At 69.2% G+C, this 114,686-nt stretch carries 96 protein-coding genes and 3 rRNA genes (1 of these 99 running past the window's edge); 40 read left to right on the forward strand and 59 right to left on the reverse strand.

Annotation, left to right across the window (positions count from 1 at the left end):
- The first annotated feature begins 474 nt into the window (after positions 1-474).
- From ACN6M5_RS00030 to rrf, 3 genes are all read left to right on the forward strand, one after another.
- Positions 475-1,998: ribosomal RNA gene (locus ACN6M5_RS00030) — 16S ribosomal RNA — on the forward strand.
- A 452-nt stretch (positions 1,999-2,450) separates the two neighbouring features.
- A 23S ribosomal RNA gene (locus ACN6M5_RS00035) occupies positions 2,451-5,567 on the forward strand.
- Between the two features lie 137 nt (positions 5,568-5,704).
- Positions 5,705-5,821: ribosomal RNA gene (gene rrf, locus ACN6M5_RS00040) — 5S ribosomal RNA — on the forward strand.
- The 16S, 23S and 5S rRNA genes sit together here, the layout of an rRNA operon.
- Positions 5,822-5,973: 152 nt before the next feature.
- Here rrf and ACN6M5_RS00045 read toward each other — a convergent pair.
- A complete protein-coding gene (locus ACN6M5_RS00045; RefSeq protein WP_168688968.1) occupies positions 5,974-7,794 on the reverse strand; it encodes a DEAD/DEAH box helicase in 1,821 nt (606 codons plus the stop codon).
- Positions 7,795-7,910: 116 nt separating this feature from the next.
- Between ACN6M5_RS00045 and ACN6M5_RS00050 the strand changes: the two genes are divergently transcribed.
- Positions 7,911-9,170, forward strand: a complete 1,260-nt coding sequence (locus ACN6M5_RS00050; RefSeq protein ID WP_434948068.1) for an MFS transporter — start codon at positions 7,911-7,913, stop codon at positions 9,168-9,170.
- A gap of 4 nt (positions 9,171-9,174) precedes the next feature.
- Here the strand turns inward: ACN6M5_RS00050 and ACN6M5_RS00055 are convergent, their stop codons facing one another.
- Complete coding sequence (locus ACN6M5_RS00055; RefSeq protein WP_434948069.1) at positions 9,175-11,763, reverse strand: ATP-binding protein; 2,589 nt, start codon at positions 11,761-11,763, stop codon at positions 9,175-9,177.
- Positions 11,764-11,852: 89 nt separating this feature from the next.
- On the opposite strand from ACN6M5_RS00055, the gene ACN6M5_RS00060 reads away from it, so the two are divergent.
- The 3 genes from ACN6M5_RS00060 to ACN6M5_RS00070 all read left to right on the forward strand — a co-directional run bounded on the left by ACN6M5_RS00060 (position 11,853) and on the right by ACN6M5_RS00070 (position 14,226).
- The gene (locus ACN6M5_RS00060; RefSeq protein WP_434948070.1) at positions 11,853-12,650 is read left to right on the forward strand and encodes a class I SAM-dependent methyltransferase; all 798 of its coding nucleotides are present in this window, start codon (positions 11,853-11,855) and stop codon (positions 12,648-12,650) included.
- Between the two features lie 63 nt (positions 12,651-12,713).
- A complete protein-coding gene (locus tag ACN6M5_RS00065) occupies positions 12,714-13,592 on the forward strand; it encodes a class II glutamine amidotransferase (RefSeq protein WP_434948071.1) in 879 nt (292 codons plus the stop codon).
- A gap of 10 nt (positions 13,593-13,602) precedes the next feature.
- Complete coding sequence (locus ACN6M5_RS00070; protein WP_434948072.1) at positions 13,603-14,226, forward strand: ribonuclease FAU-1 family protein; 624 nt, start codon at positions 13,603-13,605, stop codon at positions 14,224-14,226.
- Here the strand turns inward: ACN6M5_RS00070 and rimK are convergent.
- A complete protein-coding gene (rimK, locus tag ACN6M5_RS00075; protein ID WP_085370756.1) occupies positions 14,223-15,413 on the reverse strand; it encodes a 30S ribosomal protein S6--L-glutamate ligase in 1,191 nt (396 codons plus the stop codon). The genes ACN6M5_RS00070 and rimK overlap by 4 nt on opposite strands.
- 18 nt (positions 15,414-15,431) lie before the next feature.
- Between rimK and ACN6M5_RS00080 the strand changes: the two genes are divergently transcribed.
- Entirely contained in the window at positions 15,432-15,908 is a 477-nt protein-coding gene (locus ACN6M5_RS00080) for an ATP-dependent zinc protease family protein (protein ID WP_085370757.1), read from the forward strand.
- Between the two features lie 9 nt (positions 15,909-15,917).
- Here the strand turns inward: ACN6M5_RS00080 and ACN6M5_RS00085 are convergent, their stop codons facing one another.
- Positions 15,918-16,556, reverse strand: coding sequence for a TetR/AcrR family transcriptional regulator (locus ACN6M5_RS00085; RefSeq protein ID WP_434948073.1), 639 nt, complete (start codon positions 16,554-16,556; stop codon positions 15,918-15,920).
- Between the two features lie 139 nt (positions 16,557-16,695).
- On the opposite strand from ACN6M5_RS00085, the gene ACN6M5_RS00090 reads away from it, so the two are divergent.
- Entirely contained in the window at positions 16,696-18,366 is a 1,671-nt protein-coding gene (locus ACN6M5_RS00090) for an MDR family MFS transporter (protein WP_434948074.1), read from the forward strand.
- 22 nt (positions 18,367-18,388) lie between these two features.
- Complete coding sequence (locus ACN6M5_RS00095; RefSeq protein ID WP_434948075.1) at positions 18,389-18,868, forward strand: MarR family winged helix-turn-helix transcriptional regulator; 480 nt, start codon at positions 18,389-18,391, stop codon at positions 18,866-18,868.
- Here the strand turns inward: ACN6M5_RS00095 and ACN6M5_RS00100 are convergent, their stop codons facing one another.
- The 5 genes from ACN6M5_RS00100 to ACN6M5_RS00120 form a co-directional block, all read right to left on the reverse strand.
- Positions 18,869-20,059: an OmpA family protein gene (locus ACN6M5_RS00100; RefSeq protein WP_434948076.1), complete on the reverse strand. Its 1,191-nt coding sequence runs from the start codon at positions 20,057-20,059 to the stop codon at positions 18,869-18,871. It lies immediately after the preceding gene.
- 37 nt (positions 20,060-20,096) lie between these two features.
- Positions 20,097-20,963 (reverse strand): hypothetical protein, encoded by an 867-nt coding sequence (locus tag ACN6M5_RS00105; RefSeq protein WP_085370760.1) that lies wholly within the window; start codon positions 20,961-20,963, stop codon positions 20,097-20,099.
- A gap of 19 nt (positions 20,964-20,982) precedes the next feature.
- The gene (locus ACN6M5_RS00110; RefSeq protein ID WP_168688976.1) at positions 20,983-21,339 is read right to left on the reverse strand and encodes a hypothetical protein; all 357 of its coding nucleotides are present in this window, start codon (positions 21,337-21,339) and stop codon (positions 20,983-20,985) included.
- Complete coding sequence (locus tag ACN6M5_RS00115; RefSeq protein ID WP_434948077.1) at positions 21,326-21,976, reverse strand: hypothetical protein; 651 nt, start codon at positions 21,974-21,976, stop codon at positions 21,326-21,328. Before ACN6M5_RS00115 ends, ACN6M5_RS00110 begins: the two co-directional genes overlap by 14 nt.
- A gap of 161 nt (positions 21,977-22,137) precedes the next feature.
- The gene (locus ACN6M5_RS00120) at positions 22,138-22,974 is read right to left on the reverse strand and encodes an alpha/beta fold hydrolase (RefSeq protein WP_434948078.1); all 837 of its coding nucleotides are present in this window, start codon (positions 22,972-22,974) and stop codon (positions 22,138-22,140) included.
- Between the two features lie 106 nt (positions 22,975-23,080).
- On the opposite strand from ACN6M5_RS00120, the gene ACN6M5_RS00125 reads away from it, so the two are divergent.
- A complete protein-coding gene (locus tag ACN6M5_RS00125; protein WP_434948079.1) occupies positions 23,081-23,650 on the forward strand; it encodes a TetR/AcrR family transcriptional regulator in 570 nt (189 codons plus the stop codon).
- Positions 23,651-23,736: 86 nt separating this feature from the next.
- The gene (locus tag ACN6M5_RS00130; protein ID WP_434948080.1) at positions 23,737-25,359 is read left to right on the forward strand and encodes an MFS transporter; all 1,623 of its coding nucleotides are present in this window, start codon (positions 23,737-23,739) and stop codon (positions 25,357-25,359) included.
- Here ACN6M5_RS00130 and ACN6M5_RS00135 read toward each other — a convergent pair.
- The gene (locus ACN6M5_RS00135) at positions 25,352-26,191 is read right to left on the reverse strand and encodes a helix-turn-helix transcriptional regulator (protein WP_434948081.1); all 840 of its coding nucleotides are present in this window, start codon (positions 26,189-26,191) and stop codon (positions 25,352-25,354) included. The genes ACN6M5_RS00130 and ACN6M5_RS00135 overlap by 8 nt on opposite strands.
- Before the next feature lie 100 nt (positions 26,192-26,291).
- Between ACN6M5_RS00135 and ACN6M5_RS00140 the strand changes: the two genes are divergently transcribed.
- Positions 26,292-27,074: an SDR family oxidoreductase gene (locus ACN6M5_RS00140; protein ID WP_434948082.1), complete on the forward strand. Its 783-nt coding sequence runs from the start codon at positions 26,292-26,294 to the stop codon at positions 27,072-27,074.
- Here ACN6M5_RS00140 and ACN6M5_RS00145 read toward each other — a convergent pair.
- Both ACN6M5_RS00145 and ACN6M5_RS00150 read right to left on the reverse strand, forming a co-directional pair.
- A complete protein-coding gene (locus ACN6M5_RS00145) occupies positions 27,071-28,183 on the reverse strand; it encodes a DNA glycosylase AlkZ-like family protein (protein ID WP_434948083.1) in 1,113 nt (370 codons plus the stop codon). The genes ACN6M5_RS00140 and ACN6M5_RS00145 overlap by 4 nt on opposite strands.
- A complete protein-coding gene (locus ACN6M5_RS00150) occupies positions 28,183-28,653 on the reverse strand; it encodes a hypothetical protein (RefSeq protein WP_085370769.1) in 471 nt (156 codons plus the stop codon). The genes ACN6M5_RS00145 and ACN6M5_RS00150 overlap by 1 nt, the downstream gene beginning before the upstream one ends.
- Before the next feature lie 223 nt (positions 28,654-28,876).
- On the opposite strand from ACN6M5_RS00150, the gene ACN6M5_RS00155 reads away from it, so the two are divergent.
- From ACN6M5_RS00155 to ACN6M5_RS00170, 4 genes are all read left to right on the forward strand, one after another.
- A complete protein-coding gene (locus tag ACN6M5_RS00155) occupies positions 28,877-31,453 on the forward strand; it encodes an ATP-dependent Clp protease ATP-binding subunit (protein WP_434948084.1) in 2,577 nt (858 codons plus the stop codon).
- Between the two features lie 180 nt (positions 31,454-31,633).
- Positions 31,634-33,709, forward strand: a complete 2,076-nt coding sequence (locus ACN6M5_RS00160) for an acyltransferase family protein (protein WP_434948085.1) — start codon at positions 31,634-31,636, stop codon at positions 33,707-33,709.
- A 109-nt stretch (positions 33,710-33,818) separates the two neighbouring features.
- Positions 33,819-36,452, forward strand: coding sequence for a transglycosylase domain-containing protein (locus ACN6M5_RS00165; RefSeq protein WP_434948086.1), 2,634 nt, complete (start codon positions 33,819-33,821; stop codon positions 36,450-36,452).
- Positions 36,453-36,514: 62 nt separating this feature from the next.
- Complete coding sequence (locus ACN6M5_RS00170; RefSeq protein WP_143466014.1) at positions 36,515-36,742, forward strand: hypothetical protein; 228 nt, start codon at positions 36,515-36,517, stop codon at positions 36,740-36,742.
- Here ACN6M5_RS00170 and ACN6M5_RS00175 read toward each other — a convergent pair.
- The 5 genes from ACN6M5_RS00175 to ACN6M5_RS00195 all read right to left on the reverse strand — a co-directional run bounded on the left by ACN6M5_RS00175 (position 36,739) and on the right by ACN6M5_RS00195 (position 41,613).
- The gene (locus ACN6M5_RS00175) at positions 36,739-37,347 is read right to left on the reverse strand and encodes an HD domain-containing protein (protein ID WP_085370775.1); all 609 of its coding nucleotides are present in this window, start codon (positions 37,345-37,347) and stop codon (positions 36,739-36,741) included. The genes ACN6M5_RS00170 and ACN6M5_RS00175 overlap by 4 nt on opposite strands.
- 37 nt (positions 37,348-37,384) lie before the next feature.
- Positions 37,385-38,416, reverse strand: coding sequence for a zinc-dependent alcohol dehydrogenase family protein (locus ACN6M5_RS00180; RefSeq protein WP_434948087.1), 1,032 nt, complete (start codon positions 38,414-38,416; stop codon positions 37,385-37,387).
- Positions 38,413-38,799: a (deoxy)nucleoside triphosphate pyrophosphohydrolase gene (locus ACN6M5_RS00185; RefSeq protein ID WP_434948088.1), complete on the reverse strand. Its 387-nt coding sequence runs from the start codon at positions 38,797-38,799 to the stop codon at positions 38,413-38,415. The genes ACN6M5_RS00180 and ACN6M5_RS00185 overlap by 4 nt, the downstream gene beginning before the upstream one ends.
- Positions 38,800-38,877: 78 nt before the next feature.
- A complete protein-coding gene (locus ACN6M5_RS00190; RefSeq protein ID WP_434952265.1) occupies positions 38,878-40,482 on the reverse strand; it encodes a serine hydrolase in 1,605 nt (534 codons plus the stop codon).
- 93 nt (positions 40,483-40,575) lie between these two features.
- Positions 40,576-41,613 (reverse strand): LacI family DNA-binding transcriptional regulator, encoded by a 1,038-nt coding sequence (locus tag ACN6M5_RS00195; RefSeq protein ID WP_434948089.1) that lies wholly within the window; start codon positions 41,611-41,613, stop codon positions 40,576-40,578.
- A 150-nt stretch (positions 41,614-41,763) separates the two neighbouring features.
- Here ACN6M5_RS00195 and ACN6M5_RS00200 point away from each other — a divergent pair, with 150 nt between their 5' ends.
- From ACN6M5_RS00200 to ACN6M5_RS00220, 5 genes are all read left to right on the forward strand, one after another.
- Entirely contained in the window at positions 41,764-43,062 is a 1,299-nt protein-coding gene (locus ACN6M5_RS00200; protein ID WP_218775181.1) for an extracellular solute-binding protein, read from the forward strand.
- A 91-nt stretch (positions 43,063-43,153) separates the two neighbouring features.
- Positions 43,154-44,116: a carbohydrate ABC transporter permease gene (locus ACN6M5_RS00205; protein WP_247597326.1), complete on the forward strand. Its 963-nt coding sequence runs from the start codon at positions 43,154-43,156 to the stop codon at positions 44,114-44,116.
- Entirely contained in the window at positions 44,113-44,982 is an 870-nt protein-coding gene (locus tag ACN6M5_RS00210; RefSeq protein ID WP_434948090.1) for a carbohydrate ABC transporter permease, read from the forward strand. The genes ACN6M5_RS00205 and ACN6M5_RS00210 overlap by 4 nt, the downstream gene beginning before the upstream one ends.
- Entirely contained in the window at positions 44,979-46,784 is a 1,806-nt protein-coding gene (locus ACN6M5_RS00215) for a glycoside hydrolase family 35 protein (protein WP_434948091.1), read from the forward strand. Before ACN6M5_RS00210 ends, ACN6M5_RS00215 begins: the two co-directional genes overlap by 4 nt.
- Positions 46,785-46,819: 35 nt before the next feature.
- Positions 46,820-47,362, forward strand: coding sequence for a cysteine hydrolase family protein (locus tag ACN6M5_RS00220; protein ID WP_434948092.1), 543 nt, complete (start codon positions 46,820-46,822; stop codon positions 47,360-47,362).
- A 96-nt stretch (positions 47,363-47,458) separates the two neighbouring features.
- Here ACN6M5_RS00220 and hpaD read toward each other — a convergent pair whose 3' ends face one another.
- The 6 genes from hpaD to hpaH all read right to left on the reverse strand — a co-directional run bounded on the left by hpaD (position 47,459) and on the right by hpaH (position 53,957).
- Positions 47,459-48,535: a 3,4-dihydroxyphenylacetate 2,3-dioxygenase gene (hpaD, locus tag ACN6M5_RS00225; protein WP_247597328.1), complete on the reverse strand. Its 1,077-nt coding sequence runs from the start codon at positions 48,533-48,535 to the stop codon at positions 47,459-47,461.
- Positions 48,536-48,581: 46 nt separating this feature from the next.
- The gene (hpaE, locus tag ACN6M5_RS00230; RefSeq protein WP_434948093.1) at positions 48,582-50,078 is read right to left on the reverse strand and encodes a 5-carboxymethyl-2-hydroxymuconate semialdehyde dehydrogenase; all 1,497 of its coding nucleotides are present in this window, start codon (positions 50,076-50,078) and stop codon (positions 48,582-48,584) included.
- A gap of 46 nt (positions 50,079-50,124) precedes the next feature.
- Positions 50,125-50,820 (reverse strand): GntR family transcriptional regulator, encoded by a 696-nt coding sequence (locus tag ACN6M5_RS00235; protein WP_168688989.1) that lies wholly within the window; start codon positions 50,818-50,820, stop codon positions 50,125-50,127.
- Positions 50,802-52,304: a fumarylacetoacetate hydrolase family protein gene (locus ACN6M5_RS00240; RefSeq protein WP_434948094.1), complete on the reverse strand. Its 1,503-nt coding sequence runs from the start codon at positions 52,302-52,304 to the stop codon at positions 50,802-50,804. The genes ACN6M5_RS00235 and ACN6M5_RS00240 overlap by 19 nt, the downstream gene beginning before the upstream one ends.
- 73 nt (positions 52,305-52,377) lie before the next feature.
- Positions 52,378-53,187 carry an HpcH/HpaI aldolase family protein gene (locus tag ACN6M5_RS00245; protein ID WP_434948095.1) on the reverse strand — a complete coding sequence of 270 codons (810 nt, stop codon included), beginning with the start codon at positions 53,185-53,187 and terminating at the stop codon, positions 52,378-52,380.
- Positions 53,172-53,957, reverse strand: coding sequence for a 2-oxo-hept-4-ene-1,7-dioate hydratase (hpaH, locus tag ACN6M5_RS00250; RefSeq protein ID WP_434948096.1), 786 nt, complete (start codon positions 53,955-53,957; stop codon positions 53,172-53,174). Before hpaH ends, ACN6M5_RS00245 begins: the two co-directional genes overlap by 16 nt.
- A gap of 294 nt (positions 53,958-54,251) precedes the next feature.
- Between hpaH and ACN6M5_RS00255 the strand changes: the two genes are divergently transcribed.
- The 5 genes from ACN6M5_RS00255 to ACN6M5_RS00275 all read left to right on the forward strand — a co-directional run bounded on the left by ACN6M5_RS00255 (position 54,252) and on the right by ACN6M5_RS00275 (position 61,815).
- Positions 54,252-55,775 carry an ABC transporter substrate-binding protein gene (locus ACN6M5_RS00255; protein WP_168688993.1) on the forward strand — a complete coding sequence of 508 codons (1,524 nt, stop codon included), beginning with the start codon at positions 54,252-54,254 and terminating at the stop codon, positions 55,773-55,775.
- Between the two features lie 94 nt (positions 55,776-55,869).
- A complete protein-coding gene (locus tag ACN6M5_RS00260; protein ID WP_085370786.1) occupies positions 55,870-56,811 on the forward strand; it encodes an ABC transporter permease in 942 nt (313 codons plus the stop codon).
- Positions 56,808-58,646, forward strand: coding sequence for a dipeptide/oligopeptide/nickel ABC transporter permease/ATP-binding protein (locus tag ACN6M5_RS00265; RefSeq protein WP_434948097.1), 1,839 nt, complete (start codon positions 56,808-56,810; stop codon positions 58,644-58,646). The genes ACN6M5_RS00260 and ACN6M5_RS00265 overlap by 4 nt, the downstream gene beginning before the upstream one ends.
- On the forward strand, positions 58,643-59,467 hold the full coding sequence (locus tag ACN6M5_RS00270; protein WP_085370788.1) for an ATP-binding cassette domain-containing protein: 825 nt from the start codon (positions 58,643-58,645) through the stop codon (positions 59,465-59,467). The genes ACN6M5_RS00265 and ACN6M5_RS00270 overlap by 4 nt, the downstream gene beginning before the upstream one ends.
- A complete protein-coding gene (locus ACN6M5_RS00275) occupies positions 59,464-61,815 on the forward strand; it encodes an arylsulfatase (RefSeq protein WP_434948098.1) in 2,352 nt (783 codons plus the stop codon). The genes ACN6M5_RS00270 and ACN6M5_RS00275 overlap by 4 nt, the downstream gene beginning before the upstream one ends.
- Positions 61,816-61,875: 60 nt before the next feature.
- On the opposite strand, the gene ACN6M5_RS00280 is transcribed toward ACN6M5_RS00275, so the two are convergent.
- On the reverse strand, positions 61,876-63,315 hold the full coding sequence (locus tag ACN6M5_RS00280) for an aldehyde dehydrogenase family protein (protein ID WP_085370790.1): 1,440 nt from the start codon (positions 63,313-63,315) through the stop codon (positions 61,876-61,878).
- A gap of 263 nt (positions 63,316-63,578) precedes the next feature.
- Here ACN6M5_RS00280 and ACN6M5_RS00285 point away from each other — a divergent pair, with 263 nt between their 5' ends.
- Entirely contained in the window at positions 63,579-65,099 is a 1,521-nt protein-coding gene (locus ACN6M5_RS00285; RefSeq protein ID WP_434952267.1) for a GMC family oxidoreductase, read from the forward strand.
- On the opposite strand, the gene ACN6M5_RS00290 is transcribed toward ACN6M5_RS00285, so the two are convergent.
- The 5 genes from ACN6M5_RS00290 to ACN6M5_RS00310 form a co-directional block, all read right to left on the reverse strand.
- Positions 65,080-66,357, reverse strand: a complete 1,278-nt coding sequence (locus ACN6M5_RS00290) for a multidrug effflux MFS transporter (RefSeq protein WP_434948099.1) — start codon at positions 66,355-66,357, stop codon at positions 65,080-65,082. The genes ACN6M5_RS00285 and ACN6M5_RS00290 overlap by 20 nt on opposite strands.
- A gap of 13 nt (positions 66,358-66,370) precedes the next feature.
- Complete coding sequence (locus ACN6M5_RS00295) at positions 66,371-67,363, reverse strand: alpha/beta hydrolase (RefSeq protein ID WP_434948100.1); 993 nt, start codon at positions 67,361-67,363, stop codon at positions 66,371-66,373.
- A gap of 55 nt (positions 67,364-67,418) precedes the next feature.
- A complete protein-coding gene (locus ACN6M5_RS00300; protein ID WP_434948101.1) occupies positions 67,419-68,438 on the reverse strand; it encodes an alpha/beta hydrolase in 1,020 nt (339 codons plus the stop codon).
- Positions 68,439-68,501: 63 nt separating this feature from the next.
- Positions 68,502-69,521, reverse strand: coding sequence for an aldo/keto reductase (locus ACN6M5_RS00305; RefSeq protein WP_434948102.1), 1,020 nt, complete (start codon positions 69,519-69,521; stop codon positions 68,502-68,504).
- A gap of 50 nt (positions 69,522-69,571) precedes the next feature.
- Entirely contained in the window at positions 69,572-70,714 is a 1,143-nt protein-coding gene (locus tag ACN6M5_RS00310) for a zinc-binding dehydrogenase (RefSeq protein WP_434948103.1), read from the reverse strand.
- Positions 70,715-70,826: 112 nt separating this feature from the next.
- On the opposite strand from ACN6M5_RS00310, the gene ACN6M5_RS00315 reads away from it, so the two are divergent.
- On the forward strand, positions 70,827-72,320 hold the full coding sequence (locus tag ACN6M5_RS00315) for an amidohydrolase (protein WP_434948104.1): 1,494 nt from the start codon (positions 70,827-70,829) through the stop codon (positions 72,318-72,320).
- Between the two features lie 698 nt (positions 72,321-73,018).
- On the opposite strand, the gene ACN6M5_RS00320 is transcribed toward ACN6M5_RS00315, so the two are convergent.
- On the reverse strand, positions 73,019-73,759 hold the full coding sequence (locus ACN6M5_RS00320) for an SDR family NAD(P)-dependent oxidoreductase (protein ID WP_434948105.1): 741 nt from the start codon (positions 73,757-73,759) through the stop codon (positions 73,019-73,021).
- Between the two features lie 101 nt (positions 73,760-73,860).
- Between ACN6M5_RS00320 and ACN6M5_RS00325 the strand changes: the two genes are divergently transcribed.
- Positions 73,861-74,841 carry an aldo/keto reductase gene (locus tag ACN6M5_RS00325; RefSeq protein WP_434948106.1) on the forward strand — a complete coding sequence of 327 codons (981 nt, stop codon included), beginning with the start codon at positions 73,861-73,863 and terminating at the stop codon, positions 74,839-74,841.
- Positions 74,842-74,915: 74 nt separating this feature from the next.
- Here ACN6M5_RS00325 and ACN6M5_RS00330 read toward each other — a convergent pair whose 3' ends face one another.
- Positions 74,916-75,803 carry an alpha/beta fold hydrolase gene (locus ACN6M5_RS00330; RefSeq protein WP_434948107.1) on the reverse strand — a complete coding sequence of 296 codons (888 nt, stop codon included), beginning with the start codon at positions 75,801-75,803 and terminating at the stop codon, positions 74,916-74,918.
- 155 nt (positions 75,804-75,958) lie between these two features.
- Between ACN6M5_RS00330 and ACN6M5_RS00335 the strand changes: the two genes are divergently transcribed.
- Positions 75,959-76,948 carry a methyltransferase family protein gene (locus tag ACN6M5_RS00335; RefSeq protein ID WP_434948108.1) on the forward strand — a complete coding sequence of 330 codons (990 nt, stop codon included), beginning with the start codon at positions 75,959-75,961 and terminating at the stop codon, positions 76,946-76,948.
- 94 nt (positions 76,949-77,042) lie between these two features.
- Positions 77,043-78,026 carry an MBL fold metallo-hydrolase gene (locus tag ACN6M5_RS00340; RefSeq protein WP_434948109.1) on the forward strand — a complete coding sequence of 328 codons (984 nt, stop codon included), beginning with the start codon at positions 77,043-77,045 and terminating at the stop codon, positions 78,024-78,026.
- Here ACN6M5_RS00340 and ACN6M5_RS00345 read toward each other — a convergent pair.
- The 4 genes from ACN6M5_RS00345 to ACN6M5_RS00360 all read right to left on the reverse strand — a co-directional run bounded on the left by ACN6M5_RS00345 (position 78,013) and on the right by ACN6M5_RS00360 (position 83,344).
- Complete coding sequence (locus ACN6M5_RS00345; RefSeq protein ID WP_085370959.1) at positions 78,013-78,606, reverse strand: TetR/AcrR family transcriptional regulator; 594 nt, start codon at positions 78,604-78,606, stop codon at positions 78,013-78,015. The genes ACN6M5_RS00340 and ACN6M5_RS00345 overlap by 14 nt on opposite strands.
- A 111-nt stretch (positions 78,607-78,717) precedes the next feature.
- Positions 78,718-80,385 (reverse strand): amidohydrolase, encoded by a 1,668-nt coding sequence (locus ACN6M5_RS00350; protein ID WP_434948110.1) that lies wholly within the window; start codon positions 80,383-80,385, stop codon positions 78,718-78,720.
- Positions 80,382-81,260, reverse strand: coding sequence for a molybdenum cofactor biosynthesis F family protein (locus ACN6M5_RS00355; protein ID WP_434948111.1), 879 nt, complete (start codon positions 81,258-81,260; stop codon positions 80,382-80,384). Before ACN6M5_RS00355 ends, ACN6M5_RS00350 begins: the two co-directional genes overlap by 4 nt.
- Positions 81,261-81,334: 74 nt before the next feature.
- A complete protein-coding gene (locus tag ACN6M5_RS00360; RefSeq protein WP_434948112.1) occupies positions 81,335-83,344 on the reverse strand; it encodes a primary-amine oxidase in 2,010 nt (669 codons plus the stop codon).
- 187 nt (positions 83,345-83,531) lie between these two features.
- Between ACN6M5_RS00360 and ACN6M5_RS00365 the strand changes: the two genes are divergently transcribed.
- Genes ACN6M5_RS00365 through ACN6M5_RS00375 form a run of 3 tightly spaced genes read left to right on the forward strand, consistent with a single transcriptional unit; the run spans position 83,532 to position 86,718 of the window.
- Positions 83,532-85,067 carry an APC family permease gene (locus tag ACN6M5_RS00365; protein WP_518525479.1) on the forward strand — a complete coding sequence of 512 codons (1,536 nt, stop codon included), beginning with the start codon at positions 83,532-83,534 and terminating at the stop codon, positions 85,065-85,067.
- The gene (locus tag ACN6M5_RS00370) at positions 85,067-85,861 is read left to right on the forward strand and encodes an SDR family NAD(P)-dependent oxidoreductase (RefSeq protein WP_434948113.1); all 795 of its coding nucleotides are present in this window, start codon (positions 85,067-85,069) and stop codon (positions 85,859-85,861) included. Before ACN6M5_RS00365 ends, ACN6M5_RS00370 begins: the two co-directional genes overlap by 1 nt.
- Positions 85,858-86,718, forward strand: a complete 861-nt coding sequence (locus ACN6M5_RS00375) for an SDR family NAD(P)-dependent oxidoreductase (protein ID WP_434948114.1) — start codon at positions 85,858-85,860, stop codon at positions 86,716-86,718. The genes ACN6M5_RS00370 and ACN6M5_RS00375 overlap by 4 nt, the downstream gene beginning before the upstream one ends.
- Before the next feature lie 123 nt (positions 86,719-86,841).
- On the opposite strand, the gene ACN6M5_RS00380 is transcribed toward ACN6M5_RS00375, so the two are convergent.
- The 9 genes from ACN6M5_RS00380 to ACN6M5_RS00420 form a co-directional block, all read right to left on the reverse strand.
- Positions 86,842-87,543 carry an ABC transporter ATP-binding protein gene (locus ACN6M5_RS00380; RefSeq protein ID WP_434948115.1) on the reverse strand — a complete coding sequence of 234 codons (702 nt, stop codon included), beginning with the start codon at positions 87,541-87,543 and terminating at the stop codon, positions 86,842-86,844.
- The gene (locus ACN6M5_RS00385) at positions 87,540-89,303 is read right to left on the reverse strand and encodes a branched-chain amino acid ABC transporter ATP-binding protein/permease (RefSeq protein ID WP_434948116.1); all 1,764 of its coding nucleotides are present in this window, start codon (positions 89,301-89,303) and stop codon (positions 87,540-87,542) included. The genes ACN6M5_RS00380 and ACN6M5_RS00385 overlap by 4 nt, the downstream gene beginning before the upstream one ends.
- Entirely contained in the window at positions 89,290-90,150 is an 861-nt protein-coding gene (locus ACN6M5_RS00390; RefSeq protein ID WP_168689013.1) for a branched-chain amino acid ABC transporter permease, read from the reverse strand. Before ACN6M5_RS00390 ends, ACN6M5_RS00385 begins: the two co-directional genes overlap by 14 nt.
- A 68-nt stretch (positions 90,151-90,218) precedes the next feature.
- Positions 90,219-91,406, reverse strand: a complete 1,188-nt coding sequence (locus tag ACN6M5_RS00395) for an ABC transporter substrate-binding protein (protein ID WP_434948117.1) — start codon at positions 91,404-91,406, stop codon at positions 90,219-90,221.
- Positions 91,407-91,536: 130 nt separating this feature from the next.
- Positions 91,537-91,926 (reverse strand): nuclear transport factor 2 family protein, encoded by a 390-nt coding sequence (locus ACN6M5_RS00400; protein ID WP_434948118.1) that lies wholly within the window; start codon positions 91,924-91,926, stop codon positions 91,537-91,539.
- 48 nt (positions 91,927-91,974) lie between these two features.
- Positions 91,975-92,802 carry a MoaF C-terminal domain-containing protein gene (locus ACN6M5_RS00405; RefSeq protein ID WP_434948119.1) on the reverse strand — a complete coding sequence of 276 codons (828 nt, stop codon included), beginning with the start codon at positions 92,800-92,802 and terminating at the stop codon, positions 91,975-91,977.
- A gap of 24 nt (positions 92,803-92,826) precedes the next feature.
- A complete protein-coding gene (locus tag ACN6M5_RS00410) occupies positions 92,827-93,570 on the reverse strand; it encodes an SDR family NAD(P)-dependent oxidoreductase (RefSeq protein ID WP_085370948.1) in 744 nt (247 codons plus the stop codon).
- Positions 93,567-94,700 carry a zinc-dependent alcohol dehydrogenase gene (locus tag ACN6M5_RS00415; RefSeq protein ID WP_434948120.1) on the reverse strand — a complete coding sequence of 378 codons (1,134 nt, stop codon included), beginning with the start codon at positions 94,698-94,700 and terminating at the stop codon, positions 93,567-93,569. Before ACN6M5_RS00415 ends, ACN6M5_RS00410 begins: the two co-directional genes overlap by 4 nt.
- A 194-nt stretch (positions 94,701-94,894) precedes the next feature.
- Positions 94,895-95,878, reverse strand: a complete 984-nt coding sequence (locus tag ACN6M5_RS00420) for an AraC-like ligand-binding domain-containing protein (RefSeq protein ID WP_434952271.1) — start codon at positions 95,876-95,878, stop codon at positions 94,895-94,897.
- Positions 95,879-96,108: 230 nt separating this feature from the next.
- Between ACN6M5_RS00420 and ACN6M5_RS00425 the strand changes: the two genes are divergently transcribed.
- Positions 96,109-96,624, forward strand: a complete 516-nt coding sequence (locus tag ACN6M5_RS00425; RefSeq protein WP_434948121.1) for a hypothetical protein — start codon at positions 96,109-96,111, stop codon at positions 96,622-96,624.
- An 18-nt stretch (positions 96,625-96,642) separates the two neighbouring features.
- Here the strand turns inward: ACN6M5_RS00425 and ACN6M5_RS00430 are convergent, their stop codons facing one another.
- On the reverse strand, positions 96,643-96,945 hold the full coding sequence (locus ACN6M5_RS00430; RefSeq protein WP_434948122.1) for a DUF1905 domain-containing protein: 303 nt from the start codon (positions 96,943-96,945) through the stop codon (positions 96,643-96,645).
- A gap of 95 nt (positions 96,946-97,040) precedes the next feature.
- Between ACN6M5_RS00430 and ACN6M5_RS00435 the strand changes: the two genes are divergently transcribed.
- Positions 97,041-97,664: a hypothetical protein gene (locus ACN6M5_RS00435; RefSeq protein WP_168689019.1), complete on the forward strand. Its 624-nt coding sequence runs from the start codon at positions 97,041-97,043 to the stop codon at positions 97,662-97,664.
- A 33-nt stretch (positions 97,665-97,697) separates the two neighbouring features.
- Here the strand turns inward: ACN6M5_RS00435 and ACN6M5_RS00440 are convergent, their stop codons facing one another.
- Both ACN6M5_RS00440 and ACN6M5_RS00445 read right to left on the reverse strand, forming a co-directional pair.
- A complete protein-coding gene (locus tag ACN6M5_RS00440; protein ID WP_434948123.1) occupies positions 97,698-99,137 on the reverse strand; it encodes a lipase maturation factor family protein in 1,440 nt (479 codons plus the stop codon).
- 66 nt (positions 99,138-99,203) lie between these two features.
- A complete protein-coding gene (locus ACN6M5_RS00445) occupies positions 99,204-99,875 on the reverse strand; it encodes an endonuclease/exonuclease/phosphatase family protein (protein WP_085370970.1) in 672 nt (223 codons plus the stop codon).
- Between the two features lie 148 nt (positions 99,876-100,023).
- Here ACN6M5_RS00445 and ligD point away from each other — a divergent pair, with 148 nt between their 5' ends.
- A complete protein-coding gene (ligD, locus tag ACN6M5_RS00450) occupies positions 100,024-101,043 on the forward strand; it encodes a non-homologous end-joining DNA ligase (protein ID WP_434948124.1) in 1,020 nt (339 codons plus the stop codon).
- 41 nt (positions 101,044-101,084) lie between these two features.
- Here the strand turns inward: ligD and ACN6M5_RS00455 are convergent, their stop codons facing one another.
- A complete protein-coding gene (locus ACN6M5_RS00455; RefSeq protein ID WP_434948125.1) occupies positions 101,085-102,176 on the reverse strand; it encodes an ATP-dependent DNA ligase in 1,092 nt (363 codons plus the stop codon).
- 139 nt (positions 102,177-102,315) lie between these two features.
- On the opposite strand from ACN6M5_RS00455, the gene ACN6M5_RS00460 reads away from it, so the two are divergent.
- Complete coding sequence (locus tag ACN6M5_RS00460) at positions 102,316-102,762, forward strand: SIP domain-containing protein (RefSeq protein ID WP_434948126.1); 447 nt, start codon at positions 102,316-102,318, stop codon at positions 102,760-102,762.
- A gap of 79 nt (positions 102,763-102,841) precedes the next feature.
- Here the strand turns inward: ACN6M5_RS00460 and ACN6M5_RS00465 are convergent, their stop codons facing one another.
- The 7 genes from ACN6M5_RS00465 to ACN6M5_RS00495 all read right to left on the reverse strand — a co-directional run bounded on the left by ACN6M5_RS00465 (position 102,842) and on the right by ACN6M5_RS00495 (position 110,397).
- Complete coding sequence (locus ACN6M5_RS00465) at positions 102,842-103,744, reverse strand: SDR family NAD(P)-dependent oxidoreductase (protein ID WP_434948127.1); 903 nt, start codon at positions 103,742-103,744, stop codon at positions 102,842-102,844.
- The gene (locus tag ACN6M5_RS00470) at positions 103,741-104,106 is read right to left on the reverse strand and encodes a Fe-S oxidoreductase (protein ID WP_085370940.1); all 366 of its coding nucleotides are present in this window, start codon (positions 104,104-104,106) and stop codon (positions 103,741-103,743) included. The genes ACN6M5_RS00465 and ACN6M5_RS00470 overlap by 4 nt, the downstream gene beginning before the upstream one ends.
- Before the next feature lie 4 nt (positions 104,107-104,110).
- Complete coding sequence (locus ACN6M5_RS00475) at positions 104,111-105,559, reverse strand: dihydrolipoyl dehydrogenase family protein (protein ID WP_434948128.1); 1,449 nt, start codon at positions 105,557-105,559, stop codon at positions 104,111-104,113.
- Between the two features lie 54 nt (positions 105,560-105,613).
- Positions 105,614-106,399 carry a crotonase/enoyl-CoA hydratase family protein gene (locus ACN6M5_RS00480; RefSeq protein ID WP_434948129.1) on the reverse strand — a complete coding sequence of 262 codons (786 nt, stop codon included), beginning with the start codon at positions 106,397-106,399 and terminating at the stop codon, positions 105,614-105,616.
- 22 nt (positions 106,400-106,421) lie between these two features.
- Positions 106,422-107,378, reverse strand: a complete 957-nt coding sequence (locus ACN6M5_RS00485; protein ID WP_434948130.1) for an arginase family protein — start codon at positions 107,376-107,378, stop codon at positions 106,422-106,424.
- 129 nt (positions 107,379-107,507) lie between these two features.
- Positions 107,508-108,284 (reverse strand): PspA/IM30 family protein, encoded by a 777-nt coding sequence (locus tag ACN6M5_RS00490; RefSeq protein ID WP_085370936.1) that lies wholly within the window; start codon positions 108,282-108,284, stop codon positions 107,508-107,510.
- 37 nt (positions 108,285-108,321) lie between these two features.
- Positions 108,322-110,397 carry a TPM domain-containing protein gene (locus ACN6M5_RS00495; protein ID WP_434948131.1) on the reverse strand — a complete coding sequence of 692 codons (2,076 nt, stop codon included), beginning with the start codon at positions 110,395-110,397 and terminating at the stop codon, positions 108,322-108,324.
- A gap of 168 nt (positions 110,398-110,565) precedes the next feature.
- Between ACN6M5_RS00495 and ACN6M5_RS00500 the strand changes: the two genes are divergently transcribed.
- Positions 110,566-111,315: a gamma-glutamyl-gamma-aminobutyrate hydrolase family protein gene (locus ACN6M5_RS00500; protein WP_434948132.1), complete on the forward strand. Its 750-nt coding sequence runs from the start codon at positions 110,566-110,568 to the stop codon at positions 111,313-111,315.
- A gap of 58 nt (positions 111,316-111,373) precedes the next feature.
- On the opposite strand, the gene ACN6M5_RS00505 is transcribed toward ACN6M5_RS00500, so the two are convergent.
- The 4 genes in view from ACN6M5_RS00505 to ACN6M5_RS00520 are tightly spaced (at most 2 nt apart) and all read right to left on the reverse strand, a layout consistent with a single transcriptional unit that may run on beyond the window.
- A complete protein-coding gene (locus tag ACN6M5_RS00505) occupies positions 111,374-112,069 on the reverse strand; it encodes a protein-L-isoaspartate(D-aspartate) O-methyltransferase (RefSeq protein ID WP_434952274.1) in 696 nt (231 codons plus the stop codon).
- A complete protein-coding gene (locus tag ACN6M5_RS00510; protein WP_434948133.1) occupies positions 112,038-113,060 on the reverse strand; it encodes an N-acetylglucosamine kinase in 1,023 nt (340 codons plus the stop codon). Before ACN6M5_RS00510 ends, ACN6M5_RS00505 begins: the two co-directional genes overlap by 32 nt.
- The gene (locus tag ACN6M5_RS00515) at positions 113,057-114,328 is read right to left on the reverse strand and encodes a 6-phospho-beta-glucosidase (protein WP_434948134.1); all 1,272 of its coding nucleotides are present in this window, start codon (positions 114,326-114,328) and stop codon (positions 113,057-113,059) included. The genes ACN6M5_RS00510 and ACN6M5_RS00515 overlap by 4 nt, the downstream gene beginning before the upstream one ends.
- A 2-nt stretch (positions 114,329-114,330) precedes the next feature.
- A protein-coding gene (locus ACN6M5_RS00520) for a carbohydrate ABC transporter permease (RefSeq protein ID WP_434948135.1) crosses the window boundary here: on the reverse strand, positions 114,331-114,686 show its 3' portion. It continues 547 nt past the right edge of the window; only the last 356 of its 903 coding nucleotides appear in the window; its start codon lies beyond the right edge, outside the window; its stop codon occupies positions 114,331-114,333.

Raw genomic sequence — 114,686 nt, forward strand, 5'->3', positions numbered from 1 at the left:
TAAAGTACTTACTTGTCACCCCAAAGGTGCGGGAGAGCGGAACTGCTCCCCGGCCTCAAGCGGGACCACATCCCCGGTTTTCTTCTCGAATATCCGAGGGTGGTTATCCTCCACTTACTGAGCTGATCGTCATGCTCGGTCGTGTGATCGGTTGCCTGTTTCAGGCGGCCAGGTTGCGACCGGCTGATTTGACAGGATGGCTTCGAGTGGTAGGGTTGACAGGTTGCCCCATTTTGACCGTGTGATGCGGGATGGTGGGAGCGTCCGATCCTTGAGAACTCAACAGCGTGCACAATGTCAAATGCCAAAAACCTCGTGTTTAGCTTCGGCTAGGCAAGAGATTCCTTTGGATTAGATACAGAATGTCAGTAGATATTCGAAACTAGTCAGATCAACTCGCGGGGAGAACAGACCTTTTTCCGGTCCGCTTCTCGCACAATGTTTCCCGGTCGCTTGCGATTGTGGAGCTAAACATTTACGGAGAGTTTGATCCTGGCTCAGGACGAACGCTGGCGGCGTGCTTAACACATGCAAGTCGAACGATGAACCTGGAGCTTGCTCTGGGGGATTAGTGGCGAACGGGTGAGTAACACGTGAGTAACCTGCCCTTGACTCTGGGATAACCTCCGGAAACGGAAGCTAATACCGGATATGACGTACGGAGGCATCTCCTGTGCGTGGAAAGAATTTCGGTCAAGGATGGACTCGCGGCCTATCAGGTAGTTGGTGAGGTAACGGCTCACCAAGCCTACGACGGGTAGCCGGCCTGAGAGGGTGACCGGCCACACTGGGACTGAGACACGGCCCAGACTCCTACGGGAGGCAGCAGTGGGGAATATTGCACAATGGGCGCAAGCCTGATGCAGCAACGCCGCGTGAGGGACGACGGCCTTCGGGTTGTAAACCTCTTTTAGTAGGGAAGAAGCGAAAGTGACGGTACCTGCAGAAAAAGCACCGGCTAACTACGTGCCAGCAGCCGCGGTAATACGTAGGGTGCAAGCGTTGTCCGGAATTATTGGGCGTAAAGAGCTCGTAGGCGGTTTGTCGCGTCTGCTGTGAAAACCCGAGGCTCAACCTCGGGCCTGCAGTGGGTACGGGCAGACTAGAGTGCGGTAGGGGAGAATGGAATTCCTGGTGTAGCGGTGGAATGCGCAGATATCAGGAGGAACACCGATGGCGAAGGCAGTTCTCTGGGCCGTAACTGACGCTGAGGAGCGAAAGCGTGGGGAGCGAACAGGATTAGATACCCTGGTAGTCCACGCCGTAAACGTTGGGCGCTAGATGTGGGGACCATTCCACGGTTTCCGTGTCGCAGCTAACGCATTAAGCGCCCCGCCTGGGGAGTACGGCCGCAAGGCTAAAACTCAAAGGAATTGACGGGGGCCCGCACAAGCGGCGGAGCATGCGGATTAATTCGATGCAACGCGAAGAACCTTACCAAGGCTTGACATATACGAGAACGGGCCAGAAATGGTCAACTCTTTGGACACTCGTAAACAGGTGGTGCATGGTTGTCGTCAGCTCGTGTCGTGAGATGTTGGGTTAAGTCCCGCAACGAGCGCAACCCTCGTTCTATGTTGCCAGCACGTAATGGTGGGAACTCATAGGAGACTGCCGGGGTCAACTCGGAGGAAGGTGGGGATGACGTCAAATCATCATGCCCCTTATGTCTTGGGCTTCACGCATGCTACAATGGCCGGTACAAAGGGCTGCAATACCGTAAGGTGGAGCGAATCCCAAAAAGCCGGTCTCAGTTCGGATTGAGGTCTGCAACTCGACCTCATGAAGTCGGAGTCGCTAGTAATCGCAGATCAGCAACGCTGCGGTGAATACGTTCCCGGGCCTTGTACACACCGCCCGTCAAGTCATGAAAGTCGGTAACACCCGAAGCCGGTGGCCTAACCCTTGTGGAAGGAGCCGTCGAAGGTGGGATCGGTGATTAGGACTAAGTCGTAACAAGGTAGCCGTACCGGAAGGTGCGGCTGGATCACCTCCTTTCTAAGGAGCATCTGGCATCCCGGTGTTGAAAGACGCTGGTGGTGTCCAGGCGCCAGATCGAGACGAATGTTCTCGCTGGTAGCTCATGGGTGGAACATTGACATTGGTGCGGAGCTGATCGGCTCGGACTCAGTACGCTTCCTTCGGGGAGTTGGAACGGTTCGGACCTGGATGTTCCGCATATGCACGCTGTTGGGTCCTGAGGGACCGGGCCTCATCCCGTCAGGGGGTGGGAAACGAACCTCTGGACCTTTTCTTGTTGGCCATGATGTGGCTGGCGGAAAGGGTACCGCCCGTACTTTGAGAACTACACAGTGGACGCGAGCATCTTAGATTCGAGACTTTCGAGTCTCGGATCACAAGATCAAATCGACACTCTTTTGGAGTGTTGGTAGATCATTGGTCAATCTGCTCACCTTTTGGTGGGCCGATCGATTCATAAACTCATGTGATTTCAAGTTTCTAAGAGCAAACGGTGGATGCCTTGGCATCTGGAGCCGAAGAAGGACGTAGTAATCTGCGATAAGCCTCGGGGAGTTGATAAACGAACTTTGATCCGAGGATTTCCGAATGGGGAAACCCCGCTGGGCCCGTAAGGTGACCCAGTGACTCCCGCCTGAATATATAGGGCGGGTAGAGGGAACGTGGGGAAGTGAAACATCTCAGTACCCACAGGAAGAGAAAGCAAAAGCGATTCCGTTAGTAGTGGCGAGCGAAACCGGATCAGGCTAAACCGATCATGTGTGATAGCCGGCAGGCGTTGCATGGTCGGGGTTGTGGGACTTTTCTGCTGCTTCTGCCGAACAGCGAACGTTACAGAGGAATATAGGCGAATGGTTTTGAAAGGCCAGTCATAGAGGGTGCCAACCCCGTAGCCGAAATGTTCTGATGGCGTGAAGAGTATCCCAAGTAGCACGGGGCCCGAGAAATCCCGTGTGAATCTGTCAGGACCACCTGATAAGCCTAAATACTCCCAGATGACCGATAGCGGACAAGTACCGTGAGGGAAAGGTGAAAAGTACCCCGGGAGGGGAGTGAAATAGTACCTGAAACCGTTTGCTTACAAACCGTTGGAGCCTCCTTGTAGGGGTGACAGCGTGCCTTTTGAAGAATGAGCCTGCGAGTTAGCGATATGTGGCGAGGTTAACCCGTGAGGGGTAGCCGTAGCGAAAGCGAGTCTGAATAGGGCGATTCAGTCGCATGTCCTAGACCCGAAGCGAAGTGATCTATCCATGGCCAGGTTGAAGCGACGGTAAGACGTCGTGGAGGACCGAACCCACTTAGGTTGAAAACTGAGGGGATGAGCTGTGGATAGGGGTGAAAGGCCAATCAAACTTCGTGATAGCTGGTTCTCTCCGAAATGCATTTAGGTGCAGCGTTGCGTGTTTCTTGCCGGAGGTAGAGCTACTGGATGGCCGATGGGCCCCAAAAGGTTACTGACGTCAGCCAAACTCCGAATGCCGGTAAGTGAGAGCGCAGCAGTGAGACGGTGGGGGATAAGCTTCATCGTCGAGAGGGAAACAACCCAGACCACCAACTAAGGTCCCTAAGCGCGTGCTAAGTGGGAAAGGATGTGGAGTTGCACAGACAACCAGGAGGTTGGCTTAGAAGCAGCCACCCTTGAAAGAGTGCGTAATAGCTCACTGGTCAAGTGATTCCGCGCCGACAATGTAACGGGGCTCAAGCACGCCACCGAAGTTGTGGCATTGACATTAGTGGTAGGCCTTCGTGGTCCAGCCGTGTTGATGGGTAGGAGAGCGTCGTGTGGCGAGTGAAGCGGCGGTGTGAACCAGCCGTGGACGCTACACGAGTGAGAATGCAGGCATGAGTAGCGAAAGACGGGTGAGAAACCCGTCCTCCGAAAGACCAAGGGTTCCAGGGCCAGGCTAATCCGCCCTGGGTAAGTCGGGACCTAAGGCGAGGCCGACAGGCGTAGTCGATGGACAACGGGTTGATATTCCCGTACCGGCGAAGAACCGCCCAAGCTAATCCAGTAATGCTAAGTGTCTGAATCCCCTTGATCGAGGCCTTCGGGTTGAGACGAGTGGGCCTAGCACACGACCCTATGCTGGTGCGGCTAGCGTATTAACAGGTGTGACGCAGGAAGGTAGCCGAGCCGGGCGATGGTTGTCCCGGTCTAAGTGTGTAACCCGAGAGATAGGCAAATCCGTCTCTCATATAGGGCCAGGCACGATGGGTAGTCTTAAGTGACGAAATCGGTGATCCTATGCTGCCAAGAAAAGCATCGACGCGAGGTTCCAGCCGCCCGTACCCCAAACCGACTCAGGTGGTCAGGTAGAGAATACCAAGGAGATCGAGAGAATCGTGGTTAAGGAACTCGGCAAAATGCCCCCGTAACTTCGGGAGAAGGGGGGCCTGAGGCGTGAACGGACTTGCTCCGGGAGCGTTTGACGGCCGCAGAGACCAGTGGGAAGCGACTGTTTACTAAAAACACAGGTCCGTGCTAAGTCGCAAGACGATGTATACGGACTGACGCCTGCCCGGTGCTGGAAGGTTAAGAGGAACGGTTAGCCGTAAGGCGAAGCTGAGAATTTAAGCCCCAGTAAACGGCGGTGGTAACTATAACCATCCTAAGGTAGCGAAATTCCTTGTCGGGTAAGTTCCGACCTGCACGAATGGCGTAACGACTTCCCAGCTGTCTCAACCGCGAACTCGGCGAAATTGCACTACGAGTAAAGATGCTCGTTACGCGCAGCAGGACGGAAAGACCCCGTGACCTTTACTACAGCTTGGTATTGGTGTTCGGTGTGGCTTGTGTAGGATAGGTGGGAGACTGTGAAGCGGGCACGCTAGTGTTCGTGGAGTCATTGTTGAAATACCACTCTGGTCACTCTGGATATCTAACTTCGAACCGTAATCCGGTTCAGGGACAGTGCCTGGTGGGTAGTTTAACTGGGGCGGTTGCCTCCCAAAAAGTAACGGAGGCGCCCAAAGGTTCCCTCAACCTGGTTGGCAATCAGGTGTCGAGTGTAAGTGCACAAGGGAGCTTGACTGTGAGACTGACAAGTCGAGCAGGGACGAAAGTCGGGACTAGTGATCCGGCAGTGGCTTGTGGAAGCGCTGTCGCTCAACGGATAAAAGGTACCTCGGGGATAACAGGCTGATCTTGCCCAAGAGTCCATATCGACGGCATGGTTTGGCACCTCGATGTCGGCTCGTCGCATCCTGGGGCTGGAGTAGGTCCCAAGGGTTGGGCTGTTCGCCCATTAAAGCGGTACGCGAGCTGGGTTTAGAACGTCGTGAGACAGTTCGGTCCCTATCCGCTGCGCGCGTAGGAAATTTGAAAGGATCTGACCCTAGTACGAGAGGACCGGGTTGGACGAACCTCTGGTGTGTCAGTTGTTCCGCCAGGAGCACCGCTGATTAGCTACGTTCGGGATGGATAACCGCTGAAAGCATCTAAGCGGGAAGCCGGCCTTGAGATGAGATTTCCATGCCTTCGGGCGAGAGGCTCCCAGCTAGACTACTGGGTTGATAGGCCGGATGTGGAAGTGGGGACTAAAGACCCATGGAGCTGACCGGTACTAATAAGCCGATAACTTGACAATCACTACTCACACACATGTTGTAAGGCTGGTGTGTGAGGCCTGAAGAATGCTTGCGTCCACTATGTGGTTCTCGATGTACGGTCGAGAACCGAACCAATCAGCTGATTGGTCCGTTCACTTTGATACATCAATAGTGTTTCGGCGGCCATAGCGAGAGGGAAACGCCCGGTCACATTCCGAACCCGGAAGCTAAGACTCTCTGCGCCGATGGTACTGCAGGGGGGACCCTGTGGGAGAGTAGGACACCGCCGGACTCCTTTTAGAAAGAGCCACCCCACACCGGGTGGCTCTTTCGCATTTAACACCACCACAACACCACACAGACGGCTATATGCCGGTGCGGACATGAAGAAAGGGCCACCCGAAACCGGGCGGCCCTTTCTGCGTTGTAGCGGGGGTTCTGGCGCTACTTGTGGCGCGGCTTGCGCGCCGGGCGATCGTCGCGATCCGCCCGCGGAGCACGGTCGTCGCGGTGGACGGTGCCGCCCCTGCGGTCGGGGCGCAGCTCGATGAGCTTGCCGCCGATGCGTGTGCTCTCCAGGCGCTGGAGGACGTCTCCGGGCAGATCCGCCGGCAGCTCCACCAGGGAGAAGGCGGGGAGGATCTGGATGGCTCCGAAGTCCTCGCGACTCAGGCCGCCCTCGTTGGCCAGGGCGCCGACGATCTGGCGCGGCTCCACCTTCTGACGGCGGCCCACCTCCAGACGGTACGACGCCATCGGCTTGCCGCTCGGACGGCTGCGACGCTCCGGACGGTCCGAACGGCCGGAGCGGTCGCCCCGGGAGTCGCGGGTGTCGCGTCCGTCGCGCGAGTCGCGCGTGCGCTCCGCGCTGCGGCCGTCGCGCTCCACCCGGCGGGAGAGTTCGTCCTCGGGGGAGAGCAGCAGCGGCTCCTCGCCCTGAGCCACCACGGCGAGAGCGGCGGCCACGTCGGCCTCCGGCACGTCGTGGTGCTCCACATAGTGGGTGATGATGTCGCGGAAGCGGGCGATCCTGTCCTCCTGGCCCAGCGCATCCGTGATCGCGTCGTCGAAGCGCGCCAGGCGCGTGACGTTGACGTCCTCGATCGTGGGCAGCTGCATCTGGGTCAGCGGCTGACGTGTGGCCTTCTCGATCGCGGCCAGCAGCCGGCGCTCACGGGGAGTGACGAAGCTGATCGCGGCGCCGCTACGGCCGGCGCGGCCGGTGCGGCCGATCCGGTGCACGTACGACTCCGTGTCGATCGGGATGTCGAAGTTGACGACGTGACTGATGCGCTCCACGTCGAGACCGCGGGCGGCCACATCCGTTGCCACCAGGATGTCGAGCTTGCCCGACTTCAGCTGGTCGACGGTGCGTTCGCGCTGAGCCTGGGCCACGTCGCCGTTGATGGCGGCGGCCGAGTATCCGCGGGCGCGCAGGCGCTCGGCGAGCGTCTCCGTCTCGTTCTTGGTGCGGACGAAGACGATCATGCCCTCGAAGTTCTCGACCTCGAGGATGCGGGTGAGCGCATCCACTTTCTGCGGGTACGAGACCATCAGGTAGCGCTGCGTGGTGTTGGCCGAGGTCGTGGTCTTGTTCTTGACCGTGATCTCTTCCGGGTCGTGCAGGTACTTCTTGGAGATGCGGCGGATCTGGGCCGGCATCGTGGCGGAGAACAGCGCCACCTGCTTGTCGTCCGGGGTGTCGGCGAGGATCGTCTCCACGTCTTCGGCGAAGCCCATCTTGAGCATCTCGTCCGCCTCGTCGAGCACGAGGTACTTGAGCTCGGAGAGGTCGAGGGTGCCCTTGGCCAGGTGGTCCATGATGCGGCCGGGCGTACCGACGACGACGTGGACGCCGCGGCGGAGCGCGGACAGCTGCACGCCGTAGCCCTGGCCGCCGTAGATCGGGAGGACGTGGACGCCGCGCACGTGCGCTGCGTACTTCTCGAACGCCTCGCACACCTGCAGCGCGAGCTCGCGCGTGGGTGCGAGGACGAGTGCCTGCGGGGTCTTCTGGGAGGTGTCGAGCCTGGACAGGATCGGCAGCGCGAACGCCGCCGTCTTGCCGGTGCCTGTCTGGGCGAGGCCGACGACGTCGCGGCCTTCGAGGAGGAGTGGGATGGTCGCGGCCTGGATGGCGGACGGGGTCTCGTAACCCACGTCCTTGAGTGCCTTCAGCACAGCCCCGTCGAGTCCCAGCTCAGAGAATGTCGTCGCTTCGCGGGCAGTCTCTGCCTCGTCCTGCGCTGTATCCGGTGCTGTCATACGTTCAACGGTAGTCCTCAGCGGGCTCAGCCGCTCACGCGAGCCTGGCGTCGCGGGCCGCGCGGGTCGATGATGGCAGGTGTGACGACACCGGATGCGCGGAGCGGACGCCGGCCATGAACCCGGCGGCACGGCGAGTGCAGAGGATCTACCTGACCCTGCTGCTCGGCAACACGCTGGCTGCGTCCTTCATCTGGGGCATCAACACGCTGTTCCTGCTGGACGCCGGGCTGACCAATTTCGAGGCGTTCGCCGCGAACGCGTTCTTCACCGCGGGGATGGTGGTCTTCGAGATCCCGACCGGCGTCGTCGCCGACACCGTCGGCAGGAAGGCGTCGTATCTGCTCGGCACGGTGACGCTGTCGGTGACCACCGCGCTGTATTGGATGCTCTGGCTCTGGCACGCCCCGTTCGTCTGGTGGGCGCTCGTGTCCGTGCTGCTCGGGCTCGGCTTCACCTTCTTCTCCGGCGCCGTCGACGCCTGGCTGGTGGATGCGCTGGCCGCCACCGAGTACACCGGGAGTCTCGAGGCGGTGTTCGGGCGCGGGCTGGTGGTGACCGGCATCGCGATGTTCGCGGGTTCCGTGCTCGGCGGGGTGATCGCCCAGGCGACGAACCTGGGGGTGCCGTTCCTGCTGCGGGCGGGGGTCCTGGTGGTGATGTTCGTGTTCGCGGCGGTGGTGATGAGAGACATCGGGTTCACGCCGGACCGGTCGATGGGGCCGCTGAAGGCGACGAGGAACGTGCTCGTCCAGTCCATCGACCACGGGCTGCGGAAGCGCTCGGTGCGCTACGTGATCCTGTCTGCACCGTTCGCATCCGGGGTCGGCATCTACGCGTTCTACGCGCTGCAGCCGTACCTGCTGGAGCTGTACGGGGATCCGACCGCGTACTCGGTGGCCGGGCTGGCGGCGGCGATCCTGTCGCTGGCACAGGTGGCGGGCGGCGTGCTCGCCCCGCGCATCCGGGGGCTGTTCGCGCGGCGGACCACCACGGTGATCGGGGCATCGCTGTGCAGCGTGGTGGTGCTGATGGTGCTCGGGATCACGAGCCTGTTCTGGCTGGCGGTGGTGTTCCTGGTGGTGTGGGGGTTCGTGTTCGCGGTGGCAGGGCCGGTGCGGCGGGCGTACCTGAACGACATGATCCCGTCGAAGCAGCGGGCGACGGTGCTCTCGTTCGACTCGCTGTTCGGCAGCCTCGGCGGGGTGTTCATCCAGCCGGCGCTCGGGCGCGCGGCCGACGCCTGGGGGTACGGGACGTCCCTGGTGATCGGTGGGGTGGTGGAGCTGATCGGGATACCGATCCTGTACCTGAGCAGGCGGCAGCGCGATCCGGCGGACACGGACGCGGTGCGCGGCGAGGCCGAAAGGCGGTGACGGCTCAGGCGCCGACCTCCGCGAGGGCCTCGGCGACCGCCTGCTCGACCGAGAGTTCGCGGCCGGCGGCGATGGCAGTATCCAGGGCAGCGCCGTCGCCGGCGGCGGTGAGCCGGTCGAGGTATTTCTGGTGGAAGGTGAACGTCGGTCCGTTGTGCAGACCGCTGCGCTCGCGCAGCGCCCTGGCGGCGCCGGCCAGCCGCCCTGCCCGGTCCACGTCACCGGCGATGGCGGCGATGGCGACCATGCCCTCCAGGCCGTACGCCAGACCCTCGACGTGGCCGAGCGCGGCGGAGACCGTGACGCTGCGGGCGAAGTCGGCGCGGGCGTCGTCCGTCTCGCCGAGCATCAGCTGCGCCCAGCCCAGGTGGTATGTGGCGATCCGCTCTCCGACCGCATCCCCGGCGGAGCGGGTGAGGGCGAGGCTCCTCGCGAACCGGTCCCTCGCCTCCTGGATGTCCTGCTTCCGCAGCGAGACGCGGCCGAGGAGGACGAGCGCCATCGACTCGCCCCACACGCTGCCGCTGGAACGGAACAGGCGCAGGCTCTCCTGCATGACCTCCTCCGCGCGCTCTGGGTCGGGCTTCGCGCCGGCAAGCAGCGCGAGGGCGAGGGAGATGCGGGTCAGGCCCTCGCCGTCCGGATCGCTCACGCTGCGGAACAGGTCGGCGCTCTCCGCGAGCTCGGCGGCGACGCTGCCGTCCGGGTCCTTCCAGAACATGATGGTCCTGGTGAAGTAGAGGGCGATCGCCCTGGTGTGGTCGGTGAGGTCGCTTCCCGAGTCGAGGGCCTCGTCCATCCAGGTCCTGACCTCGCCGAGCAGGCCGGAGACCCACCAGTAGAGGTAGAGGCTGTACGCGAGGTGGGCGGCGCGGTCCCAGTCGCGGCTGCCGAGCAGGAACCGCTCGGCAGCGCGCAGGTTAGCCCGTTCGTCGCCGAGCCGCCGCAGCCACTCGCGCTGCCTGCCGCCCTTCAGTTCCTCTTTGGCGCTGTCGCCGAGCGAGAGCAGGAAGCGGGCGTGCGCTTCGCGGGCGGCGTGCAGCAGACCGGCGTCCCACAGCTGCTCCCTCGCGTACTCGCGCACGATGGCCTGCATGGCGAACCGGGCGCGCCCATCGCTGTCCTGTTGCCGCACGAGGCTGCTGTCGACGAGGGCGGCGAGGTCGCCGAGGACGTCGCGGACGGCAGCGGCGCCCTCCGCGCTCGCATCCGCACCGATCACCTCCGACCCGATCGCCTCCGCCGCCTCCAGGGTGAAGCCGCCCTCGAACACGCCGAGGCGCGCGAGCAGCCTGCGCTGGTCGTCGTCGAGCAGCTGGGTGCTCCACTCGATCGTCCTGCGGAGGGTCTGCTGCCGTTCGGGGAGGTCGCGGGAACCGCCGACGAGCACCGAGAGGCTGCGGTCGAGCCTGTCGAGCAGGTCGTCGGGGGAGAGCACCCGGATGCGCGCGGCGGCGAGCTCGATGGCCAGCGGCATCCCGTCGACGGCCGCGCAGACGCCGGTGACCGCCGACCGGTTCTCGTCCGTGACCTCGAAGTCCGGCTTGACGGCGTGGGCGCGCTCGACGAAGAGGCTGACGGACGAGTCCTCCGGGAGCGGACCGACCTCGAAGCTCTGCTCGGCGGTGAGCCGGAGCAGCGCGCGGCTGGTGACCATCATCGAGACGCCGGGCGCTGCGGCGAGCAACGCGGTGAGGGTGGGAGCGGCGGTGAGCACCTGCTCGAAATTGTCGAGCACCATCAGCAGGTGCCTGTCCTGCAGGGCCGTCGCCAGGTTCTCCATGATGGGGGCGTCTCCGGTGTCCCGGACGCCGAGGGCCTGCGCGATGGCGGCGGGCACCCGGTCAGGGTCGTGGACGGCCGACAGGTCGACGAACACGGCGCCGTCGACGAACGCGGGGGTGACAGCGCGCGCCGCCGCGAGGGCGAGGCGGCTCTTGCCGATACCTCCGGGGCCGGTGAGCGTGACGAGGCGGGCGCCGGCGCTGTAGAGGTCGCGGATCGCATCCAGGTCGGCGTGGCGGCCGATGAGCCCGGTGAGCGGTTCGGGAAGCCGGACCGGCTCCGCGACCCTGTCCGCGTCGGCGGGGACGTCGAGCGGCACGAACGACCTGCTCTGCTCGAAGCGCTCGGCGAGCAGAGTGGCGAGGTCGGCCTCGACGAGGCGGGCCAGCTCCTTCGCCGACTCGAAGTATTTGTACGCGGCGCGGTCGTCGTCCCTGATGCGGTTGAGCAGCTCGGTGAGCTTGGGCTCCCGGCGCTCGGCGGGCGTCTTGACGTAGAGCAGGCGGGGGAGGTCGTCCGGGCAGAGGTTGTACTCGTCCTCGAGGCCGGAGACCTCCTCCTCCGGCGCCACCCAGCCGTAGCGTTCCCAGTAGAGGCCGAGGAACACGTCGCTCTGTTCGAGGTAGGCGCGGTACAGATCGCGGGGCGGATGCGGGCGGGCGCCGAGCTCGAACATGACGGGCGCGAGGTGCAGGCGCTCGATGGCGGACCGCGCGGCGCGACGCTCATCGGCGAGCTCTTGCAGCGTGGAACTGACGAAGATCCGCAGCCGTTGATCCGGAGTGCGGATAACATGAGGGCCCCTCATAACTGCATTCTGTTGCGGGTGGCAACAATAGTCCAGTGTTTGCGGGCGATTCGGTGCGGCACGGGCGGGGGAGGCGCACACTGGGGACCGTGGACGGGGACGGCGGAGACACCTGGGAGCGCGGCGACGCGTACGAGCGGTACGTGGGGCGGTGGAGCAGGCTGCTCGCCGTGCCGTTCCTCGACGGACTGAGTGCTGGCCCCGGACTCGACTGGCTGGATGTGGGGTGCGGCACCGGAGCGCTGGCCGGCGCGATCCTCGACAGGTGCGACCCGGCGTCGGTCGTCGGGGTCGAACCGTCGGACGGCTTCCTGCGCTCGGCCGCCACGAACCTGGGCGGAAGGGCGAGGCTGCTGCGGGGGTCGGCAGACGCGCTTCCTCTGCCCGGCGCGTCCATCGACGTCGCGGCGTCCGGGCTGGTGCTGAACTTCGTGCCGGAGGTGCAGGCGGCGCTCGCCGAGGCGGTCCGGGTGGTGCGGCCGGGCGGGATGGTCGCGGCGACGGTGTGGGACTACGGCGGCCGGATGGAGTTCCTGCGCTGCTTCTGGGATGCGGCGGTCGAGCTCGATCCGGCGGCGGCCGAGCTGGACGAGGCCGCCCGGTTCCCCCTGTGCAGGCCGGAGGCGCTGGGGGAGGAGTTCGCCGCCGCCGGCCTGACCGGCGTGACCGTGCGGGCGGTCGACATCCCGACCGTGTTCGGCGACTTCGACGACTACTGGACGCCGTTCCTCGGCGGGCAGGGGCCGGCACCAGGCTACGTCGCGGGGCTGGATGCCGCAGCACGGGACCGGCTCCGCGATCACCTGGTCGGGCACCTGCCGATCCAGGAGGACGGGACCATCCCGATGGTCGCGCGCGCCTGGGCGGCCAGCGGAAACCCGGGCTAGTCGGTGGGCCTCCCCGGTGAGAGGATGAGCCCATACCGAAAGCACTGACGAGGAGGTCGTGCGATGTGTAGATGGCTGGCATATTCCGGAGGGCCGCTCAGACCGTCGACCCTGGTGCTCGACGCGCAGAATTCGATCGTCGCGCAGTCGCTCAACTCGTCGCTCGGAGCAGAGCCGGTCAACGGCGACGGCTTCGGCCTCGGCTGGTACCCGAGCGGGGGAACCCGCGACGACACCCCCGCGATCTTCCACAGCACGGAACCGGCGTGGAACGACGCCAATCTGCGGGAGCTCTCGACGGCGATCGAGAGCCCGATGTTCTTCGCGCACGTGCGGGCGGCGACGCATCCACCGATCCAGCAGACCAACTGCCACCCGTTCCGCCACGAGCACTGGATGTTCATGCACAACGGGGCGATCGACGAGTTCCCGAAGATCAAACGGGACCTCACGATGGCGGTCGACCCCGCCCTGTACCCGTACATCCAGGGCACGACGGACAGCGAGGTGCTGTTCTACCTCGCCCTCTCCTACGGGCTGAGGGACGACCCGATCTCGGCGGTCGCCGCGGCCATCCGGAAGGTCGAAGAGATCGGGCACGCGCACGACATCCGGTTCCCGATGCAGGGGACTCTCGCCGTGGCGGACGGGAAGACCATCTGGGCGTTCCGGTATTCGACGCAGCACAGGACGCGGTCGCTGTTCCACTCGGTGGACATCCCGACCCTGCTGGAGATGTACCCGGACATCGAACGCTTCAAGATCTTCGACCGCCGCGCCCACCTCGTGGTGTCCGAACCGCTCAACGACCTGCCCGGCGTGTTCCTGGAGGTGCCGGAATCGACGGTGGTTGTGCTCGACGGGTCCGGATATCATCACGAGGCGTTCCTCGACGACGAGCACGAGGTCGAGCGGAGCGGGGAGCCTGCCCTGCACGGCTAGACTCCACTCCATGCCGCAGACCACCGCGACCACAGCGACCTCACTCCTCCGTTGGGTCTCCGACGACCGCATCAGCAGCGTCTACCAGCACTACGTCGTCGAAGACTCCGAGCGGTGCATCGCCCTCTGGCAGCCGGCGGGAACCGTCGGCAGAGTGGCCGTCGGGCGACGCGGAGGGCCGCGCGGGCGCAACATGCTGCCCGGCGGCTGGGGCGGCGGCTACGAGGAGCACGTCTGGACGGGCGACGGCGTGCTGCGCGTGCACGTGCCAGGACAGCCGTGGTCGATGTGGCGCTGGCTCACCCCGGACGGGTGGACGGAGCACGCGTACGTGAACCTGGAGTCGCCGTGGGTGCGCACGCCGCTCGGATTCGACACCGCCGACTGGATCCTGGATGTGATCGCAGAGCCGGACGGCAGCCACAGCCTCAAGGACGAGGACGAACTCGCCTGGGCGGAGGAGACGGGCAAGTTCGACGCCGCCAGGATCGCCGCGGTCGAAGACGCACGACGGCGGGCGGTGGAGGCCGTCGAAGCGCAGGCGTTCCCGCTGTCGGTGGACTGGGACACCTGGGCCCCGCTGCCCGGAGAACCGCTGCCGCTCGCGTCCGGCTGGGAGAGAGTGGGAGCCTAGCTCTCCGGCAGCGGCTCCTTCGGGAGCTTGCGGACCTTGGTGCGGCGACGGCGACGCTCGGGGATCATCGAGCGCATCTCCTCCAGCTTGCCGAAGCAGAGGAGACGGTCGCCCGCCTCCAGCTCGACGTCTCCGCGCGGGTTCGGGATGACGGTCGCTCCGCGGTGCAGGGTGAGCACGGTGATGTCGCGCTCGCCGAGGCCGGAGTCGCGCATCCGCTTGCCGACGAGGTCGGCGTTGCCGTGCACGACCAGCTCGGCCACGCCGTATCCGGTGGAGACGCTGAGGCGCTGACGCACGTCGATCTCGGGGAACGCGACCTGGTTGTCGATGAAGTCGATGATCGCACCGGCCACATCCAGCCCGGTCGCCGTCTCGATGCCCTCCAGTCCGGGGGAGGAGTTGACCTCCATGACCAGAGGGCCGTCGTTGCCCTCCAGCATGTCGACACCGGCGACGCGGAGGCCCATGATCTGGGCGGAGCGCACGGCGGCCTGCTCGTACTCCGGCGACAGCTCCACCGGCTCGACGGAGCCGCCGCGGTGCACGTTGGAGCGGAACTCGTCGCCATTCGCCCTGCGGCGCATCGCGGCGACGACGCGGTCGCCGACGACCAGCGCCCGGATGTCGCGGCCGCGGCTCTCCGAGATGAAGCTCTGGATCAGCACGTTCTGCTTGGTCGAGTGCAGCGTCTCGATGATGGCCTCCGCGATCTTCACCTCGGGGGCGAGGATGACGCCGATGCCCTGCGTTCCCTCCAGCAGCTTGATGACGACGGGCGCCCCTCCCACCTTCTCGATGGCGAGGCGCACGTCGGCGCGGCTGTGCACGAACGCCGTCGCCGGCATCCCGATGTTGTGGCGGGACAGGATCTGCGTCGCCCGGAGCTTGTCGCGGGAGTTGGTGATGCCGTTCGCGGTGTTGGGTGTGTACACATCCATCTGCTCGAACTGGCGCACGACGGCCGTGCCGAAGTACGTGATCGAGTTGCCGATGCGCGGCAGGATCGCGTCGTAGTCGGACAGCAGCTTGCCCCGGTACTGCAGGTCGGGCTCGTCGCCGGACAGATCGATGGCGAAGCGCAGCGTATCCAGCACCTTCACCCTGTGCCCCCGTTGCAGCGCGGCCGCTCGGAGCCGCTGAGTGGAGTACGCCTGCGGGGCGCGCGAAAGGAGCGCGAGTTTCATCGGGGGTGTCCTGCCAAGATGGTGGGTGTGAAAGACGACCTCCATTCAAGCACCATCGTGGGCTGGCGCGAATGGGTGAGCCTGCCCGATGTCGGCGTGCCCTGGATCAAAGCCAAGCTCGACACCGGCGCGCGCAGCTCTGCGCTGCACGCCTTCGACATCGAGGACGACGGCGACACGGTCCGCTTCCGGGTGCGGCCGTGGCAGAGGTCGGAGGACGACGTGGTCACGGTGGAGTGCCCCGTGCACGACCGCCGCACCGTCCGCAGCTCGTCCGGGCATGCGGAGGAGCGCATCGTCGTGCTGGTGGACGTGCACCTGTTCGGGCGCACCATCACGGCGGAGACCACGCTCAGCAACCGCGACCAGATGGGCTTCCGGATGCTGATCGGCCGCGAGGCGCTGCGTCAGGGCTTCGTGGTCGACCCCGGCAAGTCGTTCCTGGCCGGGCGTGCGCCGCGGGTGGTGCGGCGGCGCAACCGCGGGCGGGAGTAGGAGCGGAGCTCAGGAGAGCGCGCTGAGCGTGCGCGCGATCGCGACGCTGCGCGCGGCGACCTCGTCCGGGCTGCCGACGGCGCCGGCGTCCGCCCACTCGCGGAGGGCGATGCGGATGCTGCCGATGCAGGTGACGACGAGGAGCTCGGCCTGCGCCTCCGCGGAGACGGGACCGTCCGCATCCACCAGTCCCTCGCGCAGCATCAGGTCGGCGATGGAGCCGACCAGGCCGGAGCGCAGGTCGTCGAGGCGGCGCATCCTGCTTTGGATGAGTCCGGGGTTGCGGGAGGCGATGAGCATCCTGGCCGCGTGCAGGTCGGGGTCGGTGGCTGTGGGGAGGCCCCTGATCAGCGTGGTGACGACGCACTCGACGATGCTGCCCGCGTAGACGCGTTCGAGGTGTTCCGCGACCAGGGCCGCGTCGCCCCAGGAGTGGCGGAAGCCGAGGAGCGCGTCCTCCTTGCAGTCGAAGTAGTTGAAGAACGTTCGGTGCGAGACGGGGACGGCCGCGCAGATCTCGTCGATGGTGACGTCGTCGATGTCGCGGTCGAGGGTGAGCGTCACGGCGGCGCGCTCGAGGCTGGCGCGTGTCTGCGCCTTCTTGCGCTCGCGGAGGCCGAGCTCGGCGGCCGGTGCTGGAGTTTGCATATTGAGAAATTTTGCAGCAATGCAGAGAATTAGTTGATTTCGGTCACCTAATTATATATCGTTGCTCCTCGTCAACCAATTACGAAGGAAAAACATGTCACGCTCTCTCACTCGAGAGGAAGAGGCGCCGTCGGCGTCCATGTCACACCGGCAGGTGCTCGAAGCGCTGTCCGGCCTGCTGCTCGGGATGTTCGTCTCGATCCTCGCCGGAACCGTCGTCTCGTCGTCGCTGCCCCGCATCATCTCCGAACTCGGCGGCGACCAGTCCGCCTTCACCTGGGTCGTCACCAGCACGCTGCTCGCGACCACGGTGTCCACGCCCATCTGGGGCAAGCTCGCCGACCTGCTCAACCGCAAGCTGCTCATCCAGCTCGCCCTCGGCCTGTTCGTGCTCGGCTCCGCGCTCGCCGGGTTCTCGCAGAACCCCGAGATGCTGATCACGTTCCGTGTCGTGCAGGGTCTCGGCGCCGGCGGTCTGACCGCCCTCAGCCAGATCATCATGGCCGACATCATCAGCCCGCGTGACCGCGGTCGCTACATGGGCCTGTTCGGCGCGATCATGGCCGTCGGCACCATCGGAGGACCACTGATCGGCGGTCTGCTCACCGACTCGATCGGCTGGCGCTGGAACTTCTTCGTCGGCGTTCCCGTCGCGATCCTCGCCATCATCCTGCTGCAGCTCACGCTGCGCCTGCCGAAGCGCCCGAAGGGCAAGGTCAAGATCGACTACCTCGGCGCCGTGCTCATCGCCGGTGGCGTCTCGCTACTGCTGATCTGGGTCAGCATGGCCGGCACGCAGTTCGAGTGGTGGAGCTGGACGACCGCGTGGATGGTCGGCGCCTCCGTGCTGATGCTCGTCGCTGCGGTCATCACCGAGCTCCTGGTCAAGGAGCCGATCATCCCGCTGTCCCTGTTCAAGAACCGCACGTTCACCCTCGCGGTGATCGCATCCATCTCGGTGGGTGTCGCGATGTTCGGGACGTCGGTGTTCCTCAGCCAGTACATGCAGCTCGCCCGCGGTGCGACGCCGACAGAGTCCGGTCTGCTGACGCTGCCGATGATCGGCGGTCTGCTGATCTCGTCCATGGTCGTCGGAAACCTGATCAGCCGCTTCGGCAAATGGAAGCCGTACATGATCGTCGGTTCGATCATGCTCACGATCGGCCTCTACCTGATGAGCACGATCGAGTACGACACCAACTACGTCATCGTCTCGATCTACATGTTCATCCTCGGCGCCGGCGTCGGCATGGTGATGCAGAACCTCGTGCTGATCGTGCAGAACACGGTCGACCCGTCGCAGCTCGGCGTCGCCAGCTCGTCCGTCGCGTTCTTCCGCAGCCTCGGCGGCACGGTCGGCGTCTCGGTGATGGGCAGCGTGCTCGGCTCCAAGGTGGTCACGATGCTCGGCGAGCGTCAGCACGACCTGCAGGTCGCGATCGGCAAGCTGGGCGCTGCGGGTGCCGAGGTGGCGAAGTCGCTGCAGAGCGGCACGCTGCCGGAGGTCAACAAGCTCCCCGTCGGTGTGCGCACGATCATCGAGTCCGTCTACGGCCAGGCCGTCGCAGACATCTTCCTCATCGCGGTGCCGCTCGCGGTCATCACGATCATCGCCATCCTGTTCCTGCCGAACATCAAGCTCGGCACGCAGACGGCGCTCGAGAAGATGCGAGAGCGTACAGGTCACAACGGGGCGGAAGAGGCCGAAGAGACCGCGATCGAGGTCGCGGAGGCCATGATCGGCGCCCCGGTCACCGGCTCGGTCGGCGCTGTGCGTCCGCCGTCCGAACGCTCGGAGGAACAGCGCTAGCCGGTCGGTTATGATCGCGGCCATGAGCAACGCGGAACGGGTGGTGGCGCCGAGCGGCGCCGCCACCCGCGAGAACGACGAGGCCATCGCCTCCGTCGAGGAGCAGTTCACCGTCCTCTTCAACAAAGTGAGCGCCGGGATGCGCGACCGGGCGGCCGGCGTGCATCCCGACCTGCAGCCGGTCGGCTTCAAACTCCTCAGCACCCTCGCCAGGACGGGGCCGGTCCACGCCGGCGCGCTCGCCGGGATGCTGTCCACGGACAAGAGCGTCGTCAGCCGTCAGGTGCGCATCCTGGAAGCCCTCGGACTGGTCGAGAGACGCAGCGACCCGGAGGACAGGCGGGCCAGCTATCTGGTCGCCACGACGGAGGCGATCGAGAAGGTCAACGAGGTGCGTGCCAGCGACCAGCGGGTGTTCTACAGCAACCTGCGGAAATGGGATCGCGGAGACGTGGAGCAGCTCGCGTCCCTGCTCGCCCGGGTGAACGGGACGGGACGGTAGTCAGCTGCAGAGGGAGACGCCCGCGGACGTCAGGATGACGGAGCGGTTCTGCTCTGCGAGAGCGTCCGAGTACTTTCCCGCCGCGTCCGTCTCGCTCTTCCAGCCGCACCAGTCGTAGCCGACTCCGGCCGTTGTGAGCAGGCCGGGGGAGACGCCGAGCTTCACCAGTGCGGCTTTGACGGCGTCGGCGCGCTTCAGCGACAGGGCTGTGTCGGCGGTGTTGTTCGTCGCCTGGTCTTTGGATGCTGTGCCCGTGACGGTGATCGGCTGACCGTTCTGCTCGATCGACGGCACCAGTTCGCCGAGGACGGACTGCGCGTTGGCCTGGTCGGAGAACGTGGCCGTGTCCTTCGTGAAGAGGAGGTCGCTGTTGCGGATGACGATGGGCTTCGTCCAGTCCGTCTTGGTCTGGACAGCCTCGACGGGCACGGCCGAGACGGCGGGGAGCCCCGAGCGGGCGGCGCCGGATGCCGGCTCCGGCAGCAGGGACAGGGTGCCCCCTGCCGCCTTCACGATCGCGGTCCAGATGGCGGTGAGGTTGCTCCTGGCCGGGATGGTCAATGGGGTCTGCGCTCCCGCGACGTCGCCCATCCCGGACCAGTAGACGGTGACGCCCTTGAGGTCGGTGGGGAGCAGGCCGCGGGAGGTCAGGTCGCTGACGACCTGGGCCGGATCTGCGTAGAGGACGCCGCTCGTGGAGAAGTTCAGCGGGTCGGTGGTCTGCAGGCCGCTGCCGATCACGAGGACGCCCATCGGGTGGGAGCCGAGGTTGCGGGCTGCCTGGTCGATGGAGGCGAGGAAGTCGACCTCGGGGGATGCGGAGGCGAGGCCGTTGATGTACGAGGTGATCTGGGTGAGCTTGGTGCGCTGGTCGTTCTGGCAGACCACGGCATCCTGAGCCGTCGAGCCGATCACCGTCGTGCCCATCACCTGCGGGGTGCCGGAGGGGACGACCACCGTCACGCTGCCGTTGCTGGCGCCGACCGCCTTCAACTGGTCGACGGCGGAGGCGGGGAGGTTCGTGACGGGGGCGTTCGCGGTGCTCCCGGCGACGACGCCCATGTTGCGCTTCTGCGACTGGTCGCAGGCCGCGCCGGATGCGGTGGCCGATGCGCAGGCGGTCATGGTGGCGCCCAGGGCGATGGCGGCCGCAATGGCGACGAAGGCCTTGGCGAGAGGTCGGGAAGTCAACGGTCGTCCTTTCGGGAGACGTTCGGGAGGAGAGGGCTCAGTCGGTCAGCCGACCGGGCTGGGCGCCCTGGCCGAGCTCGGGGTCGCTCAGCCGTCTGGCGCGCAGCTCGCGGATGATCTGGCTGGTGCTCTCCGGGTCGCGCTCGTGCTGGGCGAGCCGGGTTGCGAGCTGGGCGCGGAGCACGTCGACGCGCGAGGCGAAGGTGATCCTGGCGCCGGTGTACCTGGCGCCGTCCGCGGCGGCCAGGTGCATGGCCTGGGCGGTCTCTTCGCGGGCGGCGACGGCCTCGCCGAGCAAGCGGTCGCGGTAGCGGCGCAGCTCGTCCACGTGCGCGTGCGCCTTCTCGGAGGCGCTGAGCAGCGGGCGGGTGGTGAGCCACGCCACGATGAAGCTGATCGCTCCGGAGGTGGCGAGCACGCCGAGCATGAGGAACGCCATGATCGTGTCGGGTGCCGTCCAGGAGAAGCCGGTCGCGGCCGGTGCCGCAGAGCCTCCGACGAGGCCGGTCAGGCCGCCGGCGTTCTGCGCGTCGATGCCCGCCTTGATCCTGGCGACGGTGATAGCGGTGAGCAGCGCCACCCAGATCAGCGACATCAGCACGGCGGCGATCGACCAGCGCCTGTCCATGACCCTGGCCTGGATGCGCCGCATGACGACGGCGACGACGTGCGGCAGAGTGACGACGGCGAGCGAGATGCCCAGCGTGATCACGTACATCTGCAGCCCGATCGAGCCGTACTGGCTGTCGTTGCGCAGCAGCAGGGTGAGCGCCTGCGACAGCAGCACGTAGTCGACGGTGATCATCCCGAGCAGCAGCAGGTAGACGAGCACGTGCGCGAAGCGCGACATGTGCCCGACGCGGGGACGGATGCGGGGCGGTCTCTCGACGATGTCTCTGGCCATGATGTGTCTTCTCTCCGTCTCAGGCGTAGTTGTGCAGGTCGGGGTCGTGGCCGAGCAGGCGCGCATCCAGTCGCTCGGCGGCGACCTCGGCGCGCTTCAGCTGGTGCTCGGTGCGCTCGATGGAGCCGCGGATCAGCTCCTCGCGCTTCTGGGACGCGGTGACGCGGGCGGCGCAGGCGGCCAGGTTGCGGGTGCGCTGCCGCTCGATCTCCGCGACGCCGCCGCGCTCGAACGCGGCGAGCTCGTGCTCGAACACCTCCAGCGTCTCGACGTCGACGGCGGCGCGCATCCTGCGCAGGCGCCAGAACAGCCGGCGGCGGAGGCGGCCGGTCTTCGGAACGGAGTAGTCGGCTGGCTGCCGGTCACGCTTTGACATCGTTTCTCCCCTGCCAGAGTTCGAGAAGCCGGGTGTTCTCTTTCGTGGTGAGCCACTCGGAGCGCCGAAGGACCGGCGCCCTGTCGAGCCCCCTGTCCGGTGCGAGCTCCCTGCGGTACGCGCCCCAGTAGACGGCGAGCTTCTCGTCCGCGTGGTCGTAGTAGCGGTTGGTGCGCAGCTTCGCGGCGGTGAACCGCGAGTGGATGAGGGCGGAGAGCTCGTCGACCCGGCGCTTGCCGCGCTTGATGCGCCGCTCCAGCCTGCGCAGCTCCTCGAAGCCGGGGCCGGTGCCGTTGGCGATGAACTCGCGGTCGTCGAGCCGGACGTCGCCGGTGAGCGCGTCGTAGTCGGCGAGGTCGCTGTCGAGCGCCCTCGACAGCACGCGGTACTCGGTGAGTTCGCGGTCGATCCTCGCGAAGAAGCGCTGCTCCTCGCGCCGGGCGTATCCGTCGGCGTGGGCCTGCATCGCCTGGACGTGCGGGGTGGTCGGCTCCCCGGAGCCCGCATCCCCGGCCGGGCCGGAGGCAGTGGTCGCCGCATCCTGCCTGGCCTGCTCGATCAGGCAGCGACGGGCGAAGAAGCCGACGCGGAACGGCCGCCGATCGGCGCGCGGCGCAGGCAGCGACCGTGTCGTCATGCGTTTCCCCTCCGTACGTGAAGCCGGCAGTGCGGCGGACCTCGAAGGTTACGCAGGCTGTCTGGCAAGGAACTAGGGGAATGTCGTATGCCAGCCGAGAGCGCCGGGGCGGGCGGATGATCCGTCCGCCCCGGCGCTCGGTGGGGTGATGCCTGTTTCGGCTACTTGGCGAGGAAGGCCAGCAGCGCGGAGTTCACCTCGTCGGCGTGGGTCCAGAGCAGGCCGTGCGGGGCGCCCTCGATCTCGACGTACTCCGCGTCGGCGAGCGCTGCGGTGAAGCGGCGGCCTGTGGCGTCGATCGGCAGGATGCGGTCCGCCGTGCCCTGCAGGATGAGCGCAGGCACGTCGACCTTCGCGATGTCCGCGCGGAAATCGGTGAACCAGGTGAGCGGAGCAGCACTGGATGCGACGGCGCCGCTTCCGGCCGCGACGGCCCAGCTGTTGCGCACGGCCTCCTCGCTGATGCGGCTGCCGAGGTTCTCGTCCAGGTTGTAGAAGTCGTTGTAGAAGGCGGTGAAGTACGCGTAGCGGTCGGCCTTCACCGCGTCGACGATGCCCTGGAAGAACTCGAGCGGAGCCGCGCCGTCCGGGTTCTCGTCCGTCTTCAGCAGGTACGGCTCCAGCGGAGCGAGGAACGCGGCCTTGCTGACCCGCTCGGAGCCGTGGGTGCCGAGGTACCTTCCCACTTCACCGGTGCCCATCGAGAAGCCGACGAGGACCGCATCCCGCACGTCGAGCGTCTCGAGGACGGTGGCGAGGTCGGCGGTGAAGGTGTCGTAGTCGTATCCGGTGGCCGGCTGGCTCGACTGGCCGAAGCCGCGGCGGTCGTAGGTGATCACGCGGTAGCCGGCGTCCAGGAGGGCGGCGGACTGCTTCTCCCAGGAGTGGCCGTCCAGCGGGAAGCCGTGGATGAGGACGACGGGCTGTCCCGTCCCGTGGTCTTCGTAGTAGATCTCGATGGGGGTGCTGTTCTCTTCGCCGACGGTGATGAACGCCATGTCCGTATCCCTTTTCGTGTGTGCTGTTCGCCGAGAACGGTCGTTCTCGGCTGCTGTTGACGATCATATGAGAACGATGGTTCTCGCGCAAGCTATACTTCTGGGTATGACTGGAGAGCCTGTGCGGGACCGCATCGTCGATGCGGCGGACGACCTCTACTACGCGCGCGGCATCACGGCCGTCGGCATGGACGAGATCCGCGACACGGCGGGCGTGTCGCTCAGGAAGCTGTATCTGGAGTTCCCGTCGAAGGACGACCTCGTGCTCGCCGTGCTCGACAGGAGGCACCGGATGTGGACGGACGGCGTCGCAGGCAGGGTCGCCACCGTCGACGACCCGGAGGAGAAGCTCCTCGCCATCTACGACTACCTGGCGGACTGGTTCGCCGACGACTCGTTCCGCGGCTGCGGTTTCATCAACGCGTTCGGGGAGCTCGGCGGCGGGCATCCGGATGTCGTGGCGGCGGCCAGGAAGCACAAGCAGTCGTTCCAGGAGTACGTCGCCCGGCTCGTCGAGGAGGCCGGGGCGTCCCCGTCGCTCGCTCCCCAGCTCGCGATCCTCGCCGAGGGCGCGCAGACCACGGCGGCCATCGCGGGCACGGCGGACGCCGCAGAGCAGGCGAGGGACGCCGCGCGCATCCTGGTGCGGGCGGCCAGGAGCGCCGACCGCGGCTGACCGCGCCATTGCGGCCGATGCGCGCGGAGGAACATACTGAGCGCATCCGGTCGGGGAGGAACACCCCGCAGAGTCGGGAGCCGCACATGAAGAAGTGGTCGGTCGTCATCGTTCTGGGAAGCGCCCAGTTCGTGATGGTGCTCGACGGCACCGTGATGAACGTCTCCATCTCGACCGTCGTGGCCGACCTGCACACCACGGTCGCGGCGATGCAGGCCGCGATCACCTTCTACACGCTGACGATGGCCGCGTTCATGCTGCTCGGCGCGAAGCTCGGCGACGTCTGGGGCAGGCGCAGGGCGTTCGTGATCGGCTCGTGCGTGTACGCGCTGGGGTCGCTGCTGACCGCGGTCAGCCCGAACATCGAGACGCTGTTCCTCGGCTGGTCCGTGATCGAGGGGCTGGGGGCCGTGCTGGTCATCCCGGCCATCGCCGCCCTGATCGCCGACAACTACCGCGGGCACGACAGGATCACGGCGTACGCGATCATCGGAGCCGTCTCCGGTGCGGCGGTCGCCGCCGGGCCGCTGATCGGCGGGTACGTCACCACCTACCTCGACTGGCGATACGTGTTCGTCTCCGAGGTGGTCATCATGGCGATCGTCGTGCTCTTCAGCAGGGTGGTGCGCGACGCGACGGGACGCACGAAGTCGAGGATCGACGTGTGGAGCGTGCTGCTGTCGGCGTTCGGCCTGGTGTTCGTGGTCTACGGGATGCTGCAGAGCAAGACCTGGGGCTGGCTCATCCCGCTGCACTCCCCGGTGATCGGCGGCGTGCCGATCAACCCGTTCGGGATCTCCCTGACCGCCTGGTTCATGCTGATCGGCGGCGTGCTGCTGTTCCTGTTCGCGCGAAGGCAGCGGAAGCTGGCCGACTCCGGCCGATCGCCGCTCGTGCACATCGAGATGTTCGGCATCCGGCAGTTGCGCAGCGGCCTCAGCGTGCTCGGCGCGCAGTACGCGGTCACGGCCGGGCTGTTCTTCATGGTGCCGGTCTACCTGCAGATGACGCTGGGGCTGGATGCCCTGTCCACGGGACTCAAGATCTTCCCGCTGTCCATCGCGCTCATCCTGTTCTCCGTGCTCGGCACGATGCTGTCCCGGTTCTGGTCGCCGAGGCGGATCGTGCGGGTGGGGCAGGTGATCCTGGTGGTCAGTTCGCTCATCCTGCTCGGGGCGGTCACGGCCGACCTGCGGAGCTGGCTGTTCGGCATCGGGATGTTCCTGGCCGGCGGGGCGCTCGGGCTCTTGGCCTCCCAGCTCGGCAACGTGAACATGTCCAGTGTCGGCGAGAAGCAGTCCAGCGAGGTCGGCGGCCTGCAGGGCGTGTTCCAGAACCTGGGCTCGTCGCTCGGCACGGCGCTGATCGGCTCGATCCTGATCGGCGCGCTCGCCACGTCGTTCGCCTCTGGGGTGTCCAGCAGCAGCCTGCCCGACAGTGTGCAGTCGACCGTGCAGGAGCGGACGAACGGCGGCGTCGACATCGTCCCTGCGGACAGCGTGCAGAAGATCGGTGAGGACGCAGGACTGTCGGAGAGCGACGCGAAGACGCTGGAGTCGATCTACCGGGATTCGCAGCTCTCGTCGCTCAGGATCTCGATCTTCGGCCTCATCGTGATCTCGGTCGGCTCCCTCGCGCTGTCGCGCGGCATCCCGACGCAGGTGCTGGGGCGCAAGCGGGAAGAGGAGACCGAGAAGACGGTCAGCTGAACGCCTGCATCCCGAGCACGCCGAGCAGGGCGAGCTTCTCCGCGCCGTCGGTGCGCGGGGGAGCGGTGAGGACGAGCAGGCACTGCGACTGGTCCTCGGTGAACAGCACCTGGCAGTCCAGCTCGATCGGGCCGAGCTCCGGATGCACCAAGGTCTTGTGGTCCTCGAACCGGTTGGCGACCTCGTGCCTGTCCCACAGCTCGGCGAACTCCGCGCTCTCCCGCTGCAAGGCGCGCACCAGCTCGCCGGCCTGCGAGGAGGAGCCCATCGCGCCGTACGCGACCCGCAGCGAGGCGACCTGCGCGCGGCTCTGCCTGTCCCTGTCGTCCTCCGGGTACCGGATGCGCTCGGTCTCCGGATGCACGAACCAGCGGTACGCCTCGAACCGCTCGATACCGGTGAAGCCGGAGCGGTCGCCGAGCAGCGCGGCCGACATCGCGTTCTGCACCAGGGTCTCCCCGAGGTTGGACAGAATGAGGGCGGGGGTGTCGTCGAGCCGGTCGAGCACGCGGAGCAGAGCGGGAGCGACGTGCGCCGCCCCGGCGAACCGGTCGGGCGGGTTGTGGCCGGCCGCGCGGAACAGGTAGTCGCGCTCGTCGCCGCTCAGGCGGAGGGCGCGGGCGAGGGAGCCGAGCATCTGCTCGCTCGGCTGCGGGCCGCGCTGCTGCTCGAGCCTGGTGTAGTAGTCGGCGGACATGTTCGCCAGCTGGGCCACCTCCTCGCGCCGCAGGCCGGGCGCGCGGCGGCGGGCGCCGGACGCGAGGCCGACGTCGGAGGGCCGCAACTCCTCCCGGCGTCTGCGGAGGAAGTCGGCGAGGTCTGCGCGGTCCATGTGTCCATCATCCGTCGTCCGGCCGTGGCGAGCCAGGGATCGCGGATCCCCCGATAACCGCTCTCTGCCGGGAGGCGAGCAGCCCCCGGACACTCGAAGCATGAACATCACAGGAAACACCGTCTTCATCCCCGGCGCGACCAGCGGGATCGGCCTCGCTATCGCCGTCGCCCTGCACGCGAAGGGCAACACCGTCATCGTCGGCGGCCGCCGGGCAGAACTGCTCGAACGGATCGCGGACGAGCACCCGGGCATCCACACCGTGCGGATCGACACGGCCGACCCGGAGAGCATCCGGTCGGCGTCCGCAGCGGTGATCGCCGCGCACCCCGACCTCAACGTACTGATCGCGATGGCCGGGATCATGCGGGTGGAGGACTGGCACTCGGCAGCGGGCTTCCTGGAGTCGGCAGAGGCCACGGTCGTCACCAATCTGCTGGGCCCGATCCGGCTGATCGCAGCATTCACCGAGCACCTGCAGAGCAGGCAGGATGCGACCATCGTCACCGTCTCGTCCGGTCTGGCGTTCGCGCCGCTCGCCGTGACGCCGAGCTACAACGCGACCAAGGCGGCCATCCACCAGCTGAGCGAGAGCATCCGGCTGCAGCTGGCCGACACGAGCGTGCGCGTCGTCGAGCTGGTGCCACCCGCGGTGCGCACCGGGCTGCTGCCCGGCCAGGAGGAGAGCGAGGTGGCGATGCCGCTCGACGCGTTCGTCTCCGAGGTCATGGAGCTGCTGGAGACGCAGCCGGATGCGCGGGAGATCCTGGTCGACCGGGTGAAGTTCCTGCGCTACGGAGAGGCGCGCGGCGACTACGAGACGGTGGTGGCTGCGCTCAACGCGAGCGACCCCCACGGGAAGGCGCCGGTCGCGGCGAACTAGGCGCGCTCGACGGCGAGGCCGAGCCAGGCGGCGAGGTCGGCGATCTCGGCGTCGACCGCATCCCGCGTCTCCGAGGTGAACGGGGTGTCCTCGTGCACGGCGGCCACGCGGAGGACGCCCGCCTTCCTGTCCGCGGTCGCGTCGAGCTTGCCGACCAGGCGGTCGCCGTGCAGGATCGGCAGCGCGAAGTAGCCCCAGCGGCGCTTCGCGGCCGGCTTGTACATCTCCAGCAGGTACTCGAACTCGAAGACCTCCAGCGTGCGCACCCTGTCGTGGATGAGCCTGTCGAACGGCGAGAGCAGCGCGGTGCGGCCGGAGAACGCGTGGCCGGAGCCGGCATCCAGGGCGTCCAGCGCATCCGGGTCGGCCCGCCACGGCCGGCTGCTGCCCTCGATCTCGACCGGCACGCCCGCTTCGCCGACCATCGCGGCGCGGGCGATGCCCTGCGAGCGCAGGCGACGGGCATCCCGGATGCGCGCGGCCTCCTCCTCGGGGACGACCTCGATGCCGGACGGATAGACGCGCTCCGCGAGGTCCCATGTGCGCTGCTTGCCGATGCGTCCTGCGATGGCGATCTCGCCCCGGGCGGAGAGGAACTCGAGCATCCTGGTCACGTTCTGGCCGTGGGTCCAGCCGCTGGACTCCCACGGCACGGCCGCCGTATCCGGGATGTCGCGGGAGAGCAGAGGGCCGTCGGCGCGCAGCCGGGCGAGCACATCCAGGCGGAACTGCGCGTTCGCCTCCAGCCAGGCGTGCACGCCGCTTCCCTCGCGCGGCCACCTGGCCATCGCGTCGAGGTGCAGGCCAAGGGCGGAGGTGGGGCGGAGCATGGCGATGGGCGGGGTGCTCTGGTCGTCCTGCGCCTTCTGCTCGAACAGGGTGCGGTCGGTCTCGACCGCCTGGCGCAGCTGCTCCGGCCGGAAGGTGGAGCCGAGACGGGTCCAGGCGATCAGTTCTGCGCTCGGTGCGATGGCCGCCGTCGGGTCGAGTTGCAGCAGGGTGAGCTGCTCGACCAGGGGGATCAGTTCGGTGGGCCGGTCGGCGTCGAGGCGCTGCGCGGTCACCGCGATCCTGCGCGCCTCCGCGCGGCTCAGCCCGGTGGACGGCATCAGGCCTGGTGTCCCGCGTCCGCCAGTTCCTCGACGATGTGCTCGAACAGCGCAGAGGAGATGAGGTGCCGCCGGAGTGCTGTGCCCGCGACCTCCATCGGTCCTCCACCGCCCTGGCCGAGCGGCAGGCCGTCGAGGGGGACCGGAGGGATCTCGCGCAGCCGCGCCACGAGTTCCGCCTCGTCGAGCCGCCCTGCGCCGTACGCCTCGAACAGGCGGCCTGCGTACGCACCGCCGTCGCGGAGAGCGGTGATCTTGGCCCCCACCTCGTTGAGGTAGCCGAGCTCCCGCCACTGCAGGATGTTCGCGTGCGCCTTCCGCGCGGCGTTCGCGACGGCGGACTTCGCCTGGGCGGGCGGCGTGGACAGCGGCACCCGCGCACGGAACGCGGCGAGAGGGAGGTCGCTGAAGCGGACGAGGAATCGGGCGGCGTCGTGCTCGACGGAGACCGTGTCGGCGTCGGCGTGCATGGGGGACTGGAGCGCTGACGCTACAGCGTCGTACAGCGCCCTCGCTTTGGCATTCGCGACGCCATTCCTGGAGCCGGCGCGACTTTCCATCCACCAAGGTTAACGCGGCCGACGGTCGACGGCGAACGCGCCGCGGCCGTGTTCGGGCCCGCGGGAATACCTCGCACCCCGCAGCGTTGAACTTGAGTGCAGTTCACTCAACTTTCAACACACAGGAGATTTCGTGCCCGAAGACTTCACTCCCGACAGTAACGAAGGAAACTCGTTCGACGAGTTCCTCGCCCGTTACCTCGCGGGTGAGCGTGCGCGTACCGCGCGCTCCATCGACATCAGCCGGTTCCTGAGCCGGCGCACGCAGGAGACCCTCGCCGAGGCCGGACGATTCGCGCTCGAACACGGCCACCGGGAGCTCGACGCCCTGCACATCCTCCGCGTCATGGCGACGGCAGAGCCCGCCGCAGACGCCATGCGCCGCATCGGCGCAGACCCGCAGGCGGTCGCCGCCGCGGCAGAGCAGCGACTCCCGCAGACGGGCGACCCCGTCGACGTGGATGCCGCATCCATCACCCCGTCCGCCCAGCGGGCGCTGTTCCACGCGTACCAGGTCGCCCGCGCATCCGGATCGACGTACATCGACCCCGAGCACCTCTTCTTCGCGCTCGTCATCATCCAGGACGCCCCGGCCGGGCAGGTGCTGCAGGCAGCAGGCGTCACCCCGGATGCTCTGACCTCCGCCATGCGCCAGACCACGACCGTCGGCGCCGGAACTGCTGGACAGGCCGCTGACGGAGAGGACGCGGAGAACGCATCCACCACCCCGATGCTCGACCAGTTCGGCACCGACCTGACCGCGCTCGCCCGCGACGGCAAGCTCGACCCGGTGATCGGCAGGCTCGACGAGATCGAGCAGACCGTGGAGATCCTGTCCCGCCGCACCAAGAACAACCCGGTGCTCGTCGGTGAGGCAGGCGTCGGCAAGACCGCGATCGTCGAAGGCCTCGCCAGCGCGATCGTCGACGGCGGAGTGCCGGAGCAGCTGCGCGACAAGCGCGTTGTGTCGCTCGACCTCGCCGGAATGGTGGCGGGCACCCGCTACCGCGGCGACTTCGAGGAGCGCCTCACGAAGCTGATGGACGAGATCAGCGCGGCCAAGGACGAGCTCATCGTGTTCATCGACGAGCTGCACACCGTGGTCGGCGCCGGCGGCTCGGGAGAGTCCGGCGGCATGGACGCCGGCAACATCCTGAAGCCGCGGCTCGCCAGGGGCGACCTGCACCTGGTCGGCGCGACCACGCTCAAGGAATACCGCCGCATCGAGAAGGACCCGGCGCTCGAACGCCGCTTCCAGCCCGTGACGGTCGGCGAGCCCAGCATCGAGGACGCCGTGCTCATCCTCTCCGGGCTCCGCGGAGCGTACGAGGAGCACCACGGCGTGCGATACACCGACGACGCGATCCGCGCGGCCGTCGAATTGTCCGCCCGCTACGTCTCCGACCGCTTCCTGCCGGACAAGGCCATCGACCTCATCGACCAGGCAGGGGCACGTCTCCGCCTGCGCCTCGGCAAGCGCGTCGACACGACAGAGCTGATGGCGACCCTCGCCACCCTCGAGTCGGAGAAGAACTCCGCCGTCGCGTCCGAGCACTACGAGGAGGCGTCGCGCCTCCGCGACGAGATCGAGGCGGTGCAGCGTTCGCTGGACGAGCTCGGCTCCGCGCCCCGGCCGGAGGCTGTGGTCGACGAGCCGGAGATCGCCGGCGTCATCTCGCGTGCGACGGGCATCCCGGTCAGCCGCATCGGAGAAGCGGACCGCGAACGCCTCGCCAAGCTCGAAACCGAGCTGCACGAGCGCGTGATCGGTCAGGACGACGCGGTCGTCGCCGTCGCGAAGGCGGTGCGCCGCAACAGGACAGGGCTCGGAGACGAGCGCCGCCCCGTCGGCAGCTTCCTCTTCCTCGGACCCACCGGCGTCGGCAAGACCGAACTCGCGAAGGCGCTCGCCGCATCCCTGTTCGGTGACGAGAAGGCGATGCTCCGCTTCGACATGAGCGAGTTCGGCGAACGCCACACGGTCGCCCGTCTGGTCGGCGCCCCTCCCGGATACGTCGGATACGACGAGGCGGGCCAGCTCACCGAGCGTGTGCGCCGCAACCCGTACTCTGTCGTGCTGTTCGACGAGATCGAGAAGGCGCACCCCGACGTGTTCAACCTGCTGCTGCAGGTGCTCGACGACGGCCGCCTCACCGACGGCCAGGGCAGGACGGTCGACTTCCGCAACACGGTCGTCATCATGACCTCCAACCTCGGCTCGGAGTTCCTCGCATCCCGCAGCGGCGCCCTCGGCTTCGTGCCGGTGGGCGGCGACGCCTCAGCATCCGGTTTCGCGTCGGAGAAAGACCTGCGCGACCGCGTGATGGGCAAACTGCGCGAGGCGATGCGTCCCGAGTTCCTCAACAGGATCGACGAGATCGTGCTGTTCAGGAAGCTCGACGCCGAGCAGCTGCGCGACATCGTGCGCCTCCTCCTCACGGCGACGAGCGCCCGCCTCGGTGCGCGCTCGATCGGCTTCGAGGCGACGGACGCCGCGGTGGAATGGATCGCCGACGCCGGCTACGAGCCGGAATACGGCGCCCGCCCCCTGCGCAGGGTCATCCAGCGCGAGATCGACGACAGGATCGCCGAACTGATGGTGAGCGGCGAGCTGACCGACGGCGGTACCGTCACCGTCGACGCGGTGGATGGCGCCGTGCGGGTGACCGCCGGTGCGCGTGCTGCGGAGTGGATGGCGCAGGCGGCGTAGCCGCGGTTGTGCTGAGGTGAAAGAGGCGGCGTCCCCGGGAGGGGGCGCCGCCTCTTTGTCTGGCCCGGGCTCATCGAGCCACCGCGTCTCGGACCGACTCGGCAGCTCCCGCACGGCTGAGGTGTTAGAGTAAGAGTTTCATATATTAAATTCTCGCCCCTATCCGACTCTGGAGTCTCCGTGCCTGCCCCTGTACCCGCGCCCCACCGGTCCTTCCGTCGGGATGTTCAAGGCCTTCGGGCGCTCGCTGTCGTCGCCGTGATCCTCGACCACCTCCTGCACTGGCCGCGTGGCGGCTTTGTCGGGGTCGACGTCTTCTTCGTGATCTCCGGCTTCTTGATCACCGGGCTGCTTCTGCGGGAGATCGAGCGCGACGGGAGGATCTCCTTCTCAGCGTTCTATCGCAATCGCATCAGGCGTATTCTGCCCGCGGCTGCCCTCGTGCTTGTCGTGACTGTTTCGGTCGGATGGGGCGTGTACGGCACAGAGCGGGCCCTCTCGATCGTGCGCGACGCAGGATGGTCGGCTCTGTTCGCCGCGAACTGGAACTTCGCGTCTGCGGGGACCGACTATTTTCGGGCAGACGGCCCGCCCTCCCCGCTTCAGCACTTCTGGTCGCTTGCCGTCGAGGAGCAGTTCTACGTCGTTTGGCCTCTCGTGATGCTCGTCATCCTTGCTGTTGTGAGCCGCCGCACCGTGGATGAGCGACGGGTCAGAACCGGCATGGGTGTCGCACTTCTGCTCATCATCACTGTGTCTTTCGCCTGGGCGGCGTTCGAGAGCGCGGCCTCTCCGAGCTGGGCGTACTTCTCTACGTTCTCCCGCGCGTGGGAGCTTGGCATCGGCGGGCTTCTCGCGCTCTCGGCAGCGATGCTGGAACGGTTGCCACGATGGTCGGCGCCGGTGTTGCTGGTGGCGGGGCTCTGCGGCATCGTCGGCTCGATCGCATTCATCGACGACGGGATGCCGTTCCCGGGTCCGTGGGCCGCCGTCCCTGTGGTGGCAACGGCGGCCGTCATCGCTTCCGGGGCCAGGGTGGAGCTACGGACGGCATGGCCGCTCACCAACCCCGTGTCCCAGTACATCGGAAACATCTCGTACTCCCTCTACCTCTGGCACTTTCCCGTCGTCGTCATCGGCGTCAGCCTGATCGGGGAGGGCGCGTGGCAGTATGCGCTGCTCGCGCTGATCGTGGCCGCCGCCTCCGTGTATTCGTTCCACTTGGTGGAGGCTCCGGTCCGTCGGTCGGGATGGCTCGCGCGGGGATGGACTCTGCGACGGTCGGGCTCGCGTGGCGTGACGACGTCGTCACGCTCGCGGACAGTGCTCGTCCTCAGCTTTCTCGCCTGCATCGCCGTCGCCACCACGGCGTTCGCCGGCGCGAAGAACGCGCAGACCGTGAAGCCGGTCGTGGCAGCCCCCGCGTGGAACAGCGCGAGCGACGACGCACCGCCGACAGAAGAGGCGCACCTCGCCGCGCTTCAGGATGAATTGCGCGCCGCGCTCGTCGAGCCGGGCTGGCCGGAACTCGATCCAACCATCGACGTGGCTCTGCAGGGTGGAGCGCTCGGGTTCGCGGCCGCAGATATCGTCGACTGCAATCTCGCTCCTGTCGTCGACGAGTCGAAATGCACCTGGGGGGCTCCGACGGCGACGAAGACGGTCCTCGTTGCGGGGAGCTCCATCGCGACAGGCATTACCAGCATGCTGATCGACGCCCTGCGCGACGAGCCGGACTGGAAGGTGGTGTCATACGCGCGAATCGCGTGTTCGTTCGGCGACGTCTCGCAGGCGAAGGAGAAGCCTGAGGGATGCCTCGAACGGGCGGATGCGGTTGTGGAGGCCGTGAACCGCATCCAGCCGGAGCTGGTCGCCATCGCCGGATTCAGCGACACGGGAGTGAAGGAGAAGCTGGCGGAGATCGCCGCCCCGTCGAAGATCGCGCTGATCGCGATGTCCGTGAGCGACAAGCCACTCGCATCCTGCTACACGAAGTTGAGCGGTCCGCAGGATTGCGTGAGCGCTGCAGAGAAGCTCGGACCGAAGAGTTTCTTCCACAGGCTGGCAGCCATCGATCCTGCGCGCCGATTCGTCATCGACACGACGGACTGGTTCTGCGCGGATGGCCTCTGCCCTCCCTTCGCGGGGAAGACCATCACGAAGTCGGATGGCATCCACATGACGGAGGCTTACACCAAACGACTCGCCCCTGTGATGCACGAGCGACTGGCCAAAGCTGGACTGTTCTCGAGTTGACGCGCGCCGCGCCCAACCTGAGTGCCCCGCCCCGCACGTCTGAAAGGACGGACAGGGTTCGCCGCGGTGCGTCAGTGGTTTCTGAGTGTTGCGGTGAAACGCTGGATGGATGTCTTCCCGCCCGCAGTTCCGTGACCGGCCGTGGTTCGTCGCGCTCTCGCGGCGGTTCGATCCGTTGCGGGGGTATGAGATCCGGCCGGCGAGGTCGCGGGCGGGGCTGATCGCGCAGTTCGGGGTGGTCGCGCTCATCGCGGCCGTGCTGAGTTCGGTGTTCGTCATGCCCGGGTTCCTGGGAGTCGGCCAGACGGCGGCTGCCGCGTCCAGTGCGTTCGAGGCGCTGCCGTCGAACCTGGAGATCCAGCCGTTCGCGCAGAACACCACGGTGTACGCCAAGAAGGGTGGGGCGGATGTTCCGATCGCCTCGTTCTATGCGCAGAACAGGCAGGACGTCGGCTGGAAGGATGTGGCGCAGACCGTCAAGGACGCCACCGTGGCCGCCGAGGACCCGCGGTTCTACTCCGAGGGCGCCGTCGACCTGCTCGGGACCGTGCGCGGGGCGTTGTCGACTGTGAGCGGGAGTTCGGTGCAGGGCGGGTCGTCGATCACGCAGCAGTACGTCAAGAACGTCGAGGTGGAACGCTGCGACGCGCTCACAGACGCGAAGAAGCTGCAGGCCTGCTACACCGACGCCGCCGGGGTCACCCTGCAGCGCAAGGTGCAGGAGATGCGGTACGCGGTCGGGCTGGAGAAGAAGTACACCAAGGAGCAGATTCTGCTCGGCTACCTCAACGTCGTCGGATTCGGCGGCACCGTGTACGGCATCGAGGCGGCAGCGCACTATTACTTCAACACCACGGCCGCCCAGCTCAGCCTGCCGCAGGCCGCCACGCTGGTCGCCATCCTGAACAACCCGGCCAACCTGCGCATCGACGAACCGAACAACAAGGACAACGGCGCGGCCGACGGATACAAGGCCACCAAGGAGCGGCGCGACTACGTGCTCGACCGCATGGCCATCAACCACAAGATCACCGCTGCCGACCGGGATGCGGCGAAGAAGACGCCCGTGCAGCCCGTCATCACGCCGACCACCTCCGGATGCGCGGCCGCCTCGCAGTACAACGCCGCGTTCTTCTGCGACTACGTGCGGGATGTCGTGCTCAACGACCCGGCATACGGTGCGACCGCCGACGACCGCTGGGCGACGCTCAACCGCGGTGGGCTGAAGATCTACACCACCCTCAACCTCGACCTGCAGGCGGTGGCGCAGCAGTCGCTCAGCGCATACATCCCGCCGTCGATGGCGGGGATCGACCTCGGCGCATCCAATGTCTCGATGGAGCTCGGCACGGGCAGGATCGTGACGATGGTCGAGAACAGGGCGTTCAACAACACCGACCAGCCGCAGGACGGCACGACGGCGGTGAACTACAACACCGACGAGGCGTACGGCGGATCGCAGGGCTTCCAGACCGGCTCGACCTTCAAGGCGTTCGACCTGGCGGCGTGGCTCGAAGCGGGCAACAGCCTGTACGACACCATCAACGCCACCCAGCACGACTTCCCGACCTCCGAGTTCACGAACAGCTGCGCAGACATCAACGGACCGGACTGGCCCGTCACCAACGACGAAGGCTCGGCCAGCAGGCTCTCGGTGATGGCGGCGACGGCCGAATCGGTCAACACCGCGTTCGCGAAGATGGGGACGAAGGTCGACCTCTGCTCGATCCTCAACGCGGCGAAAGCGCTCGGCGTGCATCCCGCATCGTCGAGCAACCCGCTGACGTCCGTGCCGTCGATGATCCTCGGCGTCAACTACCTGTCGCCGTTGACGATGGCGAACGCGTACGCGGGCATCGCCAACAACGGCACGGTCTGCACGCCGGTCGCCATCGACAAGGTCGTGAACGCGGACGGCTCTGCCCACAAGGTCAGCCCGACCACCTGCACGCAGGGGCTGCAGCCGAACATCGCGGCCGGAGTCACCTACGCGCTGCAGGGCGTCATGCGCGGCGGCGGCACGGCGGCCAGCGCCAACCCGTACGACGGGACGCCCATCATGGGCAAGACGGGCACGACGGACGACTCGCTGCAGAACTGGCTCGTCACCTCCACCAGCAAGGTGTCGACGGCGACCTGGGTCGGCAACGTGTCAGGGTCGACCCCGCTGCGCAGTCTCGACTTCAACGGGGTGGGCGGCGGCGACGTGAAGTTCTCCGTCGCCAAGCCCATCCTCGAGGCCATCGACAGCCTGTACGGGGGAGACGCGTTCACCAAGCCGACCAACGCCGTGCTGTACGGCGACCAGGTGACGATCCCGGATGTGTCCGGCAAGACCCCCGACGAGGCGCAGTCGCTCCTGACGGGGCTCGGCCTGGACGTGACGGTCGACCAGACGCCTGTCGACTCCGCCCAGCCGGCTGGGACGGCGGCGGGCACCGATCCTGCAGCAGGATCCTCCGTCAACAAGGGCAGCTCGGTGACGGTGCAGATCAGCAACGGGCAGTCCGCGACCATCCCGGGTGGCCTGATCGGTCAGTCGGAGAGTGCGGCGAAGGCGGCGCTGGCCGCGGCCGGCTTCACCAACGTGAGCGTGAAGAAGCCGGATGCCGGTGGAGGTAACGGCGGCGGCAACGGCGGCGGGAACGGGAAAGACGCGTCCAGCCTGACGGTGACGGCGGTCGACCCCGCTGAAGGAACGCCGGCGAGGAAAGACCAGGCGATCGTCCTCACGCTCGGCTGACCGGATGGCCAGCGCGCCGGGTGGCGTGCGGCCGCCCGCCTCGCGTGGCGCACAATGGAACCATGCAGGACGGCAGCGGGGGAGCACGGGCGACGTGTCCGTCGTGCGGTGCTGAGGCGCACGTGGTGCGGAACCCGTACTACGGCGCAGGTCTCGCGGTGCACGAGCTGATCGTGGAATGCCCGCAGTGCGGCGTCTCGTTCCTGGACACGGTGCCGGTCGCGCACGAGGATGCGCCGCCGAAACGGCGAGGACTCGGGGCGAGGCTGCTCGCCCTGTTCGGCCGCTAGGCGCCCAGTGCCTCCAGCGGGTTCTCCGCCAGCTTCCGCACGACGCCGTTCGCGACGATCCTGGCCGCCTGTGTGGTCGGCTTGCGCGCGGCCTGATCTGTCACGCACGCTCCGAACTCGGCGGCGATGCTGAGTCGCGGGTACGCGGCGAGCACCTCCTCCCGGAAGGCGAGAGGAAGCAGGTCGGCGCGCACGCCGGAGATGTCGAGGCCGGTGGCGATCTCGAGCAGATGGCCCTCCGCATCCAGTGCTGGATCGACCGTCGGCCAGTTGTGGCGCACGATCACCTCGTGCACGCGGGTGCGCCGCTCGGCAGGCCAGCCTGCGCCGGCGGTGAGCGCGGCGGCGACGTGACCGCCGGCGTCCTCGTAGCTGAGCGTGACGTTGTCGAACTCCTCGACCAGCCCGAGGTCGTGCAGCAGCGCCGCGACGTAGAGCAGCTCGTGGTCGATGTCGTCCGCGCCGTCCAGCTCGGCGAAACCGAGCGCCCACAGCCACGACCGGATGCAGTGGTTCAGCAGCGCCGGCGTCTGCCGCTCCGCGGCGAACTCGTACGCGGCGCGGGCGGCCTGGGTGTCTGGCGGGGTGAAATCGGCGAGGCGCATACGGCCATCATGCCGGGTTTCCGGGAGGAGGGCGCGCTCAGGCCGGGTGGACCACCGTGATGCCCGTCGGCGAGGCCGTCTCCGCATCGGGGAGCATCGCCGCGCCGGTCTCCAGGTTGACGGCACCGGAGAGCAGGGCCTGCGGGCGGAGGGCGCCGGAGGCGACGAGGTCGAGCATCCCCGGGTAGTCGGCGGCGGACATCCCGTGGCTGCCGAGGATGTCGAGCTCCCAGGCGAGCACGCGGTCGAGGGGGAGGACGGGGAGCTGGTCGGCGGAGAGCAGGCCGACCTGCACGTGGCGGCCGCGGCGACGCAGCGACAGAACGGCGTCCGTGCTGGTGGTGGACGAGCCGACGGCGTCGATGCTCACGTCGGCGCCTCCTCCGGTGAGGTCGGTGATGGTGGCCGGAGTGGATGGGTCCGCGAGCACGACGTGCTCTGCGCCGAGGCGGGCGGCGAGGTCGAGTGCAGCCGGGTTGCGGTCGACCGCGACCACTCTGGCACCGAGAGCCGCCGCGATCATCACCGCGCTCAGGCCGACGCCGCCCGCTCCGTAGACGGCGACCCACTCGCCGGGGCGAACGGCGGCGCGCATCCGGACGGCGCGGTACGCGGTGGCGAAGCGGCAGCCGAGGCTGGCGGCCGCATCGTCGTCGAGGCTGTCCGGCACGGCGACCAGGTTGAGGTCTGCCGCGCGGATCGCGACCAGTTCCGCGTGCGATCCCCAGTGCGTGAAGCCGGGCTGGGTCTGGTTCGGGCAGACCTGCGACTGGCCGGATGCGCACCAGGAGCATGCGCCGCAGCCGTTGACGAACGGCGCGGTCACCCTGTCTCCGACCCGCCAGCCCGTCACGCCGTCGCCGAGCGCGGCGATAGTCCCCGCGAACTCGTGGCCGGGGACGTGCGGCAGGTGGACGGTGTCGTCGTGGCCGGCCCAGGCGTGCCAGTCGCTGCGGCAGAGACCGGATGCCCCCACCCTGATCACCGCGCCACCCTCCGGAGCCACCGGGTCGGGGACGTCGCGCACCTCGACGGGACCGCCGAAGCGGTCGTAGACCATCGCCCTCATGCCGTGAGCACCCGGACGGCTGGCACGTCGGCCGCGGCCCACTCCAGCGCCGCCAGCTCCGTGGTGCGGACCCAGAGGAGCGCGTCGTGGTCCGTGCTGCGCGTCGGCAGCTCTCCGGTGAGTTCCGCGCGGTAGCAGGCCAGGTCGATCGGGCGTCCGCCCGCCTCCGTGACACTGCGGTCGACCAGCTCGCCGACCAGGATGCCGACGCCGAGCTCTTCGCGGATCTCGCGCACCAGCGCGGTCTCCGGGGTCTCGCCCTGCTCGACCTTGCCGCCGGGGAACTCCCAGAGTCCTGCGGCGTCTTTGCCGGGGGCGCGGCGGCACGCCAGCACACGCCCGTCGCGCACGAGGACGGCAGCCACCACTTCGAGGGGTTCCACGACTCCATCCTGCCCCCTGGGGGGCGAAACCGCCGGGTGCCCGCGCCGTCGGGCGTGACAGGCCGCTCGCGCATCCGGTCAGCGGGTGAAGGTGCCGACCTTCTCCGTGTTGTAGTACTCGAACACGAAGGAGGCGCTGCGACCGTCCGACGGCGGGGAGAACGTGATCGCGGAGAGGGAGCCGGGCGGCGCGTTCTCGCTGTCGAGCGGCGTGACGAACTCGTCTCCCGTCCAGTGCTTCAGCGTGTACACGGTGTTCTTCGGGCCGAGCGTGATGGTGAGCGTGCCGCCGGTGTCCGCGACCGTCGCCGGGCCGGTGTACGGGTTCTGGTACGTGCCGACGAACGAGCTGAGCGGTGCGGACGCGACAGGAGAGGTGGGAGGCGACTGGCCGACCAGGGTGCCGACGGGTTCGTCCATGTGGGCGAAGGCGTTGCTGTACAGCTTCGCCCAGTCGGTGCGCGGCGCGCTGTACTGCACGAGGTCGAGGAACTGCATCGCCAGCGTCTCCGCCGTGCCGTTGGCCGCCGCGTTCACCAGGACGACGATGCCGAGGTCGGCGGAGGGGAGCGTGACGAACGTGGTCCCCGCGCCGAGCTGGAACGCGCCGGAGTGGCTCACCGTGGTGCGGCCGGAGGCGGCGACGCCGACGTTGAAGCCGTAGCCGTACTGGCCGGGGCGGGTCTCGGCGTTCGCGACCGGGCCCGTGATGATCTGCGGGGAGATGGCGGGCAGCAGCGCCTTGCCGTCGACGATCTCGTGGCCGCCGTACCGTCCGTCGTCGATGACCATCGCCATCCACTTGGTGAGGTCGGTGACGGAGGAGCTGACGCCGCCGGCCGGGGACTGTGCATCCGGCTCGCGCTGGTACTTGGCCTCGTACTGGCCGTCGACCAGCACGTGCGGCACCGCGCGGTCGGGCCTCGCGATGTAGTCGGAGAAGCGCGAGCTGGTGGCCGTCATCCCGAGCGGTCCGTAGAGGTCGCGCTGCGAGAGCGTCTCCCAGTCGGTTCCTGCGGCATCGGCGACGGACTGGGCGGCGGCGGTGATGCCGAAGTTGGTGTACGTCCACTGGGCGCGGAACGGTTCGAGGGGAAGGTAGCGCAGCCGCGACAGTACCTCTGCGCGGTCGTAGCCGAGCTCTTCGAGGTCGTCGCCGGCGTGGTCGGGGAGGCCGGAGCGGTGCGCGTAGAAGTCCGCGATGGTGGCGTGCGTCGTGACGTACGGGTCGGCGAGCGCGAACGACGGGAGGTTGGCCGTCACCGGGGTGTTCCAGGCGACGGTGCCTTTGCCGACCTCGTCGGCGATGACCGTGGCGCCGATGGGCTTCGACAGCGACGCGAGCTGGAACACCGTGTCCGCGTCGACGGCGCCCGGCTTGCCGACCTCGCGGACGCCGAAGCCCTTCGCGAAGACGGTCCTGCCCTGATAGGTGACGCCGACGGCGATGCCGGGCACGCCGGTCTGCGTCAGGATCGACGACGCGAGCGCGGGGAGCCTGTCGATCGCGGCGGTGACGGCACCCTGCGCGATGGGCACACCGGCGTCCGCTCCCGGATCCGTGCTCAGGCCGGCCGGGGCCGCCGGCGTGTGCGCCGGGTCTCCGCCCCCGCCGCTCGCCGTGCACCCCACCAGGGTGACCACCGCCACCGCGGCACCGATCAGAGCACCCGCCCGTCGCATCCTCACGATCCGCACTCTAGCGGTCAGGCGGGGGTCGGGCCCAGGGTTTTTCGTTGTGATTCGGCGGGACTCGCCGCCTCGGGCGAGTGACTGTCAGGGGCGGGCAGGGGCCGGACCGGTGGACGCGCGAACGATGAGGCGGGGCTCGACGGAGGCAGGGGCGAGCGTGGTGCCGGGGTCGGCGATGTAGCGCAGCAGGTGGGAGACCGCGAGACGCGCCATCTCGGAGAACGGCTGGGCCACCGTGGTGAGCGACGGGGAGCAGTACTCGGCGAGGGCGATGTCGTCGACGCCGACCACGGACACGTCCTCCGGGATGCGCTTGCCCAGCTCGTGGAACGCCCTGATCACGCCGAACGCCATCTCGTCGCTCGAGACGAACACTGCCGTCACGTCCGGGATGCGGCCGAGGATGAGGCCGTTCTGGTATCCGGATGCCGGCGACCAGTCGCCCTTCAGCTCGGGAGGGGGAGCGATGCCCGCTGCTTCCAGGGTGGTCCGCCAGCCTTCGCTCCTGCTCACCGCATCCAGCCACTCGGCGGGGCCGGAGACGTGCCAGACTGTTTCGTGGCCGAGGTCGAGCAGGTGCTGGGTGGCGAGCTTGGCCGCCTGCGACTGGTCGACGGCGACCACCTCGGTGGAGGAGGTGCGCGAGCCGTCGATGGTGATGGTGGGGATGTCCTTGGTGAGGTCTTCGATGCCCTTGGTCACCTGGATGAGCGGGAGCGCGAGGATGATGCCCTCGACGCTCTGCTCGGCGAGCCGGGACATGGCCTCCTCGATCGCGACCGGTTCGAGCGACGGACTGGTGGCGGCGCTCACGGCGTAGCCGGCCTCGCGGGCCGCCTGCTCGACACCCGCCGTGACGGCCGTGCGCGAGTACGAGTTGGTCTGCAGCAGCACGATGCCGATGGTCCTGCTGTGCCCGGACGACAGGATGCGCGCCGCGTTGTTCTTGCGATAACCGAGCTGCTCGACGGCGGCGAGCACCCGCGCACGGGTCTTCTCCTGCACGTTGGGGTGGCCGCTGAGGGCGCGGGAGACCGTCTGGGCGGAGACGCCGGCCACGCGCGCGACGTCGGTCATACCGGGTGGCTTCGCCGCCGCGTCCCGGAGCTCGGTGTTGCTCATGGTCTCGATGATAGCGGGCGCATGTGCGTGTTCGCGCAGATTTCCGGCCGTTTCGATCAATTCGGATTGACGAGTTGTTATCGCTATCAATTCTGTGCGACACTCGCATCTCGAACCCGCTCTCGGGTTCCTGTGATCAAAGGAGAGGCAGTGAAGAAGTCAGCAGCAATCCGCATGGCGGGCGCGGCGGGGGCGGTTGCGCTCGGCCTGATGTCGCTCGCCGGGTGTTCCGGCAGCGCAGGATCCACCGAGCCGAGCACGGCGAAGGTCACGTTCTGGGGCTGGGCCCCTGGATACGCCGACGCCGTCAAGGCATTCAACGCATCGCACAAGGACGTGACGGTGACGTATCAGGAGGTGCAGCCCGGCTCGAAGGGCGGCTACCAGAAGATGCTCAACGCGGTCACCGCGAACAACGCCCCGTGTCTCGCGCAGGTCGGATACGAGACCCTGCCGAGCTTCGCGGCGCAGGGGGCACTCGACGACGTCTCGCAGTATGCGAACGATGACAAAAAGGACTTCCAGCCCGCCGCGTGGAGCTCGGTGAGCATCGGCGACGCGGTCTACGGCGCCCCGGTCGACACGGGGCCCATGGGCCTGTTCTACAACAAGGAGCTGTTCGACTCGCTCGGCCTCTCCGCCCCGGCCACCTGGGACGAGTACAAGGCGGACGCGGAGAAGATCCACGCCTCCGACCCGAAGAAGTTCATCTCGTCCCCATACCTCGACTACGACTACGCCGGGCTCGCCTGGCAGACCGGCGCGAAGTGGTTCAGCGTCGACGGTGACGCGTGGAAGGTCTCGATGGCCTCCGACGCCAACGCGGAGGTGGCCGACTACTGGCAGGGGCTCGTCACCGAAGGACTGATCAGCAGCGCCCCGATGTACGACCAGGCCTGGTACACGGGCCTCGGCGACGGCAGCATCGCCACCGTCGTCGGAGCCGTCTGGCAGGCGGGGGTCATCAAGGGCGGCGCGGCGAACGGCTCGGGCAAGTGGGCCGTCGCGCCGATGCCGCAATGGAAGGCGGGGGACGACCAGGTCGGCAACGCGGGAGGCTCCGCGACCGCCGTGCTGAAGGGCTGCAAGACCCCGAAGGCGGCCTGGGAGTTCGCGCACTGGCTGAGCACGGACAAGGACACGTACGCGACGCTCGTGCAGAAGGCCGGCCTCTACCCGGCAGCGACGGCGCTGACGGACCTGCCTGCGCTCACGGAGGCCGACCCGTACTTCGGTGGCCAGAAGATCTTCGACGTCTTCGCGAAGGCGGCGCCGAAAGTGAACCAGGACTGGACATGGGGCCCGGTGATGACCAAGACCGCCGCCGACCTCGACGACGGCCTCGGCAAAGCTTGGGCGGGTCAGGGCACCATCGCAGACGCGCTGAAGACAGCGCAGCAGAAGACGGTCGCTGAGCTGAAGAAGCAGGGCCTGACGGTCTCCCAGTAGTGACAGGTGGATGCGGCGCGCCGACCACGCGGGCGGCCGCCGCATCCACCGTGGACGAGCACGCGCATCCCGTGTGCGGAGAGAAGGAAACGTGACCGACCTGGCCGTCGCCGAGCGCATGGCGACCACCGCGGACGCAGCGCCGTCGACCGGGCGGGCGCCGCGCAGGCGCCGCTCGTTCGACTGGCGGGCGCCGCTGCTGTTCCTCGGACCGTTCTTCGTGCTCTTCCTGGGCATGTACATCGCGCCGATCGTCTATGCCTTCATCAGCAGCCTGTTCACGGTGAAGCGCTCCGGACTGGGGCTGACGGCGCCGACGCAGGTGTTCGACCCGTTCGCGAACTACGCGCACGCGTTCTCCGACCCCGACTTCACGGCGTCGCTCGGCCGGGTGGCCCTGTTCGGGGTGGTGCAGGTGCCGCTGATGCTCGGTCTCGCGCTGGCCCTTGCGCTGCTGATCGACTCGAAGTCGGCCCGCGGCAAGGGCTTCTTCCGGCTGTCGAGCTTCCTCCCGTATGCGATCCCCGGCGTGAGCGCCGCACTGGTCTGGTCGTTCATGTACTCGACGACGTCGAGCCCGATCAACCACCTGCTGGAGCCCCTCGGCATCCAGCTGCCGTTCTTCGACGACGGCACCGTGCTCTGGTCGGTGGCGAACATCGTCACCTGGAGCTGGACCGGATACAACATGATCATCATCTACGCCGCCCTGCAGTCGATCCCCGCCGAGGTGCTCGAAGCGGCGAAGCTCGACGGGGCGTCGGCATTCCGCACGGCGTGGAGCGTGAAGATCCCGATGGTGCGCAGCGCGATCGTGCTCACAGCGGTGTTCTCGATCATCGGGTCCGCCCAGCTCTACAACGAGCCGACGGTGCTGCAGCCCATCTCCGGCGGGTCCGTCTCGTCCACGTTCACCCCGATCATGTCTGCGCAGGCCGCGGTCGGCGCTGGCAACTATCCGTACGCGGCGGCGCAGTCGGTCATCCTGGCGGTGCTCGTCGGCGTGATCTCGTTCGTGTTCTTCCGTCTCACCAGCAAAGGAGACAAGGCGTGACCGCCATCAGCCCTCGCGGCATCAGGAGCAGGAGGGACACGTCCCCGCTCAGCCGCACCGTCGTGATGGTGCTGCTCGCCGTCCCAACCGTGTACTTCCTCTTCCCGCTCTGGTGGCTGCTGGTGGCGGCGACCAAGCCGTTCGGCGAGCAGTTCTCCGGCAGCGGTCTCTGGTTCGACGGGTTCGGCCTGTTCGACAACCTGGCCAGGCTCACCGCCCAGAACGACGGGATCTTCTGGCAGTGGATGCTGAACAGCCTGCTCTACTGCGGCGTCGGCGCCGCGATCGGCACCGTCCTGTCCGCGATGGGCGGATACGCTCTGGCGAAATACGACTTCCCCGGCCGGGGAGCGGCGTTCGGCGTGATCCTCGCGGCCGTGCTCGTGCCCAAGATCCTGTTCACGCTCCCGCTGTACCTGATGTTCTCCGGCGTGCACCTGATCAACAACCCGCTCGCGGTGCTGCTGCCCAGCATCGTCAGCCCGTTCGGCGTCTACCTGGCGCGCGTGTTCGCGGCGCAGTCGGTGCCGGACGAGGTGATCGAGGCCGGTCGCCTGGACGGCGCGAGCGAGTTCCGGATCTTCCGCGCCATCTCCACGAAGATGATGCTGCCGGCGCTGGTGACGATCTTCCTGTTCCAGTTCGTCGACATCTGGAACAACTACCTCCTTCCCGCGATGGTGCTCGGCGACGACCACATGCAGCCGGTCACGGTCGGCCTGGTCGGCTGGAACGCCAGCCACGTCGCTGTGCCCCCGTCCCTCGTGGTGATCGGCTCTTTGGTCTCCGTCGTCCCGCTCATCGTGGCGTTCCTCGCCCTGCAGCGGTTCTGGCGTGCCGGCATGACGGCGGGAGCGGTGAAATGACGCTGACGGCCACCACCGCCCTGCTGAGCTACCGGGACGGAACGCTGCTGCGCGCGGGAGAGCCGCACAGGGTGCTGTCCGGCTCGATGCACTACTTCCGCGTGCATCCCGAGCAGTGGCGGGACCGTCTCGAGCGGATCGCGGCGCTCGGGCTGAACACCGTCGACACCTATGTCGCGTGGAACTTCCATCAGCGGCATGCAGATCGGCCGGCGTCGTTCGATGGCTGGCGCGACCTCGAAGCGTTCATCCTGCTGGCCGGGGAGGTGGGGCTCGACGTGATCGTGCGGCCGGGCCCGTACATCTGCGCCGAGTGGGACAACGGCGGCCTTCCCGCCTGGCTCACCGGCAGGATCGGGATGCGGGCACGCAGCTCGGAGCCCGCGTTCCTCTCCGCCGTGTCCACGTGGTTCGACGACCTCGTCCCGCGCCTCGCGGCGCTGCAGGCGTCGAACGGCGGCCCGATCGTGGCCGTCCAGGTGGAGAACGAGTACGGCAGCTACGGCGACGACGCGGGATACCTGACCTGGCTGCGTGACGCGCTGACCGAGCGCGGCGTGACGGAACTCCTCTACACCGCCGATGGGCCGACTGACCTCATGCTCGACGGGGGAAGCATACCCGGGGTGCTCGCCACGGCGACCTTCGGGTCGCGTGCACGGGAGGCGTCCGCTCTGCTCAGCGCGCGGCGCGACGGGGAGCCGTTCCTCTGCGCCGAATTCTGGAACGGCTGGTTCGACCACTGGGGCGAGCTGCACCACGTGCGCTCTGTGCCGAGCGCCGACGCCACCCTGGACGAGATCCTGGACGCCGGCGGTTCCGTGAGCCTGTACATGGCGCACGGCGGCACCAACTTCGGGCTGTGGGCCGGCGCGAACCACGATGGACGGCTGCAGCCGACGATCACCAGTTACGACTCGGACGCTCCGATCGCGGAGCACGGGGCGGTCACCGAGAAGTTCCACGCCTTCCGCGAGCGGTTCTCGGCCGTGAGCGGGAGGCCGGTTCCCGCCGTGCCCGGCGATCCGCGCATCCTGACCGGACGCAGCGTGCGGGTGGCGAAGGGCGCCGGGCTCCTGGAGGCGCTCCTGTCGGCGCCCGTGACCGCCGAGCATCCGGCGCCGCCGAGCTTCGACGAGCTGGGGATCGCCTCCGGGATGGTGCTCTACAGTGCTTCTCCGCTGCTGCCGCGCGGGGAGAACGCGATCACGGTCACCGGGCTGCACGACCGGGCCCAGGTGTTCGTGGACGGTGTGCCGTGCGGCACGCTCGACGCCGACGGATCCGTCCCGGTGACGGGCAGAGGCGAGACGATCGCGCTGCAGCTGCTGGTGGAGAACCAGGGACGCATCAACTACGGGCCGCTGCTCGGGCAGGGGAAGGGCATCCTGGGCGGTGTGCAGGTCGGGCGCAGGCTGGTGCACGGCTGGACGGCCAGGGCGCTGCCGCTCGACGAGTGGACGGCGAGCGAGGTCGCCGGCTTCGCCGGCGCGTACGCAGCGACCAGGGATGCGGACGCCGCCGGGTTCTCGACGGCACGGGTCGTGCTCGGGGCGGGCGAACCGGCCGACGCCTTCCTCGCGCTGCCCGGCTTCGGCAAGGGATTCGTCTGGGTGAACGGCTTCCTGCTCGGGCGCTACTGGGAGATCGGCCCCCAGCGGACCCTGTATGTCCCCGCTCCTCTGCTGGTGGAGGGGGAGAACACGGTGACCGTGCTCGAGCTCCATCGCTCGGGGACGACGGTCGAATTCCGCGCGCGACCGGAGCTGGGGGAGCGGGAGGAATACGTCGAGACCTTCTGACGGCGGGTGTCGGTGCCGTGCGGCAAGATGAGGGGGTGCGCTCATCTGTGAACCCCACCGTCCTCATCGTCATCGACCTGCAGCGGGGGGTGCTCGCGGAGTGCTTCGACGCGGAGGGTGTCGTCAGCCGCACGGCCGCACTGGTCGATCGGGCGAGGGACGAGCGGGTGCCGATCATCTGGGTGCAGGACGAGCACGACTTCCCGCAGGACAGTGAAGGCTGGGGACTCGCGGAGGGGCTCACCAGAGCGCTCGGGGAGCCGCTCGTGCGCAAGTCGTACTGCGACGCGTTCGCGGACACCGGGCTCGACGAGCTGCTCGAAGGCTTCGACGTGACCCACATCGTGGTCGCCGGCGCACAGTCCGACTACTGCATCAGGACCACGACGCAGGCCGCCGCCGTCCGCGGCTACGACGTGACGCTGGTGGGCGACGCCCACACCACGACGGACGCGGAGTGGGACGGCGAGCAGCTGACGGCCCAGCAGATCATCGCGCACACCAACAGGTACTTCTCCGGGCTGCGCTACCCCGACCAGACGTTCGCCGTCGTTCCGGCGGCCGACGTCGCGTTCTGACCCCCGAAAACATCGAGTCCGAACTTGTTCACGCCCTACACCGGCGTGTCGCGTGAACAAGTTCGGACTCGATTGTTTGGGGAGGGGGGCTCGCGGCTAGAGGGTGGCTCCGAGCTTGAAGCCCTGGGTCTCCTCGCCCTTGCGGGTGTACGAGAAGCCGTCGGCCCCGATGGTGACGTCCATCTCGGAGTCGTCGGTGCGGGAGGTGAGCGGCTGGGGGTTGCCGTCGAGGTCGAGCACCGGGGAGGCGTCGGTGTACCAGGACGGGACGACGGGGTTGCCCCACCAGTCGCGGCGCTGGTTGTCGTGCACGTCCCAGGTGACGACGGGGTTGTCCGGGTCGCCGGTGTAGTAGTCCTGGGTGTAGATCTCGACGCGGTGGCCGTCCGGGTCGCGCAGGTAGAGGTAGAACGCGTTGGAGACGCCGTGGCGGCCGGGGCCGCGCTCGATCGCGTCGCTGCGGCGGAGGGCGCCGAGCTTGTCGCAGATGGCGATGATGTTGTGCTTCTCGTGCGTGGCGAACGCGACGTGGTGCATCCGGGGGCCGTCGCCGCCCGTCATCGCGGTGTCGTGCACCGTGGGCTTGCGGCGCATCCACGCGGCGTATGTGGTGCCCGCCTCGTCCTGGATGTCCTCCGTGACGCGGAAGCCGAGGTCCTCCATGTACTTGACGGCGCGGGGCACGTCGGGGGTCACCTGGTTGAAGTGGTCGAGACGGACCAGCGCGCCGGGGGTGTAGAGGTCGTACCGCCAGGCGAGACGCTCGACGTGCTGCACGTCGTAGAAGAACTCGTACGGGAAGCCGAGCGGGTCTTCGACACGGACGGAGTCGCCGACGCCCTTCGTGAATCCGGAGGCGTTGCGCTCGACGCGGCAGCCGAGCTCGGTGTAGAACTCGACGGCGCGGTCCAGGTCTTCCGGGGTGCGCACCCGGTACGCGAACGCCGCGACGGCGGCGACAGGACCCTTGCGGAGCACCAGGTTGTGGTGGATGAACTCCTCGAAGCTGCGCAGGTAGACCGCGTTCTCGTCCTCCTCGGTCACGACCAGGTCGAGCACGTCGACGTAGAAGTCGCGGCTGGCCTGCAGGTCGGTGACGACGAGCTCCATGTACGCGCAACGCACGACGTCCGGCGGCGTCGCCTTCGGGGTGGGGATGGCGGTGGTGGTCATGGGGTGAATCGCTTTCTCTTCGTTGAGGGGGGGTAAGGGGTGAAGGTCAGTTGGCGCCGAAGCGTGCGGTGTGCACCGGGCCGAGGGTGATGTGCACGGCCTGCTGGTCGGTGTAGAAGTCGATCGAGCGGTAGCCGCCCTCGTGACCGAGGCCGGACGCCTTGACGCCGCCGAACGGGGTGCGCAGGTCGCGGACGTTGTGCGAGTTGAGCCACACCATCCCGGCCTCGACGTTCTGGGCGAAGGTGTGTGCGCGCTTCAGGTCGCTGGTCCAGATGTATGCGGCGAGGCCGTAGCGGACGCCGTTGGCGAGCTCGAGGGCCTCCTCGTCCGAGTCGAACGGCGTGATGGCGACGACGGGGCCGAAGATCTCCTCCTGGAAGATCCGCGCATCCGGTGCGACATCGGCGAACACGGTGGGCGCCACATAGTTGCCGTGGTCGATGCCCTCCGGACGGCCGCCTCCGGCGAGGAGCCGGCCCTCCTGCTTGCCCAGCTCGACGTAGCTCATCACCTTGTCGTAGTGCTCGGGGTGCACGAGCGCGCCCACCTCGGTCGTCGGGTCGTGCGGGTCTCCGACGACGATGTTCTTGGCGCGGGCGGCATAGCGGGCGCAGAAGTCGTCGTAGACGCTGCGCTCGACCAAGATGCGGCTGCCCGCCGTGCAGCGCTCGCCGTTCAGCGAGAACACGCCGAACAGGGTGGAGTCGATCGCGGCGTCCAGGTCGGCGTCGGCGAAGACGACCGCCGGCGACTTTCCGCCGAGCTCCATCGACAGGCCTTTAAGGAAGGGAGCGGCGTTGCCGAAGATCAGCTGGCCGGTGCGGCTCTCACCCGTGAACGAGATGAGCGGGACATCCGGATGCTTCACCAGCGCGTCTCCCGCCTCCTCCCCGAGGCCGTTGACGAGGTTGAACACGCCGTCCGGCACCCCGGCGTCGCGGAAGATCTGCGCCCACAGGCTGGCGGAGAGCGGCGTGAACTCCGCGGGCTTGAGCACGACCGTGCAGCCGGACGCGAGCGCGGGGGCGAGCTTCCAGCTCTCCAGCATGAACGGCGTGTTCCACGGCGTGATGAGCCCGGCGACGCCGATCGGCTTGCGGTTGACGTAATTGAGCTGCGAGCCGGGCACCTTGAACGCGTCGTCGGCCTGGGCGACGATCAGGTCGGCGAAGAACCGGAAGTTCTCCGCAGCGCGCTGCGCCTGGCCGAGCGCCTGGGTGATCGGGAGGCCGGTGTCGAAGGTCTCCAGTTCGGCGAGGCGTGCATCCTGGGCTTCGACGGCGTCGGCGACGCGGTTCAGGATACGAGCCCGCTCGCGCGGCTTCATCCGCGGCCACGGGCCTTCTTTGAAGGCGCGGGTGGCCGCGGCGACGGCGAGGTCGATGTCCTCCTTCTGGCCGGCCGCGGCGGTGACGTACGTCTCGTTCGACACAGGGTCGAGCACGTCGAACGTCGCGCCGGAAACGCTGTCGACGAAGGCGCCGTCGATGAAGTGCTGGATGCTGTCAGGCAGATTCTCCGGAATGTAGTGCTGCGTCATGGGCGCACGCCTCCTTCGGCGGTCGGTGAATTGATGTGTAGTGGTCTCAGTGCTGAGGGTGCTTGTGCTCGTCCTGATAGGCGTGGAACGCATCCAGGGTCGCGAGGCGGTGGCGGCGGGCAGCCAGCTCGATGTCGAGAGGCTCGGCCCCCCGCTCGATGAGCTTCAGGATCTGCTCGTGCTCCTCGACGGATTCGCGGGCACGGCCGGGAACGAAGCTGAAGGTGGAGTCGCGCAGCACCTTCAGCCTGTTCCAGCCGCGGTGCACCAGATCCAGGATGTGCGGGTTCGGGCATTCCTCGAACAGGACGGCGTGGAACTCCAGGTTCAGCTCGGTGAACCGGTGCGGGATGAAGTCGTCGAGGCACGCGATCATCTCGCGGTTGATCGACCTGGCCCTGTGCAGGTGGTCGCCGTTCAGCAGGGGAGCGGACATCTGGGTCGCTGCGCCCTCGACCAGGGCGAGCGTCTCCATCGTGTACGTGTACTCGGTGTCGTGCAGCAGGGCGACCTGGGCGCCGACGTTCTTCTCGAACGTCACCAGCCCTTCCGCCTCCAGCCGGCGGATCGCCTCGCGGACGGGCACGACGCTGATGCCGAGCTCCCCGGCGATCTGGCCGAGCACGAGCCGGAAGCCGGACACATACCTGCCGTCGTCGATGCGCTCCCTGATCCAGTCGTATGCCAGCTGGGATTTGCTCGGCGTCGCCGTCTTCGCGGTTCCTACTGCTGTGTCAGCCACACGCGGTACCTGTCCTTCCATTCGGCGTTCATCGGGAACAGACCGTCGATCGGCGCGCCGGCAGCGACCTGCTCGGCGATGAACTCCTCTTCGCGCTCCTGTTCGAGCGCGTCGGCCACGACCTCCTCGACCAGGGCGGTCGGGATGACGAGCAGGCCGTCGGCGTCGCCGACGATCACGTCGCCCGGCTGCACGGCCGCACCGCCGCAGGCGACGGTGATGTCCGCATCCCACGGCACGTGCTTGCGGCCGAGGACGGCCGGGTGACCGCCCGCGTGGTAGGTGGGGATGTCGAGCGCGGCGACGATCGCGAGGTCGCGCACGCCTCCGTCCGTGACGATGCCCGCAGCGCCGGCGACCTGCGCCCGCAGGGCGAGCACGTCGCCGACGGTGCCGCTGCCGCGCTCGCCGCGGGCCTCGATGACGAGCACGTCGCCGGGGCCGAGGGCGTCGAACGCGCGCTTCTGGGCGTTGTATCCGCCGCCGTGCGCTGCGAAGAGGTCTTCGCGGTTCGGCAGGTAGCGGAGCGTCTTGGCGCGGCCAACCAGCTTGGCGTCCGGCCGGGTGGAGCTGAGGCCGTCGATCGAGACGTTGTTCAGGCCGCGCTTCCGCAGCTGGGAGCTGAGGGTGGCGGTGGAGACGGAGAGCAGCTGGGCGCGCAGGGTGTCGGTCAACTCGAATCCGGGAGTTACGTTCTCAACCTCGGTCGCAGGCTCCCTCGGCGCTGGGGTCGCGGCATCGCTCCGCGCTGCCTCTGAGCTCCACCGCGCCCACGCCTCCGACCGCTGGAAGTCGTCCACGGCGGGCTTCGTGCCGAAGTCGCCGAACGGGACGGTGCCCTCGGTGATGCGGGTGGCGAGGCGGCCGGTGCTCGGCGCATCCGGAGCCGTCGGCGCGTCGACCTCGACCTCGACCAGGTCGCCCGGCTGCGTGACGGACGAGCCTGCCGGGGTGCCGGTGAGGATGATGTCTCCCGGCTCCAGGGTGAGCAGCTGGGAGAGGTCGGCGACGAGCTGGCCGAACGGGAAGAGCAGGTCGTCCGTCGTCCCTTCCTGCACCAGTTCGCCGTTCAGCCAGGTGCGCACGCGGAGGGCGTCGGGGGAGACGGCGTCCGCCGGGATGATGCGGGGGCCGATGGGCGTGAAGCCGTCGCCGCCCTTGGAGCGGACGTTGGATCCCTTGTCCGCCGCACGCAGGTCGTAGACGCCGAAGTCGTTCGCCGCGGTGACGCCGGAGACGGCCGCCCAGCCGTCCTCGGGGGAGACGCGGCGGGTCGGTCGGCCGATGATGAGCGCGATCTCGCCCTCGAAGGCGAGGAGCTCGGTTCCCGCCGGGCGTTCCAGCTCGGAGCCGGAGGCGGCGATGGAGGAGGCCGGCTTGAGGAAGTAGGACGGGGTGGCGGGTGTGCGACCTCGCTGCGCGGCACGCGAACGGTAGTTCAGGTGCACGGCGATGATCTTGCCGGGGAGGCTGATGTCGCTCACGGGGTGGTTCTCCTCGTCATCGGGGACTGTATCTGAGATTGTATACGATCCGTGACGCGTGCGCCAGCGCGCATCAGTAGCTCGCGGGTGCGACATCGGAACCGCCGCCGATGAAGCGATCGGCCAGCGCCTCGGAGGCGCGCGCCAGCAGGGCGACATCGGCGCCGACGAGCACCCAGCGCGCACCGGCGGCGAGATAGCGGTCGGCGGCGACCGGGTCGAACGCGTTCACGCCGACCGGCTTGCCCGCCGCCGTGCCTGCCGCGATGGCCGTCTCGACCGCGGCGACGACGTCGGGATGCGTCTGCTGGCCGAGGAGTCCCATCGACGCCGCGAGATCGGCCGGACCGACCAGGAGGCCGTCGACGCCGTCGACCGCAGCGATCTCGTCGACGTTCGCCAGCCCATCCACCGTCTCGATCTGCACGTACAGGGAGACCAGGCCGTCGGCGCGGGAGAGGTAGTCGTCGATCCTGCTCCACCGGGCGGAGCGGGCGAGGGCGCTGCCGACGCCGCGGACCCCGGCCGGCGGGTAGCGGACGGCGGCGACCATCTCCGCAGCCTGCTCCGCGCTGTTCACCATCGGGATGAGCAGGTTCTGCGCCCCGAGGTCGAGCAGCTGCTTGACGATCACCGTGTCGCCGATCGGCGCGCGCACCAGCGGCGTCACCGGATACGCGGCGACGGCCTGCAGCTGCGCGAGGATCGACTCGAGGCCGACGGGGGAGTGCTCCCCGTCGATGAGCACGATGTCCAGTCCGGCCCCCGCGCAGATCTCGGCGACGAGCGCGCTGCCGGAGCACGACCAGATGCCGAACTGGGGACGGGATGCTGTGCGCAGCCGGTCGGCGAGCGTCGGCGTTGGTTCTAGGCGAATCGGCATGTGATGGCTCCCAGGGTTCCGTAGTCTGCGTGGACGGTGTCGCCGCGTTCCACCCACATCGGGCGGGTGAACGAGCCGGCGAGGACGATCTCGCCGGCTTCGAGGGTGGTGCCGTGTGCCGCGAGCTTGTTCGCGAGCCACGCGACGCCGGAGGCCGGGTGGTTGAGGACGGCGGCGGCGACGCCGGACTCCTCGATGGTCTCGTTGCGGTAGAGGAGGGCGGACACCCAGCGCAGGTCGACAGCATCCACGGCCACAGGACGGCCCCCGACGACCATGCCGCCCATCGCGGCGTTGTCCGAGATGGTGTCGACGATCGTGCGCCCTGCCATCTCGATGCGGGAGCTGAGGATCTCGAGCGCGGGGACGACGTACTTCGTCGCGTCGAGCACGTCGTAGAGCGTGCAGTCCGGGCCGGTGAGGCTCTCGCCGAGCACGAACGCCAGCTCGACCTCGATGCGCACGTTGGAGTACGCGTCGAACGGGATGACGGAACCGGTCTCGAAGACCATGTCGTCGAAGATGACGCCGTAGTCGGGCTCGGTGATCCCGGTCGCCTGCTGCATCACCTTGGAGGTGAGGCCGATCTTGTGGCCGACCAGTCTGCGTCCAGCGGCGATGCCGCGTTCCTTCCAGACGTTCTGGACCGCGTACGAGTCCTCGACGGTCATCTCCGGATGGCGGGCGGTGAGCAGCGGCACGGTGCTGCGGTCGCGTTCTGCGGCCGCCAGTTCGTCCGCGATCGAGTGGATGGTCGAGTCTTCGAGCACCGGATGGTCCCTTCGTCGTCGGAGGTTCTGGCCGCCGGGGCAGCCTCGGGTGAATCGTATATCATCCCGTACATCTTGGCGATTTCGCGGAGCGGCCGAGTCGTGGAAAGCTCGTCTCACCCCGTTTTTCTCCACAGGTTGTTTTTCTTGTCAACAACTGTAGAATTACCGCCACGACACAGCGATGTGTAGCCAACCTCGGTTGACGACCGGATCAGTAACTGCTGTGTCGTACGCCTGCGCAGCGTTCGATTGATGTTTTAGCTCCTGCCTTGCCAACCGAGAGAAGAAGACATGAAGAAAGCAATGATCGCGGTGGCCGTCGCCGCCGTGACCGCGCTTGCGTTGACCGCATGCGGCTCAGGGGGAAGCGACACCAAGGCCACGACCGGCGCATCCGGTGGCCCGCTCAACATCGGGAACTTCGCCGATGTGACCAGCTGGGATCCGTCGCTCGCCGATATCGGCTTCGACGGCCCGTACCTGTCGGCGGTCTACGACCCGCTGGTCAGCGTCGACGGCGACGGCAAGCCCACGCCGGCCCTCGCCACCTCCTGGAAGGTCTCCGACGACTTCCTGAAGGTCACCATGACCCTCCGCACCGGCGTGAAGTTCAGCGACGGAGAGGCCTTCGACGCGGCAGCAGCGGTGAAGAGCCTCGACTACCTCAAGAAGGGCGCGCGCTCCGGCGAGGCGTACGAGAACGTCGCGAAGTTCGTGGCCGTCGACGACAAGACCCTGGAGATCGACCTCACCAAGCGCGACGACACCCTGCTCTACTTCATGGGCATCGGCCGCAGCTGGATGATGGCGCCCAAGGCCATCGCGGCCGGCACGCTCGCGAAGACCCCGGAGGGCTCCGGCCCGTACACGCTCGAGACCTCGAGCGTCGCCGGCTCCGAGTACCACTTCAAGAAGGTCGCGAACCACTGGGACGCGAAGCAGTTCCCGTTCGACCCGCTGGCGATCTACCCGATCCAGGATGCGACGGCCCGCGACAACGCGATGGCCTCCGGTCAGATCAACGTGAACTACGCCGACGACACGGCTCTCAAGCAGGCCAAGGAGAACAACTGGAACGTCGCGGCCAAGGTCTCCGGCTGGGTCGGTCTGCAGTTCACCGACCGTGCGGGGGAGAAGTTCAAGCCGCTCGGCAACGAGAAGGTGCGCCAGGCGCTGAACTACGCGTTCGACGGTGCGAGCATCCTGAAGTCGGTCGGCAGCGGAGCAGGAGCGGTGTCCAACCAGGTGTTCCCCGACGGCACGCCGGGCAACGTGAAGAGCCTGAACGGTGAGTACAAATTCTCCATCGCCAAGGCCAAGTCGCTTCTCGCCGACGCCGGATACGCCGACGGGTTCGACCTGCACATGCCGATGTCCCAGGTCTTCCAGGTCTGGCAGCCGGTCGTCGACCAGACCTTCGGCCAGCTCGGCATCACAGTCACCTGGGACGACATGCAGTACATGGACTACCAGAAGAACGCGCCGACCTACCCGATGTTCGTCTCCTTCCTCGCGATGGACTCGAACCCGGTCGCGACGGTGCAGCGCATGATCAACCTGCCGCAGTGGTTCAACCCGACCCCGCAGGTCGAGAAGTTCCCGGATGTGCAGGCACAGGTCGAGAAAGTGCTCTCCGCCGACCCGAGCAAGCAGACCGCCGAGATCGAGAAGCTGAACACGCTCGTGACCGGCAAGGCGTGGTTCGACGTCTGGTACCAGGCGAACAACAGCTACGTCTCCACCTCGAACATCTCGATCACCCCGGTGACCGGCATGATGTTCCCCACCCTGCGCCAGATCACCGTCAAGGGCTGACGCACCCCAGGCGGGCCGCGTGAGAGCGCGGCCCGCCATCCCGTTTCATCCCACTTCCCGCTCCACTCCCTCCCCGTCTCCGACAGGACAAGACATGATCAGATTCACGGTCAAGAGGCTCGTCTCCGGCGTGATCCTCCTGCTCGTCGTGGCGACAGGCACGTTCTTCCTCGCCCACGCCGCCATCGGCGACCCGACGGCGGGGCTCCTCGGCTCGTCGGCGACGCCGGCGCAGCAGGCGGCGCTCGCTGCGAAGATCGGCACAGACCGCCCGCTCCTCGTGCAGTTCTGGGAGTGGGGCTCGCACGCGATCGTCGGCGACTTCGGAACGTCCTGGCGCAACTTCCAGCCCGTGAACGCGCAGATCGCGATCAAGCTCCCCGTCACCCTCTCCGTGGTGACGGCGGCCACCCTGCTGTCCGCCGTTTTCGGTGCCCTGTTCGGCGTGCTGGCCGGGCTCCGGCCCGGCTCCGTGCTGGACAAGGTGATCAAGGCGGCCTCGGTCATCCTGTTCGCGCTCCCCGGTTTCTGGGTGAGCCTCGTGCTGGTGATCTGGTTCGCGGTGAACCTGCACTGGTTCCCCGCCGTCGGCTACGTGCAGCCGTCGCAGAGCATCGACGGCTGGCTGCGCTCTATCACCCTGCCGTCGATCGCCCTCTCGCTCGGCGCCATCGTGATGATCGCCGAGCAGCTGCGCAACGCGATCATCTCCGCGAACAACCAGGACTACGTGCGCACCCTGCGCAGCCGCGGCCTGTCCCAGCGCCGCGTGGTCGTGCACCTGATCAGGAACGCGGCTCCGGCATCCCTCACCGTGCTCGCCCTGATGTTCGTCGGCCTTCTCGGCGGCGCCATCGTGGTGGAGCAGATCTTCTCCCTGCCGGGCATCGGAGCGCTCACCAGCGGTTCGTCGCAGAACGGCGACATCCCCATCCTGCTCGGCATCACCGTCGTCACGGTCATCTTCGTGGTGATCGTGAACTTCGTCCTCGACGTGGCGCTCGGCTGGATCAACCCGAAAGCGAGGGTGCAATGACGACTCCGACCGACGTGATCATCGACCCGCGCGCCGGTCGTCGCGGCTCGACGTTCGCCCGCTTCATCAAGCGCCCTGCCGGTGCGATCTCGTTCGCCGTGCTGGTGCTCGTGGTGCTCGTCGCGTTCTTTGCACCGCTGCTCTCGCCGCACGACCCCAACTTCGTCGACCTCGCGCTGACGAAGGCGCCGCCGAGCCCCGCGCATCCCCTGGGCGGGGACAGCGCGGGCCGGGATGTGCTGAGCCGCCTCATCTGGGGAACGCAGTCGACCCTGTGGGGCGCGTTCGTGACCATCGTGGTCGCGGTCGTCGTCGGCGTTCCCGCCGGCCTGGCCGCCGGATACTACGGACGCTTCTTCGACAGGGCGGCCACCTGGGTGAGCGACGCCCTGCAGGCGATCCCGGCCATGATCATCCTGCTGATCGTCGCGGCGGGGACACGCAACGACTTCACCGTGCTGATGGCGACGCTCGGCGTCTTCATGGCGCCCGGCTACTTCCGCCTCACACGCTCCACCGTGCTGGCGGTGCGCAACGAGCCGTACGTGGATGCCGCCAAGGTCTCCGGCCTCGGCAACGCCAGGATCATGGCGAAGCACATCGTCAAGGCGGTATACGCCCCGGTCATCATCCAGACCGCGCTGACCGCCGGGATGGCGATGGGCATGCAGGCCGGCCTGCAGTTCCTCGGCATCGGCGGGGCGAAGACGCCCGGCTGGGGCGCGATGATGAACGAGGGCTTCCGCACGATGCTGACCACCCCTCTGCTGCTGCTCTGGCCGTCGCTGGCCCTCGGCATCACCATCGCGGCGCTGGCGGTGCTCGGCTCGACGCTCGCCGACGTGGTGAGCGTGCGCACTCCGATCGGGCGGCGCAGGAAGGCCTCGCGGCGCGTACGGCGATCCGGTGCAGAGCCGGTGGTCGTCACCGCGTCGACGGGCTCCGTCGCCCACAAGTCGGTCGACTCCGCCGTACAGCTGCAGAACCTGCGGGTGAACTACGTGACGCCGGAGGGCGGGACCGTGGAGGTGGTGCACGGCATCACCCTCGACGTCGCCCCCGGCGAGGTGCTCGGCATCGTCGGCGAGTCCGGCTCCGGCAAGTCGCAGACGGTGTTCTCGATCCTCGACCTGCTGCCGGCCGGCGGCGAGTACACGGCCGACGCCCTCTGGATCGGCGGAGCCGACGTGACCAGGATGGCGCACGCCGACAGGCAGAAGCTGCTCGGCCACGAGGTGGGATACATCCCGCAGGAGCCGATGTCGAACCTCGACCCCTCGTACACGATCGGCTACCAGCTCACCGAGCCGCTGCGCTCGGTGCACAAGCTGTCGAAGGCGGACGCCACAGCCCGGGCTCTGGCGATGCTGGACAGGGTCGGCATCGTCGACCCCGCCAGGGTGATGAAGTCGTACCCGCACCAGCTGTCCGGCGGCATGGCCCAGCGCGTGCTGATCGCCGGGGCCATCGCCGGGAAGCCGTCCGTGCTGGTCGCCGACGAGCCGACCACGGCGCTCGACGTGACCGTGCAGGCCGAGGTGCTCGAACTGCTGCGCGAACTGCAGCAGGAGTACCGGATGGCGCTCGTGATCGTGACCCACAACTTCGGCGTCGTCGCCGACATCTGTGACCGCGTCGTGGTGATGCGCGACGGCGGCATCGTGGAGGTCGGCACGGTGGAGCGCATCTTCTCGCAGCCGACCGACCCGTACACGGCCGAGCTGATCGCCGCCTCGCTCGACGGCGCGGCCAGCCGGTCGGAACTGGATGCGTCTCTCGCCGCATCGAGCGGGCCGACAGAACCCACCGAACCGCGGAAGGCGGTCCTCGCATGAACACCCCCTTGCTCAGCGCCTCCAACGTGGTGGTCGACTACGGCACCCGGCGCGGGACGTTCCGCGCGTTGAAAGAGGTGTCCATCGATGTGGGCGCGGGAGAGTGCGTGGGCCTGGTGGGGGAGTCCGGGTCCGGCAAGTCCACCCTCGGCAAGGCGATCCTCGGCCTCGTGCCCGTCGCGAGCGGCAGCATCCGGTTCGACGGCGAGGACATCACCCGGCTGAAGGGCGCGAAGCGGCGGGCGCTCGCGTCGAGCATCCAGGTGGTCTTCCAGGACCCGTACGGCTCGCTCAACCCGGCCATGACCATCGGGGACATCCTCGCGGAACCGCTCACCACGGCGGGCACCGGCCGACGGGATGCCCGGGCGGCCGTCTCCGAAATGCTCGACAGGGTCAAGCTGCCGTCGACGGTGATCGACCGCTACCCGAAGGAGTTCTCCGGCGGGCAGCGGCAGCGCATCGCCATCGCTCGCGCGCTGGTGCGCAAGCCGCGCCTGATCGTCTGCGACGAACCGGTGAGCGCGCTCGACCTCACCACCCAGGCGACCATCATCGACCTGTTCATCGAGCTGCAGCGCGACACCGGCGTCTCCTACCTGTTCGTCTCGCACGACCTCGGAGTGGTGCGCAGGATCTGCCACCGCGTCGCGGTGATGTACCGCGGCGAGATCGTCGAGACGGGCGACGGCGAGCAGGTCACGCGCGACCCGCAGCACCCGTACAGCAAGCGGCTGCTGATGGCGTCGCCGGTCGCGGACCCTGCCGGGCAGGCGGAGCGCCGGGCGGCGTGGCTGAAGCTGCGCGAGCAGGCGGCGTGAGCGGCGCGAGCGGGACCGGGGCAGGCGCGAACGGGGCGCCGGCGGACAGCAGGGGCTACGAGGGGTTCGGCGGGTTCGTCGCCGAGGTGGCGAGCGCATCCATCCCGTCGTGGCCGCCGCGCGTCCGCGCGCGCGAGGGTGCGCCGAACGTGATCGTGGTGCTGCTCGACGACCTCGGGTTCAGCGACCTGTCGCCGTTCGGCAGCGAGATCGACACCCCGGCCGTGCAGCAGCTCGCCGAGTCCGGCTACCGGTTCACCAACTACCACTCGACGCCGGTGTGCTCCCCGGCGCGCGCCGCGCTGCTCACCGGGCTCAACCCGCACAGGGCGGGCTTCGCCTCCGTGGTGCACGCCGACCCGGGGTTCCCGGGCTACGTGATGGAGATCGCGGACGACGTCCCGACCATCGCGGAGTCGTTCCGCGCATCCGGGTACGCCACGTTCATGGTGGGCAAGTGGCACCTCACCACCGAGTCGAAGATGCACGACGGCGCAGACAAAGCCTCCTGGCCGCTGCAGCGCGGCTTCGACCGGTACTACGGCTCGATGGACGGCTTCACGACGCTGTTCCACCCGCACCGGCTGGTGAGCGACAACAGCCCGGTGACCGTCGACGAGTTCCCGGACGACTACTACCTCACCGACGACCTCACCGACCGCGCCGTCGGCATGATCCGCGGCCTGCGCGCCAACGATGCGGACAAGCCGTTCTTCCTGTATTTCGCGCATCACGCCGTGCACGGGCCGATCCAGGCGAAGGCGGCGGACATCGAGAAGTACCGCGGGGCGTACGAGCGCGGTTGGGACCACATCCGGTCGGAGCGGTTCGCCCGGCAGGTGCGGGACGGGCTGTTCCCGCCGCAGACGGTGCCTGCCCCGCGCAACGAGGAACCGCTTGCTCCCGTCACGGCGTGGGACGACCTCTCCAACGAGCAGCGCGCGCTGTTCGCCCGCTATATGGAGGTGTACGCGGCCGCCGTCGACAACGTCGACCAGAACCTCGCGAGACTCGTGGATGCGCTGCGCGAGAGCGGAGAGTACGAGAACACGATCATGGTGGTCGCCTCCGACAACGGGGGCACGGGCGAGGGTGGCACGGAGGGCACGCGCAGCTATTTCAGCCAGTTCGTGCAGCTCGCCGGGCTGCCCGCCGACTGGGAGCGCGACGTCGACCGCGACCCGTCGCTGATCGGCGGGCCCCGCGTGTTCGCGCACTACCCGGCCGGATGGGCGTACGCGTCGAACACCCCGTTCCGGCTCTACAAGGGGGCGACGTACGAGGGCGGCATCCGCGTCCCGCTCGTGGTCTCCTGGCCGGCCGGACTGCCGCGCGACGCGGACGACGACGGCGTGCGCGACCAGTACACCTTCGTCACCGATCTCGGGCAGACCCTGCTGTCGCTGGCCGGCGTCGAGCCGCTCGCCTCGCGCGCCGGGTTCCCGGCGAAAGAGGTGGACGGCGTCCCGTTCGACGAGGTGCTGCGGGATGCGGACGCTCCGGCGATCCGCGCGGAGCAGTACTCGGAGTTCGCCGGCAACCGTGCCTTCGTGAGCGGCCGGTGGAAGATCGTCACCGACCACCGCTGGACCGACGCGTTCACCGACGCGGAGTGGCGGCTGTACGACCTCGCGGACGACCCCACCGAACGCGTGGATCTGGCGGGGGAGCATCCGGAGCTGGTGGCCGAGCTGGCGGAGAAGTGGCGTGCGTCAGCGTGGAGGAACACGGTGTTCCCGCTCGGCGACGACGGCTCGCTGTTCACGCACCGGCCGTCGACGGAGCTCGAGCTGGAGCAGCCGGTGACCCTCTACCCCGGTACCCCGACGCTGGAGCGGTTCCGGGCGAGCAAGCTGACCAAGCTGCGCAGTTTCGACGTGGAGGTGCGCGCCGACCTGGCCTCGGGAGAGGGCACGCTGGTCGCGCACGGCGACCAGGGCGGCGGATACGCGCTGCAGGTCTCCGACGGGCGGCTGACGCTCGCGTACAACGAGTACGGCCGGATGCGCAGGGTGACGGTGCCGCTGACGGCGCTGGGCGGCCGGGACGTGACTCTGCGCTTCGAGGCCGTGCCGGGCATCCGGTGGCTGATCGGCGTGGAGGCGGGCGGCGAGAGGGTGGCGGAGCTCGGGCCGGTGCTGCAGCTGGTCGGGATGGCGCCGTTCACGGGCATCAGCGTCGGCGTGGACCGCGGCGGCCCCGTCGACTGGGACGTGTACGAGCAGCGGAGGTCGTTCCCGTTCAGCGGGGTGCTGCACGCTGTGCGCTATGTCCCGGGACGGAAGGCGGAGGAGAACCCCGAGGTCATCATCCCGATCGAACGGGAGCTCGCGCGCATCTACGAGTGACGGCGCACGACGAAACGGCCGCGGCCCCCTCGGGAGGTCGCGGCCGTTTGTGTTCGTCGCTCAGTAGTGCAGCCAGACCGACTTGGTCTCGGTGTACGCGTCGATCGCCCACGGGCCCATCTCGCGGCCCCAGCCGCTGGCCTTGTATCCGCCCCACGGCGCTGCCATGTCGGGGATGGACGGCATGTTCACGAACACCGCACCGGCCTTGATGCCGTTGGCGAGGCGCTGGGAGGTGGCGATGTCCTTGGTCCAGATGGTGGCGGCGAGGCCGTACTCGGTGTCGTTGGCGCGGGCGATGATCGCGTCGAGCTCGTCCTCGTCCTCGTAGCTCGTGATCGACAGGACGGGACCGAAGATCTCGTCGTGCATGATCGTCATCTCGTCGGTGACGCCGGCGAACACGGTCGGGGTGAAGAAGTAGCCGTCGCGGTCGGCGCGCGTGCCGCCGGTGACCAGTTCCGCCCCCTGCTGCCGCCCGATCTCGACCAGACGCTCCACGTGGCCGAGGTGCTTGGCGGAGACGAGCGGGCCGAGGTCGACGCCCTCGTCGAGGCCGTTGCCGAGGCGCAGACCGGCCACGCCGCCCGCGAGCTTCTCGACGAACTCCGCCTCGCGTTTCTTGTCGACGTAGAACCGCGTGTACGCGGCGCAGACCTGCCCGGAGTTCAGGATGCTGCCCGCGATGTTGCCGCCGACGGCCGCGTCGATGTCGGCGTCCGCCGCGATGATCGACGGCGCCTTGCCGCCGAGCTCCAGCGTGAGCCTCTTGAGGTTCGAGTCCGCGCTCGCCCGCGTGATGATGCGGCCGACGGCGGTGGAGCCGGTGTACGAGAGGTGGTCGACGTCCATGTGCTCGCTGAGCATGGCGCCGATCGCGCCGTCGCCGGTCACCAGGTTCACCACACCGCTCGGGATGCCGGCCTCTGCGCACAGCTGCACCAGCCGGATGGTCGTGAGCGGCGTGACCTCGCTCGGCTTGATGACCACGGTGTTGCCGGTCGCGAGCGCCGGGGCGAGCTTCCAGGCGAGGATCATCAGCGGGAAGTTCCACGGGGTGACCAGCGCGTTGACGCCGACCGGCTCGCGCCGCGTGTAGTGCAGGGTGTCCGGGAACGACACCGGGTTGACCGTGCCCTGGATCTTCGTGACCCAGCCCGCGTAGTAGCGGAAGTGCTCGGCGGCGCCGGTCACGGACACCATCTTGGAGATGCCGAGCGGCTGCCCCTGGTCGCGTGTCTCCAGCGCGGCGAGCTCGTCGTGGTGCTCGTCGATCAGGTCGGCGAGCCGGAACAGCAGCGCGGCACGCTGGACGGGCAGGAGCCCGGCCCACTCCGCCGTGCCGAGGGCGGCGCGCGCGGAGGCGACCGCCGCATCCACGTCGGCACGGGATGCGGTGCCGACCTCCTCGATGACCTGCTCGGTGGCGGGGTCGACGGTGGCGATGGCGCCGCCGGACGCCTCCGTCCACTCGCCGTCGATGAACAGTTTGGTGGCCACTTTCGTGCTCCTTTGCGTAGCCGGACGAGACGGGCGGACTCCGCTGACGGACGCCCACGCAAGCAGTATCCGCGGGGGAGTCGTGCGCTGTCTTGACCGGTGGGGCACGGCCGTTGTCTGCGAGCGAATGGTCGGAGGACGGACGTTCCGCGGCGCGGGTGCGGCGTGCGAACCTCGGGGGGACTCGAAGGGGAGGACCTGTGGCGGAGACAGTGGACGCGAAGGCGGCGGCGAGCGGAGCGGCGGATGCGGCAGCGGCGGAGGTGCCGCGCAGCGTGATCGTCATCGGTGCGGGCTCTGCCGGTTCCGTGGTGGCCAGACGGCTCGCGGACGCCGGGGTAGCCGTGACCGTGCTGGAGGCGGGCGGCGAGGACACCAACCCCGCCATCCACGACCCGTCCAGGATGGGCGAACTCTGGCACAGCGCAGACGACTGGGACTACTTCACGGTGCCGCAGGAGCACGCGGACGGACGCAGGCTGCACTTGCCGCGCGGCAAGGTGCTCGGGGGCTCGCACTCGCTCAACGCGATGATCTGGGTGCGCTGCGCCCCCGCAGACTTCGACCACTGGGCGTCTCTCGGCAACGACGGCTGGGCGTGGAGCGACGTGCTGCCCGTCTACCGCGCCATCGAGCGGCACTCCGGGGGAGCATCCGAGCTGCACGGTGCCGACGGCCTGCTCGACGTCACGGACGACTACGCGCTCGACCCCATCCAGCAGTCCATCGTCGACGCCGCGGTGGAGGAAGGTCTCGAACACAATCCCGACTACAACGGCGACCACCTCGACGGCGTCTCCCAGCAGCAGATCACCGTGCGCGACGGCCACCGCCTGAACACCTACCTGGCCTACCTCAAACCGGTGCGCGACCGGGTGGATGTGCGCACCGGATGCTGGGTGCACCGTCTGCTCACCGAGCAGGGGGCCGACGGCGTCCCGCGCGTGGTCGGCGTCGAGTTCGAGCAGGACGGTGAACTGCACCAGGTGCGCGCCGACGAGGTGGTGCTGTGCGCCGGGGCGCTCGACTCCCCGCGCATCCTGTTGCGGTCGGGGATCGGCCCGACGGATGAGCTGACGGCGGTCGGAATCCCGCCGCTCGTCGACCTGCCGGGGGTCGGCAAGAACCTGCACGACCACCTGCTCTCCCCGGTGATCTTCGGCACGGAGCGCGAGGTCGGGGCTCCCCGCCCCGGCGTCTCGGTGACCCAGTCCCACCTGTTCTGGAAATCCGACCCCGAGCTCGAGGTACCGGACACCCAGCCCATCCACTTCTCCGTCCCGATGTACCAGGACGGCATGACCGGCCCGGCCGACGGGTTCAGCCTGATGGCGGGCATCGTCTCCCCGAAGGCGCGCGGCAGCGTCACCCTGTCCGGTCCGGGCCCGCACGACCCGCTGCTCATCGACCTGGATGCGCTCGGTCACCCGGACGACGTCGCCTCGCTCGTGGCCTCTGTGCGCCAGTGCCGCAGCATCGGCACGCGTCCGGCGCTCGCCTCCTGGGGTGCGACCGAGCTCTACCCGGGGTCGGCGGTGGGCGACGGGGACGACCTCGCCGACTACGTCCGCTCCACCGCCGTCACTTACCACCACCAGGTGGGGACGTGCGCGATGGGGGTGGATGCGCAGGCCGTGGTGAGCCCGCGGCTGCGCGTCCACGGCGTGCACGGGCTGCGGGTGGCGGACGCGTCGATCATGCCGAGGGTGACGACGGGGAACACCAACGCGCCCAGCGTGCTGATCGGCGAGAAGGCCGCGGCGTTCATCCTCGCGGGGGAGTGAGCGGAGCCGGCGCGCCGCCTGGGCGTGTGCCGCGGGCGCGTGCGCCACCGACCCGCATCCCGGCCAGGCGCGGCACGACGGCCCAGGCGAGCAGCCCGGCGACCGTGGCGGCGATGGCGATGGTGAGCGCCATCGCCAGCGCGGTCGAACCGCCGAGCGAGGCGAACGGCCCAACGATCGGCCCGACCGTGAACGTGACCGTGCCGAGCACGGCGGCGGCCGTCCCCGCCCTGGCGGAGTGGGAGCCGAGGGCGAGCGTCGTGCCGTTCGGGCCGCCGACACCCGACGAGAACAGGAACAGCGCCAGCGAGGACAGGACACCGGCCAGCCCCCAGCCGAGCAGCACCGACGCCAGCAGCAGGAGGGCGGCCGCCGCCGTCGCGAGCTGGCCGATGAGGTACATCCTGCCCGGTCCGACACGGCGGACCAGCAGCCTGCTGAGTTGTGCGCCGAGCAGGTTGGCGAGCGCGTTGATCGCGAAGAACAGGCTGAACAGCTGCGGGCTCAGGCCGAACTGGTCCTGCAGCACGAAGCTCGACATCGACAGGTAGGCGAAGAACGCCGCCCCTCCCGCCGCCGCCGCGATCACGATCACGACGAACAGCCGGTCGCGGAACAGCTCGCGCAGGTGGCCGCCGGTGGTCCGCAGCCCACCGCTGTGCCGCATCCCGGGCGGCAGCGACTCCTTCAGGCCGGTGAGCGCGATGACGAACAGGGCGAGGCCGATGCCGGTCAGCACCAGGAAGATCCCGCGCCAGTCCATGACGAGCGCGAGCGTTCCGCCGACGACCGGCGCCACGATCGGCGCGGACGCGCTCACCACCGCAAGCAGCGACAGCATCCGCGACAGGTCGACGCCGCTGTACATGTCGCGCGCGACCGCCATCGTGATCACCAGCCCGGCCGAGCCGGCGAGCCCCTGCAGCAGCCGGGCGACGAGCAGCACCTGGATGTTCGGCGCGAGCACGCACGCCAGCGAGAGCAGCGTGAACAGCGCGACCCCGACCAGCAGCGGACGGCGGCGGCCGTACCGGTCGCTGAGCGGACCCGCCACCAGCTGGCCGACGCCGAGCCCCACCATGCACACCGACATCGTCGCCTGGGCGAGCGCGTCGCTGGTGCCGAGCGATGCGGCCAGCTGCGGCAGCTGCGGAAGATAGAGGTCCATCGACAGCGGCCCGAACGCTTCGAGCAGGCCGAGCACCAGGATGCTGCGGCGCACGCTCATCACGGGAGCGACCGCGCTGGACGCTGTCACGGGCACGACGCCGTCACGAGCGCGGCAGGCGCAGGGTGCGGCGCAGCCAGCTGTCCCTGGCGGCGATGGCGGCCTTCGACACGATGGCGTCCGGGGAGAAGCCGGAGAAGCCGTGGTACGCGCCGGACCAGACGTGCAGTTCGGCCTGGCCGCCCGCCGCCCAGATCCTGCCCGCGTATACGATGGACTCGTCGCGGAACACCTCCGCGGCGCCGACCTCGATGTATGCGGGAGGCAGGCGGGACAGGTCGGTGGCGCGGGCAGGGGCGGCGTACGGCGAGACGGCGTCGGTGAACCTGTCGGAGCCGAGGATCGCATCCCAGGCCGTGTCGTTGTTGTTGCGGTCCCACGCGCCGATCCCGTCGTACTGCCAGGCCGAGACGGTCTCGTTGCGGTCGTCGAGCATCGGGCAGTTGAGGAGCTGCCCGGCCAGGCGTGGGCCGTTCCTGTCCCTCGCCATCAGCGCGACGGCCGCGGACAGGCCGCCTCCCGCGCTCGCCCCGGACACAAGGAGGCGCTCGGGGTCGACGCCGAGGTCTGCGGCGTTCGCGGCCAGCCAGAGCAGCCCGGCGTAGCAGTCCTCTCCCGCCGCCGTCCCGGGATGCTCGGGGGAGAGCCGGTACTCCACGGCCACGCCGACGGCGCCGCACTGCTCCGCGAGCTCGATCAGCTCTCCCGTGCCGAAGAAGCGGGTGCCGAGCACCTGCCCGCCGCCGTGGATGCTCAGCACGCCCGGCGCATCCGGAACCTGCCGCACGGGACGCACGATGGTGATCTCGATGTCCGGAGCACCGGCAGGGCCGGCGATGACGGCGTTCTCCGCGATGACGGCGCGCCCGGCGACCTGCTGCTCGATCGGCGGGATGATCGTGGCGAAGTGCGCGCGGTTGGCGAGGATCGTGTCCGCCCGCAACGGGATGCGCTCCACCAGCTCGAGGAACGCGGTGAGGCCGGGCACCAGCGCGGGGTCGTACGGCACCGGATGGTGGGGCGATGCGAGCGTCATTGCTGTGCCTTTCGTTGGGGCCGGCTGGGGCGCCGGGGCCGGGGCCGTAGGCGGGTCAGAGGCCGAGGATGCGGCGCAGCCAGGAGAACCGCGCGGCGAGCGCAGCCCTGGTCAGCTCGCTGCCCGGTGCGTAGATGTCGAACCCGTGGAAGCCGCCCGACCAGACGTGCAGCTCCGCCTCGCCGCCGACGGCCCAGATCCGGGACGCGTACTCCACGTCCTCGTCCCGGAACGGCTCGGCGGCGCCCACCTCCACGAACGCGGGAGGGAGACCGGAGAGGTCGGTGGCGCGGGTGGGGGCCGCGTACGCCGGCGCATCCGGGCTGTACGCCAGCTCGGCGCCGAGGACGCAGTCCCAGGCGAGCAGGTTGGCTTCGCGCGTCCAGGTGCCGACCCCGGAGTACTGGTGGCTCGACACGGTGGTGTTGGTGTTGTCGATCATCGGGCAGAGCAGCAGCTGGCCGGCGATGGCCGGTCCCCGACGGTCGCGGGCCATCAGCGAGACGGCGGCGGAGAAACCTCCTCCCGCGCTCCCGCCCATCACGACGATCCTGTCCGGATCGACGCCGAGTTCGGCGGCGTGCTCCGCCAGCCAGGCGATCCCGGCGTAGCAGTCCTCCACCCCGGCGGGGAACGGATCCTCCGGCGCGAGCCGGTACTCCACGTTCACGGCGATCACGCCCAGCTCGGCGACCAGCTCGACCAGCCGCGCGGTCTCCCAGCTGCGGTGTCCGACGATCATGCCGCCGCCGTGGATGTTGTACAAGGCTGGCAGCGCTGCGGAGGTCGCGTCGTGGCCGCGCGGGGTGAGGACGGTGATCTCCAGGTCCGGCGCACCGGCCGGCCCGGGGATGACGAGGTCGACGGCGTCGATCGGAAGGTCGCCGATGACCTCGGCGGCGCTCGGGAACAGGCCGGACGCTCCCTGCCTGCTCAGGTGCAGGGTGTCCCTGCTGAGCGCCGGCTGCGGGTTCTGCGCCAGCGCGTCGAGCACCGGGGCGATCTCCGGGTCGAACGGGACGCGGGGGATGGACGTGGCGGAGGTGGCGGTGCGGTCGTCTTCTGCGATGGTCATGGCTGCTCCTGCTGGTGTGGTGGTGGGGTGGGTGTGGTCTCGCGACGCGATGCCGAGGTCCACTCAGGGGCCTTCGGGGTCGACGACGCCCGTGTCCGCCCAGAACGGCTCCACCCTGGCGCGCAGTTCCGCCGCGCCGACGCGCTCGACCAGGGCGACAGCATCCAGGTTCTGCTGCACCTGTTCGAGACGGCTCGCACCGAACAGCGTCGTCGTGGTGGCCGGGTGGGTGAGAGTGAAGGCGACGGCGAGCTGCGCCGGAGTCGTGCCGAGGTCGTCCGCGACGGCGGCGAACGCCGGAACGTCGGCGACGATGCGCTCCCTGATGGCCCCCGGGTCGCGGCCGACCTCGCGGCCCGGCGTGACGTTCCCGGCGAGGATGCCGCCCTCCATCACGTCCGACGCCTGCATCGTCAGGCCGTCGGCGAACAGGCGCGCGAACGGTTCCCCATCCGGGATCGATCGGCGGGCGACGCTGTACTTGAGCTGCGCGATCTGCGGGCCGGCGACCCCCTCCGCCGCTGCGATGTCGCTCAGCCTCCGGATGTTCGCCGCAGACCAGTTGTTGACGCCCCACGCCCTGATCAGCCCGGCGTCCGCCAGCGCAGCCAGGTCGACGACGAGGTCGCGCAGGTCGATGTCGTCCCGGCGGAGGTCGCCGAGGATCACCAGATCGGCGTACTCGCTGCCCACCCGGAACAGCGCGTGCTCCAGCTGCGGCCGGAAGCCGTCGTCGCCGAACCCCTCCAGCCACAGCTTCTCCGACAGCAGGTAGTCCTCCCGCGGGATGCGCGCCGCGCGGACGATCGCGGAGAACAGCACGTCCGTGAACACGGGCGGCTGCATCCCGCGGAACCCGTACACGCCCACGTCGAACAGGGTGATGCCGTGCTCGACGGCGAATGCCACCATGTCGACGGCGTCGGCGAAATCCATCCTGTCGTAGGTGTGCCACGAGCCGAGCGAGAGCACGGACGCCTCGATGCCGGAGGTGCCGATGGGGCGGCGCGGGAGGGCGGTGGATGTGGTGGTGGGCGTGGTGGCGGGGGCTGCGGCGGGTGCCGGTGTCGGTGTCGTGGTCATGGCGTCTCCTTCGTCGTCGTGCTCGGGGTGCTGCTGCGCGCATCCATTGGTCAGCCGATGCGCGGGTCGATGACGGCCTTGATCTCGCCGAGCCCGGCCATCGCCGCCACCTTCTGCGACGCCTCCGCCAGGCCGACCGGTGCGCTGAACAGGTCGTCCCAGGGCAGGCGGTCGGCGAAGCTGCGGAAGAACTCGATCGCGCGGTAGTAGTCGGAGATGTCGCCATTGAGCGAGCCGACCACCGTCAGCTCCTTGCCCATGATCGTGCTGAGCGCGACGGGGTCTCCCGCCGGTCCGGTGCTGCCGACCACGACGAACGTGCCGCGCTGCGCCGCCATCGCGAGCGCCTCCGGCCCGACGCTCGGCGCTCCGGCGACGTCGATGATCAGGTCGGCGCCCTGCCCGTCGGTGAGGGCGAGCACCCGCTGCACGGTGGCGTCGGAGCCGTCCGCGATATCGACCACGTGATCGGCGCCGAACCTCCGGGCGACGGCCAGCCGCTCGGCGGGCGCGCCGACGGTGATGACCGTCCCCGCTCCGGACAGGTGCGCGACGGCGGTGGCGAAGATGCCGAGAGCGCCGGACCCCTGCACCACCACGCGCGAACCGGGACGCACCCCGCCCGCCCGGTGGAACGCGCGCAGCACGGTCTTCGCCGCGCATCCGGCCATCGCCGCCCAGGCGTCCGTGACCTCGTCCGGTATCAGGAGCTTGGCCGCGCCCGGCGTGACATACGCGTAATCCGCGAGCCCGGCCGTCGCGTACGGAGGAACGTCGGAGCGCTGCAGGAAGCCGTAGCCGCGCTTCGAGCAGGCGACGGGCTCGCGCAGCACCGTGCAGCCGAAGCACTCGCCGCAGGTGGACTCCGACCAGCCGATCCTGTCGCCGACGCTCAGCGCGCGACCGAGCGCATCCCGGGTGTCGAGGCCGAGCGCGACGACCTCGCCCACCATCTCGTGCCCGAGAACCATCGGCAGCATCCCGGGGAAGCTCATCTTCCCCGACCAGATCTCGATGTCGGTGCCGCAGAGGGTCGCACAGTGGATGCGCACGAGCGCCGCGCCCGGCTCGAGGTTCTCGGGGAGGGGGATGCGCTGCAGCGTGAGCGGCTCGCCGTGCGCCGTGAGGACGGCGGCGCGGGTGGAGGTGGGGGTGGGGGTGCCTGTGTCGGTGCTGGGGCCTGGGTTCGCCATCGAAGTCTCCGTTCCGTTCGACGGATTCCGGTGGCTTCGCTGCGCATCCGGTCGTCGATGTGGGTTATTCTACATACGTTGACCAAAATAGCGAGCCTCTCGAGGAGGAGAAGTGCAGCGACGCGACACCCCAGACCCCAGCGCAGATCTCGTACTGCGCGGTGGGACCGTGCACACCCTCGACCAGGACGACACGACGGGCACGGCCATCGCCATCCGCCACGGCCGCATCCTGCGGGTCGGCGGAGACGCAGAGGTCACCGCATCCATCGGCCGCCGCACCCGCGTGATCGACCTCGACGGCCGCGCGGTCATCCCGGGCATCAACGACTCCCACCTGCACGCCACCTGGCTGGGGGCGATGTGGCCGAATACGGTGTTCGGGGCGATGGATGCGGGGACCGGGGATGGCGCTGCTGCTGCTGGTGGTGGCGCGGCCGGTGCTGCTTCCTCCACCACCCCCGTCGCACCGCCGCCACCCGTGGATGGCGACCCGCACGACACCTCCCACTCCGCGCCACTCCTCACCACGCGCGCCGAGCGCCGCGCCGCCATCCTGCGCGCAGGCGAGCTGATCGCCTCCCTCGGGATCACCAGCTACACCGAGCCGGGCATCGGCCCCGGCGAGGACGGCGGCGCGACCGGCTGCTTCGGCCAGGACGTCTTCGACGCGTACGTCGAACTCGAAGCCGAGCGCCGCCTCACCGCCCGCGTGAACGTGCTCGCCCTGTTCGGTGTGCTCGACGGGCCGAGCACCCTCCGCGACGTGACGACCGGCCTCCGCTCGCTCGAACGCGAGACCACCCGCCCCACCTGGCTGCGCGTCGCCGGGGTCAAGCTGTTCGCGGACGGCATCCCGCCCATGCACCAGGCCTGGACGCGTCACCGCTACCCGGACGGCACCTCCGGCGGCCTCCTCGTCGCCGGCCTCGACGAGGAGGAGCGTGCGGAGAACCTGCGCAGGATGATCGTCGAAGCCAACCGCCTCGGCTACCAGGTGGGCATCCACGCGACAGGCGACCGCACCATCGACACCGCCATCGCCGCCGTCGAGGACGCCCTCCGCGACAGCAGGGCGGAACTGCGCCACTACATAATCCACGGCGACCTCGTCGGCCCCGGCGAGCTCGCCCGTATGGCCACGCTCGGGATGGGCCTCAACGTGCAGCCGGGCATCGCCGTGAAGACGGCATCCTGGCTGGCAGCGGTCCTCGGCGACGACGTCGCCGCCTCCGCATGGCCCATCGGCGAGGCGGCACGCGCCGGAGTGTCCGTCTCGCTCAGCTCCGACGCCCCCATCCTCGCCCCCGACTGGCGTCAGGGCATCGCCGACGCCGACGCCTGGCTCGGCGCTCCGCTCAGCGGACCCACCGCGACCGCCGACCGGATGCGCGCCCTCCTCCGCGGATACACCGTCGCCCCCGCCCGCCAAGACGGCGCAGAACCCTGGAAGGGCACCCTCGAACCCCGCAAGGTCGCCGACCTCTGCGTGCTCGAAACCGACCCGCTGAACGTGGCGGCGTCGGAGCTGCCCACGGTGGGGGTGGAGCTGACCGTGGTGGACGGGGAGCTCGTGTACGAGCGGGAGCCGGTGTATATGCGGTGAGGTGCGTGCGGGTGGCGGGGCGGGGGTGCGTGCGTTGCCTCCGTGCGTCTCCGCTCCAGCGGAGTTCGTGTCCGCCGCGCCGTGCGCGGTTCCGCTCTAGCGGAGTTCGTGTCCGCCGCGCCGTGCGTGTTTCCGCTCTAGCGGAGTTCGTGTCCGCCGCGCCGCGCGTAGCTCCGCTCGAACGGAGTTCGCGGCGACGGCCGCGGGCTGTTCCGTTCGGACGGAGACGTGCCTATCGCGCTCGACCCGATCACCACCCGCGCGACTCGCGCGTTCCCTCTCCGCTCGAACGGAGTTCGTGCCAGGAGGCCGCGCGTATCTCCGCTCGAACGGAGACACGCGCGGCGTGTTGGCTGCGTTCTCCTGCGTTGCTGATGCGCGAAGGCTCCCTGGCTCGGGGAGTCGCCCGACCCCGCGACCACACGGGAACGCGGCCCGCCCACGGCGAGCGCATGGGAACGCGAAGCGGCGCATTCAGGCCGCTCCGCGCATCCCGCGTACTTGTCGCACAGCAATGCGTGCACAAGAAGGAACCCGCGGCGGCGCACGCACCTCCTCCTCGCGCATCCCGTGTGCTTGTTGCACCCGCAACGCGTGCACGGGGAGGAACCCGTGGCGGCACACACGCCCCACCCCGCCGCCCCACACACGCCCCACCCCGCCGCCCCACACACGCCGCGCGCCGCCGAACTACCGAACTACACCAGCAGCTGCCCGCCGTCGACCGCCAGGCTCGTGCCGGTGATGTGCGCCGCCCCCGGCCCCGCCAGGAACAGCACCGCCGGGGCGATGTCCTCCACGTCGGCGAGTCTTCCCAGCGGGATGCGCGACGACCAGGCCGCGCGCTCAGGCGAGCCTTCCGGCATCCCCAGCTGCAGCATCGGCGTGAGCACCGGGCCGGGGGCGACCGCGTTGACGCGGATGCCGTGTGCGGCGAGTTCGATGGCGGCCCAGCGGGTGATCGAGTCGACGGCCGCCTTGCTGGATTCGTATGCTCCCATGCCCGGCGTCGGCTGGCGGCCGCCGATGGAGGAGATGTTGACGATCGCGCCGCGGGTGCCGGTGGCGGTCATCTGCCGGGCGACGGCTTGCGTGACCGCGAAGGTTCCGAGGATGTTGACACGCACGATCGCGTCGTAGTCGGCGACGCTGAGGTCGGTGAGGCGTCCGTGCACCGACAGGATGCCCGCGTTGTTGACGAGGACGTCGATGGGTCCGTGGTCGGAGGCGATCTCCTCGACGGCCGCCGCGACGGCCGCCTCGTCGGTGATGTCGAGGGCGATCGCGGAGGCGCCGATCTCGCTCGCCACGCGGGCGACCGTGTCGGCGTCCACGTCGGCGAGGACGACACGGTCGCCGTTGTCGATGAAGGCTTCTGCGATGCCGCGGCCGATGCCGCCGCCTCCACCGGTGATGAGCACTGTGCGGGTTTCGGTCACGGATCTCTCCTTGTCAGGCGTCGCGCCACCACGTCATGGCGTCGAATGCAGTTATATTATACAAACGTAGAAAAAAGCGAAGCTGCTTCAGGAGGCCAGTCGTGTCATTCACCGGAACCGTCCCCACCCGCACGCTCGGCCCAGGCGGCCCCGACGTGCCGGTCTTCGCCCTCGGATCCTGGAACACCTGGGACAGGATGGAGTTCGACGACGCCGTCTCGCTCATCCGCAGAGCGCACGAGGTCGGCGCGGCGTTCTTCGACGTGGCGCACTACAACATGGGCCCGCACGCCGAGAACGCGAAAACCGACCTGATCTTCGGCGAGGCGGTCCGCGCATCCGGGATTGCACGCGACGACTACCTGCTCTGCGGAAAGCTGTGGCTGTGGGAGTACCCGCACACCACGTTCGCCGACCAGATGCGCACCTCCCTCGACCGCATCGGCGTCGACAGGGCCGACCTGGTGGTGGTCGGCGACTACTTCGGTGAGGTGGATGTGCGTGCGATCGTCACCGACGTGGCCGCCGAGATCGCGGCCGGCCGGTTCGACGGCTGGGGCGTGAACAACTGGGCGATCGACGACGTGCGCTTCGCCATCGACTTCGCTCGCGACGAGGGCCTCACCCCGCCCACGTTCGCGCAGCTCAAATACGGCCTGGTGCGCCGCACGATGGCGGAAGGCTCCCACTACGGCGAGCTGTTCGCCTCCGGTGCGCTCGCGCTGCAGGCCTCCGACGTGTTCGAGGGCGGCATCCTCGCTGGCAAGCTGGCGCCGTCGCGCAAGATCGGCGCGGACGTCGGCGGCATCCGGGATCGCATCGTCGCCGCATACCCGCGCGTCCAGCAGATCGCGCACGGCCTCGACGCCACCCCGACGCAACTCGGACTCGCGTTCGTGCTCGCCCACCCCGCGACGGCGAACGTGCTCTTCGGCGTCAGCCGCGCGGAGCAGCTGGAGGACAACCTGGGGGCGCTGGCGCTGCTCGACCGGGTGGGTGCGGAGGGGATTCGCGCGATCACGGCGGACCTGTGGCTCGACCGCGAGGTGAACGCGGATGGGACGTGGGCGACGCAGGCGTGAGGTGGCGGGGTGAGGCTGGCGCAGGGTGAATGCGGACGGAATGTGGCCGATGCTGGGGTGAGCGCGCGGATGCGTCACCCGCCCAGGAACGCCACCGCCGCCGCCCGGAACTCGGCGCTGTCGAGCGCACCCCGGTGATCGCCGGGAACCCGCACGATGGCCGCGCCGGGCACCGCGGCCACCAGCTGACCGATCCCGCCGGCCATCGGGTCCTCCGACCCCGCCACGAAAAGGACGGGCACGTCGGGCGCGCCGGACTCCGGCGCGAACGGCTCAGACCCCAGCCCGGCGATCAGGGCGACCAGGGATGCGGTGTCCGCGCCCGGTGCAGACACCATCGCCGCCATCATCCCGGTGAGCGGGTCGGTGGCTGGGGTGGTGGTCTTGGTGATGCTGGTGCTAGTGCCGGTGCTCGTGGCTGCCGCGTCCAATTCCACCCCGATGGACGGGGCACTACTCGCGGCCGCCGCATCCATCCCCACTCCGGTGAGGCGGCGCAGCGCATCCAGGTCGACGGCGGTGAACGGCTCGAACGGGCTCAAGCCGCCCAGCACCATGCGTCGCACGCGGCCGGTGGATGCGGCGGGCAGCTCCCACGCGAGCCGCGCGCCGAGCGAGTACGCCACCACATCCACCTGGTCGGCGCCGAGGGCTTCGATCGCGGAGACGATCGCGCCGACCACCGACGTGGTGGTTCCGGATGCGGCATCCGTGACGGCGGGGGAGTGGCCGTGGCCGGGCAGGTCGATGACGTGGGTGGTGTGTCCGGCGTCGGCGAAGGTGCGCGGCCAGCCGGTCGCGGTGAAGTCGTCGTCTCCGCTCGATGCGAAGCCGTGGAGGAGGATCACAGGCGGAAGGTGGTCGCCGGAGGCGGCGGACGCGACGGTCGTGCGGACCGCGAGCGGCCCTTCGATCCCTGCGCTCACGGCGGGCGTCCCTGGCTCGTTCTGCGGTGTCGGCATCCTGGTCTCCTTCGACGGTGAGGTGTTTTTCTATGCTAGTAGAAAATAAACGTCAACGTATGTAGAGTCGTGGCATCTCCACTCAGACATCGCCGTCCGGAGAGGCTCATTCCGGAGCAGACTGCGGCGGCGCCAGGACAGAAAGAGCGTGACAAGTGACCTCAACCCGTGCAGCAACGCCCGAGGCGATCGTCGACATCGCGATCGGTTTCATGGGAGCGAAGCAGCTGTTCGCCGCCAGCCGCGTCGGACTGTTCTCCGCCCTCGCGGACGGGCCGCTCGACGTGGCCGGGCTCGCGGCGGCGACCGGCGTCTCCGAGCAGCAGATCCGCATCCTGGCCGACAGCATGGCCGCCCAGGGACTCCTCAGCAGGACAGACGGACGCTACGCGCTCACCCCCGACGCCGCCGCCTACCTCACTGGCGACCGCGCCGAGCTCGACCTTGCGCCGTTCCTCGCCTTCCTCAACGCCACCAGCTACAGCCAGTGGCTCGGTTACGACTCGACGGTCGACACCAACGACGCGGGAACGCTCGACCTCGACGACGCCGGCTGGGGTGCGTTCCTCGACGGCGTGATGACGTACAACGAACTGCACGCGGCGATGCTGGTGCAGAACTTCGACTTCACGCCGTACCGCAACGCGCTCGACCTCGGCGGCCTGAGCCCCGCGTTCGCGGCGAAGGCGATGGCGGCGAACCTCGAGCTGCGCACCCGGTTCGTGTTCGACCCGCAGTCGGTGCCGTCCGTGCAGGCGGCGGTCGAGGCGGCCGGGCTGGCCGATCGGTCGGTCGTGGAGGGGGCGGAGACCGCGACGGCGGAGCCGGGCGGGGAGCACGACCTCATCCTCGTCAACCACGTCATCCACCGGTTCGACGACGCCCAGAACCGCGGCATCTTCGAGCACGCCCGTGCCGCCGCTGCGCCGGGCGCGACGCTGCTGGTGCTCGACTTCTTCCTCGACGACGAGCCGGAGCAGCGCAAGATCGACGCCCTGCACGCGGGGGAGTACTACAACATCGACGGAACGGTGGTCTACCAGGAGAGCGTCGTGCGCGACTGGCTCACGGCGGCCGGATGGACCCCGCGCGGCACGGTCGCGCTGCCGGGCAGCCCGCGCATCCTGATCGCCGACGCCGCCTGACCAGGCGAGCGGACAGTGGATGCGCGGGTGGCGCGGCCGGGCACGTTCCGGCCGCGCCACCCGCGCGCACACCACACCCCGATACCCTGAAGCGGTGACCGGGCAGCTGCGAGAACTCCACGCCGGCGTGCACGCCCTGCGCGTCCCGATGCATGCCGGCGGGCTGCCGTACAGCCTCTGCTACCTCATCGAGGACGCCGACGGCCGCATCCACATCGTCGACCCCGGCACGGCGGGCAGCGACAACCTCGCCGCCCTCGACGCCGCCCTGCGCAGCATCGGGCACGGGATGCACTCCGTCGCGTCCGTCATCGCCACGCACCTGCATCCCGACCACCTCGGGCTCGCGTTCGAGGTGAGTGCGGCGTCCGGCGCTCCCGTCGTGCTGCACGAGCGGGAACGGGATGCGCTGCTCGCGCCACCCGCGCCCGCTACCGACCCCGCCGCGCTGCTCGAGGCGTGGGGCGTCCCGGAGCAGCGGCGCCCCGAGCTGCTCGCCGCGGCGGCCAGGCCGACGGCGACGACGACGCTCCCCGACGGGGCCGCCGACCGGATCGCCGGGGTGCGGGACGGCGACATCCTCGCGATCCCCGGCAGGAGCATCCGGGTGCTGTGGACGCCCGGCCACACCGCAGGCCACCTCTGCCTCGACGACGCCGGGCTCGGGATGCTCTACACCGGCGACCACGTTCTGCCCACGGTCAACCCGGGGCTCGGACTCGGCGCTGGCTTCACCAGGAACCCGATCGCCGACTACCTGGACTCGCTGGAACGCGTCGCGGCGCTGGGCGAACGCGAGGTGGCGCCCGGTCACGAGGACGTGTTCACCGGGCTGGCGGAGCGCTGCGTGGAACTGTCGCGGCACCAGCTGCGCCGCACCCAGGAGGTCGCCGCCGGGCTCGCATCCGCAACCGCCGCAGAGGAGCAGACCGTGTGGGAGCTGGCGCGCACCCTCACCTGGACGAGCGGCTGGGACGGCCTCTCCGGCTTCACCCTGCTGTCCGCTCTCACCCAGACCGGGATGCACGCCGCGTTCGCGCGATCACCGGAGGGACGCGACCACCTCAGGCGGTGGTGATCCGCTCGAAGAACGCGTCCAGCTGCGCCTCCAGCAGTGCCGGGGTGGAGAGGTGTGGGGCGATCAGGCTCATCACGTTGGCTCCGACGTTGATCAGGACGATCTCGTCGACGAGCTGCTCGTCGGGGGTGGAGGTGACGATGTCGCCGGCCGCCCTACCCTGCTCGATGTAGGTGCGCAGGCCGCCGCGCCAGCTGGTGAGGTGGGAGAGGTACGCCTGGTGGAGGTCGTCGTTCGACATCGCCCGCTCCCAGAAGCTGAGCAGGACGCGGCCGGCGACGATGGCCTCCTCGGTGAGCGGGGCGGAGGCGTAGACGATCGCGCGGAGGGCTTCGAGGCCGGTCGCGTCGCCGACAGCGCTGGCCACGCCCTCGCTCATCATGCCGAGGGCGCGGTCGTACGTGCCTTGGATGATCTCGTCCTTGCCGGGGAAGTAGTGCTTCAGTGCCCCGTTGGCGAAGCCGGCCTCGCTGGCGATCTCCCGCATCGTCGCAGCTTCCAGTCCGCCTTTGACGATCAGCGCCCAGGTGACGTCGATGATGTCAGAGCGCCGCTGATCGTGGTCGATCACCTTGGGCATACGTCTCCCCTCGAAACGCGCTGGGACTCGGCCACGATGGTGTGGCGGGCATCGACAGCCGCGTAGTCAACAAGTGTAGGGTAACCGCTCCACCCGGCAGGGGAGGACGCGTCACTCCCGCGAGAACACCTGCTCACCCTCGAAAAACGTCTGCAACACCCTGATGCTGTGCAGCTCGTGCTCCCGCACCGCGAACGGGTCGCGGTCGAGCACGACGAAGTCGGCGGACTTTCCGGGTTCGAGGGAGCCCGTCACGTCTCCGAGGCCCATCGCCGTCGCGCCGTTCACGGTGAACACTTCGATGGCCTCCGGCAGCGTGATGGCCTGTTCGATCCCGAGCACGCCGCTGCGCTGCCCGGACGGGTCGGCCCTCGTCACGAGCCCCTCGATGCCCTCCCAGGCGTTCGGGGTCTCGCTCACCGGCCAGTCCGACCCTCCGGCGACCAGGGCGCCCGAGTCGATCAGGGACCGGTTCGGCTGCAGCCCGGCGACCTCCTCGGCCGGCCGCACGGTGCTGAGGGCGTCGGCGATCACGCCGGGGAACCACAGGAACGGCGAGATGTCCGCAGACACCCCCAGCTGCGCGAAGCGCGGCAGGTCGCTCTCGGCGATGAACTGCCCGTGGGCGATCTGGTAGAGCGGAGCGGTGTGGCCTTCCGCGCGGACCGTCTCGACCGCATCCAGGACCATCCGGACGGCGGCGTCTCCCGAACAGTGGATCTTGGCCGAGATGCCCTGGGCTGCGGTGCGCCGCAGCCAGCCGAGCAACTCGTCGGCGGGCATCGTGGTCGTGCCGTGAAAGTGGGCGCCGTGCGCGTCGGACGGAAGATAGGGTTCGAGGAACGCGCCGCTGTGCGCCGGCGGCGTTCCGTCGAGGAAGATCTTGATGAAGTCGGGGCGGTGGTGCTCGCCCGTCAGCTCCGCACGGTGCGCGATGAGCGCGTCTCCCAGCTCGGCGTATCCGAAGATCTGGTCGTTGACGGTCATCGAGGAGACGACCCACGCGCTCAGCGCCCCACGGTCGTCGAGCGCCTTGAGTGCCCGCATCTGGTCGAGCGAGATCGCCGCATCCTGGAACGCGGTGATGCCGTAGGAGTGCACGATCTCGATGGCGCGCGCCGACGCCTGCTCCTGCTGGGCGGCGTTGAGCGCAACGGCGGGCTGCGCCACCTCTTCGACGAGCAGGCCGGCCGCTTCGAGCAGCACGCCGCTCGGCTCTCCGGTCTCCGGGTCGCGCACGATCACGCCGCGATCCGGATCCGGCGTGGATGCGTCGATCCCGGCGAGTTCCAGCGCCCGCGAGCTCACCCACCTGTTGTGGTGGCTGTCGTCGGTGAGGAGCACGGGACGGCCCCCTGCCGCTTCGTCGAGCCCGCGCCGCGCCTGGGCGTGCCCGAGCTGGTCGAGGAGTCCCGTGCCCCAGCTGCTGCCCACGATCCACTCGTCCGGACCGCGGGTCGCGGCGTATGCGCGCACCGCACCGAGGATCTGATCGTAGCTCGCGCCGTTCGAGAAGGTGAGCTCGAACAGTTCCGCCCGTCCGGCGTGGGCGTGGTGGTTGTGCACGTCGACGAGGCCGGGCATCACGAACGCGCCTGCCGCATCGAGCATCCGCGTCTCCGGCCCGCGCAGGCCGGACAGCTCCGCCGCCGAGCCGATGGCGACGATCCGGCCGCCGCGCACGGCGAACGCCTCCGCCCGCGAGCGATCGGCGTCCACGGTGTACACGGTGGCGTTCGTGACCAGGAGGTCGGCCGCGCCCTCGCCGACGGTGCTCATCGCGCGGTGTCCGCCCCGGCATCCTGAGCGTGGGCGCCCGCCGCGGGAGCAGCCGCCGCAGGATCGTACGGGTCGGGATGCACGGTGTTGCTCAGCAGCCGCCCGTACGCCCCGAAGGTGAAGTGCGTCGGCACGGTGCCGGACTCGTCCAGCCCGAACAGCACGCCGTGCGACCGGATGGCGCGCACGTTGCGGTGGTCGGCGATGGTCACCGACGCGCACGGGATGACCTTCTCGCGCCAGGTGAACACGTAGATGCCGGGACGGATCTCCCAGACCGAGTTCTCGTCGGTGTCGGCGAGACCCTTCTCCGGTCCGGCCAGGCACTGCCACGAGTACCACTGCGGGCTCAGGTAGACGTGCTCGTACGCGTGCTCGCTGCTGTACACCCACATCACCCGGCGGCCGATCAGCGCGGTGGTCGGCGCCGGTTCCGCTCCAGCGGTCTCGACGCCCTCGATGAGCGACGGCACGAACAGCTGACGCACCGCGGTGTTCCCGGGGAACTGGTCTCCGATGGCCTGGATGATCGACAGCGCACGGCCGTTCGTCAGGTCGATGACGAGCGACACCGCCTCGTCGGGCTTGTGCTGGTGGTGGAACTGCGCGAAGTACAGTCCGGTGTCGACCTCGAACGCCTCGTACGGGTCTGTACCAGAGGAGGCGGCGATCGGATCCCCGTCTCCCGGCTGGTACTCCCACTCGACGCTGTCCGCGCCGAAGTGGTGCACGATCCTGGTGCCGCGCTCGTCGACGAGCGCGACGGTGCGCCCGGCGAGGTCGGCGGTCGGCTCCGCCTTGTTCGCGTCGAAGCCGGGGGCCAGCCCGTCCAGCGGGAGCCAGGTGGAGGTGTCAGACAGGGTGAGAGCGCTCATGTGATGTCTCCGTTCGGTGAGGGGTGGTGCAGAGGGTCATGCAGAGGATGATCCAGAGGGATGCCGTCAGGTGGTCAGTGCTCGCAGCGGCACTCGCCGCCGCCGCCGTGCTCGCCGCCATCGCCGCCGCCCGCGCAGCAGGATGACGCGGCAGCGCCATCCGGCAGGTCGAGCGCCGGGTTGCGGTCGAGGAAGCCGTACGGCTTGAACAGGAAGCCGGAGTAGTCGACCGGCATGATCGGCCAGTCTTCCGGGCGCGGGATGTGCGTCGGACCGAAGACGTGCCAGAGCACGATGTCCGTGTCTTCCAGCGAGCGGTCGGCGGCGGTCCAGGCGGGGAGGCCCGCCCCTCCGGCGTGTGCGTTGGGGTAGTCGCCGGCCGGGAAGCGCTCCGCCGGATCGAACGCCGTCGCCCACAGGTGCTTGGTGGCGAACGTCGCGCGGCCGAACACGGTCGATTCCGGCTGCGCCATCAGCGTCGCCCCCGGCTGCGGCACGAGGTGGTACGCCGTCGGCTTGCCGACCAGGTTGCGCCTGTCGGAGCTGGTGACCTCCCACACCCGCGACGACGCGGTGTTTGCCAGGCGTCCGGCCTCCCGTTCGCTGCGGATGGGCGTGGTGGTCCAGGTGAACGCGTTGCCGTACGGGTTGTCCTCGCCGATCGGGATGCCGACCACGTCGACCTCCGCGAGCGAGTTGCGCTCCCCGTCGATCGCGACGTCGAGCCGCGCGCAGAACAGGTGCTGGTGCACGGGAGCGAACAGTCCTGGCGCGATCTCGGTCGCGTGCGGGTCGTCGGAGCCCGGGATGCCGGCTCCCGCGAAGACGATGCCCGTCGCCTTCGCCTCCACCTGGATGGTGCCGTCGAGGTAGAAGTACCAGAAGAAGCCGTAGTCGTAGTTGCCGATGGTGGAGAAGTACGAGACGACCAGCCGGCGGGAGCGCCGCACCTCCGCCTTGCCGGTGAGGTCGGTGTGCTTCCAGAGCACGCCGTAGTCCTCCTCGTGCATGCACACCACCTGGGGGATGGTGACCGGGTTTCCGTGGTCGTCGGCGACCACGCCGTCGAAGTAGTGGATGACGCCGAGGCAGTCGCAGCCGAGGGTCAGGCTGTTGGCGTTCTTGCCGAGCAGATACTCGCCGGCGTCGAAGTAGCTGATCCAGAACCGGGTGGGCGTCGTGTCGCCGTACGGCACGACCATCTCGGGAACGGACGCACGCGAGAGCACCGGCCGGTCTTCGTCGCCGTCGCGGAACGTGACCTGGTTCAGCACCAGGCCCTCGCGCGCGTTGAAGCCGACCCGGAACTTCCAGTTCTCCCACTCGACAGCCTGCCCGTCCACGTGGAAGCTCGGCCCTTCCGGCTGTGTGATCTCGATCGGCTTCAGCGAGGTGCGGGCCGGTCCGACCGTCGCTGCGTCGTAGTTGCCGTCCAGCGCAGGCACGGGGACGTCGCCCTCGTCCTCGACCCGGATCACCGTGCCGGCGGTGAGGTCGATGTGCACGATCAGCCCCTCCACCGGATGCGACCACGGCGAGTCGTCGATGCTCGATCGCAGGAACGTCAGCGACCGGATGGCGCGCCTCCCCACTTCGTCCGCCCGGTTGAAGTGCCCGGGCGCGAGCGGTGCGCAGAACGCCAGCTCCATGCGGTCGGCCAGCCCGCGACGCGTCATGGCTGCCTGCCACTCCGGGGACGCCTTGGCGATCCGCTCCGCCGCCTCGTACTCCTCGAAGAGGTATTGCGGCTGCCCGTACGGCGCGGCGTCCGTCGACAGCGGCGTGTGGCTCACGAGTTCCGAAGTGGTGAGGGAGACGACAGCCTCCGCCGGCTGCCCGGTGGCGGTGTCGAGCAGCACGAACAGGATGCGCCGCTCGATCGCATCCCCTGGCCGGAAGGAGGCGACGGCCTCCTTGGCGGGCTCGACGGGGAGCACGGACGGGAACCGCGTGCCCGGCCCGATGAGCCCCGCTGCGTCGAGGATGTCGCGACCGCGCGCGAGCTCGGCGGCCGTCAGCGAATCGAGGGGATGCGCGACCGTGGTCGGGGCGGTCGTGGTGCTGGTGTGGTGGTGCGCGGACATGGACATCCTTCTCCTGGTGGTCTGTTCAGTATCGAAGCCGTACTCCATCCTGGGGAATGCGCACCGGTGCGATGTGCCTGTTGAGTCAAGTTGTGTGCAGTTGGAGCCAAGCCCGATCTGTGGAGGAAGCGGGAACATCGCTGATAGCCGTGGCGAATCCTGTGCCGCGCCGACCGAGGAGTACCCCGTGACTTCCACAGACCAGGCAGACAACGCCGTCGCCGCCACCACGCCGTCCGCGCACCGGCGGCGCCTCGGCGTCCCCGCCGTCACGTTCATGATCATCGCGGCGTCCGCGCCGCTCACCGTGCTCGCCGGCGGCGTCACCACCACGTTCGCGGTCACCGGCGTCACCGGGGTGCCGCTCTCGTTCCTCATCCTGGGCGTGACGCTCGCGATCTTCGCGGTCGGCTACGCGGCGATGAGCCGCTTCGTCACCAACGCCGGCGCCTTCTACTCCTACGTCGCCCGCGGCATCTCCCGCCCGGTCGGCGTCGGCGTCTCGATCGTCGCGCTGGTGTCGTACAACGCCATGCAGATCGGCGTCTACGGCTTGTTCGGCTTCCAGGTCTCCTCCCTCCTGAACGCGAAGTTCGGCTGGGACGTGCCGTGGTGGGTGCCGATCCTCGTCTGCATCGCACTCATCGCCGTCCTCGGCGTCAACAGGGTGGACCTGTCCGCGAAGGTGCTCGGCGTGCTGGTCGCCCTTGAGTTCGTGGTGGTCATCGTCTACGACGTCGCCGCGTTCATCGTCGCCCCGGAGGGCGTCAGCGCCGAGGCGCTCAGCCCGTCGAGCCTGTTCGTCACCGGCATCGGCGCCGTGTTCGCCTTCGGCATCGCAGCATTCATGGGCTTCGAGTCCGCCGCCATCTACGGCGAGGAGTCGAAGGACCCGAAGCGCACGGTCGCGCGGGCCACCTATACCGCCGTCGGCATCATCGCGCTGTTCTACGCCCTCTCGTCCTGGGCGATGACGGTCGGCTCCGGCCCGAGCAAGGTCATCGCGGACGCCACCAAGCAGGGCCCCGACCTCATCTTCACCTTCCTCTCCACCAACGTCGGCGTCGTGGTCAGCGACATCGCGCAACTGCTCTTCGTCACCAGCCTGTTCGCCTCCCTGGTCAGCTTCCACAACGCCGTCGCGCGCTACTTCTTCTCGCTCGGCCGCGAGGGCGTCCTGCCCGGCTGGCTGTCCAGGGTGCGCGCCAGCAGCGGAGCCCCGTGGGCAGGCTCGGTGACGCAGACGGCGCTCGCCGTGGTGGTGATCGCCGTGTTCGCCATCGCGAGCGTCGGCTGGGTGCCGCCGGAGGGTGCTCCCGCCGCGCTGTTCCCCGTGCTGACGCTGTTCTCCTGGCTGACCAACAGCGGGGCGATGGGGCTCGTGCTGTTGATGGCCGTGGTGTCTGTGGCCGTGATCGGCTTCTTCCGCCGTGACCGGCACGGCGTCGGGGTCTGGCAGCGGCTGGTCGCCCCCGTGGTCTCCGGCGTCGCCCTGCTCGTGGTGTTCGTGCTCATCCTGGTCAACTTCAATGTGCTGCTCACCAGCGACCCGACCGCCCCGGCAACCGCGACCACGTTCATCCTGCCCGCCGTGGTGATCGTGCCCGGCATCCTCGGGATCGTCTGGGGCGCGATCCTGAAGCGACGCAACCCGCGCGTGTACGCGCAGATCGGCCACGGCACAGAGGAGACGGGCGCTCCCGAGCTGGTGCCGGAGGACTGATGGAGCTGGCACTCGCCGGCCGCGGCGTCATCGTGACGGGCGCGGCCAGCGGCATCGGCCGGGCGTGCGCGCTGGCGTTCGCCGCCGAGGGCGCGCGGGTGGCGCTGCTGGACCGGGATGCGCGGGGGCTGGCCGCCGTCGGCGACGAGCTGCGCGCATCCGGGGCGGTCGGCGCCGTCGGAGCCGGCGGCGCCGTCGAGGCCGCGGAGTTCGTGGTGGACGTCACCGACGAGTCCTCCGTGGCCTCGGCCGTCGCGTCCGCGGCGACAGCACTCGGCACCGTGGATGCGGTGGTCGCCTGCGCCGGGATCTCCGGCCCGTTCGGTTCCCGCGTCGACGACATCGCGCTGGAGGACTGGAACGCGGTGCTCGCCGTCAACGTCACCGGGCCGTTCCTCGTGGTCAAGCACGCGCTCCCGTCGTTGCGGCTCTCCGCCACGCCGTCCGTGGTGCTGCTCGCGTCGGACTCCAGCTTCGTCGCGGCTCCCGGGATGGTGCCGTACAACGCGTCGAAAGGCGCCGTGCTGCAGCTGATGCGCGCCCTGTCCGTCGATCTCGCCGCCGACGGCGTGAGGGTCAACGCCGTCTGTCCGTCGATCGTCGACACCCCGATGGCGCGCGCCGATCTGGGCGTCGAGCCCGGAGGGTTCGCGGGCGCGGATTTCCCCGTGCAGAGCCCGGACGAGGTGGCCAGGCACGTGCTGTACCTCGCGTCGCCGGCATCGAGGCCGGTCAACGGGCACGCGCTGGTCTCCGACTTCGGCTACCTGGCGCGATCGTCGTTCCCGGCGTGATCGCCGACGTCACCATCCACAGCGTCACCACCCACCACAGAAAGCAGGCAGCCGTGCCCCTGAGCCGAGCATCCATCGACGGCAAGGTCGTCGTCATCACCGGGGGAGGCACCGGCATCGGCGCCGCGACCGCCCGCCGCTATGCGGCCGAGGGTGCGCACGTCGTGCTCGTCGGCCGTCGTCGCGGGCCGCTCGATGCCGTCGCCGCGGAGACCGGTGGGCTGGCGATCGTCGCGGACGCCAGCGTGCGCGAGGACGCGGAGGCCGCCGTGCGCCAGGTCGTCACCGAGCTGGGACGCATCGACGTTGTCGTGGCCAACGCCGGAGGGCACGGGCTCGGCACCGTGGACGAGACGGACGACGCCGCGTGGGAGCGGTCCTTCCGCACCAACGTGACGACGGCGTTCGTGCTCGCCCGGGCCGCCCTGCCGCAGCTCGTCGAGTCGCACGGGCAGATCGTGGTGGTGTCGTCGCTCGCCGGGCTCTTCGCAGGTCCTGGCGTTGCCGGATACACGGTCGGCAAGCACGCGCTGATCGGGCTGACCCGGTCTCTCGCCCGCGACTACGGCCGGTTCGGCGTGCGCGTGAACGCGGTCTGCCCCGGCTGGGTGCAGACGCCGATGGCCGACGAGGAGATGGACGACTTCGCCAGGGCGTCCGGGCTGGCGAGCCGCGAGGAGGGCTACCGCATCGTGACGGCCGCCGTCCCGCTCGCGCGCCCGGCCCAGCCGGAGGAGATCGCCTCCGTCATCCGCTTCCTCGGCTCCGCCGAATCCTCCTACATCACCGGCGCCACCATCGTCGCCGACGGCGGCGCCCACATCGTCGACGTCCCCACCATCCCCCTCGACGCCTGACCCCGGACTGCCTCCCAAACAATCGAGTCCGGACTTATTCACGCGACACGCCGGGTGGAGGCGTGAATAAGTTCGGACTCGATTGTTTGGGGGAAGGGGAGAGGGAGAGCAGGAGAGAGAGGATCAGCCGCCGAGGTAGGCGCGGTGGAGGATCTCGGGGGAGGCCTGCAGGGTGGTGGCATCGCCCGCGTACGTGACGCGCCCGCCGGCGACCACGAGGGCGTCGGTCGCGACGCCCAGCGCCAGGTGCGTGAACTGCTCGACGAGCAGCACACCCACCCCGGATTCGCTGAACTGCTTGATCATCGGCAGCAGCCGCATGAACACCACCGGCGCGAGCCCGAGCGACATCTCGTCGATCAGCAGGAACCTCGGCTTCGACGCGAACGCGCGCGCCAGCACCACCATCTGCTGCTCGCCGCCGGACAGCAGCCCGGATGCGCTCGTCCGTCGCTTCTCCAGCTCGGGGAACTGCGCGAGCGCCTCGTCGACGCCCTCCTGCGTACCGGCGGTGAGCCGGATGTTCTCCTGCACCGTCAGCGACGGGAAGATGGCGCGCCCCTGCTCGATGTGCACGATGCCGCGCCGGGCGCGCTGCACCCGGGAGAGCCGGGCGATCGAGTCGCCGTCGACGCTGATCGTGCCGCCGCTCGGAGACACGATCCCCGAGATGGCTTCGAGCAGACTGGTCTTCCCCGCGCCGTTCGGCCCGACCAGCGCCGTGATCCTGCCCGGCTCGACGCGCAGGCTCACCTCGCTGATCACCGGTCCTGCTCCGCGGCTGACCGTGACCGCATCCAGCACCAGCTCGTTGTCCGCGTTCACAGCATCTCCGTTTCACCCATGTACGCCTTCACGACGGCGGGGTCGGCGAGCACCTCCGCCTGCGGACCGCTGGCGAGCACCTCGCCGAAGTCGAGCACCGTGAGGCTCGAGCAGACGGAGCGCACCAGGTCGAGGTCGTGCTCGATCAGGACGATGGACATCCCGAACCGGGCGGGTGCCTGCAGCAGGCGCGCTCCGAGCTCGAGGTGCTCCTCGTGCGACAGCCCGGCCGCCGGCTCGTCCAGGATCAGGATGCGCGGACGGGCGAGCACGTTGGCCGCCACCTCCACGAGCCGCCTGGTGCCCACATCCACGTTCTGCAGGCGGGTGCGGGCGGTGGGGCAGCCGAAGAAGGCGAGCGTCTCGTCGAGCTCGGCCGCGCTGAGGCGACGGCGGGCGACGAAGCGGACGTACGCGTCGACCGTGAGCGTCGGCGGCACCCTGTCCTGCTGGAAGGTGCGGCGGAGGCCCAGCCTGGCGCGCGCCGTGGCGGACATCCCGCGCAGGTCGCGGCCGTCGAGGCTGACCCGTCCGGTGTGCTGCGGCAGGAATCCGGTGACGGCATCCACGAAGGTGGACTTGCCCGCGCCGTTCGGGCCGATGAGTCCCATGATCGTGTTCTCCGGCACCACCAGGCTCACGCCGTTCAGCGCCTTCACCTGCCCGAAGGCCACGCCGAGGTCTTCGACCACCAGCACGGGTGCTGCGGCCGGGTCCGGCGCGGGCGGCTGGGCGGGGGAGAGCACGGCATTCCGGGCAGTGTCCGCCTCCGACAGCGGGGCGGCCACCTCCAGAGGACGCCGCGCCGCCTGCCGCTTCCACCAGGCGTTCCGGATGCTCTGCCCCAGATTCGACCCGCTGGTCAGCGCCTGAACGCCGAGCACACCGAAGATCACGAAGCCCCAGTCCTGCGGGATGCCCCAGCGCTTCAGCAGCTCGGGCACCGCGATCCAGACGATGCCGCCGAAGATCGCCATGTCGATCAGGTACGCGCCGGACATGATCGCCAGCACGTACAGCGCGAGCGACTGGATGGGCGTGAAGCTGCTCGCGAACGGCAGCCCCACCTGCCCGGCGATCAGGCCGCCGCTCACTCCGCCGAGGGTGGCGCTGACGGCGAAGGCGGTGAGCTTGGAGCTGCGCACGCTCGCCCCGACAGAGGCTGTGCCCCGCTCGGAGAACGCGACGGACTTCCAGCTGGACCCCCAGCGGCCGTTCTGCAGGAAGTACACCGCGATGCCGCAGACCACCAGCACGAGCACGCTGAAGAAGAAGTACGAGCGGTCGTCGCTGAATGCGTCCGGCCGGAGCACCGAGATGCCGTCCGTCGAGCCGGGGAACTGGATCTGCACCAGCGTCACGTCGGCCGCTGCGGCGAAGCCGAGCGTGACCACCGCGAGGTTGACCCCGCGCAGCCGGAGGGCCGGCAGGCCGACGAGCACGCCGACCACCCCGGCGGCCAGGCCGCCGACGATGAGCCAGACGATGAACCCGCCCGGCGCGTTCAGCACGTTGAGCAGCGAGACGATCCACGCTCCCACCGCGGCGAAGGTCAGCTGGCAGAGCGCGATCATCCCGGCGCTGCCGGTGACGATGCCGAGCCCGAGGATCGCGATGGCGGCGACGACGGCGCTCACCGCGAGGAAGACGAAGTAGCCGGAGAGCGAGACGCTGAGCGCGTATCCGGCGCCGAGGCCGACGGCTCCGACGATGAACGGCAGGGCGATCCGTGCCGCGGGGGTGCCGCTAACGCGCCGCATCCCACACCTCCTTGCGCTGCGTCCACAGCAGGAATCCGATGATGAACAGGAACGGCAGGAAGTTCCGGATGAACGACACCTCGTCGATCTGCGCGACCAGGCCGCTGAGCAGCCCGAGCACGAGACCGCCGATAACGGCGAGGTCGAGCCGTTTGAACGCGCCGAGCAGTGCCGCCGCCGACGCCGGCACGATGAGCATCGACAGGCTGGTCGCGTCGTTCGACTGCGACGGGGCGACGATGATGATGACCAGGGCGGAGATGAGCCCGGTGACCGCCCACACCGCGACACTCAGCGGCTTGGCCGGGATGCCGATCAGCTCGGCCGTCGTCGGCCGCTCCGACAGGGCGCGCAGCTTGGTGCCGATCGAGGTGCGGGTGAGCACCAGCCGGCAGGCCACGGCGACGACGACGGCGAGCACGACGGTCGCGACCGTCACCTGGCTGACCACCACGCCGCCGATCGAGAACGCCGGACCGGAGAGGATCGGGCTGAACGGCTGCGGCTTGTTGCCGAACAGGATGAACGACAGCGAGATCAGCAGCAGCAGCGGTCCGACGGTCACCGCCGACCGCGTCGTGGTGTCCGCCTCCGGCAGCCAGGTGGCGATGATCAGCCCGATCAGCGCGCTCAGCGCCCCGCCGATGAGCACGCCGGCCAGCGAGCCGAGCCAGATCGGCCAGCCGCCGTGACTCACCAGCCACACGGCGACGAAACCGCCGAACATCCCGGTCGCGGCCTGGGAGAAGTTGACCACCCGCACCAGGCGGGACATCAGGGTGAGGCACACCGCGAGCACGGCGTACAGTCCACCGGCGGCGAGGCCGGCGAGGGCGCCCTGCAGCATCCGGGGCTCCTTTCAGAAACAGTGGATGCGGGGCTCGCCTCCGCGAGGGAGGCGAGCCCCGCAGATGGTCACTTCTTCGGGATCGTGATCCAGTCGTCGCCGTTCAGCTCCCAGGCGTTCTTGCCGGTGACGAGCTTGATCGGCCAGCCCGCGGTGTTCCCGTCGTGCACCGTGGCGGTGCCGAACGTGTACGGCGTTCCGACCATCGGGTTCTCGATCGGCTTCATGTCGTGCAGGGCCTTCGTGACCGAGTCCCTCGTCACGTCGCCCTTGATGCCCTTCGCGACCTCGATGAAGTACTTGGCCGCGAGGTATCCGCCCTGCGAGAACGAGGTGAGCGGGATGTCGTTCTTGGTCATCAGGTCGCGCCAGTCCTTGTTGATGTCACTGGATGCGTCGGTGAACGGGTAGAACTCGGCGGGCACGTAGATCCCGGCTCCCGCGTCGCTGACCGCCTTGGCGAAGTTGTCGCTGTACACGCTGGTCAGGTAGAGCCAGTTCACGTCCTTCCAGCCCTGCGCGTTGGCCGCCTTGACCTGGGCGATGGCGTCCGGCTCGACCGGGTTGATCGCGAGAGCCTTGCAGCCGGCGTCCTTCGCCTTCACGATGTACGGCGTGTAGTCGCTGGCCCCATACGGCACCGTGTCGTCGACGTAGAGCGGCTTCTTGCCGGTGATCTCGGTCCACTTGTCGATGGCCTTCTGGTAGGCGGGGCGGGTGCTTCCCGCGATCTCCAGCAGCACGCAGATGTTGTCGAGCTTGGCGACCTCGGAGCCCCAGTACAGGGTGAGGGTCATGTCGTTGAACGGCCCGACGTTGGCCGGCGAGATGTTGGGGCTGTCGAAGCAGCCGGTGTCCACCCCGACGCCCGGGATGGAGAGGATCTTCTGCTGCTCGTAGTACTTGGCGTTGATCTCGCACTCGATCAGGCTCGCCGAGCCGACCATCGCCACGGCCTCGTCGCTGCCGACGATCTCGCGGGCGTTGGCGGATGCGGTGGCAGGGTCGCCCTTGTCGTCGAGCGCCTTGTAGTCGATCGGGTGGCCGTTGATGCCGCCCTTCGCGTTCTGGTCTTTGAAGACCGCAGCGGCGGCGAGCGATGCCTCGGGGAACGTGGCTGCGCCGCTCTTGGTGTTGACCGATCCGACCACGATCGGGGACTTGCCGTCGCCGCTGCCTCCGCCGCTGCAGCCGCTCAGCACGAGTGCTGCGGATGCCGCGAGCGCTGCGGCCGCGTAGATCAGGTGTTTCCTCATGCGCTTCCCTGCCTCTCGGGTTGCGCCACGACCACTTCGTCGTGGCATCTCGACTGAAACCTATGGCCGGGTGTGTCTCCGGGTGTTGCCTGTGGCTGCACCCTTCTTGCCCGTCCGCGCTCTCCCGTCGCTACTGCACCGCATCCCGGACCAGCGCGGTGTCCGTGAACTGCTCGAACGCGACGACCTTGCCGTCCGCGAGCCGCCAGACGTGGGCGACGCGGGCTTCGAAGAAGCGGCCGGTGGCCCTGTTGGTGCCGCTGTACGTGCCGAGGCCGACGATGGTGTCCCCGCCGTCGACGAGCTCGGTGATGGCGGCCGTGTAGCCGTCCCACTCGGCGCCGATGCGCTCGAAGACGCCCGCGCGCACCTCGTCCGGTCCAATGTACGTGCCCGCGTACGGGAAGCCGGCCATCTCGGTCCAGCGGGCGTCGGGAGCGAGCGGGGCGAGCATCCCGTCGATGTCTCCGCGGTCGGAGGCGGCGTAGTGCGCCGCGATGATGTCGTGATTGCGTGTCATGCTGCTGCTCCAGTCAGTGGATGCGGTCAGTGGATGGGATGGATGCGGTCAGACCGGCTGCGCGTCCGGGTACGAGACGGAGCCGAGCGGGTAGATGTGGCCACCCCCGCGCGAGTGCTCGGACTCGCCTGCGCCGTTCAGCCCGAGGAAGATGCCCGTGGTGCGCAGGTCGTAGCCGAGGTCGTGCAGCCACACGCTGGCGACGGCGATCCGGAACTCGCGGAAGCAGAACAGATACAGTCCGTCGGCGAACTTCCACACGGTGGAGAGGTCCATATCGCCGTGCCCGCGCTGCACGCCTTCCAGGCACTGCCAGGCGTAGCGCTGCGACGACACGTAGACGTGCTCGTAGAGGTGCTGCGGGCTGTAGCGGTAGATGTTCCTCTTGCCGATCAGGTCGCGGGACGGAGCGGGCGCCTCCCCGGTGGGATCTCCGGCATCGGTCGCCGCCGCGTGGAATGTCTGCCGCACCCGCGGGGTGCCGTCGACGTCCTCCTCGCCGATCACCGAGTGCGCCACCAGCGCGCGGTGCGTCCGTGTCGAGTAGACCACCGTGATCGCCTCCCGCTCCACGCTCGTCAGCGGCAGGTTGACGAAGACGACGTCGTCGCGCACCGCGACAGCGTCGTACGGGTCCGTCCCTCCGGAGCCGATGGCGCCGGATGCGGTCCACGTCACTGCGTCGGCGTCGAACGTCAGCGACAGTGTCGAGTCGTCGTCGAGCGTCAGCGAGAGCGCGGTGCCCGCCAGGTCGGTGTTCGGCAGCCGGTAGGTGTCGATGCCCGCGGCGAACTCGTCGTATGTACGCCACTCGTCCGTTGCTGGATCGTGGGGTGCCGGGTCGTGGGGCGCCGGGTCGTGCTGGGTGTCCGTCATCGCATTCCTTTCGTGGTGCGCGTCTCAGCGCAGGGAGTATCCGCCGTCGATCAGCAGGTCGGTGCCGTAGCAGTACCCTGCGTCGTCGGACAGGAGGTAGAGGGTGCCTGCCGCGATCTCCTCGATGGTCGCGAAGCGTCCAGGCACGGTGTTCGGCAGCCACTGGGCGTGCAGGGCGCTGTCGCCGTCGAGGAAGGGCGTGGAGACGTAGCCGGGGGAGACCGTGTTGACCCGCACTCCGCGCGCGCCCCACTCGACGGCGAGCGTGCGCACCATCGCCGTCACTCCCGCCTTCGCCGTGTTGTAGTGCACGGTGCGCTGCGGCACGTTCACCACCCGGTTGCCCGACATGGATGCGACGGCCACCATGCTGCCTCGCCCCGCCGCGAGCATGGCGGGGGCGAACGCCTGCAGCGTCAGGAACACCCCGCGCAGGTTCACCGCGAGCACCGCGTCGAACTCCGCGATCGGCAGCTCCTCGGCGGCCGTGTCGGACCCGCGGATGCCCGCGTTGGCGACCACGTGGTCGATCCGCCCTCCGCTGAGCGCGAGCAGGTCGGCCGCCGCATTGGCGACGCTGTCCGCGTCGGAGACGTCGCAGGGGATGTGCTCGCCGATCCCTCCCGGTTCGACGTCGAGCCCGAACACCGTCGCGCCCTCGGCGGCCAGCGTGGAGGCGATGCCCCTCCCGATGCCGCTCGTGGTGCCGCTGACGGCGACAACGCGCCCGCCGAACCGTCCGGCCCGTCCGGCCCGCTCGCCGGTCATCGCGCGACCACGCTCACGCCGGGGTCGATCACGGCTTTCAGCACTCCGCCGTCACGCCGCTCGATCACGTCGTACGCCGCACGCACCTCACCGAGCCCGAACCGGTGGGTCACCAGGGACTCGTAGTCGAAGTCGCCGCGTTCGAGCATCCGGATGGCCGGCTCGAAGCCTCCGGCGGACAGGAACGACGGCAGCAGGTCGATCTCGCGGGTCAGCAGCTCCTCGTCGGCGAGGAAGGTCACCGGAGCGTTCGCACCGCACGCACCGGCGAGCACCACGCGCCCTCCGCGCCGCACCAGCCGCACGGCCTGCTGCTGCGCAGCCGTGGCTCCCGCGATCTCGATGACCACGTCGGCCAGGCGTCCGCCGAGTGCGGAGGAGACCGCATCCACCGGGTCGGTCTCGCGGGAGTTCACCACGGCGTCCGCGCCGAACCGCATCGCGAGCTCCAGCCGGTTCGCGCGGGTGCCGACGACGATCACGCGTCCAGCGCCCGCCGACCGGGCGGCAGCGGCGGCGAGGATGCCGACGGGGCCCGGCCCGATCACGACCACTGACTCGCCGGGCGCCACCCGCCCCCGCGCGATGGCGCGGCAGGCGACGGCGAGCGGTTCGGTCAGCACGGCGCGCTGCCAGGGGAGCGCATCGGGAAGCCGGTGCACCACCGCCTCGCGTGGCACGAACAGGTGCTCGGCGTATCCGCCCCACAGGCCGGGCGCGACCGTGCGCGGGATGTTCACGCCCAGCTGGCGGCCGTGCGGCAGCCCGGAAGCCGGGTCGTCCGCCTCGCACAGGTTGTACCGGCCTTCGCGGCAGCGCGCGCAGACCTGGCAGGGCAGCAGCATCTCGACGGCGACGTGGTCTCCGACCGCCAGCCCTCGCGCCTCGGCGGCCGCGTCGCCGATGGCCGCGACCTCCCCGACGAACTCGTGACCGGGCACGAGCGGGAACGGGTCGCCGATGTGCCCGGCGAGCAGGTGCTGGTCCGTCGCGCACACCCCGACGAGGGCGACGCGCAGGATGAGGTCGTCCGGCCCCGGCGCAGGCAGCGGCTGCTCGGCGGTCTCGATCACACCAGCGGACGGGAAGACCACCTGTCTGCTGGTCGGGGGAAGGGCGGTGCCTGGCATGCGGGTTCCGTTTCCGCCCGCGCTGCGTCGCGCGGGTCGCACCCATCGTGCTCACGCGCATCCATCGGCCTCAACCGCCCGGCCGCGATCATGCCCCGACCGTCAAGCCCCGTTCCCTCCCCGACAAAGAATCGAGTCCGAACTTGTTCACGCGACACGCCGGGGCGGGGCGTGAACAACTTCGGACTCGATCGTCAGGCGGCGCGACCGGAGGCGCGCAGTTCGCTGGGGGACTCGGCGTACGTCGCCTTGAACACCCGGGAGAAGTGCGCGGCGTCCACGAACCCCCAGCGGGCGGCGATCGCGGCGACGGGACGGTCGCCGTAGAGCGGGTTCAGCAGGTCGCGGCGGCAGCGTTCGAGTCGCCGGGTGCGGATCCACGACGACACCGTCGTGCCCTGTTCGCGGAACAGCCCGTGCAGGTGCCGCGTGGAGATGAAGTGCGCTGCGGCGATCTGCGTCGGACCGAGGTCGGTGGAGGCCAGGTTCGCGTCGATGTAGCCCCGGATGCGCTGCATCAGCGCCTGGTGCGGGTTGCCGGGCCCGCTGGTCACATCGAGCTCGTTGGAGAACATCGTCGTCACCAGGTCGAGCGCGCTGTGGGCGAGCCTGGCGCCTGTCGCGCCGTTGAGCTGCTCGAGGTTGCCGACCAGTTGCGCCAGGAACGGGACGATGATGCTGCCCACGCCGGACTTCCCGCTCATCTTCACGGCGGTGAGCTGCGCGACCACGTCGGCGGGCAGGTCGATGAGGTGCTTCGGGAACATGACGACCATCGTCCGGAAGTCGTCGTCGAACACCAGCGAGTACGGCCGGTGGGTGTCGTAGACGGCCAGATCGCCCGGCTGCAGCACGGCTTCCCGGTTGTCCTGGATGAGCAGACCGGTGCCCGACAGCTGCAGGCTCAGCTTGAAGTAGTGCCGGTCGGAGCGCGCGATCAGCTCCGGCGTACGCTCGACGACGTGCTCGGCGGCGCTGACCTCGGAGACGTGCACCTCGTCGGCGCCTGCCGACCGGATGCGCCCCCAGAACGGGTCGGGACGCGAACTGGTCACGTGCAGCGGCACGAACGACTCGGACACCGCGGTGCGGAACTCGCTGAAGTTCCTGGCGATGGAGGTGGTCACGCGGTTGGCGCGCGGCTGACCGGCGGCCTGCGTGGCCTGGCCGGGCTGCATGATCTGGCTGTTCTGCATGGCCGGGCCGGGCTGCGTTGTCTGGTTGACGGCCTGCGTTGTCGGGTTGAGCACGGGGTTACCTCACCTGATCGGGACGACACTGTATACGATCCGTGATACGGATCGTAGCACGCGTACCCCCGCGCGCTCCGGCCGAACCGTGCGGGCGCGGGCAACAGGGATGCGCGGGCGGCACACCGGGACAACGGCGGCCTTCGTAGCCTGACGGTATGACCAGTGCGACCGTCTCGCCGCGTCCGGCCGCGCGCCGCATCCCGAGCGTTCCGCTGATCGTGCTGCCGGCGCTCTCGCTGCTCGCGACGGCGGCGATGGCGGCGGACATGGCGGGTTATGCGATCGCCGTCACCCTGGTTCCCGGAGCCGTCTGGGCCGCTGGGCTGTTCGTCGTCGCCGCGGTGGTGGCGGCCGCGGGGCGCAGGCGCGGCCAGGCGCGGTTCGCGGTCGAGCCGTTCACGATGGCGCTCATGGTCGTGCTCGCGGCGCTCCACGGTCGCGACGGCGCAGCGTCCGGCGTAGCAGTCACCGCATCCGGCGATCCGCACGCCGCCCACCTCGGCGGCTCCTGGCTGGTGCTCGTCATCGCCGTCGCGGTCGCAGCGCTCACGGTCGTCTGCCTCGGCTGCGCCGTGCGCCTGGCAGCGACGCATGGCATCGTCGCGGCCCTGCTTCCCGTCGCCTCCGCCGTCGCGATGTGCGCGATGACGACCTGGATGCTCGTCGCCTGACCTCGCGCGCCTGACCCCTTACAGCAGCGTCTCGATCCCCAGCTTCACCACGTCGCCGAGACCCACGCCCTCTTTCTGCCGCACGGAACCTTTGATCGCGACGATGTACGACCCGTCCGCCGACTCGGGGAACACCGACGTCGACCACCGCGAACCACCGAGCGTCACCATCACCTTCACCGAGCCGAACCCGGCGGGTGGATGCGGTTGCAGCCGGATGTCCTCCGACACGTCGAGCGGCAGCCGGGCGAACACCCACAGGTCCCGCCTGGCCTCCCACCGCCACAGTTCCGCTTCGAATTCGTATCGCACACCGGCCATGCCACCACTCTGCCTCACCGGGGCGGTTTTCCGACAGAATGGAAGGGCAGGGCGGCGCCGCTCCTTTCCGCGCCGCCTGCGATCCGAGGAGAGGGATGCGCTGGCCGAACTGGTTCCGCAAGCGCGCGGTCACGCCGCGCACCCGGCCGTTCGACGAGGACGCGCTCGAGGAAGCGGCTCCGCCGACCCTCGAACAGTCCGTGGAGGAGGGGATGCTCCTCGCCGACTACGCCACGAGGATGGCGGTGAAGAACCACATCGTGGTCGACACCATCCAGCAGGACAACCCGTTCGACCCTGCCAGGCACACGGCGCAGGCGGCCGAGATGCTGCGGGAGCTCGCCGACGAGCAGGACCAGGCCGCCGAGCGGGCGGCCGAGGCGCGGCTCGCGGTGGCGGGGCTGGGCGGCGACGCGACGCACCCGCACGACTACCGCGACGTCGACGCGGGCAACCTGGCGCTGCGCGAGGAGGCGGCCAGGGCGCTGGCGACGGCACTGCGCGCGAAGGCGGACTCCGAGGAGGAGCTGCTGAGGATCGTGGAGCGCGCCAGGCAGGACGCCTGGGACGAGGTGGGCCGTGCCATACAGGCCGGACTCGACGCGTTCTCCGGCGCTGAGGCGCTCAAAGCCAACTACGAGGAGGAGCGCCCCGCTCGGCTGCGGCTGCTGATCTGGCGCGACCTGGCCAAGCTCGAGGAGGAGCGCGGCGGATACTGAGCCGGCCGCGCTGGCGCGCAGCTGCGCTGCCGCTCAGCCACGCAGCGACACCGGTGGGACGAGGTCGGCGATCTCCTCGCGCATCCACCGGTCCCCGGATGCGCGTTTCTCCTCCCTCGTCGTGAATCGGTAGAGGAACATCCTGGCCCGCACGGCCCGCGGCGGGCTTCCGCCGAACGGGTCGGCGCGCAACAGGCGCAGGGTCGGCCTGTCCGCCTCCAGCAGCCGCAGCAGGAACATCTCGAACCACTCCGTGTCCCTCGACCCGAGCGCGAGGAACCACATCAGCCAGTCGAGTCGCAGATGGTACGGCGCGAACTGTCGCGGGAGCCGCTTCACGTCGCCCGGCTTTCCTTTGAACGCGTACTCCCGCCAGCGCGCATCCGGATCGTTGGGGTCGTCCTCGGTCCCTTCGACGATCACCTCGAACCGCTCCTGCGTGACCGTGCCGAACGCCCCGTACGCGTTGACGAGATGCCACCGGTTGAAGCTCGCGTTCATCAGCTGCCTGCGCGCGAACAGGTTCCGCAGCGGCTGCCAGCTGAGGCCGACGATCAGGATGCTCGCCACCAGCACCACGACCGCGTACCAGCCGGGCACGCCCTCCGCCCCGATGCCGCCGAGCCGCGCGCCGCCGAACAGCCACGAGAACGACGCGTCGTCCACCGCCGAGAACGCGAGCACGATGGTGATGACGTTCAGCCAGGCGAAGTTGCCCGTCGCCACCAGCCACAGCTGGGTGAGGATGACGACCGCCGCCGCGATGCTGGCCACCGGCTGCGGCGCGAACAGCAGCCACGGCACGATCAGCTGCGCGAAATGGTTGCCGAGCACCTCCAGCCGGTGCCACCACTTCGGCAGCAGGTGGGCGGTGCGGCTCAGCGGGTTCGGCATCGGCTGGGTCTCGTGGTGGTAGTACAGCGCGGTGAGGTCGCGCCACGACCGGTCGCCGCGCATCTTGATCATCCCCGCACCGAACTCGAGCCGGAAGACCAGCCAGCGCAGCAGGAACACCACCGTCACCGGGGGAGCGGTGTCGAGAGCGCCGAGCAGCGCGACGGTGAACCCCGCTTCGCAGAGCAGGCTCTCCCAGCCGAACCCGTAGAACGTCTGCCCGATGTTCACGATCGAGAGGTAGAGGAACCAGACGAGCAGGAAGACGGGCAGGAACACCCAGGTCGGCGCGAGCTGCGGAACACCGGCGACGATCAGCGCCGAGAGCGCTGCGCCGGTCCAGGCGACGGCGAGGAGCATCCGGTCGGAGTATCGGCGGCGGAAGATGGTGGGCTGGCTGCGCGCGTATGCGCTTCGCAGGAAGCGCGGGGCGGGCAGCAGCCCGTGCTCACCGAGCAGCGCGGGGAACTGGTTGACCGCGGAGACGAACGCGATCAGGTAGATGGCGGCGACGCCCCGCTCGAGGATCTCGCGCGCGATCGTGTAATCGGTAGCGGCCAGCCACCCGAGAACGTCCACGCGCACCACCTCGCCAGGAAACGCGCTTCACGATACGCCGCGCCCGGCGGGCGGTCCAGGTGCCGGTCAGGCGGCGAGTTCGGCGTCCAGGCTGATCGCCCGGTGGTCGGAGGCGCCGCGTGGCAGCACATCCACCCGCTGGATCTCGAACCCGGTCGAGGTGACGAAGTCGAAGTATCCGGTGAAGAACTTGTAGCGCAGGTAGGTCGGCTCTGTGCTGCGGCTGAGCGCGTATCCCGCCGTCGTCAGGTGCCGCTCCAGCCCGCGGATGAACCAGGGGTAGTTGAAGTCGCCGACCATCACCGACGGGATGTCGGCGGCCAGGGAGCGCATCCCGGCGTGGGCGGCGGCGATCTGCTTGCGCCGCAACGAGTTGGATGCGGTCAGCGGCGCAGCGTGGAACGACCCGACGAGCACGTCCTCCTCGGTCTCCCTGTCGTGCAGGCGCACCGCGAGCAGCCGCTCGTTCGCCGGGGCGAGCACGCGGTCGTGCACCGACTTCTGCACGGCGAACACCTTGGTGTCGAGGATGTCGTAGCGGTCTTCGCGCACGTAGACGGCGAGGCCGAGACGGTTGGTCCTCGTCGCGTCGGCGAGGATCAGGTGGTGAAGGCGTTCGGGAAGCGCCTCACTGTCGCACTCCTGCAGGCACAGCGCGTCGACGTCGTAGGTTGCAGCGATGTCCGCGAGCTCGTGGCCTGCTGCGTGCTTGCGCAGGTTGTAGCTGACGATCTTCAGGGGAACTCCTCGTGTCTCGCACCCCGTCTTCGGGGACGCCTCATCATTCTCACCCACAACGGTGCCGAGACGCGCTCGCGCGCCGCTTCGCACACGGAATTCACACGAGTGCCATCGGCTTCGGCGACCGGACGGGTACGGTGTGAGCATGGCAGGCGACGCAGTTGTCCTCACGGTCCCCGGTCCGCACGGCGAACGCGAGGTGCGGATCTCCAGTCCCGGCCGCGTGCTGTGGCCCGAGCTGGGCATCACCAAGCTCGACCTCGCGAACTACTTCGTCGCGGTCGGCGACGCGTTCGTTCGCGCCAACGGCGACCGGCCGGTGTCGCTGCAGCGATTCCCGGAGGGCATCGACGGCGAGCAGTTCTTCTCGAAGAACCCGCCGAGGGGCGCGCCGGACTACGTGCGCTCGGTGATGGTCGTCTACCCGAGCGCCCGCTCGCATCCCCAGCTCGTCATCGACGAACCGGCCGCCGCGGTGTGGGCGGTGCAGATGAACACGGTGGTCTTCCACCCGTGGCCGTCGCGCGCGGAGAACTCGGACAACCCCGACCAGCTCCGCATCGACCTCGACCCGCAGCCCGGCACCGACTTCGGCGACGCGATCCCCGCCGCCATCGAGCTGCGCGCCGTGCTGCGCGAGGCGGGCCTGGATGCGTTCATCAAGACCTCCGGCAACCGCGGCCTGCACGTGTTCGCCCCGATCGAGCCGACCCACGAGTTCCTGGATGTGCGGCACGCTGTGATCGCCGCCGCCCGCGAACTGGAGCGCAGGATGCCCGACAAGGTCACGACGGCGTGGTGGAAGGAGGAGCGCGGCGAGCGCATCTTCGTCGACTTCAACCAGGCCAACAGGGACAGGACGATGGCGGGCGCATACAGTCCGCGCGCTCTCGCCCACGCACCGGTGGCCACGCCGATCACCTGGGACGAGCTGGAGTCGACGGACCCGCGCTCCCACACCGTCCTGAGCATCCCGGAACGGCTGGCGACGGTCGGCGACCCGTGGGAGACGTTCGGCGACAAGCCGGGCCGCATCGACGAGCTGCTCGGCTGGTGGCAGCGCGACCTCGACGACGGCCTCGGCGAACTGCCGTTCCCTCCCGACTACCCGAAGATGCCCGGCGAGCCGCCGCGCGTGCAGCCGAGCCGCGCCAAGAAGGTCTAGCCGCGCCACGGAGGCTTAGCCGCGCGCCGCGCCTGGCGCCGTCAGCTGAGGACGTCGCCGAGGTCGTAGGCGATCGGGCGGTCGAGCTGCTCGTATGTGCAGGAGCGGGCGTCGCGGTCTGGACGCCAGCGCTCGAACTGGGCCGTGTGGCGGAACCGCATCCCCTCCATCTGGTCGTAGCGCACTTCGAGCACGCGCTCCGGCCGCAGCCGCACGAACGACACGTCTTTGCCGGACGAGAACCTGCTGCGCTCCGTCTCGCCGGTGACGGTCTGCCCGTCGTCGTCCCGGAGCACGAGCGGGTCGAGTTCGTCCACCAGTTCCAGTCTGCGCTTGTCGGTGAACGCGGAGACGCCCCCGATGTTGCGCAGTTCGCCGTCTGAGTCGTACAGGCCGACGAGCAGGGAGCCCACCCCGCGCCCGCTGGTGTGGATGCGGTAGCCGAGCGCCACGACGTCGGCGGTGCGGTGGTGCTTGACCTTCAGCATCGTGCGCTTGTTCTGCGCGTACGGCGCCGCCAGTGGTTTGGCGACGACCCCGTCGAGCCCGGCGCCCTCGAACTCGACCAGCCAGCGGCAGGCGAGGTCGACGTCGGTGGTGGTCCTGGTGAGTTCGATGGGAGCGGGGAGGTCGCCTGCGAACGCCTCGAGCGCGGCACGGCGCTCCGAGAACGGCCGGTCGAGGTACGACTCGTCGCCGAGCGCGAGCAGGTCGAACGCGACGAAGGTGGCCGGGGTCTGCTCGGCCAGCAGCTTCACCCGGCTCGCGGCGGGGTGGATGCGCTGCGACAGCGCCTCCCAGTCGAGCCGCTGCGCGCCGGGCTCGCCGGTCGGCACGACGATCTCGCCGTCGAGCACGCACGGCCCGGGCAGGATGCGCGCGAACGCCTCGACGAGTTCGGGGAAGTACCGCGTGAGCATCTTGGAGCCTCTGCTGCCGATCTCAACGCTCTCGATGGTGCCGGTGCCGTCTGGGTTGCTGGTGCCGGTCGCGTAGACGATGGCACGGAACCCGTCCCATTTGGGTTCGTAGCTGAGCCCCCCGTCGACCTTGTCCGGATCCGGCACGGTGGGGACGGCTTTCGCCAGCATGGGGGCGACCGGTTGGGCGGGCGACGGGTGCGTTGGCTCCATGCGTCGATCATCCCGCGTCGGCAGGCCGGGCGGAACCCTTGCGTTCGGCACCGTGCGCTCGGCACCCTGCTGGCCGGTCGCTGGGCATCCGCTCGGAGCCCTTCGGTGTTAGGTAAGGCTCGCCTATACTGAGAACACGATGTACCGACCCGATCACGCGAACCACACCGCGACCACCGCCCACCACGACGACCGTGTGCAGTTCCTCGTCGTCGGTGACGAGTCGTCGCTGACCGAGCTCGAAGCCGAGCTCGCGCTGCTTCCGCTGTGCGCTCGCGGCCGGGTCTTCGTGGAGGTCGGCGACGCGGACGACATCGTCCAGCTGGCCACCCCGATGCGCATGACGGTCACCTGGCTCACCCGCCACAACCGCAGCGGCCGCCCGGGCACCGGCGAACGCTGCGCCAGGGGAGAGGCCGCCACCCGCGCGGTCCGCGCCTGGACCACCGAGATGCTCTGCGACGGACCGGGCGAGACCCGCGTCATCCTGACCGGCGGCTTCGCCCTGGTCTCCGAGGTGCGCGACCACCTCGAATCGGTCGTCGGCATGCCCGCCGACGCCATCGTCGCCCCCGCCTACCACTGACGGCGCCCCGCACACTCACCCGCAGGTGTCCGTGGTGGCCCCTCGCGCCCGACGTCTGCGCGCCCTTCGCATGCCGGCGTCAGCTGCGCTCCCACCCGCGGCGCCCATCGTTGCGTGACACGCGGGTGTCCACCCCCACGAGCTGTTCGGTGATCGTCCACAGGTCGCGACCGAGCTGCGCGTCTTTCGCCTGCGCGGCGGTGGGACCGTTGGCGCTGAGGCGGTCGAAGTACGTCCCGCTCGGCGCACCGACCGGAGCCTCCGCGGCGAGGCGGACGAGGGGTGCCGCCCCGGCCTCGACGGGGACGCCGTAGCCGTTGCGGGTGACGAACGCCCCGAACCGGATCAGCGGCGATGTGCGGCCGAAGTTGGTCGCGATCGTGCCCGGATGGAACGAGAAGGCGTCGACACCCGTGCCGGTGAGACGCTCCGCCAGCTCCCTGATGAACAGGATGGTCGCCAGCTTGGCCGTGCCGTATGCCCGCCAGCCGCCCAGCCAGGCGCGCTTCTCCCAGTCGAGGTCGTCGAGGCGGAGGTGACCGAAACGGTTGGCGAGGCTGGCCGTGGACACGACCCGCACATCCCGGCCCAGCGCCGCCGTCTGTTCCAGCCGGGGCCGCAGCAGGTGGGTGAGCAGGAACGGCGCCAGGTGGTTGGCCTGGATGGTGCGCTCGTGGCCGTCGACCGTGAGCTCGCGCTTGGCGTTCAGGCCGCCGGCGTTGTTGGCGAGGACGTCGATGGTGTCGTAGCGATCCAGCAGCGCGCCGGCGAGCGCCCGCACCTCGTCGAGCTTCTCGAAGTCGGCGAGGAACGGCGTCGCCCCGATCTTCTCCGCGATGCCCCTGGTGCGCTCCGGGTTGCGCCCGACCACCGCCACCTCGTTGCCCTGCTCGGAGAGCCGCTGGGCGGCGACCAGCCCGATCCCGGAACTCGCACCGGTCAGGACGATCGTGCGCCGGGAGCCGTCGGACGCTGCGGTCATCGGTAGCCACCTTTCTCGAGGCCGGCCTCGATTTCGAAACGGTTCTTCAGCGGATCCCGTCCGGAGACGAGGTAGAGCAGAGGGAACACCATGCCGTAACGCTGCCACTGACGCTTGTGAATCGCCTCGTGCTCCAGGATGTCGTCCGACACGTTCTGCGCGGTGAGGTAGCAGCCTCCGACGCACGAACCGCCCCTGCCGAACGTGCGCTCCGGCATCCCGCGGAACACGAACAGCCCGGCGCGGCGCTCGACGCGGCCCGTGCTCCAGATGAAGCCCCAGACCAGGCCGACGGCCGTGGCGTAGAGGTAGCCGAGCGTGCTGATCGGGGAGTCGAACAGCACGCGGGTGATCACGCGCATCCCGTTATTCCTTCGGCCGGCCGTACGTTTCGAGCAGCCGCAGCCAGACCTCGCTGAGGGTCGGGTACGACGGCACGGCGTGCCAGAGGCGGGAGAGGGGGACCTCGCCGACCACCGCGATGGTGGCCGAGTGCAGCAGCTCGCCGACGTCCTGCCCGACGAAGGTGACCCCGAGGACGACCTGACGGTCCTCGTCGACGACCATCCTCGCCTTCCCAACGTAGTTGTCCGCGGCGATGCTCGCGCCAGAGACCCCGCTGATCTCGTAGTCGACCACCCTGGTGCGGTATCCGGCCTTCTCGGCGGCTGCGGCCGTGAGCCCGACGGACGCGACCTCCGGGTCGGTGAACGTGACCTGCGGCACCGACTGGTGATCGGCCGTCGCCACGTAGGTGCCCCACGGCTCGAGGGAGACTTTCGCGCCCTTCGCCCTGGCCGCGATCGCGTCTCCCGCGGCCCGCGCCTGGTACTTGCCCTGGTGGGTGAGCAGCGCGCGGTGGTTGACGTCGCCGACGCCGTAGAGCCATCCACCGTCGACCGGCTCGCCGTCGGCGCCGAGGACGCGCATCGAGTCGTCGACGTTCAGCCACGCCCCGCCTTCGAGACCGAAGGCCTCCAGGCCGAGGCCCGCGGTGTGCGGGATGCGTCCGGTCGCCACGAGGAGTTCGTCGGTGCGGATGGTGGTGCCGTCGTCGAGCGTCAGCTGGAAGCGGTCGTCGTCCGTGCGCTCGACGGCGGTCGGGGACACGTCGAGGTGCAGGTTCGCGCCGAGTTCGCGCAGCGAGTCCGCGACGAGTTCCCCGGCGAACGGCTCGTTCGCGCCGAGCAGGCCGCTGCGGGAGATGAGGTGCACCTCCGTGCCGAACCCGGCGTACGCCGTGGCCATCTCGACCCCGACGACACCGCCGCCGAGGATCGCGAGCGACACGGGCACGCGCTGGACGCTCGTGGCGTCCCTGCTCGTCCACGGCTCACTCTCGCGGAGGCCCGGGATGTCGGGAAGGAGGGAGGCGGAACCCGTGCAGACGGCGACGGCGTGCTTTGCCGTGAGCACCGTTTCTGTGCCGTCCTCGGCCGTCACGGTCACCTCGCGGACACCGGTGATGACGGCGTGGCCCCTGACGAGGTCTATGCCTGCTCCGTTCAGCCACTCCACCTGCCCGTCGTCTTTCCAGTCGCTCGTCATGACGTCGCGGCGCCGGAGCACCGCCTCCACGTCGAGCGGACCGGTGACGGCCTCGCGCGTCCCGCCGACCCGTTGCGCCGCGCGCAGCAGCGCTCCGGAACGGAGCAGCGCCTTCGACGGCATGCAGGCCCAGTACGAGCACTCGCCTCCGACCAGCTCGGCCTCCACGATGACGGTGCGCATCCCGCCCTGCACCGCTCGGTCGGCGACGTTCTCGCCCACCGCTCCCGCTCCGATCACGATCACGTCGTATTCGTTGCTGCTCATGCTCTCTCCTGTCGATTCGTTGTCGTGCGGGGTGGTCGGGGAGGGGGGACGCCGCTAGCGGCCCACGAACTCCGCTTGGGTCCTGGTGAGGAAGGCCTGCATGCCGATCGCGGCATCTTCGCTGGTGGCCAGCCGGACGAGCGCCGGCTGCAACTGGGCCTCCGCCGCCGCGTCGCCTTCTCGCACGGCTAACTTGGCGTTGGCGAGCGCGGCCTGGACGGCGAGGGGAGCCTGCGCCGCGACGCGCTCCGCAATGGCGAACGCCCTGTCGAACTGCTCTCCGTCCTCGACCAGCTCCTGCACCAGGCCGATTCGATGGGCCTCTGCCGCGTCGAAGGAATCGCCGGTGAGGATGTAGCGCATGGCGTTGCCCCAGCCGACAGCGCGGGGGAACCGGATGGTGGCCCCGCCGAACGGCAGGATGCCCCTGGACACCTCGATCTGGCCGAACGTGGTGGACCGGGCCGCCACGGCGATGTCGCTCGCCAGGATCAGCTCGATGCCGAGGGTGAGGCAGGTGCCGTGCACGGCGATCACCACGGGCTTGCTGAGACGCTGCCCGGACACCTGCCACGGGTTGATGCCGTCGTCGCTCTCGATGGTGAGGCCGTCCGCTCCGATGCGCGGCCCGATGTCTGCGAGGTCGAGGCCTGCGGTGAAGTGGTCGCCAACGGCGTAGACGAGGCCGACGCGCAACTCGGGGTCGCGTTCGAGCACGCCGTATGCGTCGGAGAGCAGCCGGAGGAGTTCGAAGTCTGCGGCGTTGCGCTTCTCCGGCCTGTTGAAGCCGATGAGCAGGATGTGGCCCCGCCGCTCGGTGATGATCTTGGGTTCGGTCATGTCTCCCAAGCTACCTCCGCCGTCAGGACGCGTCATCGGCAGGGCGCGGATCTGTGGAGAGATGGCGCGCGGCGGTGCCTGTGGAGGAACCGCCGCCCGCGCCAGCCGCGCCGCCCGCGCCGCCAGCGCCACCGCCCAGCCGCCCGGTCAGCGCGCCCAGGATCCGCAGGATCACGGCCATGTCGCGCCCCGCCGCATCCGGGGACTCCGGCGCGAACTCCGTGATCGCAGCGCCGGCCAGCTCGAACCGCCCGCGCAGCGCCCGCACCGCGTCGCACAGCGCCTCCGGCTGCACCCCGAACGGCTCCGGGTACCCGATGCCGCTGATGGTGGCCGGGTCGAGCACATCCAGGTCGATGTGCACGTACACCGAGGTCGCTCCCGTCGCCTCGACCGCAGCCACCAGGGCGGCCGGGTCGTCGAGGTCGGCCGGGCCGAGCATCCGGATGCCCATCTCCTCGATGTACGCCGACTCGTCGTCGTCGAGTGCTCGCGTCCCGGCCAGGATCACCTGCGCGGGGGAGAGGAGGGACGGTCCGGCGGACGCGAGGCCGTCCGGTGCGTCACCGAGGAGGGCGCGCACGACCATGCCGTGGAAGGCGCTCGACGGGGAGGATCCCACGTCGTTGATGTCGGCGTGCGCGTCGAACCAGACCAGGGCGACCGATCCCGGCTCTGCGACGGCGACCGCGTGCTGGACGCTGGCGAGGTCGGCGGCGCAGTCCCCGCCGATCGTGACCACCGGAGCGTCGAGCAGCATGAGCTCGGCCGTCGCAGCGTCGCGCACGGTCGTGAGCGCCGAGAACCGGTGCACGCCGGTGCCGAGGGATTCGCCCGCCGCGGCGGGGACGGGCACCACGGTGGTCGCGGCGGCGGGCAGGTCGCCCCTGATCGCCTCCGCCCCGTCGATCAGCCGCATGGCCCGCGACGATCCGGACCCCTGCCACTGCGGCACCACCAGAAACGATGCGCCGCTCATCCGCGCATCCCGTCGTCGTGGTCTGCGGGTGGCACGGGTGTCGTCATGGTGTCCTCAACTGCGTTCGTTGTCCGGATGTTCCAGGCACGGGATGCGCGGCGCCGACGGCTCCGTCGGCGCCGCCACCCGTCACTGACCGGGGGTGTACGGCGCTGACGACGCCGGGTCGGCCGTCACGGCGGGCTGCGCGGGTGCTCCGCCGGTCTTGAGGGCGGCGAGGCGCGCCTCGACCTCCGTCATCTCGCCGAGGTCGTCGAGCTGGTTGAACTGCGCGTCCAGGCTGGAGGCCGCGAGCTCCGACGCTCCGCGGACCCTCGCCTCCTCGCGGCGGATCTTCTCCTCGAAGCGGCTGACCTCGCTGGTGGGGTCGAGGATGTCGACGCTCTTGACCGCATCCATCACCTGCGACTGCGCCTGGGCGCTCTTGGCCCTGGCGATCAGCTCGGAGCGCTTGCTCTTGAGCTGTTCGAGCTTGGTCTTCATGCCGTTGAGGCCGGACTTCAGCTTCTCGACCACCTCGGTCTGCGCCGCGATCTGCGGCTCTGCGGCCTTCGCCTCGTTCTCCGAGGAGATCTGCCGCTGCAGGGCGACCTTCGCGAGGTTGTCGAACTTGTCGGCGTTCGCGGTGTCGCCACCGGAGCGGTAGGTGTCGGCCTGCTTGCTCGCCGCGAGGGCCTTCTGGCCCCACGACGATGCCGCTTCGACGTCTTCCGCGTGGTCGTCTTCGAGCAGGCGGAGGTTGCCGATCGTCTCCGCGATGGCGCTCTCGGCGTCGGCGATGCTGTTGGTGAAGTCGCGGACCATTTGGTCGAGCATCTTCTCCGGGTCTTCCGCCTGGTCGATGAGCGCGTTCACGTTCGCTCTCAGCAGCTGTGAGATCCGACCGAAAATGGACTGTTTTGCCATCGTGTTTTCCTTTCGCTGAGGCCCCCGGTCAGGCGCCTTAGAACCGTCCGCCTCCGCGGCGCGAGCGGGTTCCGCCCCCGCCGAAGCTTCCCGAGCTGAACCCTCCGCCGCCGCTGCGACTGCGGCTTCCTCCGCCACCGCCGCCTCCGCCGAGGAGCCCGCCGCCTCCACCGCCGCCGCCGAGCACGGAGTTGATCAGGATGCCGCCGAGGATCGCCCCCATCGCGCCGTTCCCTCCGCCGCGGTTGCCGCCGCCGGAGCCGCCTCCGCTGAACCCGCCGCCTCCGAACAGGCCGCCGAGGTCGCCGAGGCCGCCGGAATCCGGCTGGAACCCGCCAACGTCGCGCTGGGCGAGCTGCGTCGCCTCCTCGGCCAGCTGGGCGGCGCGCTGCGCCTGGGCGAGTGCGGTCACCGGGTCGGCCGTTGCCGTCGCCTCGGCCTGCACGACCAGCCGTCCTGCCTCGGCCAGCCGGGTGCGTGCCTCCGGTCCGACCGCTCCGCGGCGAGCGGTGATGAAGTCTTCGCAGGCGGACACCCTGGAGCGCGCGGCGAGGAGCGTCTGCTGCAGCGACGCCTGGGCGCGCTGGGTCTGCTGTCGCGCATCCCGCACGTTCTGCAGCACGCCGTCGATGTTCTGATTGGCTGCTGCAAGTCGCTGGGCGATCTCCAGCGGGTTGATCGGGCCGGCCGCGATTTTCGATCTGACGTCGGCGACCGTCTGCTCCGTTGCGGCGACGACCCCGGCGACCGCCCCTGTCGCGTCGTCGGTCGCCGCGATGGTGCGCGCCTCCGCGAGGTCGCTCTCCAGCTCGGAGATGGTGGAGTCGATGGTCTGCTGCGCCGTCCCGAGGTCTGCGCCGACCCTGTCGACCGCGTCGAGCAGCAGCTTGGCCTGATCGACGGACTCTTCGGCCGCCCGCACGCCGATCGCCGCAGCGCTCGTGTCCCCGGCGTCGCTCTTCTGCTTCGCGGCCGTCAGAGCCGTTGTCACGAACGCGAGCCGCTCCGTCGCCTGGTGGATGTTGTCCTGCACGGTCGCGAGGGACGCCGCCGTGTACTTCGAGGACAGGGTGGCGAAGGTGGCGGCCGTCTGGTCGAGCCTTCCGTGCACCGTGTCCGCTGCCGTCTGCACTTCCGCCATCGCCTGTGGGATGCGCTTCTCCAGCGCACGCAGTTCGTCGAACGCGTCCGCCTGCTTGTCCAGGGCGTCGTTGGCCGCCGCGCAGAGCTGCACGATCTGGGCGTTCCACTCGCGCTTCTGCTGGTCGGTGTCCGGTTCGGCGTCGTCGAGCCTCTGCTTGAGGGTGAAGGCGTCTCTCAGCTGCGCTTTCGCCGCATCCAGCGCCGCCTGGAACGGCACGACGGAGTCTGCTCCGTATTGCGCCGTCGCGAAGCCCAGCTCCTCCTCGCTGGTGCGGATGGCGTCGTCCGTCTGCACCAGGGCGGACCCCGCGCGACGTTCGAGATCGACGAGCGGGATGGTCTGCAGCTCGCTCTGCGGGGTCTGCGGCTGCCCGCCGGCGGCGACCTTCTTCCGCGAACGCGAGCGGACCACGAAGAATATGATGACGCCGATCACCACGACGGCGATGATGAACACCCAGAAGAACCCTGCGCCGCCCCCTCCGCCTCCGACGGCGTCTCCGAGTCCCGTGGCAGCCGCGACGGCGGCGCCCGACCAGTCGCCTGCGCGCAGTTTCGGCTCGATGTCGTTCTGCTCGATCTGCGTGAGCTGGTCGGCGGACACCGGCCCTGCGTCGTCCCCGGACAGGTAGTACGCACGCCCGTCCGTGGCGACGGCCAGCAGGTAGTCGGACGGACCGAGGTTGTTCTGCGCCGCGGTCTCGTTGGCCCAGTCGGCCGCATCCGTCGGGTTGGTGAACCGGTCGACGTAGACCACGAACAGGTCGATCTTGTGGTCGGTGTACAGCTTGTCGGTCGCCGCCTCGATGGTCGACACCTGCGACGTGACCACCCCGGCCTGATCGACCACGTGGCCGGAGCCGAGGTCGACCGGGTCGACAGCGCTCGCCATCGACGCTGTGCCGAGGGCAGAGCCGAACACCAGTCCGATCGCCAGCAGGAATCCGCCACGTACGCGTCGTCGGTGCATCTACTCACTCTCTCGAGTCGGTGGTACCAGCCGAGTCTATTGGGGGCTCGGGAAGACGCGCCAGGGCTCCGCCGCCGCCGTGTGTTTCACCCTGTTACACGCGGGATGCGTCCTCCTCCGCCTCCGAACAGAATGGACGGGACGCACACCGACGGGAGAGGAGCAGGCATGGGCATCCAGGGTCGCTCCCTCGCCGTGGTCGAGGCCACCCGTTTCCGCGGTGACGACCCGGAGTACCACGGCTACGTGCAGCTGCTCGTCGGCGCCGTGATCGCCGAAGCCCAGTCGCAGGGCTGGACCGTGTCGAGGCTCGCCGCCGACGACGGCGTGGATGCGCTCCTCGCCCGCACGGAGGCGGCCGACGCCATCGTGGTGATGGGCGGCGAGGACATCGCGCCCCGCTTCTACGGCGGAAGCACCGGATATCCGGGGGAGAGCCGCCACCTCGAGACGGCGGACGAGGCACAGCTCGCGCTGGTGCGCCGCGCCGTCGAGCGGGAGACGCCCCTGCTCGGAATCTGCCGCGGCCTGCAGATCCTCAACGTCGCCTTCGGCGGCACCATCGTGCAGCACCTCGGCGACGACAGCACGCACAGGAACCACGGCGTCCCGATCCGCCAGATCATGGCGTCGCATCCGGTCGCCATCGCCGAGGACAGCCTCACGGCCGACCTGCTCGGCGCGACGTCGGTGGACGTGCAGAGCGCCCACCACCAGGCAGTGGATGCTGTGGGCTCCGGCCTCCGCGTCACCGGCCGCGCTCCCGACGGCCACGTCGAGGCGCTCGAACACGAGACGGCGCCGGTCATCGCGGTGCAGTGGCACCCGGAGGACCCGGGAGCGCCCGCGGGCCAGCTGGCCGCGCTGATCGCGCACCTGTCCGGCGTCCAGTCGGCCGCCGTCGCCGCCGTCGCCTGACCCGGCCCGACTGGTCCGACCGACGAACCAACCAACCCGGCCCAACCGGCCCGAGCCGTCACCCGCCGTCCGGCCCCCACCCCGCCTCGCCGACCAGCGGCACGAACGCCACAGCGCCCAGGTTCGTCGACACCAGCCCGCCGTCGTCCGCCCGTGTGAACGCCGCGAGGTGCTGCGCCCCGCCTGCCCGCCCGATCGGCATCACGATCCTGCCGCCCGGCGCGAGCTGGGCGACCCACGCCCGCGGCACATCCGGGCCGGTCGCCGCCGCGACGATCGCGTCGTACGGAGCACCCTCCGGCCAGCCGAGCGTGCCGTCGCCCGTGACCACGTTCACCCGGTAGCCCAGCGCTTCGAGGGTCGCCGCCGCGGTGACCGCGAGATCGGGATGCCGTTCGACGCTGACCACGCGGTGCCCGAGCTCCGCCGCGACGGCCGCCGCGTATCCGGAGCCAGTCCCGATGTCGAGCACGGCGTCCTCCGGCCCGATCCGCGCTGCTTCCAGCATGAGAGCCACGATGTACGGCTGCGAGATGGTCTGTCCGTCGCCGATCGGCAGGGGATGGTCGTCGTACGCGTATCGCGCCTGCTCGTCCGGCACGAACAGGTGCCGTGGCACACGCCGCATCGCGTCGAGGACCCGCTGGTCCTCGATCCCGCGGGGGACGAGCTGCTGCTCGACCATCCGCCTGCGTTCGTCGGCGAATTCGGTGTTCGTACCGCTATTGAACCACCGCGGGAGCGGCCGCGACAGGCAGTCCCGCCGCCGCCTGACGCGACGCCAGCTGTTCGCGCGCCTTCGCGAGCGCCGCCGCGTCCGCGCCTGCCGCTTCGAGCGCGAGCAGCCCCGCCCCGAGGATCGGCGCCGCCGTCACCAGCCGGATGCGCGCGAGCGGCGCGGTCTCGGAGAGCCCGCTCTCGATCGCGGACAGCAGCCGCGCATCCCGGGCGCCGATCACGCCGCCGCCGAGCACCACGGGCACCGGCCGGTCGAGCAGTTCCAGCCGCCGGAGCGTCGTCGCGGCGAACACCACGATCTCCTCCGCCTGCCGGTCGACGAGCGAGCCGGCCACCGCATCCCCTGCCCGCGCGGCGTCGAACACCGACGGCGCGATCCGGGAGAGGTCGCTGTTCGGGATGCGCTGGAAGTGCAGCGCCTCGATCACGTCGGTGACGCTGTCCAGCCCGTAGACGGCAGGGATGTCCGTGACGAGCCTCGTCGCGGGCCCCCGCCCGTCCACCGCGCGCGCCGCGTGCCAGAGCGCCTGCTCGCCGAGGTGCCAGCCGCCTCCCCAGTCTCCGGACATGATCCCGAGCGACGGGTAGCGCACAACGCGGCCGTCTCCGCGCACGCCGACGCAGTTGATGCCGGTGCCGCAGACCACGGCTACCGCATCCGGTTCGCTCGTGCCCGCGCGCAGCAGTGCGAACAGGTCGTTGTCGACCACCGCGTCCGCCCAGGCGTACCCGGCGATCCCGTCGCGGAACGCGGCGACTTCCGCCGGCAGGTCCAGCCCGGACAGATAGATGTTGGCCGCGGCGATCTGCCGCTCCCCGGTCTGCGCGAGCAGTTCCTCGATCAGGCCGTCGACCAGCGCGGCCGCCTCCGCCATCCCGATGATGTGCGGGCTGGACGTGGTGCTGCGCGCGCTGGCGATCACGGTTCCGTCGAGGTCGATGGCCACGGCGTCCGTCTTCGACCCTCCGCCGTCCACCGCGATGGCGATCGGCCGCGCGTCGCTCACTTCGCCCACGAGAGGTGGTCCCTGTTCCCGGCGATGAGCAGGTCGGTGAGCTTCTCCGCCTTCTCGTACTGCCCGACGAGGGGATGCGCGAGCATCGCCCGCACCACCCGCTCGCGTCCTCCGTGCACCGCGGCGTCCAGTGCCAGCCGCTCGTAGCCGGCGACATGCGAGACGAGCCCGCGGATGTCGTCCGGCAGCGGCTCGATCGGCAGCGCGGTCACCCCGGCGGCGCCGACCGTGGCCGGCACCTCGATCACGTGGTCGTCCGGCAGGAACGGCAGGGAGCCGTCGTTGCGCAGGTTGACCACCTGGGTGTCGCCGCGGTCGCTCGTGAGCGAGGCGATCAGGTCGACGGCCGCCTCCGAGTAGAAGGCACCTCCGCGCTTCGCGAGCTGCTCCGGCTTGGTGTCGACGGCCGGGTCGGCGTAAAGCTCGAGCAGTGCGCGCTCGACCTCTTGCACGGCCTCCGCGCGGGTGGGGGAGCCGAGCTGTTCGCGCAGCACCTCGTCGTGCGCGTAGTAGTAGCGGAGGTAGTAACTGGGGACGTTCCCGAGCATCCGGATGAGGGATGCGGGGAGTTCGATCTCCTCGGACAGCTCTGCCAGGTGCGTGGAGAGGAGGGCGGGGAGCGCATCCCTGGTCCCGGCTTCGTCCGTCACGTATGCCGCGCGCTCCCAGGTGAGGTGGTTCAGCCCGACGTGACCGAGCGTCACCTGCGTGTGGTCGACGCCGAGCAGGTTCGCGAAGCGCCGCTGGAAGCCGATGGCCACGTTGCAGAGCCCGACGGCGCGGTGACCCTCCTGCAGCAGGGCGCGGGTGACGATGCCGACCGGGTTGGTGAAGTCGACGATCCAGGCGTCCGGCTTGGCGTGCGCGCGCACGACGTCGGCGACGCGCAGCACCACCGGCACCGTGCGGAGGGCCTTCGCGAAGCCGCCGGGCCCGGTCGTCTCCTGTCCGATGCAGCCGCACTCGTGCGGGAAGGTCTCGTCTCCGTGCCGGGCGTTCTGGCCTCCGACGCGCAACTGGATCAGCACGGCGTCCGCGTCGGAGACCCCGGCGACGAGGTCGCTCGTCGGCACGATGCGGCCGGTGTGGCCCGCGGCGCGGAACATCCGTTCGCTCATCCCGCCGACCAGCCGCAGCCGGTCTGGATCGGTGTCGACGAGCCACAGCTCCTCGATGGGGAGGAGGTCGCGCATCCTGGCGAATCCGTCGATGAGTTCGGGGGTGTAGGTGGAGCCTCCACCGACGACTGCGAGTTTCACTGCTATCCCTTCACGCCTGTGAGTGTGATGCCCTCGACGAAGACGCGTTGGGCGAAGAAGAAGATGAGGACGACGGGGATGGTGACGAGCATCGTCATCGCCATCGTGAGTCCCCAGTCGGTGCCGTGCACCCCGCGGAACGACGCCAGCCCGTATGCCACCGGCCACGCGGCCGGGTTCTCGGACGTGTAGAGCAGCGGGCCGTAGTAGTCGTTCCACGAGTTGAAGAACATGAAGATCGCCGTCGCGGCGATGCCCGGCTTCGCCATCGGAAGCACCACGCGCCAGAGCACGCCGAACTCGCCGTTGCCGTCGATCCTCGCCGCGTCCGCGTACTCGCTCGGGATGGTGAGGAAGA

Source organism: Leifsonia araucanica, from assembly GCF_051161895.1.
Taxonomy (GTDB): domain Bacteria; phylum Actinomycetota; class Actinomycetes; order Actinomycetales; family Microbacteriaceae; genus Leifsonia.

Excerpts from the sequence above, each read along its gene's own strand:
- ACN6M5_RS00045 (WP_168688968.1), bottom strand. The coding sequence starts at position 7,794 with ATGACAGCACCGGATACAGCGCAGGACGAGGCAGAGACTGCCCGCGAA.
- ACN6M5_RS00050 (WP_434948068.1), top strand. The coding sequence starts at position 7,911 with ATGAACCCGGCGGCACGGCGAGTGCAGAGGATCTACCTGACCCTGCTG.
- ACN6M5_RS00055 (WP_434948069.1), bottom strand. The coding sequence starts at position 11,763 with ATGAGGGGCCCTCATGTTATCCGCACTCCGGATCAACGGCTGCGGATC.
- ACN6M5_RS00065 (WP_434948071.1), top strand. The coding sequence starts at position 12,714 with ATGTGTAGATGGCTGGCATATTCCGGAGGGCCGCTCAGACCGTCGACC.
- ACN6M5_RS00070 (WP_434948072.1), top strand. The coding sequence starts at position 13,603 with ATGCCGCAGACCACCGCGACCACAGCGACCTCACTCCTCCGTTGGGTC.
- rimK (WP_085370756.1), bottom strand. The coding sequence starts at position 15,413 with ATGAAACTCGCGCTCCTTTCGCGCGCCCCGCAGGCGTACTCCACTCAG.
- ACN6M5_RS00080 (WP_085370757.1), top strand. The coding sequence starts at position 15,432 with ATGGTGGGTGTGAAAGACGACCTCCATTCAAGCACCATCGTGGGCTGG.
- ACN6M5_RS00085 (WP_434948073.1), bottom strand. The coding sequence starts at position 16,556 with ATGCAAACTCCAGCACCGGCCGCCGAGCTCGGCCTCCGCGAGCGCAAG.
- ACN6M5_RS00090 (WP_434948074.1), top strand. The coding sequence starts at position 16,696 with ATGTCACACCGGCAGGTGCTCGAAGCGCTGTCCGGCCTGCTGCTCGGG.
- ACN6M5_RS00095 (WP_434948075.1), top strand. The coding sequence starts at position 18,389 with ATGAGCAACGCGGAACGGGTGGTGGCGCCGAGCGGCGCCGCCACCCGC.
- ACN6M5_RS00105 (WP_085370760.1), bottom strand. The coding sequence starts at position 20,963 with ATGGCCAGAGACATCGTCGAGAGACCGCCCCGCATCCGTCCCCGCGTC.
- ACN6M5_RS00110 (WP_168688976.1), bottom strand. The coding sequence starts at position 21,339 with ATGTCAAAGCGTGACCGGCAGCCAGCCGACTACTCCGTTCCGAAGACC.
- ACN6M5_RS00115 (WP_434948077.1), bottom strand. The coding sequence starts at position 21,976 with ATGACGACACGGTCGCTGCCTGCGCCGCGCGCCGATCGGCGGCCGTTC.
- ACN6M5_RS00120 (WP_434948078.1), bottom strand. The coding sequence starts at position 22,974 with ATGGCGTTCATCACCGTCGGCGAAGAGAACAGCACCCCCATCGAGATC.
- ACN6M5_RS00125 (WP_434948079.1), top strand. The coding sequence starts at position 23,081 with ATGACTGGAGAGCCTGTGCGGGACCGCATCGTCGATGCGGCGGACGAC.
- ACN6M5_RS00130 (WP_434948080.1), top strand. The coding sequence starts at position 23,737 with ATGAAGAAGTGGTCGGTCGTCATCGTTCTGGGAAGCGCCCAGTTCGTG.
- ACN6M5_RS00135 (WP_434948081.1), bottom strand. The coding sequence starts at position 26,191 with ATGGACCGCGCAGACCTCGCCGACTTCCTCCGCAGACGCCGGGAGGAG.
- ACN6M5_RS00140 (WP_434948082.1), top strand. The coding sequence starts at position 26,292 with ATGAACATCACAGGAAACACCGTCTTCATCCCCGGCGCGACCAGCGGG.
- ACN6M5_RS00145 (WP_434948083.1), bottom strand. The coding sequence starts at position 28,183 with ATGCCGTCCACCGGGCTGAGCCGCGCGGAGGCGCGCAGGATCGCGGTG.
- ACN6M5_RS00150 (WP_085370769.1), bottom strand. The coding sequence starts at position 28,653 with ATGCACGCCGACGCCGACACGGTCTCCGTCGAGCACGACGCCGCCCGA.
- ACN6M5_RS00165 (WP_434948086.1), top strand. The coding sequence starts at position 33,819 with ATGTCTTCCCGCCCGCAGTTCCGTGACCGGCCGTGGTTCGTCGCGCTC.
- ACN6M5_RS00170 (WP_143466014.1), top strand. The coding sequence starts at position 36,515 with ATGCAGGACGGCAGCGGGGGAGCACGGGCGACGTGTCCGTCGTGCGGT.
- ACN6M5_RS00175 (WP_085370775.1), bottom strand. The coding sequence starts at position 37,347 with ATGCGCCTCGCCGATTTCACCCCGCCAGACACCCAGGCCGCCCGCGCC.
- ACN6M5_RS00180 (WP_434948087.1), bottom strand. The coding sequence starts at position 38,416 with ATGAGGGCGATGGTCTACGACCGCTTCGGCGGTCCCGTCGAGGTGCGC.
- ACN6M5_RS00190 (WP_434952265.1), bottom strand. The coding sequence starts at position 40,482 with ATGCGACGGGCGGGTGCTCTGATCGGTGCCGCGGTGGCGGTGGTCACC.
- ACN6M5_RS00195 (WP_434948089.1), bottom strand. The coding sequence starts at position 41,613 with ATGAGCAACACCGAGCTCCGGGACGCGGCGGCGAAGCCACCCGGTATG.
- ACN6M5_RS00215 (WP_434948091.1), top strand. The coding sequence starts at position 44,979 with ATGACGCTGACGGCCACCACCGCCCTGCTGAGCTACCGGGACGGAACG.
- hpaD (WP_247597328.1), bottom strand. The coding sequence starts at position 48,535 with ATGACCACCACCGCCATCCCCACCCCGAAGGCGACGCCGCCGGACGTC.
- hpaE (WP_434948093.1), bottom strand. The coding sequence starts at position 50,078 with ATGACGCAGCACTACATTCCGGAGAATCTGCCTGACAGCATCCAGCAC.
- ACN6M5_RS00245 (WP_434948095.1), bottom strand. The coding sequence starts at position 53,187 with ATGCCGATTCGCCTAGAACCAACGCCGACGCTCGCCGACCGGCTGCGC.
- ACN6M5_RS00255 (WP_168688993.1), top strand. The coding sequence starts at position 54,252 with ATGAAGAAAGCAATGATCGCGGTGGCCGTCGCCGCCGTGACCGCGCTT.
- ACN6M5_RS00260 (WP_085370786.1), top strand. The coding sequence starts at position 55,870 with ATGATCAGATTCACGGTCAAGAGGCTCGTCTCCGGCGTGATCCTCCTG.
- ACN6M5_RS00265 (WP_434948097.1), top strand. The coding sequence starts at position 56,808 with ATGACGACTCCGACCGACGTGATCATCGACCCGCGCGCCGGTCGTCGC.
- ACN6M5_RS00270 (WP_085370788.1), top strand. The coding sequence starts at position 58,643 with ATGAACACCCCCTTGCTCAGCGCCTCCAACGTGGTGGTCGACTACGGC.
- ACN6M5_RS00295 (WP_434948100.1), bottom strand. The coding sequence starts at position 67,363 with ATGACGCTCGCATCGCCCCACCATCCGGTGCCGTACGACCCCGCGCTG.
- ACN6M5_RS00300 (WP_434948101.1), bottom strand. The coding sequence starts at position 68,438 with ATGACCATCGCAGAAGACGACCGCACCGCCACCTCCGCCACGTCCATC.
- ACN6M5_RS00305 (WP_434948102.1), bottom strand. The coding sequence starts at position 69,521 with ATGACCACGACACCGACACCGGCACCCGCCGCAGCCCCCGCCACCACG.
- ACN6M5_RS00310 (WP_434948103.1), bottom strand. The coding sequence starts at position 70,714 with ATGGCGAACCCAGGCCCCAGCACCGACACAGGCACCCCCACCCCCACC.
- ACN6M5_RS00330 (WP_434948107.1), bottom strand. The coding sequence starts at position 75,803 with ATGCCGACACCGCAGAACGAGCCAGGGACGCCCGCCGTGAGCGCAGGG.
- ACN6M5_RS00345 (WP_085370959.1), bottom strand. The coding sequence starts at position 78,606 with ATGCCCAAGGTGATCGACCACGATCAGCGGCGCTCTGACATCATCGAC.
- ACN6M5_RS00350 (WP_434948110.1), bottom strand. The coding sequence starts at position 80,385 with ATGAGCACCGTCGGCGAGGGCGCGGCCGACCTCCTGGTCACGAACGCC.
- ACN6M5_RS00355 (WP_434948111.1), bottom strand. The coding sequence starts at position 81,260 with ATGAGCGCTCTCACCCTGTCTGACACCTCCACCTGGCTCCCGCTGGAC.
- ACN6M5_RS00360 (WP_434948112.1), bottom strand. The coding sequence starts at position 83,344 with ATGTCCGCGCACCACCACACCAGCACCACGACCGCCCCGACCACGGTC.
- ACN6M5_RS00370 (WP_434948113.1), top strand. The coding sequence starts at position 85,067 with ATGGAGCTGGCACTCGCCGGCCGCGGCGTCATCGTGACGGGCGCGGCC.
- ACN6M5_RS00385 (WP_434948116.1), bottom strand. The coding sequence starts at position 89,303 with ATGCGGCGCGTTAGCGGCACCCCCGCGGCACGGATCGCCCTGCCGTTC.
- ACN6M5_RS00390 (WP_168689013.1), bottom strand. The coding sequence starts at position 90,150 with ATGCTGCAGGGCGCCCTCGCCGGCCTCGCCGCCGGTGGACTGTACGCC.
- ACN6M5_RS00395 (WP_434948117.1), bottom strand. The coding sequence starts at position 91,406 with ATGAGGAAACACCTGATCTACGCGGCCGCAGCGCTCGCGGCATCCGCA.
- ACN6M5_RS00400 (WP_434948118.1), bottom strand. The coding sequence starts at position 91,926 with ATGACACGCAATCACGACATCATCGCGGCGCACTACGCCGCCTCCGAC.
- ACN6M5_RS00405 (WP_434948119.1), bottom strand. The coding sequence starts at position 92,802 with ATGACGGACACCCAGCACGACCCGGCGCCCCACGACCCGGCACCCCAC.
- ACN6M5_RS00410 (WP_085370948.1), bottom strand. The coding sequence starts at position 93,570 with ATGACCGGCGAGCGGGCCGGACGGGCCGGACGGTTCGGCGGGCGCGTT.
- ACN6M5_RS00415 (WP_434948120.1), bottom strand. The coding sequence starts at position 94,700 with ATGCCAGGCACCGCCCTTCCCCCGACCAGCAGACAGGTGGTCTTCCCG.
- ACN6M5_RS00420 (WP_434952271.1), bottom strand. The coding sequence starts at position 95,878 with ATGCAGCCCGGCCAGGCCACGCAGGCCGCCGGTCAGCCGCGCGCCAAC.
- ACN6M5_RS00425 (WP_434948121.1), top strand. The coding sequence starts at position 96,109 with ATGACCAGTGCGACCGTCTCGCCGCGTCCGGCCGCGCGCCGCATCCCG.
- ACN6M5_RS00430 (WP_434948122.1), bottom strand. The coding sequence starts at position 96,945 with ATGGCCGGTGTGCGATACGAATTCGAAGCGGAACTGTGGCGGTGGGAG.
- ACN6M5_RS00435 (WP_168689019.1), top strand. The coding sequence starts at position 97,041 with ATGCGCTGGCCGAACTGGTTCCGCAAGCGCGCGGTCACGCCGCGCACC.
- ligD (WP_434948124.1), top strand. The coding sequence starts at position 100,024 with ATGGCAGGCGACGCAGTTGTCCTCACGGTCCCCGGTCCGCACGGCGAA.
- ACN6M5_RS00455 (WP_434948125.1), bottom strand. The coding sequence starts at position 102,176 with ATGGAGCCAACGCACCCGTCGCCCGCCCAACCGGTCGCCCCCATGCTG.
- ACN6M5_RS00460 (WP_434948126.1), top strand. The coding sequence starts at position 102,316 with ATGTACCGACCCGATCACGCGAACCACACCGCGACCACCGCCCACCAC.
- ACN6M5_RS00465 (WP_434948127.1), bottom strand. The coding sequence starts at position 103,744 with ATGACCGCAGCGTCCGACGGCTCCCGGCGCACGATCGTCCTGACCGGT.
- ACN6M5_RS00470 (WP_085370940.1), bottom strand. The coding sequence starts at position 104,106 with ATGCGCGTGATCACCCGCGTGCTGTTCGACTCCCCGATCAGCACGCTC.
- ACN6M5_RS00475 (WP_434948128.1), bottom strand. The coding sequence starts at position 105,559 with ATGAGCAGCAACGAATACGACGTGATCGTGATCGGAGCGGGAGCGGTG.
- ACN6M5_RS00480 (WP_434948129.1), bottom strand. The coding sequence starts at position 106,399 with ATGACCGAACCCAAGATCATCACCGAGCGGCGGGGCCACATCCTGCTC.
- ACN6M5_RS00485 (WP_434948130.1), bottom strand. The coding sequence starts at position 107,378 with ATGAGCGGCGCATCGTTTCTGGTGGTGCCGCAGTGGCAGGGGTCCGGA.
- ACN6M5_RS00490 (WP_085370936.1), bottom strand. The coding sequence starts at position 108,284 with ATGGCAAAACAGTCCATTTTCGGTCGGATCTCACAGCTGCTGAGAGCG.
- ACN6M5_RS00495 (WP_434948131.1), bottom strand. The coding sequence starts at position 110,397 with ATGCACCGACGACGCGTACGTGGCGGATTCCTGCTGGCGATCGGACTG.
- ACN6M5_RS00500 (WP_434948132.1), top strand. The coding sequence starts at position 110,566 with ATGGGCATCCAGGGTCGCTCCCTCGCCGTGGTCGAGGCCACCCGTTTC.